Source organism: Streptococcus oralis Uo5, from assembly GCF_000253155.1.
Lineage (GTDB): Bacteria > Bacillota > Bacilli > Lactobacillales > Streptococcaceae > Streptococcus > Streptococcus oralis_L.
In genome coordinates this window covers 1,498,583-1,613,925 of the sequence record NC_015291.1, presented here as the reverse complement: position 1 = coordinate 1,613,925, position 115,343 = coordinate 1,498,583, and the positions used below count along the sequence as shown (strand labels likewise).

At 43.4% G+C, this 115,343-nt stretch carries 99 protein-coding genes, 1 other RNA gene, 2 pseudogenes and 1 riboswitch (2 of these 103 running past the window's edge); of the genes and pseudogenes, 83 read left to right on the top strand and 19 right to left on the bottom strand.

Features of this window, described 5'->3' with window-relative positions:
• Together SOR_RS08045 and SOR_RS08040 are read left to right on the top strand one after the other, a co-directional pair.
• Positions 1–672, top strand: partial view of a hypothetical protein gene (locus tag SOR_RS08045; protein WP_000878655.1) — the 3' portion only. 381 nt of this gene lie to the left of the window's left edge; the window shows 672 of its 1,053 coding nt (coding positions 382–1,053); its start codon lies off the left edge, out of view; it ends in the stop codon at positions 670–672.
• A 121-nt stretch (positions 673–793) separates the two neighbouring features.
• A pseudogene (locus tag SOR_RS08040) lies at positions 794–1,015 on the top strand (GDP-mannose 4,6-dehydratase); the annotation flags it as partial.
• 61 nt (positions 1,016–1,076) lie between these two features.
• Here SOR_RS08040 and SOR_RS08035 read toward each other — a convergent pair.
• Positions 1,077–1,900: pseudogene (locus SOR_RS08035) on the bottom strand (sugar nucleotide-binding protein).
• A gap of 380 nt (positions 1,901–2,280) precedes the next feature.
• Between SOR_RS08035 and SOR_RS08030 the strand changes: the two are divergent.
• Positions 2,281–8,649, top strand: coding sequence for a SpGH101 family endo-alpha-N-acetylgalactosaminidase (locus tag SOR_RS08030; protein WP_000361143.1), 6,369 nt, complete (start codon positions 2,281–2,283; stop codon positions 8,647–8,649).
• 140 nt (positions 8,650–8,789) lie between these two features.
• Entirely contained in the window at positions 8,790–17,045 is an 8,256-nt protein-coding gene (locus SOR_RS08025; protein WP_000373810.1) for an SIALI-17 repeat-containing surface protein, read from the top strand.
• A 169-nt stretch (positions 17,046–17,214) separates the two neighbouring features.
• Here the strand turns inward: SOR_RS08025 and pbp1a are convergent, their stop codons facing one another.
• Both pbp1a and recU read right to left on the bottom strand, forming a co-directional pair.
• A complete protein-coding gene (gene pbp1a / locus SOR_RS08020) occupies positions 17,215–19,389 on the bottom strand; it encodes a penicillin-binding protein PBP1A (protein ID WP_001041839.1) in 2,175 nt (724 codons plus the stop codon).
• Positions 19,386–19,982: a Holliday junction resolvase RecU gene (gene recU, locus SOR_RS08015; protein WP_000248758.1), complete on the bottom strand. Its 597-nt coding sequence runs from the start codon at positions 19,980–19,982 to the stop codon at positions 19,386–19,388. Before recU ends, pbp1a begins: the two co-directional genes overlap by 4 nt.
• A 66-nt stretch (positions 19,983–20,048) precedes the next feature.
• Here recU and SOR_RS08010 point away from each other — a divergent pair, with 66 nt between their 5' ends.
• From SOR_RS08010 to tig, 17 genes are all read left to right on the top strand, one after another.
• Positions 20,049–20,576, top strand: a complete 528-nt coding sequence (locus SOR_RS08010; RefSeq protein ID WP_000199585.1) for an SLOG family protein — start codon at positions 20,049–20,051, stop codon at positions 20,574–20,576.
• A gap of 69 nt (positions 20,577–20,645) precedes the next feature.
• Entirely contained in the window at positions 20,646–20,975 is a 330-nt protein-coding gene (gene gpsB, locus SOR_RS08005) for a cell division regulator GpsB (RefSeq protein WP_000146523.1), read from the top strand.
• A gap of 20 nt (positions 20,976–20,995) precedes the next feature.
• Positions 20,996–21,377: RNase P RNA component class B (gene rnpB / locus SOR_RS09790), an RNA gene on the top strand.
• An 83-nt stretch (positions 21,378–21,460) separates the two neighbouring features.
• The gene (locus tag SOR_RS08000) at positions 21,461–22,627 is read left to right on the top strand and encodes a THUMP domain-containing class I SAM-dependent RNA methyltransferase (RefSeq protein WP_000711360.1); all 1,167 of its coding nucleotides are present in this window, start codon (positions 21,461–21,463) and stop codon (positions 22,625–22,627) included.
• Between the two features lie 4 nt (positions 22,628–22,631).
• Positions 22,632–24,077: a cell division site-positioning protein MapZ gene (gene mapZ / locus SOR_RS07995; RefSeq protein WP_000039243.1), complete on the top strand. Its 1,446-nt coding sequence runs from the start codon at positions 22,632–22,634 to the stop codon at positions 24,075–24,077.
• Positions 24,078–24,152: 75 nt separating this feature from the next.
• Positions 24,153–25,577, top strand: coding sequence for an NADP-dependent phosphogluconate dehydrogenase (gene gndA, locus SOR_RS07990; protein WP_000158778.1), 1,425 nt, complete (start codon positions 24,153–24,155; stop codon positions 25,575–25,577).
• Positions 25,578–25,588: 11 nt separating this feature from the next.
• Complete coding sequence (locus SOR_RS07985; protein ID WP_000518001.1) at positions 25,589–26,278, top strand: response regulator transcription factor; 690 nt, start codon at positions 25,589–25,591, stop codon at positions 26,276–26,278.
• A gap of 100 nt (positions 26,279–26,378) precedes the next feature.
• Positions 26,379–27,398 carry a choline-binding protein CbpC gene (gene cbpC / locus SOR_RS07980; protein WP_000670354.1) on the top strand — a complete coding sequence of 340 codons (1,020 nt, stop codon included), beginning with the start codon at positions 26,379–26,381 and terminating at the stop codon, positions 27,396–27,398.
• A 121-nt stretch (positions 27,399–27,519) separates the two neighbouring features.
• Positions 27,520–28,398 (top strand): mevalonate kinase, encoded by an 879-nt coding sequence (mvk, locus tag SOR_RS07975; RefSeq protein ID WP_000159501.1) that lies wholly within the window; start codon positions 27,520–27,522, stop codon positions 28,396–28,398.
• Positions 28,380–29,333, top strand: a complete 954-nt coding sequence (mvaD, locus tag SOR_RS07970; RefSeq protein WP_000375376.1) for a diphosphomevalonate decarboxylase — start codon at positions 28,380–28,382, stop codon at positions 29,331–29,333. The genes mvk and mvaD overlap by 19 nt, the downstream gene beginning before the upstream one ends.
• A complete protein-coding gene (locus SOR_RS07965) occupies positions 29,320–30,327 on the top strand; it encodes a phosphomevalonate kinase (RefSeq protein WP_000562392.1) in 1,008 nt (335 codons plus the stop codon). The genes mvaD and SOR_RS07965 overlap by 14 nt, the downstream gene beginning before the upstream one ends.
• A complete protein-coding gene (fni, locus tag SOR_RS07960) occupies positions 30,311–31,312 on the top strand; it encodes a type 2 isopentenyl-diphosphate Delta-isomerase (protein ID WP_000210654.1) in 1,002 nt (333 codons plus the stop codon). Before SOR_RS07965 ends, fni begins: the two co-directional genes overlap by 17 nt.
• A 167-nt stretch (positions 31,313–31,479) precedes the next feature.
• Positions 31,480–32,178: a cell wall-active antibiotics response protein LiaF gene (gene liaF / locus SOR_RS07955; RefSeq protein WP_000714483.1), complete on the top strand. Its 699-nt coding sequence runs from the start codon at positions 31,480–31,482 to the stop codon at positions 32,176–32,178.
• Positions 32,175–33,173 carry an envelope stress sensor histidine kinase LiaS gene (locus SOR_RS07950; protein ID WP_000744938.1) on the top strand — a complete coding sequence of 333 codons (999 nt, stop codon included), beginning with the start codon at positions 32,175–32,177 and terminating at the stop codon, positions 33,171–33,173. Before liaF ends, SOR_RS07950 begins: the two co-directional genes overlap by 4 nt.
• 10 nt (positions 33,174–33,183) lie before the next feature.
• Positions 33,184–33,816, top strand: a complete 633-nt coding sequence (locus SOR_RS07945) for a response regulator transcription factor (RefSeq protein WP_000698406.1) — start codon at positions 33,184–33,186, stop codon at positions 33,814–33,816.
• A complete protein-coding gene (locus SOR_RS07940; RefSeq protein WP_001054498.1) occupies positions 33,817–34,473 on the top strand; it encodes a DNA alkylation repair protein in 657 nt (218 codons plus the stop codon).
• A 90-nt stretch (positions 34,474–34,563) separates the two neighbouring features.
• On the top strand, positions 34,564–35,847 hold the full coding sequence (gene tig / locus SOR_RS07935) for a trigger factor (RefSeq protein ID WP_000116505.1): 1,284 nt from the start codon (positions 34,564–34,566) through the stop codon (positions 35,845–35,847).
• A gap of 47 nt (positions 35,848–35,894) precedes the next feature.
• Here the strand turns inward: tig and recD2 are convergent, their stop codons facing one another.
• The 3 genes from recD2 to rnhC form a co-directional block, all read right to left on the bottom strand.
• Positions 35,895–38,261 (bottom strand): SF1B family DNA helicase RecD2, encoded by a 2,367-nt coding sequence (gene recD2, locus SOR_RS07930; protein WP_000454461.1) that lies wholly within the window; start codon positions 38,259–38,261, stop codon positions 35,895–35,897.
• A gap of 127 nt (positions 38,262–38,388) precedes the next feature.
• Positions 38,389–39,003, bottom strand: a complete 615-nt coding sequence (lepB, locus tag SOR_RS07925) for a signal peptidase I (RefSeq protein ID WP_001083983.1) — start codon at positions 39,001–39,003, stop codon at positions 38,389–38,391.
• 3 nt (positions 39,004–39,006) lie between these two features.
• Positions 39,007–39,888, bottom strand: a complete 882-nt coding sequence (rnhC, locus tag SOR_RS07920; protein ID WP_000146902.1) for a ribonuclease HIII — start codon at positions 39,886–39,888, stop codon at positions 39,007–39,009.
• An 86-nt stretch (positions 39,889–39,974) separates the two neighbouring features.
• Here rnhC and zapA point away from each other — a divergent pair, with 86 nt between their 5' ends.
• The 6 genes from zapA (at position 39,975) to SOR_RS07890 (ending at position 46,615) form a co-directional block, all read left to right on the top strand.
• A complete protein-coding gene (gene zapA / locus SOR_RS07915) occupies positions 39,975–40,277 on the top strand; it encodes a cell division protein ZapA (RefSeq protein ID WP_000002028.1) in 303 nt (100 codons plus the stop codon).
• The gene (locus tag SOR_RS07910) at positions 40,274–40,822 is read left to right on the top strand and encodes a CvpA family protein (RefSeq protein WP_000623536.1); all 549 of its coding nucleotides are present in this window, start codon (positions 40,274–40,276) and stop codon (positions 40,820–40,822) included. The genes zapA and SOR_RS07910 overlap by 4 nt, the downstream gene beginning before the upstream one ends.
• 100 nt (positions 40,823–40,922) lie before the next feature.
• Complete coding sequence (locus SOR_RS07905) at positions 40,923–43,259, top strand: endonuclease MutS2 (RefSeq protein WP_001092923.1); 2,337 nt, start codon at positions 40,923–40,925, stop codon at positions 43,257–43,259.
• A 167-nt stretch (positions 43,260–43,426) separates the two neighbouring features.
• A riboswitch (glycine riboswitch) is annotated at positions 43,427–43,515 on the top strand.
• A gap of 88 nt (positions 43,516–43,603) precedes the next feature.
• Entirely contained in the window at positions 43,604–44,926 is a 1,323-nt protein-coding gene (locus SOR_RS07900; protein ID WP_000891446.1) for an alanine/glycine:cation symporter family protein, read from the top strand.
• A gap of 130 nt (positions 44,927–45,056) precedes the next feature.
• Positions 45,057–45,605 carry a carboxymuconolactone decarboxylase family protein gene (locus SOR_RS07895; protein ID WP_000206780.1) on the top strand — a complete coding sequence of 183 codons (549 nt, stop codon included), beginning with the start codon at positions 45,057–45,059 and terminating at the stop codon, positions 45,603–45,605.
• A 110-nt stretch (positions 45,606–45,715) separates the two neighbouring features.
• On the top strand, positions 45,716–46,615 hold the full coding sequence (locus tag SOR_RS07890) for a TDT family transporter (RefSeq protein ID WP_000735947.1): 900 nt from the start codon (positions 45,716–45,718) through the stop codon (positions 46,613–46,615).
• Between the two features lie 23 nt (positions 46,616–46,638).
• On the opposite strand, the gene serS is transcribed toward SOR_RS07890, so the two are convergent.
• From serS to SOR_RS07875, 3 genes are all read right to left on the bottom strand, one after another.
• A complete protein-coding gene (gene serS / locus SOR_RS07885) occupies positions 46,639–47,913 on the bottom strand; it encodes a serine--tRNA ligase (RefSeq protein WP_000884216.1) in 1,275 nt (424 codons plus the stop codon).
• A 213-nt stretch (positions 47,914–48,126) separates the two neighbouring features.
• Entirely contained in the window at positions 48,127–48,498 is a 372-nt protein-coding gene (locus tag SOR_RS07880) for a DUF956 family protein (RefSeq protein WP_000079382.1), read from the bottom strand.
• Positions 48,499–48,500: 2 nt separating this feature from the next.
• Entirely contained in the window at positions 48,501–49,865 is a 1,365-nt protein-coding gene (locus tag SOR_RS07875) for an aspartate kinase (RefSeq protein ID WP_000869638.1), read from the bottom strand.
• 282 nt (positions 49,866–50,147) lie between these two features.
• Here SOR_RS07875 and SOR_RS07870 point away from each other — a divergent pair, with 282 nt between their 5' ends.
• The 16 genes from SOR_RS07870 (at position 50,148) to SOR_RS07795 (ending at position 62,723) form a co-directional block, all read left to right on the top strand.
• Complete coding sequence (locus tag SOR_RS07870) at positions 50,148–50,933, top strand: enoyl-CoA hydratase (RefSeq protein WP_001015592.1); 786 nt, start codon at positions 50,148–50,150, stop codon at positions 50,931–50,933.
• Positions 50,934–51,022: 89 nt separating this feature from the next.
• Entirely contained in the window at positions 51,023–51,457 is a 435-nt protein-coding gene (gene fabT / locus SOR_RS07865) for a fatty acid biosynthesis transcriptional regulator FabT (RefSeq protein WP_000386338.1), read from the top strand.
• Positions 51,457–52,431, top strand: coding sequence for a beta-ketoacyl-ACP synthase III (locus SOR_RS07860; RefSeq protein ID WP_000852973.1), 975 nt, complete (start codon positions 51,457–51,459; stop codon positions 52,429–52,431). The genes fabT and SOR_RS07860 overlap by 1 nt, the downstream gene beginning before the upstream one ends.
• A gap of 57 nt (positions 52,432–52,488) precedes the next feature.
• Positions 52,489–52,713, top strand: coding sequence for an acyl carrier protein (locus SOR_RS07855; protein ID WP_000257840.1), 225 nt, complete (start codon positions 52,489–52,491; stop codon positions 52,711–52,713).
• A 117-nt stretch (positions 52,714–52,830) separates the two neighbouring features.
• Complete coding sequence (gene fabK, locus SOR_RS07850) at positions 52,831–53,805, top strand: enoyl-[acyl-carrier-protein] reductase FabK (protein WP_000857449.1); 975 nt, start codon at positions 52,831–52,833, stop codon at positions 53,803–53,805.
• Positions 53,798–54,718, top strand: a complete 921-nt coding sequence (gene fabD, locus SOR_RS07845) for an ACP S-malonyltransferase (protein WP_000167644.1) — start codon at positions 53,798–53,800, stop codon at positions 54,716–54,718. Before fabK ends, fabD begins: the two co-directional genes overlap by 8 nt.
• Positions 54,719–54,763: 45 nt before the next feature.
• Positions 54,764–55,495 carry a 3-oxoacyl-[acyl-carrier-protein] reductase gene (gene fabG, locus SOR_RS07840; protein ID WP_001177611.1) on the top strand — a complete coding sequence of 244 codons (732 nt, stop codon included), beginning with the start codon at positions 54,764–54,766 and terminating at the stop codon, positions 55,493–55,495.
• A gap of 28 nt (positions 55,496–55,523) precedes the next feature.
• Positions 55,524–56,759 (top strand): beta-ketoacyl-ACP synthase II, encoded by a 1,236-nt coding sequence (gene fabF, locus SOR_RS07835; protein WP_000774052.1) that lies wholly within the window; start codon positions 55,524–55,526, stop codon positions 56,757–56,759.
• Positions 56,760–56,761: 2 nt separating this feature from the next.
• Positions 56,762–57,250 (top strand): acetyl-CoA carboxylase biotin carboxyl carrier protein, encoded by a 489-nt coding sequence (gene accB, locus SOR_RS07830; RefSeq protein ID WP_001052311.1) that lies wholly within the window; start codon positions 56,762–56,764, stop codon positions 57,248–57,250.
• Positions 57,247–57,669: a 3-hydroxyacyl-ACP dehydratase FabZ gene (gene fabZ / locus SOR_RS07825; protein ID WP_000565515.1), complete on the top strand. Its 423-nt coding sequence runs from the start codon at positions 57,247–57,249 to the stop codon at positions 57,667–57,669. The genes accB and fabZ overlap by 4 nt, the downstream gene beginning before the upstream one ends.
• 11 nt (positions 57,670–57,680) lie before the next feature.
• The gene (accC, locus tag SOR_RS07820; RefSeq protein WP_000488660.1) at positions 57,681–59,048 is read left to right on the top strand and encodes an acetyl-CoA carboxylase biotin carboxylase subunit; all 1,368 of its coding nucleotides are present in this window, start codon (positions 57,681–57,683) and stop codon (positions 59,046–59,048) included.
• Positions 59,049–59,083: 35 nt separating this feature from the next.
• The gene (gene accD / locus SOR_RS07815; RefSeq protein WP_001173379.1) at positions 59,084–59,950 is read left to right on the top strand and encodes an acetyl-CoA carboxylase, carboxyltransferase subunit beta; all 867 of its coding nucleotides are present in this window, start codon (positions 59,084–59,086) and stop codon (positions 59,948–59,950) included.
• Entirely contained in the window at positions 59,947–60,714 is a 768-nt protein-coding gene (locus SOR_RS07810; protein ID WP_001017372.1) for an acetyl-CoA carboxylase carboxyl transferase subunit alpha, read from the top strand. The genes accD and SOR_RS07810 overlap by 4 nt, the downstream gene beginning before the upstream one ends.
• Positions 60,715–60,861: 147 nt before the next feature.
• A complete protein-coding gene (locus SOR_RS07805; RefSeq protein ID WP_000750960.1) occupies positions 60,862–61,563 on the top strand; it encodes a CPBP family intramembrane glutamic endopeptidase in 702 nt (233 codons plus the stop codon).
• Between the two features lie 226 nt (positions 61,564–61,789).
• Positions 61,790–61,972 carry a hypothetical protein gene (locus tag SOR_RS07800; protein WP_000148139.1) on the top strand — a complete coding sequence of 61 codons (183 nt, stop codon included), beginning with the start codon at positions 61,790–61,792 and terminating at the stop codon, positions 61,970–61,972.
• Between the two features lie 100 nt (positions 61,973–62,072).
• Positions 62,073–62,723: a CPBP family intramembrane glutamic endopeptidase gene (locus SOR_RS07795; RefSeq protein WP_000550761.1), complete on the top strand. Its 651-nt coding sequence runs from the start codon at positions 62,073–62,075 to the stop codon at positions 62,721–62,723.
• Positions 62,724–62,770: 47 nt separating this feature from the next.
• On the opposite strand, the gene nusB is transcribed toward SOR_RS07795, so the two are convergent.
• The 8 genes from nusB to gatC form a co-directional block, all read right to left on the bottom strand.
• Complete coding sequence (nusB, locus tag SOR_RS07790) at positions 62,771–63,193, bottom strand: transcription antitermination factor NusB (RefSeq protein ID WP_000203659.1); 423 nt, start codon at positions 63,191–63,193, stop codon at positions 62,771–62,773.
• Positions 63,186–63,575 (bottom strand): Asp23/Gls24 family envelope stress response protein, encoded by a 390-nt coding sequence (locus SOR_RS07785; protein WP_000510584.1) that lies wholly within the window; start codon positions 63,573–63,575, stop codon positions 63,186–63,188. Before SOR_RS07785 ends, nusB begins: the two co-directional genes overlap by 8 nt.
• Positions 63,576–63,596: 21 nt before the next feature.
• A complete protein-coding gene (efp, locus tag SOR_RS07780; protein WP_000568640.1) occupies positions 63,597–64,157 on the bottom strand; it encodes an elongation factor P in 561 nt (186 codons plus the stop codon).
• Between the two features lie 81 nt (positions 64,158–64,238).
• Positions 64,239–65,366, bottom strand: coding sequence for an SPFH domain-containing protein (locus tag SOR_RS07775; protein ID WP_000505816.1), 1,128 nt, complete (start codon positions 65,364–65,366; stop codon positions 64,239–64,241).
• Between the two features lie 8 nt (positions 65,367–65,374).
• Positions 65,375–66,319, bottom strand: a complete 945-nt coding sequence (locus tag SOR_RS07770; RefSeq protein ID WP_000715060.1) for a zinc-ribbon domain-containing transport protein — start codon at positions 66,317–66,319, stop codon at positions 65,375–65,377.
• 62 nt (positions 66,320–66,381) lie between these two features.
• Entirely contained in the window at positions 66,382–67,827 is a 1,446-nt protein-coding gene (gene gatB, locus SOR_RS07765; protein WP_001008650.1) for an Asp-tRNA(Asn)/Glu-tRNA(Gln) amidotransferase subunit GatB, read from the bottom strand.
• Complete coding sequence (gatA, locus tag SOR_RS07760; protein WP_000143698.1) at positions 67,827–69,293, bottom strand: Asp-tRNA(Asn)/Glu-tRNA(Gln) amidotransferase subunit GatA; 1,467 nt, start codon at positions 69,291–69,293, stop codon at positions 67,827–67,829. The genes gatB and gatA overlap by 1 nt, the downstream gene beginning before the upstream one ends.
• Positions 69,293–69,595, bottom strand: a complete 303-nt coding sequence (gatC, locus tag SOR_RS07755; protein WP_000705419.1) for an Asp-tRNA(Asn)/Glu-tRNA(Gln) amidotransferase subunit GatC — start codon at positions 69,593–69,595, stop codon at positions 69,293–69,295. The genes gatA and gatC overlap by 1 nt, the downstream gene beginning before the upstream one ends.
• 165 nt (positions 69,596–69,760) lie before the next feature.
• Here gatC and SOR_RS07750 point away from each other — a divergent pair, with 165 nt between their 5' ends.
• From SOR_RS07750 to SOR_RS07650, 21 genes are all read left to right on the top strand, one after another.
• Entirely contained in the window at positions 69,761–70,453 is a 693-nt protein-coding gene (locus tag SOR_RS07750; RefSeq protein ID WP_000468955.1) for a YwaF family protein, read from the top strand.
• A gap of 143 nt (positions 70,454–70,596) precedes the next feature.
• Positions 70,597–72,141, top strand: coding sequence for a peptide chain release factor 3 (locus tag SOR_RS07745; protein WP_000155106.1), 1,545 nt, complete (start codon positions 70,597–70,599; stop codon positions 72,139–72,141).
• Between the two features lie 696 nt (positions 72,142–72,837).
• A complete protein-coding gene (locus SOR_RS07740; RefSeq protein ID WP_000466186.1) occupies positions 72,838–78,726 on the top strand; it encodes an accessory Sec-dependent serine-rich glycoprotein adhesin in 5,889 nt (1,962 codons plus the stop codon).
• A 219-nt stretch (positions 78,727–78,945) separates the two neighbouring features.
• Entirely contained in the window at positions 78,946–80,172 is a 1,227-nt protein-coding gene (locus tag SOR_RS07735; RefSeq protein WP_000711917.1) for a glycosyltransferase, read from the top strand.
• A 15-nt stretch (positions 80,173–80,187) separates the two neighbouring features.
• Positions 80,188–81,417, top strand: a complete 1,230-nt coding sequence (locus SOR_RS07730; protein WP_000751398.1) for a glycosyltransferase — start codon at positions 80,188–80,190, stop codon at positions 81,415–81,417.
• Positions 81,418–81,502: 85 nt separating this feature from the next.
• Entirely contained in the window at positions 81,503–82,720 is a 1,218-nt protein-coding gene (gene secY2, locus SOR_RS07725; protein ID WP_000160075.1) for an accessory Sec system protein translocase subunit SecY2, read from the top strand.
• 9 nt (positions 82,721–82,729) lie between these two features.
• The gene (gene asp1, locus SOR_RS07720; protein ID WP_000291466.1) at positions 82,730–84,310 is read left to right on the top strand and encodes an accessory Sec system protein Asp1; all 1,581 of its coding nucleotides are present in this window, start codon (positions 82,730–82,732) and stop codon (positions 84,308–84,310) included.
• On the top strand, positions 84,294–85,823 hold the full coding sequence (asp2, locus tag SOR_RS07715; protein ID WP_000412869.1) for an accessory Sec system protein Asp2: 1,530 nt from the start codon (positions 84,294–84,296) through the stop codon (positions 85,821–85,823). Before asp1 ends, asp2 begins: the two co-directional genes overlap by 17 nt.
• Entirely contained in the window at positions 85,820–86,260 is a 441-nt protein-coding gene (gene asp3 / locus SOR_RS07710) for an accessory Sec system protein Asp3 (protein WP_000583893.1), read from the top strand. Before asp2 ends, asp3 begins: the two co-directional genes overlap by 4 nt.
• Positions 86,247–88,625: an accessory Sec system translocase SecA2 gene (secA2, locus tag SOR_RS07705; RefSeq protein WP_415918554.1), complete on the top strand. Its 2,379-nt coding sequence runs from the start codon at positions 86,247–86,249 to the stop codon at positions 88,623–88,625. Before asp3 ends, secA2 begins: the two co-directional genes overlap by 14 nt.
• Before the next feature lie 12 nt (positions 88,626–88,637).
• Positions 88,638–90,158 carry an accessory Sec system glycosyltransferase GtfA gene (gene gtfA, locus SOR_RS07700; protein ID WP_000158438.1) on the top strand — a complete coding sequence of 507 codons (1,521 nt, stop codon included), beginning with the start codon at positions 88,638–88,640 and terminating at the stop codon, positions 90,156–90,158.
• A complete protein-coding gene (gene gtfB / locus SOR_RS07695; protein WP_000615315.1) occupies positions 90,142–91,488 on the top strand; it encodes an accessory Sec system glycosylation chaperone GtfB in 1,347 nt (448 codons plus the stop codon). The genes gtfA and gtfB overlap by 17 nt, the downstream gene beginning before the upstream one ends.
• Positions 91,481–91,660 (top strand): accessory Sec system protein Asp4, encoded by a 180-nt coding sequence (gene asp4, locus SOR_RS07690; protein WP_000161925.1) that lies wholly within the window; start codon positions 91,481–91,483, stop codon positions 91,658–91,660. Before gtfB ends, asp4 begins: the two co-directional genes overlap by 8 nt.
• 5 nt (positions 91,661–91,665) lie before the next feature.
• Positions 91,666–91,887, top strand: coding sequence for an accessory Sec system protein Asp5 (asp5, locus tag SOR_RS07685; protein WP_000453439.1), 222 nt, complete (start codon positions 91,666–91,668; stop codon positions 91,885–91,887).
• A gap of 67 nt (positions 91,888–91,954) precedes the next feature.
• Positions 91,955–92,440 carry an immunity protein YezG family protein gene (locus tag SOR_RS07680; protein WP_000414879.1) on the top strand — a complete coding sequence of 162 codons (486 nt, stop codon included), beginning with the start codon at positions 91,955–91,957 and terminating at the stop codon, positions 92,438–92,440.
• A gap of 45 nt (positions 92,441–92,485) precedes the next feature.
• Positions 92,486–93,145: a hypothetical protein gene (locus tag SOR_RS07675; RefSeq protein WP_000238257.1), complete on the top strand. Its 660-nt coding sequence runs from the start codon at positions 92,486–92,488 to the stop codon at positions 93,143–93,145.
• Positions 93,146–93,199: 54 nt separating this feature from the next.
• Entirely contained in the window at positions 93,200–93,685 is a 486-nt protein-coding gene (locus tag SOR_RS07670) for an immunity protein YezG family protein (protein ID WP_000414812.1), read from the top strand.
• Positions 93,686–93,869: 184 nt separating this feature from the next.
• A complete protein-coding gene (locus SOR_RS07665) occupies positions 93,870–94,616 on the top strand; it encodes a hypothetical protein (RefSeq protein WP_000478426.1) in 747 nt (248 codons plus the stop codon).
• A 39-nt stretch (positions 94,617–94,655) separates the two neighbouring features.
• A complete protein-coding gene (locus tag SOR_RS07660) occupies positions 94,656–95,327 on the top strand; it encodes a hypothetical protein (protein ID WP_000465779.1) in 672 nt (223 codons plus the stop codon).
• A 153-nt stretch (positions 95,328–95,480) separates the two neighbouring features.
• Positions 95,481–96,362: a hypothetical protein gene (locus SOR_RS07655; protein ID WP_000651966.1), complete on the top strand. Its 882-nt coding sequence runs from the start codon at positions 95,481–95,483 to the stop codon at positions 96,360–96,362.
• A 36-nt stretch (positions 96,363–96,398) separates the two neighbouring features.
• Positions 96,399–96,869, top strand: coding sequence for a hypothetical protein (locus tag SOR_RS07650; protein WP_000700051.1), 471 nt, complete (start codon positions 96,399–96,401; stop codon positions 96,867–96,869).
• 196 nt (positions 96,870–97,065) lie between these two features.
• Here the strand turns inward: SOR_RS07650 and SOR_RS07645 are convergent, their stop codons facing one another.
• A complete protein-coding gene (locus SOR_RS07645; protein ID WP_000060060.1) occupies positions 97,066–98,019 on the bottom strand; it encodes an aromatic acid exporter family protein in 954 nt (317 codons plus the stop codon).
• Positions 98,020–98,068: 49 nt separating this feature from the next.
• Positions 98,069–99,280: a serine/threonine transporter SstT gene (gene sstT / locus SOR_RS07640; RefSeq protein WP_000821320.1), complete on the bottom strand. Its 1,212-nt coding sequence runs from the start codon at positions 99,278–99,280 to the stop codon at positions 98,069–98,071.
• A 149-nt stretch (positions 99,281–99,429) separates the two neighbouring features.
• Between sstT and SOR_RS07635 the strand changes: the two genes are divergently transcribed.
• The 19 genes from SOR_RS07635 to fmt form a co-directional block, all read left to right on the top strand.
• A complete protein-coding gene (locus SOR_RS07635; protein WP_001150574.1) occupies positions 99,430–99,990 on the top strand; it encodes a mechanosensitive ion channel family protein in 561 nt (186 codons plus the stop codon).
• Between the two features lie 57 nt (positions 99,991–100,047).
• Positions 100,048–100,956 (top strand): magnesium transporter CorA family protein, encoded by a 909-nt coding sequence (locus SOR_RS07630; protein ID WP_000497411.1) that lies wholly within the window; start codon positions 100,048–100,050, stop codon positions 100,954–100,956.
• Positions 100,957–100,970: 14 nt separating this feature from the next.
• On the top strand, positions 100,971–101,498 hold the full coding sequence (locus SOR_RS07625; protein ID WP_000963731.1) for a YqeG family HAD IIIA-type phosphatase: 528 nt from the start codon (positions 100,971–100,973) through the stop codon (positions 101,496–101,498).
• A gap of 2 nt (positions 101,499–101,500) precedes the next feature.
• Positions 101,501–102,607: a ribosome biogenesis GTPase YqeH gene (gene yqeH / locus SOR_RS07620; RefSeq protein ID WP_000391180.1), complete on the top strand. Its 1,107-nt coding sequence runs from the start codon at positions 101,501–101,503 to the stop codon at positions 102,605–102,607.
• 214 nt (positions 102,608–102,821) lie between these two features.
• Complete coding sequence (yhbY, locus tag SOR_RS07615; protein WP_000060169.1) at positions 102,822–103,133, top strand: ribosome assembly RNA-binding protein YhbY; 312 nt, start codon at positions 102,822–102,824, stop codon at positions 103,131–103,133.
• Between the two features lie 51 nt (positions 103,134–103,184).
• Positions 103,185–103,814: a nicotinate-nucleotide adenylyltransferase gene (locus SOR_RS07610; RefSeq protein ID WP_000963699.1), complete on the top strand. Its 630-nt coding sequence runs from the start codon at positions 103,185–103,187 to the stop codon at positions 103,812–103,814.
• On the top strand, positions 103,814–104,407 hold the full coding sequence (gene yqeK / locus SOR_RS07605) for a bis(5'-nucleosyl)-tetraphosphatase (symmetrical) YqeK (RefSeq protein WP_000331225.1): 594 nt from the start codon (positions 103,814–103,816) through the stop codon (positions 104,405–104,407). Before SOR_RS07610 ends, yqeK begins: the two co-directional genes overlap by 1 nt.
• Positions 104,408–104,761 (top strand): ribosome silencing factor, encoded by a 354-nt coding sequence (gene rsfS / locus SOR_RS07600; protein WP_000659561.1) that lies wholly within the window; start codon positions 104,408–104,410, stop codon positions 104,759–104,761. It begins immediately after the preceding gene.
• Between the two features lie 322 nt (positions 104,762–105,083).
• On the top strand, positions 105,084–105,824 hold the full coding sequence (locus SOR_RS07590; protein ID WP_041170873.1) for a class I SAM-dependent DNA methyltransferase: 741 nt from the start codon (positions 105,084–105,086) through the stop codon (positions 105,822–105,824).
• A 9-nt stretch (positions 105,825–105,833) separates the two neighbouring features.
• Entirely contained in the window at positions 105,834–106,226 is a 393-nt protein-coding gene (locus SOR_RS07585) for a hypothetical protein (RefSeq protein ID WP_000252453.1), read from the top strand.
• Between the two features lie 14 nt (positions 106,227–106,240).
• On the top strand, positions 106,241–107,338 hold the full coding sequence (locus SOR_RS07580; RefSeq protein WP_000156389.1) for a nucleotidyltransferase: 1,098 nt from the start codon (positions 106,241–106,243) through the stop codon (positions 107,336–107,338).
• Positions 107,339–107,575: 237 nt separating this feature from the next.
• Positions 107,576–107,830 (top strand): type II toxin-antitoxin system Phd/YefM family antitoxin, encoded by a 255-nt coding sequence (locus tag SOR_RS07575; protein WP_000388572.1) that lies wholly within the window; start codon positions 107,576–107,578, stop codon positions 107,828–107,830.
• 3 nt (positions 107,831–107,833) lie between these two features.
• Positions 107,834–108,088: a Txe/YoeB family addiction module toxin gene (locus tag SOR_RS07570; RefSeq protein WP_000924724.1), complete on the top strand. Its 255-nt coding sequence runs from the start codon at positions 107,834–107,836 to the stop codon at positions 108,086–108,088.
• A 202-nt stretch (positions 108,089–108,290) separates the two neighbouring features.
• Complete coding sequence (locus tag SOR_RS07565) at positions 108,291–109,841, top strand: P-loop NTPase fold protein (RefSeq protein ID WP_000789930.1); 1,551 nt, start codon at positions 108,291–108,293, stop codon at positions 109,839–109,841.
• A 79-nt stretch (positions 109,842–109,920) separates the two neighbouring features.
• The gene (locus SOR_RS07560; RefSeq protein WP_000404951.1) at positions 109,921–111,534 is read left to right on the top strand and encodes a ribonuclease Y; all 1,614 of its coding nucleotides are present in this window, start codon (positions 109,921–109,923) and stop codon (positions 111,532–111,534) included.
• A 134-nt stretch (positions 111,535–111,668) separates the two neighbouring features.
• Complete coding sequence (gmk, locus tag SOR_RS07555; protein WP_000775036.1) at positions 111,669–112,295, top strand: guanylate kinase; 627 nt, start codon at positions 111,669–111,671, stop codon at positions 112,293–112,295.
• Positions 112,296–112,319: 24 nt separating this feature from the next.
• Positions 112,320–112,634 carry a DNA-directed RNA polymerase subunit omega gene (gene rpoZ, locus SOR_RS07550; protein WP_002875802.1) on the top strand — a complete coding sequence of 105 codons (315 nt, stop codon included), beginning with the start codon at positions 112,320–112,322 and terminating at the stop codon, positions 112,632–112,634.
• A gap of 65 nt (positions 112,635–112,699) precedes the next feature.
• Positions 112,700–115,096 (top strand): primosomal protein N', encoded by a 2,397-nt coding sequence (locus SOR_RS07545; RefSeq protein ID WP_000951893.1) that lies wholly within the window; start codon positions 112,700–112,702, stop codon positions 115,094–115,096.
• Positions 115,097–115,108: 12 nt separating this feature from the next.
• On the top strand, positions 115,109–115,343 hold the 5' end (the start) of the coding sequence (gene fmt, locus SOR_RS07540; protein WP_000163662.1) for a methionyl-tRNA formyltransferase. The gene runs 701 nt beyond the window's last position; 235 of the gene's 936 nt are visible here — the first part of the coding sequence; its start codon is at positions 115,109–115,111; its stop codon lies off the right edge, out of view.

Below are 115,343 nucleotides of genomic sequence, written 5' to 3'. Positions count from 1 at the left end.
TACTTCCAAGAGAAGGCAGCTCTTACATCAGTGGATGGCATTATCGTTCATAATGATATCATGAAAAATGCCTTGACAATTCAAGGCATACCATCAGATAAAATGGTTAGCTTGGAGATTTTTGACTATCTGATTCCGAACTTTGAGGAAAAAAATGTTCCCCAAAAAGAAGAAGCGATTATCATCGCCGGAAATCTAATTCCAACAAAATCAGGCTATCTTTATAATTTGCCAGAACAGCCAGCCTATAATCTCTATGGAATGGGGTACGATGAAAGTCGTGCATTGAAAAATACCACCTACTTTGGTTCCTTTATGCCAGATGACCTCCCAAATGCTCTTCAAGGTAGTTTTGGTTTGGTGTGGGACGGTGATAGTTCAGAAACTTGCCAGGGTTCTTTCGGAAATTACCTACGTATTAACAACTCCCACAAGGCTTCTCTTTATTTAGCTTCGGGTTTTCCTCTAGTTGTTTGGAAAGAGTCTGCCCTTGCGCATTTTGTGCTAGATAAGCAGTGTGGTATAGCGGTTGTTTCTCTACATGACCTCCAAAAGACACTAGACGATTTGACAGATCAAGATTACATGGAACTGTCGGCTAATGCCAGACAAGTAGGAGTAGCGCTTCGAAATGGTGATTATCTGAAATCGGCCATTTCTAAGTTGAAGTAAGAATTTGAAGTTACTCATTAATCAGTTCGTTAGAAAGGTTACGTCATTATGAAAGGTATTATTCTTGCAGCTGGTTCGGGAACGCGCCTGTACCACTTACTCGGGCAGCGTCAAAACAGCTGGTGCTTATGACCACGTGACAGATCGAGCTGGTCACGTCCTCCGCTATGCCATCGATGCCAGCAAACTTCGTGATGAACTAGGGTGGAAACCAGAATTTACCAACTTTGAAGCGGGTCTAAAAGAGACCATCAAGTGGTACACGGACAACCAAGACTGGTGGAAATCTGAAAAAGAAGCGGTAGAGGCTAACTATGCTAAAACACAACAAGTGATTAAGTAATCAGATATAAAAAAGCAAGAGGCCTCAAGGTCTCTTGCTTTTTTATGTATGTCGTAATCTTTTATTTTCTTATTTCTTGTTTATAAAACTCTTTAAGGGCACCTTCGCTTTGGCCAAACTCATGGTTGAGTTGAGGGGACGTTTAGCCTTGGCAGGAAACTTGCTGGAATTTACAGGGATTTACAGGGATTACTTCAACATCACTGTCTTTAAGAATCTCGACAGCCAAGTCACAGCAAGTGGTATCTTCAGCTGCGTCATTTGATAAGTGGTAGTAGCCATACTCTTTTTGATTATCAGTCAAGTAGGTCATGAATTCGACCAAGGTTCGTGTCCAGGTTGGGCGGCCGTGTTGGTCGTTGACCACTGTGAGCGTTTTATGGGTTTGGGATAGACTTTGCATGGTAAAAACAAAGTTCTTTCCAAAGACCCAGGCAGTACGAATGATGTAATGCTGTGACGTAAGGTTTTCAACAAGTTCTTCTCCCATTTGCTTAGTACGTCCGTACTCTGTTTGCGGATCAGGTAGGTCATCGACTTCCCACTCTTGTCCGATAGGTTTCTTTCCATCAAAGACATAGTCTGTTGCGATATAGACCAGAGTAGTTCCGTATTTCTCAGAGGCCTTGGCTACATTTTCAGTTCCAGTTATGTTGATGGCAAAATCCAGTTCTTTCCCCTCATCTTCTGCCACATCAACAGCAGTGTGGGCTGCACAATGATAGACCAGAGTTGGATTAACCTTGGCAAAGACTTCCTCAACCATTTCAGCATTCGTGATATCCATTTCGGCCACATCGACTGCAACCTAGTCCACATTTCGTTCATCTAGTAAATAAGGTAGTTCGGTACGAGTTGACCATTTGCACCTGTAATTAATTTCATTGTCTTCTCCTTCACTTTTCTTCTATCTAACTAATCATAGCAAAAAATGATAAAAAATCCGATTTTCAGCCCTTGTTTTGATGGTTTCTATCTGATAATAATTTGTTTTTGAAATGAAGCTGTTTATTAGATTCTTTGAGATAGAACTTTTTTATAACTGTAAAGCGATTATTTAAATTCTTAGAGTTAGTACTTTCCAGAAAAGAGAAAATTTTAGTGAATTTTACCTATTTCCTATTGCTTTCTGCCTTTTTATTTGTTATATTAAAAGTACAATTATTTTTAATTTATAACAGTTAAGCAGAGCACTTTCAGAGAAAGGAGTATTTTTAAAAAAGAAATGTAAACGCTTACTGGAAAATGAAAGGATTTAGGAGTTCATGGATAAACGATTTTTTGAAAAACGCTGTAAGTTCAGTATTCGTAAGTTTACGCTTGGAGTAGCTTCGGTGATGATTGGAGCGACTTTCTTCGCAGCTAGCCCAGTATTAGCTGATCAAGCAAGAGTTGGTTCAACAGATAATTTGCCGAGTGAACTAGCTGATTTGGATAAGAAGGCTAGTGATGAGGGGCACGATTTTGACAAGGAAGCTGCCGCTCAGAATCCTGGTTCAGCTGAGACTACTGAAGGCCCACAAACAGAAGAAGAGTTGTTGGCTCAAGAAAAAGAAAAGTCTGAAAAGCCAAGCAATCTGCCAAAAGAATTAGAAGATAAGTTGGAGAAAGCCGAAGACAATGGGCGCGAAGTTGACAAGGATCAATTGGCCCAAGATACAGGGAAGCTCGTCCCAGAAGATGTGGCTAAGACTACCAATGGGGAATTAAACTATGGCGCGACTGTTAAGATTAAGACGCCATCAGGAGAAGGTAGCGGTATTGTCGTTGCTAAAGACCTTGTATTGACGGTTTCTCATAACTTTATCAAGGACAGCCAAGACGGCAATATCCGTAAGGTTGTGGATAATGACCAAGGGGATGGAGATATCTATAGCATCTCTTATCCAGGATTGCCAGATGTCAAGTTTAGTAAGAAAGATATCATTCATTGGGATCGTGAAGGCTACCTGAAGGGCTTCAAAAATGATTTGGCCCTTGTGAGATTGCGTACAGTTCTAGAAAATACGCCTGTTGAAGTAACTAAAAAGCCAGTTGTTAAGAAAATTGGAGATAAACTCCATGTCTTTGGTTATCCAGAAGGGAAATTGAATCCGATTGTCAATACTACAGTTGATTTTGCGGAACCATACGGAGAAGGTGTCCAAGGGATTGGTTACCAAGGAGGAAAACCGGGCGCTAGTGGTGGCGGTATCTTTGATACAGAAGGCAAACTAGTCGGTGTTCACCAAAATGGTGTAGTTGGAAAACGGAGCGGAGGCATTCTCTTCTCACCAGCTCAGCTAAAATGGATTCAAGACCACATGCAGGGAATTTCAAGTGTGAAACCAGCAGACTTGGAAGAGAAAGAAAAACCGGCTGAAGAAAAACCAAAAGAGGATAAACCTGCAGCTGCTAAACCTGAAACGCCTAAGACAGTAACCCCTGAATGGCAAACAGTAGCGAATAAAGAGCAACAAGGAACCGTCACTATTCGTGAAGAAAAGGGTGTCCGCTACAATCAATTGTCCTCGACTGCACAGAACGACAATGGCGATAAACCAGCCTTGTTTGAAAAACAAGGATTGACAGTTGATGCTAATGGAAATGCGACGGTTGATTTAACCTTCAAAGATGATTCTGAAAAGGGCAAATCACGCTTTGGTGTCTTCTTGAAATTTAAAGATACCAAGAACAATGTTTTTGTTGGTTATGACAAAGATGGCTGGTTCTGGGAGTATAAATCTCCAACCGATAGCACCTGGTATAAGGGCAATCGTGTAGCAGCACCAGAACCAGGTTCTGTAAACCGTCTTTCTATCACTCTCAAGTCAGATGGACAACTCAATGCAACGAATAATGATGAGAAGCTCTTTGATACAGTCACTTTGCCAGCAGCTGTTAATGAAACTCTCAAAAATGAGAAGAAAATCGTCCTAAAAGCTGGCTCCTATAGCAATGACCGTACGGTTGTCAGCGTTAAAACAGACAATCAAGAAGGTGTAAAAGCAGATGATACTCCTGCCCAGAAAGAAACAGGTCCGGTTGTTGACGATAGTAAAGTATCTTATGACACTATCCAGTCAGCAGTTTTGAAAGCGGTAATTGACCAAGCCTTTCCTCGTGTGAAGGAATACACCTTGAATGGGCATACTTTACCAGGACAAGTTCAACAACTTAAGAAAATCTTGGTAAACAATCACGAAATTACACCTGAAGTCACCTATAAGAAGATCAATGATACTACTGCAGAGTATTTGATGAGGCTTCGTGACGAGAAGAATTTCATCAATGCAGATATGACTGTACGCTTGCAAGTTGTGGACAATCAATTGCATTTTGATGTGACCAAGATTGTCAACCATAACCAAGTTACTCCAGGTCAGAAGATTGATGATGAAAGAAAACTTCTCTCCTCTATCAATTTCTTAGGAAACTCACTTGTGTCGGTTTCAAGCGACCAAACTGTGGCTAAGTTTGACGGGGCAACCATGTCAAACAACACTCATATCAGTGGAGATGAACATATCGATGTAACCAATCCAATGAAAGATTTGGCTAAGGGCTATATGTATGGTTTTGTTTCTACAGATAAGCTTGCTGCAGGTGTTTGGAGTAACTCTCAAAACAGCTACGGTGGTGGTTCGAATGACTGGACTCGTTTGACAGCATTCAAACAAACTGTTGGAAATACAAACTATGTGGGAATCCAAAGTTCTGAATGGCAATGGGAAAAAGCTTATAAAGGGATTGTATATCCAGAGTACACTAAGGAACTTCCAAGTGCTAAAGTTGTTATCACTGAAGATGCCAATGCGGATAATAAAGTTGACTGGCAAGATGGTGCCATTGCTTATCGTAGCATCATGAACAACCCTCAAGGTTGGGAAAAAGTCAAGGATATCACAGCTTACCGTATCGCGATGAACTTTGGTTCTCAAGCACAAAACCCATTCCTTATGACCTTGGATGGTATCAAGAAAATCAATCTCCACACAGATGGTCTTGGGCAAGGTGTTCTCCTTAAAGGATATGGTAGTGAAGGTCACGACTCTGGTCACTTGAACTATGCTGATATTGGTAAACGTATTGGTGGTGTTGAAGACTTCAAGGCCTTGATCGAGAAAGCTAAGAAGTATGGTGCATATCTTGGTATCCACGTTAACGCTTCTGAAACCTATCCTGAGTCTAAATACTTTAATGAAAATATTCTTCGTAAGAATCCAGATGGTAGCTACAGCTACGGTTGGAACTGGCTAGACCAAGGTATCAACATTGATGCTGCTTATGACTTGGCGCATGGACGCTTGGCTCGCTGGGAAGACTTGAAGAAAAAACTTGGTGAAGGTCTCGACTTTATCTATGTGGACGTTTGGGGCAATGGCCAATCAGGTGATAACGGTGCCTGGGCTACTCACGTTCTTGCTAAAGAAATCAACAAACAAGGCTGGCGCTTTGCGATTGAGTGGGGCCATGGTGGTGAGTACGACTCTACCTTCCAACACTGGGCAGCTGATTTGACCTATGGTGGCTACACTAATAAAGGTATCAACAGTGCTATCACGCGCTTTATCCGCAACCACCAAAAAGATTCTTGGGTTGGGGACTACAGAAGTTATGGTGGTGCAGCCAACTACCCACTTCTAGGTGGTTACAGCATGAAAGACTTTGAAGGCTGGCAGGGAAGAAGTGACTACAATGGCTACGTGACTAACCTCTTTGCCCATGATGTCATGACTAAGTATTTCCAACACTTCACTGTAAGTAAATGGGAAAATGGTACACCAGTTACCATGACCGATAACGGTAGCACCTATAAATGGACTCCAGAAATGAAGGTTGAGCTAGTCGATTCAGCAGGTAACAAGGTTGTTGTGACGCGTAAGTCAAATGATGTCAATAGCCCACAATACCGCGAACGTACAGTAACGCTCAACGGACGTGTCATCCAGGATGGTTCAGCTTACTTGACTCCTTGGAACTGGGATGCGAATGGTAAGAAACTTCCTACTGATAAGGAAAAAATGTACTACTTCAATACGCAGGCTGGTGCAACAACTTGGACCCTTCCAAGCGATTGGGCAAAGAGCAAGGTTTACCTTTACAAGCTAACTGACCAAGGTAAGACAGAAGAGCAAGAACTAACTGTAAAAGATGGCAAGATTACCCTAGACCTTCTAGCTAATCAACCATACGTACTTTACCGTTCAAAACAAAGCAATCCTGAAATGTCATGGAGCGAAGGCATGCACATCTATGACCAAGGATTTAATAGCGGTACCTTGAAACACTGGACCATTTCAGGCGATGCTTCTAAGGCAGAAATTGTCAAGTCTCAAGGGGCAAACGATATGCTTCGTATTCAAGGAAACAAAGAAAAAGTTAGTCTCACTCAGAAATTAACTGGCTTGAAACCAAATACCAAGTATGCCGTTTATGTGGGTGTCGATAACCGTAGTAATGCCAAGGCTAGCATCACTGTAAACACTGGCGAAAAAGAAGTGACTACTTATACAAATAAGTCACTCGCTCTCAACTATATCAAAGCATATGCTCATAACAATCGTCGTGACAATGCTACAGTTGACAATACAAGTTACTTCCAAAACATGTATGCCTTCTTTACAACTGGATCGGACGTCTCAAATGTTACTCTTACTTTGAGTCGTGAAGCTGGTGATGAAGCAACTTACTTTGATGAAATTCGTACCTTTGAAAATAATTCAAGCATGTACGGAGAAAACCATGATACAGGTCAAGGAACCTTCAAACAAGACTTTGAAAATGTAGCTCAAGGTATCTTCCCATTTGTAGTAGGTGGTGTCGAAGGTGTCGAAGATAACCGCACTCACTTGTCTGAAAAACACGATCCATATACACAACGTGGTTGGAACGGTAAGAAAGTTGATGATGTTATCGATGGAAATTGGTCACTCAAGACCAATGGACTGGTTAGCCGTCGTAACTTGGTTTACCAAACCATTCCTCAAAACTTCCGCTTTGAGGCAGGTAAGACCTACCGTGTAACCTTTGAATATGAAGCAGGCTCTGACAATACCTATGCCTTTGTAGTTGGTAAGGGAGAATTCCAGTCAGGTCGTCGTGGTAGTCAAGCAAGCAACTTGGAAATGCATGAATTGCCAAATACTTGGACGGATTCTAAGAAAGCCAAGAAAGTAACCTTCCTCGTGACAGGTGCAGAAACAGGCGATACTTGGGTAGGTATCTACTCAACTGGAAACGCAAGCAATACTCATGGAGATGCTGGCGGAAATGCCAACTTCCGTGGTTACAACGATTTCATGATGGACAATCTTCACATCGAGGAAATTACCCTAACAGGTAAGATGTTGACAGAAAATGCTCTGAAGAACTACTTGCCAACTGTAGCCATGACCAACTACACCAAAGAGTCTATGGATGCTTTGAAAGAGGCGGTCTTTAACCTCAGTCAGGCAGATGATGACATTAGTGTGGAAGAAGCGCGTGCAGAGATTGCTAAGATTGAAGCCTTGAAGAATGCTTTGGTTCAGAAGAAGACAGCCTTGGTAGCAGAAGACTTTGAAAGTTTGGATGCGCCAGCTCAACCAGGTGAAGGTCTAGAGAATGCCTTTGATGGCAATGTTTCTAGCCTATGGCATACATCTTGGAATGGAGGAGATGTAGGCAAGCCTGCAACCATGGTCTTGAGAGAACCTACTGAAATCACAGGACTTCGCTATGTTCCACGTGCCTCTGATTCAAATGGAAACTTGCGAGATGTGAAACTGGTTGTCACAGATGAGTCTGGCAAGGAACATACCTTCACAGTGACAGATTGGCCAAATAACAACAAACCAAAAGACATTGACTTTGGCAAGACAATCAAGGCTAAGAAAATTGTCCTTACTGGTACCAAGACTTACGGAGATGGTGGCGATAAATACCAATCTGCAGCGGAACTCATCTTTACCCGTCCACAGGTAGCAGAAACACCACTTGACATGTCTGGCTATGAAGCAGCTTTGGCTAAGGCGCAGAAATTAACAGACAAAGACAATCAAGAGGAAGTAGCTGGAGTTCAGGCGAGCATGAAATATGCGACGGATAACCATCTCTTGACGGAAAGAATGGTTGCCTACTTCGCAGACTATCTCAACCAATTAAAAGATTCTGCTACGAAACCAGATGCTCCAACAAGTAGCAAGGGAGAAGAACAACCACCAGTTCTTGATGTACCTGAGTTCAAAGGCGGCGTCAATGCAGCAGAAGCAGCTGTACATGAAGTCCCTGAGTTCAAGGGCGGCGTTAATGCGGTCCAAGCCTTGGTTCACGAATTACCAGAATACAAAGGTGGAGCCAATGCGGTCCTAGCAGCTGCAAATGAAGTTCCAGAGTATAGAGGTGGAGTCAATGCAGTTGAGGCCTTGGTGAATGAAAAGCCAGCCTACACAGGTGTATTGGCTACTGCTGGAGATCAAGCAGCTCCAACAGTTGAAAAACCTGAGTACCTGCTCACTCCAAGCCCAGTAGCTGATGCCAAAACTCCAAGAGCTAAAGATGAAGAGAAGCTTCCTGCTACAGGAGAACATGGTTCAGAAGCAGCCCTCTTCTTAGCAAGTGTGAGTATCGCTTTATCTGCTGCAGTCCTTGCGACAAAACGTAAAGAAGATTAATGAGATTTGATTGTAGCAGTTCAAAGCAACTCGAATCAAAAAGGAACAAACAGCCGGAGAGGACCTCTTGGTTCTCTCCTTTTTCAAAGGAGAAATGATACCGCTTACTCATGTATGCGGATGAAAGGAATAGGAGAAAGATGGATAGACATTTTTTTGAGAAACGCTGTCACTATAGTATAAGAAAATTTGCAATCGGTGCAGCCTCCGTTATGATTGGTGCTAGTATCTTTGGCGCCAATATGGTTCAGGCGGCAGAAACAGCAACACCTTCAGAGACAGAGGGAAGTATCACTCATGTTCAAGCCTTGGATAAGTTACCAGATGATTTAGCCGCTGCGCTTGAAAAGGCGGATGCAGAAGCTGCAACAGAAGCAAGTCATGAAGAAACTCCAGCGACAGATGAGGGAACCAATCCTGCAGCAAGTGAAGAGGCAAAACCAGAGACAAGTCCTACAAGTCCCAAGCCAGCAGAAACGCCGAAACCGGTTGAAACACCAAAGGCAGACAAACAACCTGCGGAAACCACTACACCAGCAGTAAAACCAGCTGAAAAGACAATCGAAGATAGAGAAGATGTCAACCATCTCGAAGGTGCTACTGCTCAGGCGAGCAACCATGAGACTGGTACCAACTTTACTGCGGATAAGGCAGTGGACGGTAATCCGGATACTCGTTGGGCTACGGATAAAGATGTACCAAAACCAACCTTCGAATTAACTCTTCCAAAAACTACCCTTATCAAGCATGTAGAAATAGACTGGGATCGTCGTCTTCGTAATGGGCAAAATGATCCAAATATCAAATCTTGGAGTCTCTACTACGCAGGTCAAGAAGACGTGGGCGCTAACGGAGAAAAACAATGGAAACTCGCTCATACCAAGACTGGAGATCCTGTTTTAGATGAGAAAGTAGATCTAGCTGAAAGTATCAAAGCTAAGTATCTCAAATTGGAGGTCAATGATTACCAAGCGGGAACAATGAACTGGAGAAACGTTGGAATCCAAGAAATTCGAGCTTATTCTAACGTTCCGGACCATAGTAAGGTAACGGATATCCGCCAAGTAACAGAACTCACAGTAGCAGAAGACGGACAGTCTCTTGTTCTACCAACTTTACCAGGAAAAGTCAGTCTCATCGGAAGCAACAAACAAGGTGTAATTGACCTTCAAAATCACATCCATAAACCTCTGACAGATCAACGCGTCAAGGTCATGGTGCAGCAAATCAAAGACAGCCATACTTTCACTAAGGAATTTGAAGTAGTCATCAAGGGGCTACATCAGGACGAGGGTGTGGGTGTAAAACCAAAAGTAGCACCAGCTGTTCAACAATGGTATGGGAAAGAAGGCCAATCTTCTATCACTTCAGATACAGTTCTTGCGACTGGAGATTCAGGATTTGATCAGGCAGCAACCTTCTACCAGTCAGACCTTGCAAGCCGTGGATTGGAACTTGCAACAGGTGACAAACAGGCTCAAAAACGAATCGAGTTTAAAAAGGTTGAAAACAAAGGTTATGGCAAGGAAGGCTATGGCATCACTATCCAAGATGATGTGATTACCATCGAAGCTGCAACGAACACAGGAGCCTTCTACGCAACTCGTACTCTTCTTCAAATGGGAGAAACAGACCTACAAAATGGCGAAATTCGTGATTTCCCAAGTTTCAGCCACCGTGGCTTTATGCTGGATACAGGTCGTAAATTTATCCCTTATGACACCCTTGTAGACATCATGCTCAACATGGCCTACTACAAGATGAACGACTTGCAGTTGCACCTTAATGATAACTATATCTTCCTCAAGGAACACTTGGCAGGTAAGAATTTAAGTCCAGAAGAACAACTCAAGTATGTACTTGAACATGCCAAGACTGGTTTCCGTTTGGAGACAGATATTGTCGGTAAGAATGGTCAAAAATTGACATCAGATGAGCATTATACTAAGGAAGAAATGCAAAATCTGATTAAATTGGCCAAGGCCTTGCATATCAACCTAGTACCAGAAATTGATACACCAGGTCATGCCCTGTCCTTTGTCAAAGTTCGTCCAGACCTCATGTATCAAGGTAGTCTGAGCGATTATGCAGGCAAGCACAATGTTGAGCGCGTAGCCATGCTGGACTTGGATAACAAGTACGATGAGACATTAGCTTTTGTCAAATCAGTCTATGACAAGCTCCTCGATGGTCCAGATGCACCGCTTCATGGGGTATCTACTGTTCATATCGGAACGGATGAATACTATGGTAGCAGAGAAAGCTATCGCCGCTATGTCAATGACCTTATCAAATACATTAAAGGGAAAGGCTATACCCCTCGTATCTGGGGCTCGCTCAGTGCGAAACGTGGGAACACTCCTGTTGATTGGAACGGAGTAGAAGTTGATATCTGGAGCATTGGCTGGCAACGACCAAATGAAGCCATTGCTCAGGGAGCTAAGATTATCAACATCACGGATGTGCCGACATATAGTGTCCCAAGTGGAAGCAATAGTCAAGCAGCCTACGGGGACTATGCCAACTACGAACGCCAGTACAATAGCTGGACACCGAATGATTTCAGAACAGGTGGAGGTCCACTTCTACCAGCTTCTCATCCAAGTATTATTGGTGGTGGACACGCAGTTTGGAATGACAATATCGATCTTCATGAGACTGGCTTGACCTCTTATGATATCTTTAAACGCTTCTTCAAGAGCATGCAAACCACTGCGGAGCGCACTTGGGGATCTGACCGTGCAGCTGCGACCTTTGCAGAACGCACCCTACCAACAAGCCCTTATGCGCCACAGTCAAATCCTGATAGAGCGATTGATCAAAGTGATTTGTTTACCATCAATTCTGAAACCGTCAAGAACTATGCAAGCAAGAAGGTGAAGACAAGCGAGCAAGGATTGGCTTTTGAGAAAGACAGCAGCATCGAAGGCTTAGCAGGTGATGTTGGTCCAAGTCACGTCTTGAAGTTTGATGTGACTGTCACTGGAGACGGGGAACAAACCTTCTCAACAAGTGGGGACAACCGTATCTATCTAGCTGATAAAGACGGCTACCTTGCTTATAAATTTGAACAGTTCCATATCCAATTCAATAAAAAACTTGAAAAGAACAAACGTTATCAAATCTCTATCGTAACCAAACCACAGTCAACAGAAGTCTATGTGGATGGTGAAAAGATTGAGCGTATTGCAAATCCAGCCCACCCTCGCTTTGCCCACAATAGCTTGGTACTACCGCTTGAAAGTATCGGTGGTTTCAAAGGAATCTTGCATAGTGCAGAGTTGTCAGACAAACCATTTGTAAATCCTCGCTTGATTTCAAATGATAAGATTACTGCAACCGCAAGCAGTCAGCAACTTCCAGGAAACGCAACTGAAGGCGCTGTTGAAAAGGCCTTTGACAGTGATTCAAATACCTTCTGGCATACTAAGTGGACTGGTGACACTGCGCCATACACCCTTACTATGACCTTGAAAGAAGCAGAAAAAGTCAATGGCTTGACGTATCTCCCACGTCCAGGTGGTGGAAATGGTGTCGTGACGCGCTACGAAATCTACGCACAAAAAGATGGCCAAATGGTCAAGGTTTCAGAAGGAAGCTGGGACAACAACGCCCAAGAAAAAACAGTCAACTTTGCGGCGGTAGATACCAACAAGATTGAGTTGAAAGTATTGGAAGGCGTTGGTGGTTTTGCAAGTGCGGCTGAAGTTCATCTATTGAAACCTGCCAAAGAAGGACAAGAGACGCCTGAACCAAGTCAGCCTCAACCACCATCTACTCCTGAAAAACCAAAAGTAGACCAAACAGGTGATGGAACAGTTGAATTGGCGGATCAATTCACTGCAAGCAAACCAGCTAGTGAAGACAGCATTGCAGCTGCTAGCAAGAGTGCAGACTATCTCAAGAAAGAGTACAAGGTCTTCCCAACGCCACAAAAAGTAACCTATGGCGAAGGTGTTACAGCCCTTCGTAAGCAAGTCAATCTGGTCATGGGCGATCAACTCGATATCTATACTCGCAATCGCTTGAAGAGTGTCTTGCAGGACAATCAAGTATCTTATACAACTGGTAAGGCGGCAATCGCTGGCGCAACCAATATCTATCTTGGAGTGCATGGACAAGGTTCACAAGCAGAGCAAAACTTGTCCAAGGTTTCAGCAGGTCTCTTTGATAAGATTGATGCCTATGTTTTGAGTATCAAGGATAATTCGATTTCCATCGTCGGAAAAGACACAGATGCGGTCTTCTATGGTTTGACAACCTTGAAACATATGCTCAAGGAAAGCCAAGTGCCAGTCCTTCGCAATGTGACAGTAGAAGATTACGCAGAGCTCAAGAACCGTGGTTTTATTGAAGGTTACTATGGAAACCCATGGTCAAATGCAGATCGTGCAGAATTGATGCGATTTGGTGGCGATTTGAAATTGAACCAATACTTCTTTGCACCAAAAGATGATCCATACCACAACAAGAAATGGCGTGAACTCTATCCAGAAGAAAAACTAGCAGAAATTCGTGAACTTGCTCGTGTCGGAAATCAAAGTAAAACCCGCTATGTCTGGACCATCCATCCATTCATGAACAACCGTATCCGTTTTGGCAATGAAGCGCATTACCAAGAAGATTTGGCAACCATCAAGGCCAAATTTACCCAGTTGATGAAAGTGGGTGTCCGTGAGTTTGGTATTCTAGCAGATGATGCACCAAGTCCTGTTGGAGGCTACAATAGCTACAACCGCTTGATGCAAGATATGACCCAGTGGTTGACTGAAATGCAGGGAACTTACAGCGGTCTTCGTAAAGAAATGATCTTTGTTCCTGGCCAGTATTGGGGTAATGGACGTGAAGATGAGTTGAAATCCCTCAATGAAAATCTCCCAAGTTCAACATCCATGACCTTGACGGGTGGTAAGATTTGGGGTGAAGTCTCTGAAAGCTTCCTTTCAACTCTCAAGAACAATCTATCCGCAGGAGGCAAGACCTATCGCCCAGTTTCACTTTGGATTAACTGGCCGGTAACAGACAACTCTAAACAACACTTGATTCTAGGTGGTGGTGAGAAATTCCTTCATCCAAATGTGGATCCAAGCTTGCTATCTGGTATCATGTTGAACCCAATGCAACAGTCTGAACCATCTAAGATTGCCCTCTTTTCAGGAGCTCAATACTCATGGAAACAGTGGAAATCAGAAGAAGAAGCTAAGAAAATCAATGACATTGCCTTCAACTTTGTAGAAAATGGTCATTTTGAAGATAGCAAGGTATCAGCAGCCTTCCGCGAACTTGGTAAGCACATGATTAACCAAAACATGGATAATCGTGTCGTCAAACTAGAAGAATCGGTAGACTTGGCTCCAAAATTAACAGACTTCATGACCAAGCTCAAAGCAGGTCAGGATGTGACTGCGGAACGTGCAGCCTTGCGTGCAGAATTTGCCAAGATTAAAGAAGCAGCCGAACTCTATAAAGCATCAGGCGATAAAAAAATGGTTGCCCAAATCCACTATTGGTTGGATAATGCAATCGATCAAATGAATGCTCTCGATGCCTTCCTTACAGGAACTGAAGCTATGGCTACAAACGATGCAGCCAAACTTTGGGATAGCTACTATAAAGGTTTGAAATTGTACGAACAGTCTCAAACTCACACCTTCCATTATGTAGACCATATGGAAAAAGCTGAATTGGGTGTTCAACATATTCGTCCATTTATCCTATCCTTGAAGGAAGTTCTAGCGTCTGAAGTTCAAAAAGTCTTGCATCCAGATCAAATCATCAGCACCTTTATCACCAATCGAACAGGTGTAGAAGGTGGTTTGGCAGAAGTGACGGATGGCGATTTGGCAACTCATGCGATTATTAAATCACCAAACAGCATCAAGACAGGTGATTATATCGGTATGAAATTCAACAAGCCGGTAGATATCCAAACCTTGACCTTTGCTATGGGAACCCAGGCAAATCCACGTGATACCTTTAGTAAGGCAGAAGTGCAGTATCAAGATGAAAATGATAACTGGGTAACCTTGAAAGAGCCAAGCTATGTCGGAAATGAATCCCTTCTTAAGTTTGAAAATCTCACTATCAAGGCCAAGGCAGTTCGCATGATTGCGACAGCAGACCGCGAGAACACTTGGTTTGCAGTTCAGGAAATTGCAGTCAACCGTCCCGTTGAAAAAGCTCGTAGCCAACAAGCAACGACAGTCAGTCTAAGCTCAAACTTAGTTTACAAACTAAATACCTCAGCTCGTCAAATCACTGATGGCAAGGACAATACAGAAGCCATGATGGCAAATGCTGACGGTAGCAATACGACACCAGTAGATGCCTGGGCACAACTTGACCTCGGTGAAGTCAAGTCAGTCACTAAAGTACGACTTCGCCAAGGAACGGGTGATAAGCTTGCCACAGGTGTACTTGAGTACTCTACAGATGGAACTGCATGGCAAGAGTTGGATCGCCTATCAGGTGAGCAAACTAAGGAAGTGACCAGAGCGATCAATGCTCGTTACATCCGAGTCCGCAATACCAAGGCCCTTGACCTCTGGTGGCGTATCCAGGACTTCTCTGTTGAGACACGTTCTGGAAACAGTGAGTTAACGGACACCAACGTTGATGCCTTGAAGGAAACGCCGGTAGTGGATAGCTTGGGCAGTTACGAGCTTCAAATTCCAGCTGGAACCAAACTTCCTGCAAATAGCTATCTAGGTATGAAACTCGACCGTATCCATCAGGTCAAGAGCATCCAGCTCCAAGGCCAAGCCAACCCAGCTCTTAGCCTTGAGTACTCTGCAAATGCTCAAGAATGGCTGCCAGCTAGCCAGTTGACTGATAGATCTGCAGCAAGCCACTTAGTACGTTATGTGCGACTGGTCAACAAAACAGATCAGGAACAAGCTGTGACAGCCACTTCTCTCCTTGTGACAACCAAAGAAGTGCAACCAACCAAACTAGAATCTACAACTATGGGCATTCATCCAACATACGGAAGCAATGATGTTCGTAAACTAAACAACCTAGATCAATTATTTGATGGTGTTTACAACAACTTTGTTGAGTTTTCAGACTATGCTCGTAAAGATGGTCATGTGACCTTGAAACTTGGCAGCGAACGCACCATCAAGAAGATTAGAGCCTACATCCAAGACGGAACTCAAAACTATCTTCGTGATGGTAAGATTCAAGTCAGCCAAGACGGTAAAACTTGGACTGATGTCGTTACAGTAGGAGATGGTGTGGCCAATAGCACACACGATGATTCATTGACAGATGGTTGGACACATGATTCTAAGATGCCAGGAAATCGCTACATCGAGGGTGAATTGACGACACCAGTCAAAGCCAACTATCTCCGTGTCCTCTATACAGCAGACTATGATGCCCGTTTTGTAGGCTTTACAGAATTGGTCATCAACGATGGTGAATTTGTCAAACCAATCAATGATCCAACAGTAGAAGGAAGTAGTGGAGAAAGCCAAGGCAACCTTTATAATAATCTTGTAGACGGCAAAGTCTTGACCAGCTACAAGTCTGAAAAAGACAAGGGCGAATTGGTGTATCACTTGTCTGAGCCAACTAATGCCAACCATCTTCGTCTTGTTTCCAGTCTTCCTGAAGGAGCGAAAGCACGTATTCTTGCTAGAACACTCAAGGATGGTCAAGACAGTTGGACAGACCTCGGTGCCATTACATCTAGTCTCCAAACCTTCGCTATCCGAAATGGTGGCTCTCTTCTAGACGTCAAATTAGTCTGGGAAGGCGGCAAGGCTGAGTTTTATGAATTGGCAAGCTTCCATCAAGAATTAACAGAAGAACCGGTTCAATCAAGTAAGGGCGAAGAGCCAGCACCTGTTCTTGAGGTTCCTGAATTCACAGGCGGTGTCAATTCAGTTGAAGCCCTAGTACATGAACTTCCAGAGTACACAGGCCCAGTAGCAACGGTAGGTGACCAAGCTGCTCCGACAGTAGAGAAACCTGAGTTCAAGGGCGGTGTCAATGCAGTTGAAGCCCTAGTACATGAACTTCCAGAGTACACAGGTCCAGTAGCGACAGTAGGTGACCAAGCCGCTCCAACAGTAGAGAAACCTGAGTTCAAGGGCGGTGTCAATGCAGTGATGGCTCTAGTACATGAATTGCCAGAATACACAGGCCCATTAGCGACAGTAGGCGACCAAGCTGCTCCAACAGTAGAGAAACCTGAGTTTAAACTTAGCTCACTTGCTTCAGATGAAGGTAAGAAACCGGCACCGGATCTAAAACAAGAAGTGACGAACCGAGAAACAGCTGAACAAAGCTTGCCAGCAACTGGTGAAAGTCAATCTGACACAGCCCTCTTCCTAGCAGGTGTTAGCCTAGCCCTATCTGCTCTCTTTGTAGCAAAAACAAAGAAAGACTAGTATTTAGTAAAACCTCTTAACAAGATTACGAAATCCGTTTTCCTATCTTTCCCAATGAGGTTTATAGTACGCAGAAAGCCTGAGAAGATGTCTTCTCAGGCTTTTTATAAGCACATAAATACGATACTTCTATGAAAAAAATCACCCAGAATATTCTGGGTGATAAATGTTATGGTTGTGCTGGTTGAGGATTCTGATTCTGATTTTGGTTCTGGTTTTGTTGACCAGGCGTTGTATTTGGTTGCTGGTTATTGGTATTATTGTTTGCACTATTATTCGTGCTTGGAGTAGTTGAACTTGACTGTGAAGTTGAACTTTCTGAAGTCGAGCTCGAACTTTCAGGTGTTGGGGCCTGTTGCGGAGCAGGAGCAGTCCATGCAGAGCGAGCACCGTTTTTAAAGACGAATTCACCACTTCGATAGAGGCCTTCTGGCATTGTCCAGTCGCCAGGGTTGTTATCCTCAGACAGATAAGTCATCATTGAACGGTAGACCTTAGCTGCAACATAGAAGCCATCGCCAACGATAGGAGTAAGGCGGTTTGAGTAACCTGTCCATACAGCCATTGAATATTTGCGAGTATAACCAACAAACATTTCATCTGGAGCTACATAACCAGTATTTTTGATGTAGTTTTCAATTTCTTCGTCTGTATAGTTTGATGTACCAGTCTTACCAGCTTGAGGTAGCCAAGGAAGATAAGCGCCACGACCAGTTCCGTATGCCAAGACAGTCTTCATCATTTCTGTCATCATATAGGCAGTCGTCTCTTTCATGGCACGAGTACCAGAATCAGCGTATTCTTTTGAGCTACCATCACTAAATACAATCTTGTTGATATACATTGGTTTATGGTAGATACCACCGTTAGCAAAAGCAGCGTAAGCAGCAGCCATTTTTTCACTACTTGCACCGTACTGTTTGTTGGATTCAGTTGTGTTACTTGAAATGGCGTTTGCATAGTGCATGCTTGGATAGTCGATACCGAGACCATTAAGGAAGGTTTTAGCTCTATCTAGACCGACCTTATTCAAAGTCTCAACGGCCGTGACATTTCGTGATTGTTGAAGAGCATACTGGATTGTAATGTTTCCAAAGTAGACATGATCCCAGTTGTAGAGTGGAGTATCAGTACCAGGATAGTTATAAGGAACATCATGTACAATAGAAGCAGTAGAGTCATAGACTCCATATTCTAAAGCGGGAGCATAGTCAGTGATTGGTTTCATAGAAGAACCCCAGTCACGATTGGTTTCCACAGCCTGGTTGGTACCGAATGAAACATTACTTGCTTGATGACGAGAACCTAACTGAGCAATGACTTTCCCGTTTGTCACATCCACAATCGTTGAAGCTACTTGCATTTCATCATCTGGATAGTTGACATACTCGTCGGTATTGTAGATATCCCAGAGATGTTGTTGAACTTTAGGATCAACGTTGGTGTAGACATCCATACCAGTCGTTAAGAGATTGTAGCCTGTTTCTTGTTCGACTTGATCGATCACCTCTTTGAGATAGTTGTCCATGTATGGAGGATAACTATTAGCCGATTTTAGACTTTGGAGTCCGTCTGTAATTGGAGTATTAATCGCTTTTTCATATTGCTCAGCTGAAATGTAACCTTGCCCCTTCATCTCAGAGAGGACGAGATTACGACGTTCTTGAGCAGCTTCTGGATGCGAGTATGGATCATACTGGTTTGGAGCCTGAGGCATACCAGCAAGGAGAGCCAATTGAGGAATGCTTAGATCTTTGAGGTCCTTGCCATAGTAACTTTGGGCAGCAGTCTGCATTCCGTAGTTACCGTTTGACATGTAAACCTTGTTGATGTAGTAGGTCAAGATCTCTTGTTTAGTCGCTTTTTGTTCTAGCTGAACGGCGAGCCATGCTTCCTGGGCCTTACGAGAAAGAGTTTGATCAGAAGTTGACGTAGAGAAATAAGTTAACTTAATCAACTGCTGCGTCAAGGTTGAAGCTCCTTGCAGACCTCCACCACCACGAAGGTTTCGGAGGGTAGCACCTAGGATACGGATCGTGTCAATTCCTCGGTGATTAAAGAAGCGATGGTCCTCAATCGAAACAATAGCGTTGACCAAATCGGTCGGTATTTCGTTTGCTTGGGCATTGACCCGACGTTCCGATCCAAGATCAGCGATAAGCTCGTCATTGCTATCATAGATCTTACTTGACGTTGTAGCGACTAGTTTACTTTCAGAAAGTTCTGGAGCCTTGCTAACATAGTAGAGGAAGAGACCTCCACCAAGCATTACAGCTGCGATAAATACAGTTAAGAGACTGATACTGACATACTTAGCTATTCGCAGAAAAGTTTGTTTGTTCATCTTGTTTTACCACCTAGTAAATGTTCTTTGATAATGTCGAGGTAGGGAATTTGAGGAAAAGCACCCGGCTCAATCCTATATCCATTTTCTCGAATATATCCAAGTGGCATTGACTTTTGTCCCATATCTTGATGATAGAAACGAATCAAGTCAACGGCCGGCAATAAGTAGGTTTCTTGCTGAGAAGAAAAGTGAAGGAGTACAAAGCAGATTCCTTGCTGGGCAAGGACTTGTTCCATATGCTGGATCTGATGAAGATGAAAATTCTTCATCGGTATCGCATGTTTTTGCCTGGTTTCCTTTGCTTCAAAGTCGATGTAGTATCCATCATAAACCCCTGAATAGTCAGTAGTTGAAGCTTGTCTAAAGTAGGCTTCAACAATCTTGGCTCGACTTCGTTGGGGATAGTCGACACGTACGATTTGGATGGGAGTCGGTTTCTTGTGAATAACAGCTAACCCATGCGACAAATAGTAGTCGTTCGTAGCATTGATCATCTTTTCAAAAGACATTCCCCGATTTGCGAAATTTTTAGTTTGTGAAAGGGGTGCTTGTCTCTTTTGAGATGAAATTTTATGTGGATAGTTGACCATAATTCTCCTTATTGGTACAATAACATCACTCTATTATATCATAAATTTACAAAGAAAGGGTTAAAAATGACATCAGCCTTGATTTTAGGCTATTCAGCCTTGGACCTTGGTCTCTTTAATGACAAGGATACTCGCGTTGATATTATCAAAACAGCCATTCGGAGAGACCTGGAACGTCTAGCTGAGGATGGGGTGACATGGCTTGTCTTTACAGGGACTTTGGGCTTTGAGTACTGGGCGCTTCAGGTAGCGAAAGAAATGAAAGCAGATTATGGATTTCAGCTGGCGACCATTTTTGATTTTGAAACCCATGGCAGTAATTGGAATGAAGCAAATCAAGCGAAATTGAGTGAGTTTAAGCAGGTTGACTTCGTCAAATATGCCTATCCACAATATGAGCACAAGGGGCAACTGCGTGATTATCAGAAATTTCTGCTGGAAAATACAGATACTTGCTACCTTTTTTACGAAGAAGAAAACGAAACCAAGTTACGATATTTTTACCAAATGATGAAAAATCAAGCGGACTATGTTACAAGAAGATTAACATTTGAGGACTTGAATGAAATAGTAGAAAATTTTTCTGAAAAGTAAGCCTTTGACCTTGATTTTTACTTGTCTTTTTTTATATAATAATACTAGTAACCCAGAATGGAGAGAGACATGGCAAGTATTATTTTTTCAGCGAAAGATATTTTTGAACAAGAATTTGGACGTGAAGTACGTGGATACAGCAAAGCAGAGGTAGATGAATTCCTAGATGATGTGATTAAGGACTATGAAACCTACGCAGCTTTGGTCAAATCCCTTCGTCAAGAGATTGCTGATTTGAAGGAAGAATTATCTCATAAACCACAGGTAGCGCCAACTCAACCAGACTCTATTGAAGTAACAGCTTCTACTTCAATGACAAACTTTGATATTTTGAAACGCTTAAATCGTCTCGAAAAAGAAGTATTTGGTAAGCAAATCTTAGACAACCAAGATTTATAATTGACTAAGGAATGAGTGCAATTTTTGGATAATCGCGTGAAGAGTTTCTCTTTTCATGAGGAAAGTCCATGCTAGCACAGGCTGTGATGCCTGTAGTGTTTGTGCTAGGCGAATCCATAAGCCTAGGGACGAGAAATCGTTACGGCAGTCGAAATGGCTAAGTCTTCGGATAGGTCAGAATAGGCTTGAAAGTGCCACAGTGACGGAGTCTTTCTGGAAACAGAGAGAGTGGAACGCGGTAAACCCCTCAAGCTAGCAACCCAAATTTTGGTCGGGGCATGGAGTGCACGGAAACGAACGTAGTACTCTGACTGCTATCAGATTTATGCTGTTAGCGGTAGACAGATGATTATCGAAGGAAGTGGTCCTAGTCACTTCTGGAACAAAACATGGCTTATAGAAAATTGCATATAGGTTGGGGCTGAGAAATCTTTCTCAACCTCATTTTTTAAAGTGAACAAGAGAAAGGTCTTGCAAGACTAGAAATGAAAAAAGAATTTAATTTAATCGCAACTGCTGCGGCGGGTCTCGAGGCTGTCGTTGGACGTGAGGTGCGAGACCTTGGTTATGATTGCCAGGTTGAAAATGGGCGTGTCCGCTTCCAAGGAGATGTGAAGGCAATCATTGAGACCAATCTGTGGCTTCGTGCAGCGGATCGCATCAAGATTGTAGTCGGAAGTTTTCCAACTAAGACTTTTGAAGAGCTTTTTCAAGGTGTTTTTGCTCTAGATTGGGAAAGCTATCTCCCGTTAGGAGCGCGTTTCCCGATATCAAAGGCAAAATGTGTCAAGTCTAAACTCCACAACGAGCCCAGTGTTCAGGCTATTTCTAAGAAGGCTGTTGTGAAGAAATTACAAAAACACTATGCCCGTCCAGAAGGAGTTCCCTTGATGGAAACTGGTCCCGAGTTTAAGATCGAGGTATCTATCCTGAAAGATGTGGCAACCGTCATGATTGACACGACAGGTTCTAGCCTTTTTAAACGCGGTTATCGTACGGAAAAGGGTGGAGCTCCTATCAAGGAAAATATGGCAGCGGCCATTTTACAACTATCTAACTGGTATCCAGACAAGCCCTTGATTGATCCGACCTGTGGTTCAGGAACTTTCTGTATAGAGGCGGCTATGATTGCCAGAAAAATGGCACCAGGACTTCGACGTTCCTTTGCTTTTGAGGAATGGAACTGGGTCAGCGATCGATTAATCCAGGAAGTTCGCACAGAGGCGGCTAAGAAAATGGATCGTGAACTTGAGCTGGACATTATGGGCTGTGATATTGATGCTCGCATGGTGGAGATTGCCAAGGCAAATGCCCAAGCAGCAGGCGTCGCAGGTGATGTCACCTTTAAGCAAATGCGGGTACAGGACTTGCGTACAGACAAGATTAATGGCGTTATCATTTCCAATCCACCATATGGGGAACGCTTGTCTGATGATGCAGGAGTTACCAAGCTCTATACTGAGATGGGACAAGTCTTTGCACCACTGAAAACGTGGAGTAAGTTTATCCTGACGAGTGACGAAGCTTTTGAAAGCAAGTACGGAAGTCCAGCTGATAAAAAGCGAAAACTCTATAACGGGACCTTAAAAGTGGATTTGTATCAATACTTTGGTCAGCGTGTCAAACGCCAAGAGGCAAAAATAGAAAGGTGAACTCATGAGTAAGAAAAGACGTGATCGTCATAAAAAAGGACATCAAGAACCACAATTCGACTTTGACGAAGCAAAAGACTTGACTGTTGGTCAAGTCATTCGTAAGAATGAAGAGGTTGAAGCAGGAGTATTGCCTGAGGACAGTATCTTAGACAAATACATCAAACAGCACCGTGAAGAAATCGAAGCCGACAAGTTTGAAACTCGTCAGTTTAAAAAAGAAGAGCTGGCTTCTACTCAAAACCTAGAGGAAATGATCCAAGAAGTTCGTGAATCTAGTGAATCTTCTGAACAGGTAGACGATTCAGACGTGGTTGCTGAGGAATCTATTGAAGAGATAGAAAATGAAGAGACTACTCAGTTTGTCCCACCACTTCAAGATGAAGAAAGTACTGAAATAGAGCCTCTCGTTTTAACAGAAACAGAGCCCAAGCAAATAAATGAGGAACAAGAAGAGGAGACCTATACACCTCTATCACGTTCGGCTCAAACAGAACCTGAAACAGGCTCTAAGAAGAAAGGTGTCATCATCATTGCTTCGGTAGTAGCTGCAATCCTTGTGCTTGCTGGAACATATTATGTCTACCGCCAAGTATCTCGTTCAAACCAAGAAATCCAGTCTTCTCAAGCAGCCTCTTCGGATGATCAAGGGACACAAACAGCTTTGAAAGACTTCAATGATCTCTATGATACTTTCTATACGGATGCCAATAAGACAGCTCTGAAAAACAGCCAGTTTGATAAATTGAGCCAACTGAAAACCTTGCTAGATAAGTTAGAAGGTAGCCGTGAATATACACTAGCTAAGTCAAGATATGATAGCCTAGCAACTCAAATCAAGGCCATTCAAGATGTTAATGCCCTCTTTGAAAGTCCAGCAATCACTGACGGTGTCTTGGATACCAATGCGAAAGCCAAAGCAGATGCTAAGTTTACAGAAATCAAGACAGGTAACACAGAACTAGACAAACTCTTGGATAAGGCCATTAGTCTTGGTAAGAGTCAACAAACCAGTGCTTCCAGCTCAAGTTCGAGCTCTAGCACGAGTCAAGCAAGCTCAAGTTCAGCAACAGAAAGCAATGCAAGTAGTACGACACCTTCAACAAGCAACACGGCACCAGCTAGAGACACGAATGGTGGTTTGTCTGGCGATGGGGTTAATCTTCAAAGAAGTGCTAGTCGTGTACCGTACAACCAATCAGCTGTAGACGATAGCAACAACCCTGCTTGGACGTTTGCGGATGGTGTATTGGAACAAGTCCTAGCAACATCACGTGCTCGTGGCTATATCACTGGAAATCAATATATCCTAGAACGTGTCAATATCGTAAACGGAAATGGTTATTACAACCTCTATAAACCAGATGGAACCTATCTCTTCACCCTCAACTGTAAGACGGGTTACTTTGTAGGGAATGGTTCTGGTCACGCTGATGACTTGGACTACTAGGACTCCGTTACAAAATTCTTTCCTTTCATAGGTAAAAATGATAAAATAAAACATATTAAACAAGAGGAGTGTCACATGACAAAAGCTAACTTTGGTGTCGTTGGTATGGCCGTAATGGGTCGTAACCTTGCCCTAAATATCGAATCTCGTGGTTATACAGTTGCCATTTATAACCGTAGTAAAGAAAAAACAGAAGATGTAATTGCTTGCCATCCTGAAAAGAACTTTGTGCCAAGCTATGACGTTGAAAGCTTTGTAAACTCAATCGAAAAACCTCGTCGTATCATGCTGATGGTTCAAGCTGGACCTGGTACAGACGCAACTATCCAAGCCCTTCTTCCCCACCTTGACAAGGGTGATATCTTGATTGACGGAGGAAACACTTTCTACAAAGATACCATCCGTCGCAATGAAGAATTGGCTAACTCAGGCATCAACTTTATCGGTACTGGGGTTTCTGGTGGTGAAAAAGGTGCCCTTGAAGGTCCTTCTATCATGCCAGGTGGACAAAAAGAAGCCTACGAATTGGTCGCTGATGTTCTCGAAGAAATCTCAGCTAAAGCACCAGAAGATGGCAAACCATGTGTGACTTACATCGGTCCTGATGGAGCTGGTCACTATGTGAAAATGGTTCACAACGGTATCGAGTATGGTGACATGCAATTAATCGCAGAAAGTTATGACCTCATGCAACACTTGCTTGGTCTTTCTGCAGAAGATATGGCTGAAATCTTTACTGAGTGGAACAAGGGCGAGTTGGACAGCTACTTGATCGAAATCACAGCTGATATCTTGAGCCGTAAAGACGATGAAGGTCAAGATGGACCAATCGTAGATTACATTCTTGATGCCGCAGGTAATAAGGGAACTGGTAAATGGACTAGCCAATCATCACTTGACCTTGGTGTGCCATTGTCACTTATCACTGAGTCAGTATTTGCTCGCTACATCTCTACATACAAAGAAGAGCGTGTACATGCTAGCAAGGTGCTTCCAAAACCAGCTGCCTTCAAGTTTGAAGGAGACAAGGCTGAGTTGATCGAAAAGATTCGTCAAGCCCTTTACTTCTCAAAAATTATCTCATACGCACAAGGTTTTGCCCAATTGCGTGTGGCTTCTAAAGAAAATAACTGGAACTTGCCATTTGCGGACATCGCCTCTATCTGGCGTGATGGCTGTATCATCCGTTCTCGTTTCTTGCAAAAGATCACAGATGCTTACAACCGTGATGCAGACCTTGCAAACCTTCTCTTGGATGAGTACTTCTTGGATGTTACTGCCAAGTACCAACAAGCAGTGCGTGATATCGTAGCTCTTGCTGTTCAAGCTGGTGTACCAGTACCAACTTTCTCAGCAGCTATTACTTACTTTGATAGCTACCGTTCAGCTGACCTTCCAGCTAACTTGATCCAAGCCCAACGTGACTACTTTGGTGCCCACACTTACCAACGTAAAGACAAAGAAGGAACCTTCCACTACTCTTGGTATGACGAAAAATAAGTAGGTCTGCCATGGGGAAACGGATTTTATTACTTGAGAAAGAACGAAATCTCGCTCATTTTCTCAGTCTGGAACTCCAAAAAGAGCAATACCGAGTTGATCTTGTAGAGGAGGGGCAAAAAGCCCTCTCCATGGCTCTCCAGACGGACTATGACTTGATTTTACTGAATGCTCATCTGGGGGATATGACGGCCCAGGATTTTGCAGACAAGCTGAGTCGGACAAAACCAGCCTCAGTGATTATGGTCTTGGACCATCGCGAAGAATTGCAAGACCAGATTGAGACAATCCAGCGCTTCGCCGTTTCTTACATCTATAAGCCAGTGATTATTGATAATCTAGTAGCTCGTATTTCAGCGATTTTCCGAGGTCGGGACTTCATTGACCAGCACTGTAGTCAGATGAAGGTTCCAACGTCTTATCGCAACCTGCGTATGGATGTAGAACATCATACCGTTTATCGTGGCGAGGAGATGATTGCTCTGACGCGCCGTGAATATGACCTTTTGGCCACTCTCATGGGAAGCAAGAAGGTCTTGACTCGTGAACAGTTGTTGGAAAGTGTTTGGAAGTATGAAAGTGCGACAGAAACCAATATCGTGGATGTTTATATCCGTTATCTACGTAGCAAGCTTGACGTAAAAGGTCAAAAAAGCTACATTAAAACCGTGCGTGGTGTTGGTTACACCATGCAAGAATAGAAAAGCAGTTGCAGTTCATTTGGAACTGCTTTTTTGTGAATTTTTCTATATTGACATACAATCAGACCTTTGCTACAATCAGTTATGGAGGAAAAATCTAATGAAATTTTTGAAAAAAATGATGCAAGTTGGACTAGCAGTCTTTTTCTTTGCTTTGCTAGCGACAAGTACCGTATTGGCGGATACCACAGGTGGACAGTTTGCTGAAAAGGACAATAGAAAATATTATATAAAAGATGAGAATAAGGCTATCTACTGGCATAAAATAGACGGGAAAATGTACTATTTTGGTGGTAGAGGAGAGATGGTTGTCGGTTGGCAATACTTAGAAATTCCTGGGACAGGCTATCGTGATAATTTATTCTCTAACAATCCAGTCTTAGAAATCGGACTTCAACAGAAGTGGTACTATTTTGGACAAGATGGTGCTTTGCTAGAACAGACAGAGAAACAAGTCTTAGAGGCAAAATCGTCTGAAAATACAGGAAAAGTATATGGTGAACAGTACAATCCTTCTACCGAGAAGAGAACCTATTACTTCGATGAAGATTACGCCTTGAAGACAGGTTGGATTTATGAAGATGGTCATTGGTATTATTTAAATAAGCTTGGAAATTCTGGCGATGATTCTTACTATCCACTACCAATTGGTGAAATGGCTAAGGGTTGGACTCAAGATTTTCATGTTATTTTTGGCATTGACAGAAGCAAACCTGCTCCATGGTACTATTTAGATCCAGAAACTGGTATCATGCAAACTGGTTGGAAACAACTTGGCAATAAGTGGTACTATCTTCGTTCATCAGGAGCTATGGCGACTGGCTGGTATCAAGAAGGCTCATCTTGGTACTATTTAGATGCTCAAAATGGTGATATGAAGACAGGGTGGGCTTATGTTGGTAACAAGTGGTACTATCTCCGTTCATCAGGAGCTATGGTAACAGGCTGGCTTCAAGACGGCTCAACTTGGTACTACCTACATGCAAGTAATGGCGATATGAAGACAGGCTGGTTCCAAGTCAATGGCAAATGGTACTACGCTTATAGTTCAGGTGCTTTAGCAGTGAATACGACCGTAGAAGGCTATTACGTCAACTATAATGGCGAATGGGTTCAATAATGAAAGAGGCGATTGTGAAGGAAACAATCGCTTTTTTTGTGAAAATATAATAAAATAGATAGGAAAGAATAAATACTTGTATGATAAATAAGACGGTCTTTTCGTCTAGCAAAAGGAAAAAATGACAAAAGAAATTGGTGTCGGTCAGGCACATAGTAAGATTATTTTAATAGGAGAGCATGCAGTCGTTTACGGCTATCCTGCTATTTCCTTGCCTCTCTTAGAGGTGGAAGTGACTTGTAAGGTAGTTCCTGCAGCGAGTCCATGGCGTCTCTATGAGGAGGATACCTTGTCTATGGCGGTGTATGCTTCGCTTGAGCATCTAAATATCAAGGATGCCTGCATTCGCTGTGTGATTGACTCAGCTATCCCTGAAAAACGAGGGATGGGTTCGTCAGCAGCTATCAGTATAGCAGCCATTCGAGCTGTTTTTGACTACTATCAAGCCGACTTGCCTCATGATGTATTGGAAATCTTGGTCAATCGGGCTGAAATGATTGCCCATATGAATCCAAGTGGTTTGGATGCTAAGACCTGTCTCAGCGACCAGCCTATTCGCTTTATTAAAAACGTTGGATTTTCAGAGCTTGAGATGGATCTATCCGCCTATTTGGTGATTGCTGATACGGGCGTGTATGGTCACACTCGTGAAGCCATCCAAGTGGTTCAAAGCAAGGGGAAGGATGCCCTACCGTTTTTGCATGCCTTGGGAGAATTGACCCAGCAAGCAGAAGATGCGATTGGACGAAAAGATGCTGAAGGGCTGGGACAAATCCTCAGTCAAGCGCATTTACATTTAAAAGAAATTGGTGTCAGCAGCCCTGAGGCAGACTCCCTCGTTGAAACGGCTCTTAGCAATGGTGCTCTAGGTGCCAAGATGAGTGGTGGTGGACTAGGAGGCTGTATTATCGCCTTGGTAGCCAATCTGGACCAAGCGCAAGAACTAGCAAAACGATTAGAAGAGAAAGGAGCTGTTCAGACATGGATCGAAAGCCTGTAACAGTACGTTCCTACGCAAATATTGCCATTATCAAATACTGGGGAAAGAGAAAAGAAAAAGAGATGGTTCCTGCTACTAGCAGTATTTCTTTAACTTTGGAAAATATGTATACAGAGACGACCTTGTCGCCTCTACAAGCCCATGCGACAGCTGATGCCTTTTATATCAATGGTCAGCTCCAAAATGAGGCGGAGCATGCCAAGATGAGCAAGATTATCGACCGCTATCGTCCAGCAGGTGAGGGCTTTGTCCGTATCGATACCCAAAACAACATGCCGACTGCAGCGGGTTTATCCTCCAGTTCCAGCGGTTTGTCCGCCTTGGTAAAGGCTTGCAATTCTTATTTCCAGCTTGGTTTGGATCGGAGTCAGTTGGCACAGGAGGCTAAGTTTGCTTCTGGTTCTTCTTCTCGGAGTTTTTATGGACCACTGGGTGCCTGGGATAAGGATAGTGGAGAGATTTACCCTGTAGAGACAGACTTGAAACTAGCTATGATCATGTTGGTGCTAGAGGACAAGAAAAAACCAATTTCTAGCCGTGATGGGATGAAACTTTGTGTGGAAACCTCGACGACCTTTGATGACTGGGTACGCCAGTCTGAGAAGGATTATCAGGATATGCTGGTTTATCTCAAAGAGAATAACTTTGCCAAGGTTGGGGAACTAACGGAGAAAAATGCCCTAGCCATGCACGCTACGACAAAAACAGCATCGCCAGCCTTTTCTTATCTAACGGATGCGACTTATGAAGCTATGGACTTTGTCCGTCAACTTCGCGAGCAAGGAGAGGCCTGCTACTTTACCATGGATGCTGGTCCCAATGTCAAGGTCCTCTGTCAAGAGGAAGACTTGGAACACCTCTCAGAAATTTTCGGTCAACGTTATCGCTTGATTGTGTCAAAAACAAAGGATTTGAGCCAAGATGATTGCTGTTAAAACTTGCGGGAAACTCTATTGGGCAGGTGAATATGCTATTCTAGAGCCAGGGCAGTTAGCCTTGATAAAGGCTATTCCCATCTATATGAAGGCTGAGATTGCTTTTTCTGAGAACTATCGTATCTACTCAGACATGTTTGATTTCGCAGTAGACTTGACACCAAATCCTGACTACAGCTTGATTCAAGAAACGATTGCTCTAGTGGAAGATTTCCTCGTTTATCGTAGGCAAGCCTTGCGACCTTTTTCCTTGGAAATCCGTGGAAAAATGGAACGAGAAGGCAAAAAGTTTGGTCTGGGTTCGAGTGGTAGCGTCGTTGTCTTGGTGATCAATGCCCTGCTGGCTCTATATGATATTACGGTTGATCCGGAACTCTTGTTCAAGCTGGCTAGCGCGGTCTTGCTCAAGAGAGGCGATAATGGCTCCATGGGAGACCTTGCCTGTATCGTTGCAGAGGATTTGGTTCTCTACCAGTCTTTTGATCGAAAGAAGATAGCTGCGTGGTTGGAAGAAGAAAACTTGGCAACAGTTTTGGAGCGTGATTGGGGCTTTTCTATCTCACAAGTGCAACCAGGTCTAGAATGTGATTTCCTAGTGGGATGGACTAAGGAAGTGGCTGTGTCTAGTAATATGGTCCAACAAATCAAACAAAATATCAATCCGAATTTTTTAACTTCCTCAAAAACAACGGTATCTGCTTTGGTAGAAGCCTTGGAGCAGGGGAATGCAGAAAAAATCATCGAGCAGGTGGAAACAGCCAGTCAGCTTTTAGAAGGTTTGAGCACAGATATATACACACCTTCGCTGAGACAGTTGAAAGAAGCCAGTCAAGATTTGCTGGCTGTTGCTAAGAGCAGCGGTGCAGGTGGTGGTGACTGTGGGATTGCCTTGAGTTTTGATGCGCAATCAACTGAAACCTTAAAAAATCGTTGGGCCGATCTGGGGATTGAGCTCTTATACCAAGAAAGGATTGGACATGACGACAAATCGTAAGGACGAGCACATCCGCTATGCCCTTGAGCAAAAAAGTTCCTATAATAGCTTTGATGAGGTAGAGTTGATTCATTCTTCCCTGCCTCTTTATGACCTGGATGAGATTGATTTGTCTACTGAGTTTGCTGGTCGAAAATGGGACTTTCCTTTTTATATCAATGCCATGACAGGTGGGAGCGAAAAGGGGAGAGAAATCAATCAAAAGCTGGCTCAGGTGGCAGAAGCCTGTGGGATTTTGTTTGTAACGGGTTCTTATAGCGCAGCCCTCAAAGATCCAACAGATGACTCTTTTTCTGTCAAATCTAGCCATCCAAATCTCCTCCTAGGAACCAATATTGGCTTGGACAAGCCTTTTGAGTTAGGACTTCAGACTGTGCAAGAGATGAATCCTTTGCTTTTGCAAGTGCATGTCAATGTCATGCAGGAATTGCTCATGCCTGAGGGAGAAAGGAAGTTTAGAAACTGGCAATCGCATCTAGCAGATTACAGTAAGCGCATCCCTGTTCCAATCGTTTTAAAGGAAGTGGGCTTTGGGATGGATGTGAAGACTATCGAAAGAGCCTATGAACTGGGTGTTCGAACGGTTGACTTGTCGGGTCGTGGTGGTACTAGCTTTGCCTATATCGAAAATCGTCGCAGTGGTCAGCGTGACTACCTCAATCAATGGGGACAATCCACCATGCAAGCCCTTCTCAATGCCCAAGGCTGGAAAGACAAGGTCGAACTCTTGGTCAGTGGAGGTGTTCGGAACCCGCTGGATATGATTAAGTGCCTGGTCTTTGGAGCCAAGGCTGTGGGACTGTCACGTACCGTTCTAGAGTTGATTGAAACCTATTCCGTCGAAGAGGTGATTGGCATTGTCCAAGGCTGGAAAGACGATCTGCGTTTGATCATGTGTGCCCTTAACTGTGCCACCATAGCGGATCTGCAAAACGTAGACTATATTCTTTATGGCAAACTCAAAGAAGCAAAAGATCAGACGTAGAGAGGTCGGGACAAGAATCCCGCCCTTTTTCTTAGCCTTTTGTCCAACGGTATTGGGCTGAAAGAACCTAGCTTGTAGGAGCGATTTCTGTCCCATTGCCTTTTTCCATCCTCAGACCGAGGTGACTTTTTTGAATTGTGATAAAATAGAAGGGAGAGGATGCAGCTATGAAAAAATTTCAAATCTTTTTATTTATTGAAGCCTGTCTGTTGACGGGAGCTCTGATTTTGATGGTATCAGAGCATTTTTCGCGTTTTCTGCTGATTCTGTTCCTCTTTTTACTCTTACTGCGCTATTATACAGGTAAAGAGGGCAACAACGTCTTCCTCCTTGTGGCGACCATACTCTTCTTTTTCATCGTCATGCTTAATCCCTTTGTGATTTTAGCTATCTTTGTAGCAGTCATATACAGTCTCTTTCTTCTTTACCCAATGATGAACCAAGAAAAAGAGGAGACTGACCTGGTTTTTGAAGAGGTGGTGACAGTAAAAAATGAACGCAATCCTTGGTTTGGCAATCTCCATCATTTCTCTAGTCACCAGACCTGCCAGTTTGACGATATCAACCTCTTTCGCCTCATGGGCAAGGACACCATTCATCTAGAAAGAGTTATCCTAACCAATCATGACAATGTCATTATCCTTAGAAAGATGGTCGGAACGACTAGGATTATCGTGCCTGTAGATGTGGAAATCAGTCTCAGTGTCAACTGCCTCTATGGAGATCTTACCTTCCTTCATCAGCCTAAGAGATCCCTCCGCAATGAACACTATCATCAGGAAACCAGAGACTACCTCAAGAGTAACAAGAGCGTCAAGATTTTCCTAACTACTATGGTTGGAGATGTGGAGGTGGTTAGAGGATGAAAAAGCAATCCTATCTATTAATCGGGCTGACTTCTCTCCTTTTTATCCTCTTTTTGACCAATAGTCTACTTGATATTCTTAATCTTGATTGGTCCTATTTACTACAAGATATTGAGAAAACAGAAAAGTTAATCTTCTTAGTCTTGGTCTTTAGCCTTTCCATGACCTTCTTTTTTGTTCTTTTTTGGCGGGTGATGGAAGAAATTTCACGCAGAAAAATGCAGGTCAATCTCAAGCGCTTGTTAGCAGGTAAAGAGGTGGTTTCTTTTGCAGATCCAGACTTGGATGCCAGTTTCAAGTCCTTATCTGGCAAGCTCAATCTCTTGACAGAAGCTGTTCAAAAGGCTGAAAATCAAGGCCTGGTCAGGGAAGAAGCACTTATCGAGAAAGAACGCAAACGGATAGCACGTGACTTGCACGATACAGTTAGTCAGGAGTTGTTTGCAGCCCATATGATTTTATCAGGTGTCAGCCAGCAGGCTTTGAAGCTGGATAGAGAAAAGATGCAGACCCAGTTGCAAAGTGTCGCGGCCATCCTAGAGGCAGCCCAGAAAGATCTGCGGGTCTTGCTCTTGCATTTGCGACCAGTTGAGTTGGAAGACAAGAGTTTGGTTGAGGGGATTCAAATCCTCTTAAAAGAGCTTGAGGACAAGAGCGATCTCAAGGTCAGTCTCAAGCAGAATGTGTCTAAATTGCCCAAGAAGATTGAAGAACATATCTTCCGCATTTTGCAGGAATTGATTAGCAATACCCTCCGCCATGCCCAGGCATCTTGTTTAGATGTCTATCTCTATCAGACAGATGTTGAATTGCAGCTGAAGGTGGTGGATAATGGGATTGGCTTCCAGTTGGGGAGTTTAGACGACTTGAGTTATGGACTGCGAAATATCAAGGAGCGGGTAGAAGATATGGCAGGTACGGTTCAACTCTTGACAGCTCCAAAGCAAGGGCTGGCGGTTGATATCCGTATTCCCCTTCTAGACAAGGAATCATAAAGGAGTAGAGATGAAAATTTTACTGGTAGATGACCATGAAATGGTCCGATTGGGCTTGAAAAGCTATTTTGACCTTCAAGACGATGTAGAAGTTGTGGGCGAAGCTGCCAATGGGGCTCAAGGTATTGACTTGGCCTTGGAATTGCGTCCAGATGTCATTGTCATGGATATCGTCATGCCTGAGATGAATGGGATTGATGCAACCTTAGCCATCCTCAAAGAATGGCCTGAAGCCAAGATTTTGATTGTGACCTCTTACCTAGACAATGAAAAAATCATGCCAGTCTTAAATGCTGGGGCTAGGGGCTATATGCTCAAGACTTCAAGTGCAGACGAATTACTGAACGCTGTTCGTAAGGTTGCTGCTGGAGAGCTTGCTATTGAACAAGAGGTCAGCAAGAAGGTCGAATACCACCGCAATCATATAGAGCTTCATGAGGAACTGACTGCGCGTGAACGAGATGTCCTACAACTCATCGCCAAGGGCTATGAAAATCAGCGCATCGCAGACGAACTCTTTATCTCCCTAAAGACGGTCAAAACCCATGTGTCTAATATCCTAGCCAAGCTTGAGGTCAGCGATCGCACCCAGGCTGCGGTCTATGCCTTTCAGCACCACTTGGTAGGGCAGGAGGATTTTTAGATGAATCTTACAGATTTACTTGTGGAGCTCGAAGCGGGAAAAGACCCTGAGAAAGCAGGCCCAATGGAAACCTATATGCGCCATCAATTTCCCTTTCTAGGGATTGCAGGTCCTGAAAGAAATGCCCTCTATAAAAAGTATTTTCCAAGCGCGAAAAAAACAAAGATTATCGATTGGGATTTTGTAGACACTTGCTGGGAAAAGGAATCTAGAGAATACCAATATGTAGCTGCCAACTATTTGAAAGCCATGCAGTCTTATCTAACGAAGGACGATTTGCCTGAGCTTGAGCGTCTGGTCGTGACCAAGTCTTGGTGGGACACGGTAGATATCTTAGATAGAGTAGTAGGAAGTTTGGTGGCTAACCATCCGGAACTTGAAGAAGTGCTTTTAAAATGGAGCCTCTCAGACAATATCTGGCTGAGGCGAGTCGCTATTGACCACCAGTTGTTAAGGAAAGAAAAAACAAATGTCCAACTGATGGAAAAGATCCTGCTCAACAATCTGGACCAGACAGAATTTTTTATCAACAAAGCCATCGGCTGGGCTCTAAGAGACTACTCTAAAACCAATCCCGAATGGGTAGCACGTTTTATTGAAAAAAATAAGAAGAGAATGGCTGAACTTAGTATCAAGGAAGCAAGCAAGTACCTCTAGCACTATTGAAAAGCGCATTCATTACTTGAAAAAAGTCGCTATTATATGGTATAATGGACTGTATTAAAAATTTTAAGGAGAAATGACAGAATGTCTGTATCATTTGAAAACAAAGAAACAAACCGTGGTGTCTTGACTTTCACTATCTCTCAAGACCAAATCAAACCAGAATTGGACCGTGTATTTAACTCAGTAAAGAAAACTCTTAACGTTCCTGGTTTCCGTAAAGGTCACCTTCCACGCCCTATCTTCGACCAAAAATTTGGTGAAGAAGCTCTTTATCAAGATGCAATGAACGCTCTTTTGCCAAACGCTTATGAAGCTGCAGTAAAAGAAGCTGGTCTTGAAGTCGTTGCACAACCAAAAATTGACGTGACTTCAATGGAAAAAGGTCAAGACTGGGTTATCACAGCTGAAGTCGTGACAAAACCTGAAGTGAAATTGGGTGACTACAAAAACCTTGAAGTATCAGTAGATGTAGAAAAAGAAGTGACAGACGCTGACGTTGAAGAACGTATCGAACGCGAACGCAACAACTTGGCTGAATTGGTTATCAAAGAAGGCGCTGCTGAAAATGGCGACACTGTTGTGATTGACTTCGTTGGTTCTATCGACGGTGTTGAATTTGACGGTGGAAAAGGTGAAAACTTCTCACTTGGACTTGGTTCAGGTCAATTTATCCCTGGTTTTGAAGACCAATTGGTTGGACACTCAGCTGGCGAAACTGTTGACGTTGTCGTAACATTCCCAGAAGACTACCAAGCAGAAGACCTTGCAGGTAAAGAAGCTAAATTCGTGACAACTATCCACGAAGTAAAAGCTAAAGAAGTTCCAGCTCTTGATGATGAACTTGCAAAAGATATCGACGAAGAAGTGGAAACTCTTGACGAATTGAAAGAAAAATACCGCAAAGAATTGACTGCTGCGAAAGAAGAAGCATACAAAGATGCCCTTGAAGGTGCAGCAATCGATAAAGCTGTAGAAAACGCTGAAATCGTAGAACTTCCAGAAGAAATGATCCACGAAGAAGTTCACCGTTCAGTAAATGAATTCCTTGGAAACTTGCAACGCCAAGGTATCAACCCTGACATGTACTTCCAAATCACTGGAACTACTCAAGAAGACCTTCACAAACAATACGAAGCAGAAGCTGAGTCACGTACGAAGACTAACCTTGTTATCGAAGCAGTTGCGAAAGCTGAAGGATTTGACGCTTCAGAACAAGAAATCCAAAAAGAAATCGAGCAATTGGCAGCAGACTACAACATGGAAGTTGCACAAGTACAAAACTTGCTTTCAGCTGACATGTTGAAACACGATATCACTATTAAAAAAGCTGTTGAATTGATCACAAGCACTGCAACAGTAAAATAATCTTAAAAGATAAAGAGCCCACCTGACTAGGTGGGCTTTCTGCTTGTCTATTTTCCAAAAATCTCTTTGAGATCGACATCTGTAATCCCAATCATAGCGTGAATACTAGACCAGTTTTCCTCGGTGAGGATGTAGGATAGAGGAGAATCCTCTTGATTTGTTGTTTCGCTAGGAGCTGGGCTGGTTTGGTCAGTTGCTTCAACCAGATCCTTAAAGCGCTCAATCAGATAGGTCTTACGGGCAGTCCCGATATGCTTGACTGCATAGTCGAAGGCCTGTAATTCACCAAGAAGGATGAGCTTGCTCTTGGCCCGTGTAATGGCTGTGTAGATGAGATTTCGCTCCAGCATGCGCTTGCTAGCACTGGTGATGGGCAGGATGACAACAGGAAACTCACTTCCCTGAGACTTATGGATACTCATGGCATAGGCTAGTCGAATCTTGTACCATTCGTTGCGTGGATAGATGACCTCATTGCCATCAAAATCAATGACAATCTCGTCTTGTTTGGACTCGGTGTATTTTCCAGGAATCAGGTCTGTGATGTAGCCTAGGTCTCCGTTAAAGACATTGACTTCGGCATCGTTGACTAGGTGAATGACCTTGCCACCCTTGCGATAGAAGTATTGGGGAGCTTCAAAACTGAGTTGGTCTTTTTGTGGTGGATTGAGCAGGTCTTGCATGAGTTGGTTGATGGCGTCAATACCAGCAGTTCCTCGATACATAGGCGCCAGCACCTGAATATCGCGAGCCGGAATGCCACTTCTGAGTGCGACACCAAGAATTTTCTCAATGGTAGCTGGGATATGGCCACTAGCGATTTCAAAGTAGGAGCGGTCTGCTTTTTTCTGGGTAAAGTCAGCTGGCAGGATGCCTTGTCGAATCTGACTTGCCAAGGTAACGATGGTTGATTCTTCGCTCTGACGGTAAATCCGTTCCAAGCGAGTCTGGGGAATCAGGGGTATCTGGAGCAGGTCAGCCAGGACTTGTCCAGGACTGACAGAAGGCAACTGGTCACTGTCTCCCACGATGAGGATTTTACTGTTTGAGGAGATATTGGAGAAGAGCTGGTTGGCTAGCCAAGTATCCACCATGGAAAACTCATCTACAATGATAAAATCGGCATCCAGATAATCATCTAGATGACTGGTATCATCGTCTCCCGTCATCCCCAAATGGCGATGTATAGTAGCACTTGACAATCCTGTCAATTCATTCATGCGCCGAGCGGCTCGACCAGTTGGTGCAGCGAGAAGAATAGGGAGGTTGCTCTTTTTTTTGAGATCGAGTCCTTCAAGCAGGGCATAGACAGCGATGATACCATTGATAACAGTTGTCTTACCAGTACCAGGTCCACCTGTTAGGATAAAGACCTTGTTCTGGATGGCATCGCAGATAGCCTGCTTTTGAATGTCATCGTACTGAATCCCCAGTTCTTGCTCGACAGTAGCGATATGCTTGTGAATGGTTTCTAGATCTTGGCTCTTCTGTTTTCCTTTTTCAAGGATACGAACCAAGTGACTGTGGATGCCTTCTTCAGCGAAAAAGAGGCTATTATCAAAGATTTTGGTATCAATCTGCTGAACCTTGTCCTCTTCAATTAGATGAGATAATTCCTGAGCGACTTGGCTGGGATCGAGTTCCACGGGACGGGAAGATTCGAGGAGAGTCAGGGTTTGTTCCAGCAAATCTCGGGCTTCCATATAGGTATCGCCCGTATCCATACAGCCTTGAAAGAGACTGTGGACAAGGCCAGCGCGGAAGCGCTCGGGAGCTTGGCTTTCGATACCTAGTTCGGCTGCTAGTTGGTCAGCAATGGTAAAGCCCAAGCCCTTGATATCCTCAACCAGCTGGTAGGGATAATTTTCGACAATATCCAGCGTTTCGTCCTTGTAAAAGTCTTGAATCTGAAAGGCTAGTTTATTGGGAATGCCGTAGTTGGCTAGTTTTGCCAAAACCATCTCTGTCCCATAGTTGAGACGGAGGGTGGAAAGAAAAGCCTCACGGTTTTTGGCAGAGAGTCCTGAGATGCCTTCCAGCTTTTCAGGATGCTCCAGAATTTCGTCTATGGTATTGTCACCGTAGCTATCAACGATTTTCTGGGCAGTCTTGAGTCCAATTCCCTTGAAATGGCTGCTAGAAAAGTACTTGACTAGACCCTTACTAGTGGGTTTTGCTCTCTCATAACGACTGATCTGTAGCTGTTCTCCATACTTGGAGTGCTGAACGATTTGCCCCCAAAAAGTATAGTCTTCGCCCTCAATCACGTCAGCCATGGTTCCTGTAACGATGATTTCAAAATCGTCAAAGTCCTCCGCATTGGTATCTTCGATATCTAGGAGGAGAATACGATAAAAATTACTGGGATTTTCAAAAATAATGCGTTCAATGGTGCCTGAAAAATAAACTTCCATAGGTTTCCTTTACATGAGTTCGTGAGAATTGGTCTCTTGGCCACTTTGAAAAGCTAGATGACGAAAAGGTTTATTCTCACAATAGAAAAAGAGACTGAGACTTAGCATTCTCGGCCTCTTCGTCATCTTAAAATGTTCCGATACGGTTAAGTGGCCAGAAACGGAATTTTGCTTCGCCTTTGATTTCGCTGGCCTTGAAGGTACCAACATGGCGGCTGTCGCTAGAGACTAGACGATCATCACCAAGGAGAAGGTACTCGCCTTGAGGGACAGTAAAGCTGAAGCTAGTGTTGGAATTGACATCGACCGTAAAAGCTTGTGCTTTTTGAGCAAGTTCTCTAAAGTAAACTCCCTTATTGCCTTCAAATCCTTTGCCAGTATAGGTATTTTGCAACTTTTCTGTTTTGAACAAGTTGAGGTATTCAGCTAGGTAGGGTTCATCCGTTTCTTTATCGTTGATAAAGAGTTTGTCATTTTCATAGCGGATGGTATCTCCGGGCATACCGATGACCCTTTTGACAATGTCTTTATTTCCTTCTTCTTCATGCGCAACCACAATGTCGAAGCGGTCAATTGGGAGGTGTTTAACAACGAAGAGAACTTCTCCGTCTGCTAGGGTAGGGTCCATAGAGTGTCCTTCTACACGGACATTGCTCCAAAGAAAGATACGGCTAAGAGCTACCAGTGCGATAATCAGGAAGAAAACTCCCCATTCTTTTAGAAATATTTTAAACGAATTCATAATTTACCTTTCTAGAAGTGCTTTGGCTTTTTCAGTGTTTTTAAAGTGAAGTTTGGCACAGAAATGAAGTCCTTTCATGCCATAGGCCTGAAGGATTTTACTAGCAACCTTATCAGATGCAGTTCCAGCGCCACTTGGCAGTTGGTAGCCTAGTTCTCGTCCAAGATTTTCCAAGTTTTCGAGGAAGAGATCCCGCGCGATGATGGAGCTAACCGCAACAGCCAGGTATTTGCCCTCAGCTTTCTCTTCCAAAGTGATCTTATTTGGAAAACGGTTGGCTTCTTGCGCCAAGTACTTGTCATAGTTTTTAGGACTTGTAAAAGCATCAATCACGATTTTCTCTGGCTGGACTCCTTTTTGGAGAAGGAGAAAAATAGCCTGGTTGTGAAGGGCCACCTTTACAGAAACAGCATTGTAACGCTCTCCGATAACTTCGTTGTACTTGCTCGGTGAAAGGAGGAGCGCTTGGTGCTGGATTTTTTCCTTGAGAATAGGAGCAAGCTGACGAATCTTTTGATCTGTCAGAGTCTTAGAATCCCCCACCCCGAGTTTTCGCAAGAAATCATGCTGGTCCGGTGTCACAAAGGAAGCCACGACAGCCAGACCACCAAAGTAGGAACCATTTCCCACCTCATCAGTCCCAATCATAGAAACATCTTGTCCACTGTTTTCTTGTTGAACTTGATAACCAAAGAAAGTGGCGTATTGCTCAGCAGCTTCGCCCTGTAGGAGGACTTTTCCAGAAGTATAGATAGAAACCGTTGCCTGAGGCAGTCTCAAAAAATAGCGAATATAAGGATTTTTACTAGGACTGAGAGCCTTCTGATACTGACTTAAAAAGCTCTGAATTTCCTGTTCACTTGGTGTGAGTGTGATACTTGCCATAGTCTCTATTGTACCACAAAAGCGGGAGAATTGGTAAAAACTGACAAAGTTAGCGAAATTTGGTATAATATCGTGAGGTGAATTTTATGGCAAATCTAAATCGATATAAGTTTACATTCGGGAAAAAGACATTAACCTTGACAACCGAGCATGACAACCTCTTTATGGAGGAAATTGCCAAGGTTGCGACTGAAAAATACCAAGCAATTAAAGAACAAATGCCTGGGGCGGATGATGAAACCATTGCGCTTCTTTTGGCGGTCAACTGTCTGTCTACACAACTCAATCGTGAAATTGAATTTGATGACAAGGAGCAAGAGTTGTTAGAACTCCGCCACAAGTTAATTGCTGTCAAACAAGAACAGAGCAAGATTGAGGATTCCCTATGATTTCAATCCTACTCTTATTGGTTCTTGCTTGGGGCTTTTACATCGGCTACCGTAGAGGTTTGGTCCTGCAAGTTTATTATTTCCTCGTTGCAGTGATTTCAGCCTTTGTTGCGGGACAGTTTTATAAATCACTGGGCGACCATTTCCACTTGCTTGTCCCTTATGCCAATCCTCAGGAAGGACAGGGCACCTTTTTCTTCCCTTCAGACCAGCTGTTTCACCTAGACAAGGTCTTTTATGCAGGCCTAGCCTACCTTTTAGTTTTCGGAATTTGTTATAGTATCGGACGTTTTATCGGTTTGTTCCTGCACTTGATTCCAACTAAAAAGCTCGATGTCAAATGGTTGCGTATCGGATCAGGCATTTTGTCTCTATTGGTAACTTTATTTGTCTTGCAAATGGCTCTAACCATTCTTGCAACAGTGCCTCTGGCAGTCATTCAAAATTCACTCGAAAAAAGTACAGTAGCCAAACATATCATCCAAAGTGTCCCTTTTACGACAAACCTTATCAAACAACTCTGGGTGACAAATTTAATCGGATAAAAAGGGCGGGATTTTTCCTAGCCCTTTGTTTACAGATTGGACGACTAAGTCAAAACCCCTAGTTGCTATAATCTTGTAAACCAGCATACAAGGAAAGAATATGAATACAAAAATACTAGAAACCTTAGAATTTAATAAAATCAAGGCCTTGTTTGAACCTCATCTCCTGACAGAACAAGGACTAGAGGAGCTAAAAGGCTTGGCCCCAACTGCCAAGGTGGATAAGATCAAACAAGCCTTTACAGAGATGGAGGAAATGCAAGCCCTATTTGTGGAGCAACCTCACTTTACCATCCTAGCGACGCGTGAGATATCAGCTGTTTGCAAGCGTCTGGAGATGGGGGCGGACCTCAATATTGAGGAGTTCCTGCTCCTCAAACGGGTCTTGCTGGCTAGCAGAGAGTTGCAAGGCTTTTATACCAATCTCGAAAACGTACGCTTGGAGCAGTTGGCGAGATGGTTTGAAAAACTACATGATTTCCCACACTTGCAAGGCAGTCTCCAAGCCCTAAATGATGCAGGATTTATCGAGAATTTTGCCAGTGAAGAGCTAGCACGCATCCGTCGGAAAATCCATGATAGCGAGAGTCAAGTTCGAGATGTCTTACAAGACTTGCTCAAGCAAAAAGCGCAGATGTTGACGGAAGGCATAATCGCTAGCCGAAATGGCCGTCAAGTCTTACCAGTCAAGAACACCTATCGCAATAAGATTGCAGGTGTTGTCCATGATATTTCTGCTAGTGGAAACACGGTCTATATCGAGCCACGGGAGGTGGTCAAGCTGAGCGAAGAAATCGCTAGTTTGCGAGCTGACGAACGCTATGAGATGATTCGCATCCTGCAGGAACTATCAGAACGGGTCCGTCCTCATGCTGCTGAGATTGCTAATGACGCTTGGATTATCGGCCATTTAGACTTGATTCGTGCCAAGGTGCGTTTCATCCAAGAAAGACAAGCAGTTGTTCCTCAACTTTCAGAGAATCAGGAGATTCAACTTCTTCATGTTCGCCATCCTTTGGTCAAAAATGCTGTCGCAAACGATGTGCACTTCGGTAAGGAATTAACGGCCATTGTCATTACAGGTCCCAATACTGGTGGGAAGACCATCATGCTCAAAACCCTGGGCTTGACTCAACTCATGGCCCAGTCAGGCTTGCCCATTTTAGCTGATAAGGGGAGCCGTGTCGGTGTTTTTGAGGAAATCTTCGCAGATATCGGGGATGAGCAGTCTATCGAACAAAGCTTGTCTACCTTCTCCAGCCACATGACCAATATCGTAGATATTCTTGGCAAGGTCAACCAACATTCACTCTTACTCTTGGATGAGTTGGGGGCTGGTACAGATCCTCAAGAGGGAGCCGCCCTTGCTATGGCTATTCTGGAGGATCTTCGTCTACGTCAGGTCAAGACCATGGCGACGACCCACTATCCAGAACTCAAGGCCTACGGTATCGAAACAGCCTTTGTGCAAAATGCAAGCATGGAGTTTGATACAGCCAGCCTGCGTCCGACCTATCGCTTTATGCAGGGAGTTCCTGGTCGAAGCAATGCCTTTGAAATTGCCAAACGCCTAGGACTGTCAGATGTCATCGTCGGGGATGCCAGTCAGCAGGTCAACCAAGATAATGATGTCAACCGTATCATTGAACAATTGGAAGAGCAAACGCTTGAAAGTCGCAAACGCTTGGACAATATCCGTGAGGTGGAGCAAGAAAACCTCAAGATGAACCGGGCACTCAAAAAACTCTACAATGAGCTTAATCGTGAAAAGGAAACTGAGCTCAACAAAGCGCGTGAACAGGCTGCTGAGATTGTGGAACTTGCTCTAAGTGAGAGTGACCAGATTCTCAAGAATCTTCACAGCAAGTCTCAACTCAAACCCCACGAAATCATTGAAGCCAAGGCTGAGCTGAAAAAACTGGCTCCTGAAAAAGTCGACTTGTCTAAAAACAAGGTCCTTCAAAAAGCCAAGAAAAACCGAGCTCCAAAGGTTGGGGATGATATCATTGTTCTCAGTTATGGTCAGCGTGGAACCTTGACCAATCAGCTTAAGGACGGCCGTTGGGAAGCCCAAGTCGGTTTGATCAAGATGACCTTGGAAGAGAAAGAATTTGACCTTGTTCAGGCCCAACAAGAAGCCCCAGTCAAGAAAAAACAAGTCAATGTCGTCAAACGTGCTTCTGGTCGTGGTCCGCAAGCGAGACTGGATCTCCGAGGCAAACGATACGAAGAGGCTATGAATGAGTTAGACGCCTTTATCGACCAAGCCCTGCTCAATAACATGGCGCAGGTAGACATTATCCATGGTATCGGAACAGGAGTCATCCGTGAGGGCGTCACCAAATACCTGCAAAGAAACAAGCATGTCAAGAGTTTTGGCTATGCTCCACAAAATGCTGGAGGCAGTGGCGCAACCATTGTGACCTTTAAAGGATAGAGAGAAGAAGGATTCGCTCTTTATGAAAAAGAAATGAAAAGCCAAAAATTTTCATAGAATATATTGACAGAAGCTGACTTTTCTTGTAAAATAATAAAAAATTAAATACCAACACCGAACGAAGTTTAATAGAAGTGGAGAAAGGTTTGTTTTCCATGACTGTAAATGGACGGAACTCTGGAGAGACCGTGAAGGCACCGAAGGGGCAAGGCAGGCAACTGCTCAAACTCTCAGGTAAAAGGACAGAGCTAAGATAGACCGTTTTGGGTATTTATCTAAGCATTCCAGAGTACATGTATCTTGCATGTGCTCTTTCTTTTGGGGTTGAAAGATAGGAGTAGGAAATGTTAGAATTGCTTAAAGCGCTTGATGCTTTCGTTTGGGGGCCTCCCCTCTTGATCTTATTGGTCGGAACAGGTATCTATTTGACCATCCGACTAGGCCTTTTGCAGGTGGCTCGTCTCCCTAAGGCCTTTCAGTTGATCTTTACCAAGGACAAGGGACATGGTGACGTGTCGAGCTTTGCTGCTCTGTGTACGGCTCTAGCCGCCACCGTTGGTACGGGAAATATCATCGGGGTCGCGACTGCCATCAAGGTTGGAGGACCAGGGGCCCTCTTTTGGATGTGGATGGCAGCCTTTTTTGGGATGGCGACCAAGTATGCCGAAGGCTTGCTGGCCATCAAATACCGCACAAAGGATGCAAATGGAGCTGTAGCTGGAGGCCCCATGCATTACATCCTTTTGGGGATGGGAGAAAAGTGGCGTCCACTTGCTATCTTCTTTGCCCTAGCGGGTGTATTGGTAGCCCTTCTAGGGATTGGTACCTTTACCCAAGTCAATTCGATTACAGAATCCATTCAAAATACAGCCCAAGTTGATCCAGCTATCACGGCTCTGATTTTATCCATTTTTGTAGGGATTGCCGTCTTTGGTGGCCTCAAATCCATATCAAAAGTTTCGACAGCAGTTGTTCCATTTATGGCTATTGTCTATATTCTGGGAACTCTTACAGTTATTCTCTTTAATATCGAGAAAATCCCAGCTACGCTTGCACTCATCTTTACTTCAGCCTTTAGTCCAGCTGCTGCGGTAGGTGGTTTTGCAGGTGCTAGTATTCGGATGGCTATCCAAAATGGTGTAGCGCGGGGAGTCTTCTCTAACGAATCTGGTCTTGGTTCTGCTCCCATTGCGGCGGCTGCAGCTAAGACTAATGAGCCTGTCGAGCAAGGCTTGATTTCCATGACAGGAACCTTTATTGATACCCTCATTATATGTACGTTGACTGGTTTAACAATCTTGGTAACTGGAGTTTGGAGTGGTGATTTGAATGGAGTTGCCTTGACCCAGTCAGCCTTCTCAACAGTTTTTTCACATTTTGGACCTGCCCTCTTGACCATCTTCCTTGTACTCTTTGCCTTTACGACGATTCTCGGTTGGAACTATTACGGAGAGCGCTGTTTTGAGTTTCTCTTTGGTGTCCGCTTTATCTGGCTCTATCGTGTAGTCTTTGTGCTCATGGTCTTGTTGGGAGGTTTTATCGAGTTGGACATGGTCTGGATTATCGCAGACATCGTCAATGCCTTGATGGCTCTACCAAACTTGATTGCCCTCTTAGTCTTGTCACCAGTCGTTATTGCTGAGACTAAAAAGTATTTTAAACACTAACCCAATCACACTTTTGGTGTGATTTTTTCATTTCATAGACATTTCTTATCAAGGCGATTGAAAATATATATTTTCCAAGGGGGAAATTCTATGATAGACTAAATGACAATAAAATGAAAAGAGGTTTCTTATGACAACATTTACCATCCACACAGTAGAATCAGCACCAGCAGAAGTGAAAAAAGTTCTTGAAACAGTACAAAAAGACAACAATGGCTATATTCCCAACCTAATCGGTCTTTTGGCTAATGCACCTACCGCGCTTGAAGCCTACCGAACTGTCGGAGCCATCAACCGTCGCAACAGCCTGACACCAGTAGAGCGTGAAGTAGTGCAAATCACAGCTGCAGTAACCAATGGTTGTGCTTTCTGCGTGGCTGGCCATACTGCCTTTTCAATCAAACAAATCCAGATGAATGATGATCTTCTCCAAGCCCTCCGCAACCGTACTCCAATCGAGACAGACCCAAAACTAGATACCCTAGCCAAGTTTACCTTGGCAGTCATCAACACCAAGGGTCGTGTAGGTGATGAAGCGCTTAGTGAATTTTTAGAAGTCGGTTATACCCAGCAAAATGCCTTGGATGTGGTTCTGGGTGTCAGCCTAGCCAGCCTTTGCAATTATGCCAACAACCTAGCCAATACACCCATTAATCCAGAATTGCAACCCTATGCCTAGTTGGAATCAGAAAGAAAAAATGAAGACTGAGCAATCCAGTCTTCATTTTTCTATGCTATTTTAAGCGCTTTTATGCTATACTAATAATAACATGATTATTGGAGGCTCGGATGAAAAAGCTCCCCTTAGTATTCTCTGGCTGTTTATTAGGTTTAGCAGGTGCAGGAAATCTGATTGCAGATACTTGGCCAGTTCTGTCACATTTATTAAGTCTGATTGGTCTAGTGTTGTGGATTTTCTTTCTGATTCTTCATCTTTTTAATTGGGGAGAAACCAAGCAAGAATTGACCAGGCCCCCTCTTTTATCTGGGATGGCCACTTTTCCTATGGCTGGGATGATTTTATCGACCTATGTCTTTCGCGTATTCCCTGCTCTTCCTTTGCTAGCACAAGGAATCTGGTGGTTTTCATTTCTCTTGGATTTGGCTTTGATTACTACTTTTACCATCAAATTTGCCTGTCCGGGTCGGAGGGTCAATGCGACTCCAAGTTGGACGGTACTCTATGTGGGAATAGCAGTAGCAGCCTTGACCTATCCTCTTGTCGGAATCATTGAAATTGCCTATGCGACCTTGAGTTTTGGTTTTGTCTTGACCTTCTATCTCTATCCCCTTATTTATAGGGATTTAAAGAAAGATCCACTCCCACTAGCCTTACTTGGACAGGAAGGAATCTACTGTGCTCCCTTTTCTCTACTCCTGGCTTCCCTAGTTCGAGTTGGAGGAGCAAGCCTACCGACTTGGCTCTTGATTGTCATGATTTTGGCATCTCAATCCTTCTTTTTCTTTGTTTTAACTCGCCTGCCCAATATTTTAAAACAAGGATTTCAACCAGCCTTCTCAGCCCTAACCTTCCCAACCATTATCACAGCTACTTCGCTCAAGATGGCTCAGGGGATTTTGAAACTTCCATTTCTGGATTATCTGGTATTGGCTGAAACCGTTATTTGCCTAACTATTTTATTCTTTGTCTTGGGTGCTTATCTGATTTGGTTACGAAAAAAGGTCTAGCTAGAAATAGCTAGGCCTTATTTTTATGGTTTGATAACTTCAGCTCCACCCATATATGGACGAAGTGCTTCTGGAATAGTTACAGAACCATCTTCATTTTGGTAGTTTTCAAGAATGGCAGCCACTGTACGTCCAACTGCAAGTCCAGAACCGTTCAAAGTGTGAAGGAGTTTCACCTTGCCATCGGCTTCATCACGGTAACGGATTTGGGCACGACGAGCTTGGAAATCTTCTGTATTTGAACAACTTGAGATTTCACGATAGGTATTTTGGGCTGGAATCCAAACTTCCAAGTCGTAAGTCTTAGCAGCTGAGAAGCCCATGTCCCCAGTAGAGAGGGCAACGACACGGTATGGAAGGTTGAGTTTTTGAAGAATATTTTCAGCGTTGGCTGTCATTTTTTCCAATTCCTCATAAGATTCTTCTGGTTTGGCAAATTTGACCATTTCAACCTTGTGGAATTGGTGCAAACGAATCAAGCCACGTGTATCACGACCAGCAGAACCAGCTTCAGAACGGAATGATGGACTCATAGCGGTAAAGTAGATTGGTAGATCTTTACCGTCAAGGATTTCATCACGGTAGTAGTTTGTAAGAGGCACTTCAGCTGTAGGAATGAGGACATAATTAGTGTCTTTCAATTCAAAAGTATCTTCCTTGAATTTTGGATATTGACCAGTACCAAACATAGAGTCATGGTTAACAATGTAAGGTGTGATAACTTCCGTATAGCCTTCTTTACCATGCTCATCCAACATGAAGTTGTAGATAGCACGTTCCAAACGAGCCCCAAGTCCTTTATAGAAGAGGAAACGAGCGCCCGTTACTTTACCGCCACGTTCCCAGTCAAGGATACCAAGGTCTTCACCAAGATCCCAGTGAGCTTTTGGCTTGAAGTCAAACTCGCGCGGAGTCCCCCAACGGCGAACTTCCACATTGTCATCTTCATCAGCCCCAACAGGAACGCTGTCGGCAGGGATGTTTGGAAGAGTAGTGGTAAATTCTGTTAATTTAGCATCGATATCCGCCAATTCAGCATCCAAGGCTTTGACTTCAGCAGATAGGGTTTGCATTGCAGCAATCTTGTCATCGGCATTTTCCTTGTTGCGCTTAGCTTGGGCAATCTCAGCAGAAACTGTGTTACGTTCTGCTTTGAGCGTTTCAACCTTGACCAAGATGTCACGACGTTTAGCATCGATTTCTTTCATCTCATTTAAGATAGCAGCATCTACACCACGTGTAGCTAATTTTTCAGCGACAGCATCAAAATCTGTGCGAATACGTTTAATATCTAACATAAGAACTCCTTTATGAAAAAAGCACACCTGACAAAGTGTTGGAGTGGCAGGGCCACGGTTCCATCCAACTTCACAGGTGTGCACTTGATTATATATGTAATTGTGAACAACGGTAGAATTTCACCTATCCCTCCTATCTGCTCGCAGCACCCGCAGACTTTCTGAAAGAAGGAGATAACTTACTTATCCGTTGCTATGATTATACTAAAGTTTCTACTTTTTTGCAAATAGATTTTTAAGTTTTTGTCCAATGGTCTGGAGTAGAGTCGGAAGTTTCACAACCTTGTCGTTTCCTAATTTTTCCCGAGCGATTTTGAGGATAGCTCCAGAGTCTTTTGAAGCAAAGAGGAATTTTCCTTGATCAGTGAAGACTTCAAAGTGGCGGCTGATCTTGCGACCACTTACGTTAGCTCCGATTTGATTGACGCTGGACCAGGGGATTTGGATATATTGTTCGACATTGACATCAGGATAAAACTCTAAGGCTTGATCCCCAACTAAAAATTTTCCAACTTTTCCAGAGATAGAGAGGTAAGATGTCCCAGTAGTTTGGAGGTCAATGACTTGATTGAGTGATTGGGCCATGATTAATCTTCCTTACTTTCATCGAAAAAGGCATGATAGAGAGCCTTGATAGCTGCCTTTTCTTGCTCTTTATTGACAACAAACATGATGGAAACTTCACTTGAGCCTTGGGACATCATCTGGATGTTGATCTTGTTTTCAGATAGAGCACGTGTTGCAGTAGCAGTTACCCCGATATGGCTCTTCATCTTTTCTCCGACAATCATAATGATTGAAAGGTCGTGTTCGATTTCAGCATGGTCCACTTTAGCTTTTTGAACGAGTTGACGTAGAATTTCTTCTTCTTTGATAGGAGTCAATTCACGGGAGCGGAGGATGATTGAAAGATCGTCGATACCTGTAGGCATGTGTTCCCAACCGATATTGAGATCCTCAAGGATTTGCAGAACCTTGCGACCAAACCCGACTTCACGGTTCATGAGGTATTTTGACATGTTGATGCTGACGAATCCTGAGTCACCCGCAATTCCTACTACTGGGAATTTATCACTACTGTGTTCTAAAACAATGCGTGTTCCTGGGTGGTCAGGGTTGTTGGTATTCTTGATGACAAGAGGAATTTTTCCGCGGTAAGCGGGTAGAAGGGCTTCGTCATGAAGAACTGAAAATCCAGCGTAAGCCAACTCACGCATTTCACGGTAGGTTAATTCAGGAATGGAGTGTGGTTGGTGGATAATACCAGGATGGGCAGCAAAGATACCATCTACGTCTGTAAAGTTCTCATAGAGATCAGCCTTAACACCTGCTGCAATGATAGAACCTGTGATATCTGAACCTCCACGTGAAAAAGTACAGATTTGATTTTCCTTAGTCACACCAAAGAAACCAGGGATGACAAGGACTTCGGTGCTATCAGCCAAGCCTTCAATCTTGTCATAACTAGATGGAATGATACGTGCGTTTCCAGGTTCACTTGTGACAACAATTCCAGCTTCTCTTGGGTGAACATAGCGTGCATCGATACCGTTTTGGTTAAAGTAGGCTGCAATCAATTTGGCATTGTTATTTTCTCCAGCCGCTAGGAAGGTATCATAGAGAAATTCATTATCCTCTATAGGAAGAGTTGCCAAGGCCCGAATACTTTTAGAGATTTTTTCTAAAACAGCAGGTTTTAACCCTAGTTCACTCACCATTGCCGCATAGCGGTCAATGATCCAACTTTGGCTAGCACTGATGTCATTTCCAGCCACATAGTCGCGATAGTATTTGATCAAGGCATCAGTTACCTTGGTATCTTCAGCATTGCGTTTACCTGGTGCAGAAACGACTACAAAACGGCGCTCTTTATCACTTTTAACGATGTTTAAAACTTTTTCTAACTGACCTGCAGAGGCAAGCGAGCTTCCACCAAATTTTACAACCTTCATAAGGACTCCTCAAGTAAGTATTTTATACGATTATAGCAGAAAGAGGGGCATTTTTCAATGACGAAAATAACTTCCTATTATAATAGAAGAAAACACTAACTTATTCTGAAAAGCAATAACAGTTTAAAAGTAAGAGTGTCAAATTTTACTCACACTCATAAATGATGGGTGAATAATCAGCTGAGACACTTTCCTTTAGTTTTTCCTTGCCTCTTTATTCAAAAAAAGGTATACTTTGATGATAAAACAATTTTATTACCTTATAAAAGAAAAGGAGAAGCTATGAATCATATCTTATATCAGATCGTAGATGATCTGGCTATCATTACTTTGAATCGTCCCGAAGTGGCAAATGGTTTCCATATCCCAATGTGTGAGGAAATTTTAGAAGCTTTGACTCTAGCGGAGCAGGATCAAACTGTGCAGTTCATCTTGATTAATGCTAATGGGAAGGTCTTTTCAGTTGGGGGAGACTTGGTTGAGATGAAACGAGCAGTAGACGAAGATGATATCCCTTCTTTGAATAAGATTGCAGAGTTAGTCAATACAATTTCTTTTAAAATCAAGCAAATTCATAAACCTGTTTTGATGGAGGTAGATGGAGCGGTTGCTGGTGCCGCAGCAAATATGGCAGTAGCAGTTGATTTTTGTTTGGCGACTGATAAGGCAAAATTCATTCAAGCCTTTGTCGGAGTTGGCTTGGCGCCAGACGCTGGTGGGATTCATCTTTTGAGTCGTAGCATCGGGGTAACACGAGCTGCACAACTTGCCATGACAGGAGAAGCCTTGACTGCTGAAAAAGCGCTAGAATGGGGCGTGGTATACCGTGTTTGTGAAGTTGACAAATTAGAAAAAACAAGAGAACAAGTTTTGAAAAAATTAAGAAGAGGTTCAGCAAACTCATACGCAGCGATTAAAAAGCTAGTTTGGGAAAGTCAATTTAAGGATTGGCAGAATTATGCTGAATTAGAATTGGAATTACAAGAATCGTTATCTTTAACTGAAGATTTTAAAGAAGGAGTTCGAGCGCATTCTGAAAGAAGAAGACCAAAATTTTCAGGAAAATAAAAAAATACTTGCATAATTTTTTGAAGTTTGTTATACTTTTTCTATCAAATGCTTTGATTGTGAAAGTTTTTTAGAGGGAGGGAAACGATTTGGACTACCAACAAGTAAATGATTATCTAACATCTATTTTTAATAATGTCCTTGTGATCGAGGAGGTTAGCTTACGAGGTAGTCGATTCAAAGACATCTCCATCAAAGAAATGCACACGATTGATGTGATTGGGAAGTTCCCGGAGGCAACGCCAAGTAAGGTTTCAAAAGAACTGATGGTAACTCTTGGGACAGTGACGACGAGTTTGAATAACCTGGAGAGAAAAGGTTATATTGAGCGTATTCGTTCTGACCAAGACCGTCGAGTGGTCTATCTGCATTTGACAAAGCAAGGTCGTTTGGTTCACCGTCTTCATAAACGATTCCACAAGGCTATGGTCGAAAAAATCATCGATGGCATGAGCCCTGAGGAAAAAGAAGTCATGGGCAGAGGCTTAACGAACCTTTATCAATTTTTGGAGGATTTGAAATAATGGCTTTTGCAAAAATAAGCCAGGTTGCTCATTATGTTCCAGAGCAAGTGGTCACTAATCATGACTTAGCCCAAATAATGGACACAAGCGATGAGTGGATTTCAAGTCGGACAGGAATTAAACAGAGACATATCTCAAAAACAGAGTCTACAAGTGATTTGGCGACAGAAGTAGCTAAGAGCTTGTTGGCTAAAGGGAGCTTAACAGCGGATCAGATTGATTTTATTATTGTAGCGACGATTACTCCAGACTCGATGATGCCTTCCACAGCAGCTCGAGTTCAGGCAAATATCGGATCGCATAGAGCTTTCGCCTTTGATCTGACAGCAGCTTGCAGTGGCTTTGTATTCGCTCTCTCAACTGCAGAAAAGTTTTTAAGTTCTGGACAGTTCAAAAAAGGGATTGTTATCGGGGCTGAGACCTTATCCAAGGCAGTTGATTGGTCAGATCGTTCGACAGCTGTTCTCTTTGGGGATGGCGCTGGTGGGGTTCTCTTGGAAGCGAGCGAAACACGTCACTTCCTTGTGGAAAGTCTCTATACGGATGGCTCTCGGAGCGAGTGTTTGACCTATGGTCAAACGGCTTTGGCTTCTCCTTTCTCGGATCAAGAAGCAGTTCCTGCTTTTTTGAAAATGGATGGACGAGCAGTTTTTGATTTTGCAAATCGTGATGTTGCTAGATCGATCAAAGAAACCATTGAAAATGGTCCAATCGCAGCATCGGAATTGGATTATCTCTTGCTTCATCAGGCAAATATCCGCATTTTGGATAAGATGGCTAAGAAGATCGGCGTTGACCGAGACAAACTTCCAGCCAATATGATGGAGTATGGGAATACCAGTGCAGCAAGTATCCCGATTTTGCTCTCAGAGTGTGTGGAGAATGGTATGATTCGTTTAGATGATAGCCAGACGATTCTCCTATCAGGCTTCGGAGGAGGTTTGACATGGGGCACACTCATTCTTACAATCTAGGTAATCATGTGGTAAACACATAGTTATAAATTTTTTATATTTTAAAGGAGTCCTATCATGGCAGTATTTGAAAAAGTACAAGAAATTATCGTTGAAGAACTTGGGAAAGACGCATCAGAAGTAACACTTGAGTCTACTTTTGATGATTTGGATGCAGATTCATTGGACTTGTTCCAAGTAATCTCTGAAATCGAAGATGCTTTTGATATCCAAATCGAAGCAGAAGATAATTTGAAAACAGTTGGTGACTTGGTTGCCTACGTTGAAGAGCAAACAAAATAATTAACATATTACTAGAAGGAGTAGGGGAAACCCACTCCCTCTTGTTTAGGTAATAGTTTGAAACTCAAATGATAAACTCGTCGAACTATTACGTAAGCAAGGAATGATGGAGGCACTATGAAAACACGTATTACAGAATTATTGAACATTGATTATCCTATTTTTCAAGGAGGAATGGCCTGGGTTGCAGACGGTGACTTGGCTGGTGCAGTATCAAAAGCTGGTGGTCTAGGAATCATCGGTGGTGGGAATGCACCTAAAGAGGTCGTAAAGGCTAATATCGATAAAATCAAATCACTTACGGACAAACCTTTTGGTGTCAACATCATGCTCTTGTCTCCTTTTGTAGAAGACATCGTTGATCTCGTGATTGAAGAAGGGGTCAAGGTGGTTACAACTGGTGCAGGAAATCCAAGTAAATACATGACTCGTTTCCATGATGCAGGAATTACAGTTATTCCTGTTGTTCCAAGTGTTGCTTTGGCAAAACGCATGGAAAAAATTGGTGCAGATGCAGTTATTGCAGAGGGAATGGAAGCCGGTGGACATATTGGTAAATTAACAACCATGACCTTGGTTCGCCAAGTTGCTGCAGCCGTTTCAATTCCGGTTATCGCAGCTGGAGGAATTGCCGACGGTGAAGGTGTCGCTGCAGGCTTTTTGCTTGGTGCAGAGGCTGTTCAAGTTGGTACGCGTTTTGTAGTAGCCAAGGAATCTAACGCCCATCCAAAATACAAGGAAAAAATCTTAAAAGCGCGTGATATCGATACGACTATTTCAGCTCAACATTTTGGACATGCTGTTCGCGCCATTAAAAATCAGTTGACACGTGACTTTGAACAGGCTGAAAAGGATGCCTTTAAACAAGAAGATCCAGATTTAGAAATCTTTGAGCAAATGGGAGCTGGTGCTCTTGCTAAAGCCGTTGTTCATGGAGATGTAGAAGGTGGATCCGTCATGGCAGGTCAGATCGCTGGTTTGGTTTCTAAAGAGGAAACTGTCGAAGAAATCCTAAAAGATCTATACTATGGTGCAGCCAAAAAAATTCAAGAAGAAGCCTCTCGTTGGGCAGGAGTTGTAAGAAATGACTAAAACAGCCTTTCTATTTGCAGGTCAAGGTGCTCAGTATCTAGGAATGGGGCGTGATCTCTATGATCGCTACCCTATCGTCAAGGAAACCATTGATCAAGCCAGTCAGGTTTTGGGTTATGACCTACGTGACTTGATTGATAAGGAAGAAGCCAAGATAAACCAGACTCGTTATACGCAGCCAGCTATTTTAGCGACTTCGGTTTCTATCTACCGACTATTGAAAGAAAAGGGTTATCAGCCGGATATGGTAGCAGGATTGTCTCTTGGGGAATATTCTGCTTTAGTAGCTAGCGGAGCCTTGGACTTTGAAGAGGCAGTTGCCTTGGTTGCTAAGCGTGGAGCTTATATGGAAGAGGCAGCACCCGCAGGCTCTGGGAAGATGGTAGCCGTCCTCAATACTCCAGTAGATGTGATAGAGGAAGCTTGTAAAACTGCTTCTGAAGTCGGTATAGTCACTCCAGCTAACTACAACACCCCAAGCCAAATCGTTATCGGTGGTGAGGTGGCTGCAGTTGACCGCGCAGTTGAACTCTTGCAGGAAGCAGGAGCAAAACGATTGATTCCTTTAAATGTATCTGGTCCTTTCCATACAGCACTTTTAGAGCCAGCCAGTCAGCAACTAGCTGGAGCTCTGGAGGGAGTGAGTTTCTCTGACTTTACTTGCCCACTAGTCGGCAATACGGAAGCTGCTGTTATGGAAAAAGATCGAATCCAAGAGCTTTTGACGCGTCAGGTCAAAGAACCTGTTCGTTTTTATGAAAGTATTGCTGTGATGCAGGATGCTGGGGTAACCCACTTTATTGAAATTGGTCCGGGTAAGGTCCTATCAGGCTTTGTCAAAAAAATCGATAAAACAGCTCAGCTAGCTAACGTTGAAGACCAAGCAAGCTTGGATGCTTTGTTAGGAAACTAATGATCCCTTCTCCCACAAAATACAACAGGAAACAGGAGAAATAGAATGCAACTTACAAACAAAAATGTCTTTGTAACAGGTTCAAGTCGTGGTATCGGACTTGCCATTGCTCACAAATTTGCTCAACTAGGCGCTAATGTAGTCTTGAATAGTCGAGGAGCAATCTCAGAAGAATTGCTAGCTGAGTTTTCAAACTATGGTGTCAAAGTAGTACCGATTTCAGGTGATGTTTCAGACTTTGCAGATGCCAAGCGTATGATAGATCAAGCGATTGCAGAACTCGGTTCTGTCGATGTCTTGGTCAACAATGCTGGGATCACTCAAGATACGCTTATGCTTAAGATGACCGAAGAAGACTTTGAAAAAGTGATTAAAATCAACTTGACAGGTGCTTTCAACATGACGCAAGCAGTATTGAAACAGATGATCAAGGCACGTGAAGGTGCGATTATCAACATGTCGAGTGTGGTCGGTTTGATGGGAAATATCGGACAAGCCAACTATGCAGCTTCTAAAGCAGGTTTGATTGGTTTTACCAAGTCAGTTGCACGTGAGGTTGCCAATCGTAATGTGCGCGTAAATGCTCTTGCACCAGGAATGATCGAGTCAGATATGACTGCTGTTTTATCTGATAAGGTCAAGGAAGCGACATTGGCCCAAATCCCAATGAAACATTTTGGACAAGCAGAACATATCGCAGATGCTACAGTGTTCCTAGCTGGACAGGATTATTTGACTGGACAAGTTCTCGCTGTTGATGGCGGACTTAGCATGTAAAAAATAAGGAAAGATATAGGTAAGACAGATGAAACTAAATCGAGTTGTAGTAACAGGTTACGGATTGACCTCTCCTATCGGAAATACTCCAGAAGAATTTTGGAACAGTTTGCAAACTGGGAAAATTGGAATTGGAGAAATCACTAAGTTTGACCACAGCGAATTTGCTGTGCACAATGCGGCAGAAGTTCAAGATTTCCCATTTGATAAATACTTTGTTAAAAAAGATACCAACCGTTTTGACAACTATTCTTTGTATGCCTTGTATGCGGCTCAAGAAGCGGTGACAAATGCAAATCTTGATGTAGAAGCAATTGATAAAGATCGCTTTGGTGTCATCGTGGCTTCTGGTATTGGGGGAATTAAAGAAATCGAAGATCAGGTTATCCGTCTTCATGAAAAAGGTCCAAAACGCGTTAAACCAATGACACTTCCAAAAGCCTTGCCAAATATGGCTTCAGGAAATGTTGCCATGCGCTTCGGAGCAAACGGTATCTGTAAATCAATCAATACAGCCTGTGCCTCATCAAACGATGCCATTGGAGATGCCTTCCGTTCTATCAAGTTTGGTTTCCAAGATGTCATGTTAGTTGGTGGATCAGAATCATCTATCACTCCTTTTGCAATCGCTGGTTTCCAAGCATTGACCGCCCTATCAACTACAGAGGATCCAACTCGTGCTTCTATCCCGTTTGACAAAGATCGTAATGGTTTTGTGATGGGAGAAGGTTCAGGAATGCTGGTTCTTGAAAGTCTTGAACATGCTGAAAAACGTGGCGCAACTATCTTGGCTGAAGTAGTTGGCTACGGTAATACCTGTGATGCTTACCATATGACTTCACCTCATCCAGAGGGTCAAGGTGCGATTAAGGCTATGAAGTTGGCTTTGGAAGAAGCAGAAATTTCTCCAGAGCAAGTGGCTTACGTCAACGCCCACGGAACTTCAACTCCTGCAAATGAAAAAGGAGAAAGTGGTGCGATCGTAGCTGTTCTTGGTAAAGAAGTACCTGTATCTTCAACCAAGTCCTTTACAGGACACTTGCTTGGTGCTGCAGGGGCCGTAGAAGCAATCGCTACTATTGAAGCCATGCGTCATAACTATGTACCAATGACAGCTGGAACAAGTGAGTTATCAGACTATATCGAAGCGAATGTCGTTTATGGACAAGGCTTGGAGCAAGAAATCCCTTATGCTATTTCAAACACTTTTGGTTTTGGTGGACACAATGCGGTTCTTGCTTTCAAACGTTGGGAGAATAAATAATTATGAATTTAAATGAAATCAAGGACTTGATGGCTCAATTTGACCAATCAAGTTTGAGAGAATTTTCTTATAAAAATGGAACGGACGAATTGCAGTTCAGTAAGAATGAAGTAAGAATGGCTTCTGAAACACCAGCTCAAGTTGCTCCAGCGCCAGCTGCAGTGGCTCCTAGTCCAGTAGTTTCGGCCCCTTTAACTCCAGTAGAGAGTGCAGTGGAAGAAGCTCCAGCACCAGCTGAAACGACGGTTGCTCCGGAGGGTGATGTCGTTGAAAGTCCACTTGTAGGGGTGGCTTACTTGGCCGCTGGACCAGATAAACCTGCCTTTGTCACAGTTGGAGACAGTGTTAAAAAAGGTCAGACTTTGGTGATCATTGAAGCCATGAAAGTCATGAATGAAATCCCTGCACCTAAGGATGGTGTGGTGACAGAAATTCTCGTTTCAAATGAAGAAATGGTTGAGTTCGGTAAAGGATTGGTACGCATCAAATGATCGATATTCAAGGAATCAAAGAAGCTCTACCCCATCGCTACCCCATGCTCCTAGTGGATCGTGTCTTGGAAGTGAGCGAAGATACCATTGTTGCCATTAAAAATGTGACCATCAACGAACCTTTCTTCAATGGTCATTTTCCTCAATACCCAGTCATGCCAGGTGTTCTTATCATGGAAGCCTTGGCTCAGACTGCTGGTGTCTTGGAATTGTCCAAACCTGAAAATAAAGGGAAACTGGTCTTCTACGCTGGCATGGACAAGGTTAAGTTTAAGAAGCAAGTTGTACCAGGTGATCAATTAGTCATGACGGCTACCTTTGTAAAACGTCGTGGTACGATTGCCGTGGTTGAAGCAAAGGCTGAAGTAGATGGCAAGCTTGCAGCGAGTGGTACTCTTACCTTTGCAATTGGAAACTAAGGAGGTTCTCCATGTTTCGTAAAATTTTGATTGCCAACCGTGGTGAGATTGCGGTTCGCATTATTCGAGCTGCGCGTGAATTAGGCATTGCGACCGTAGCAGTCTATTCAACTGCTGATAAGGAAGCTCTTCACACACTTCTAGCGGATGAAGCTATCTGTATCGGACCTGGTAAGGCGACTGAGTCTTATCTCAATATCAATGCGATTTTATCTGCTGCAGTATTGACAGAAGCAGAAGCCATCCATCCAGGTTTTGGATTTCTTAGCGAAAACTCCAAGTTTGCCACGATGTGTGATGAAGTGGGAATTAAGTTCATCGGCCCTTCTGGGGCTGTAATGGATACCATGGGAGATAAGATCAATGCGCGTGAGCAAATGATCAAGGCTGGGGTTCCAGTTATCCCAGGATCTGATGGTGAAGTTCACACGGCTGAAGAGGCCCTTGCAGTTGCAGAAAAAATTGGCTATCCAGTCATGCTTAAGGCATCGGCAGGTGGTGGTGGAAAGGGAATTCGTAAGGTTGAAAAGGCAGAAGACTTGGTCGCAGCCTTTGAGACAGCATCCAGTGAAGCCAAGGCCAATTTTGGAAATGGCGCTATGTATCTTGAGCGTGTGATTTATCCTGCTCGTCATATCGAGGTCCAAATCCTTGCTGACCAAGAGGGACACGTTATCCACCTAGGAGAACGGGATTGTTCTCTTCAACGAAATAACCAAAAGGTCTTAGAAGAAAGCCCGTCCATCGCGATTGGCAAAACCCTTCGTCATGAAATTGGTGCTGCAGCCGTTCGTGCAGCGGAGTCTGTTGGCTATGAAAATGCAGGGACGATTGAATTTCTTCTCGATGAAGCGAGTGGCAATTTCTACTTCATGGAAATGAATACTCGTGTGCAAGTTGAACACCCAGTCACAGAGTTTGTTTCAGGTGTCGATATCGTGAAAGAGCAGATTCGCATTGCTGCCGGGCAACCTTTACCTTTCAAACAAGAAGATATTGTCCTACAAGGTCATGCTATCGAGTGCCGGATCAATGCAGAAAATCCAGCATTTAACTTTGCTCCAAGCCCAGGAAAAATCACCAACCTCTACCTTCCAAGTGGAGGAGTTGGATTGCGTGTAGACTCTGCAGTCTATCCAGGTTATACCATTCCTCCTTACTATGATAGTATGATTGCCAAAATCATTGTTCATGGGGAGAATCGTTTTGATGCCTTAATGAAGATGCAACGGGCACTTTATGAACTTGATATTGAAGGAGTGCAAACCAATGCAGACTTCCAGTTGGATCTGATTTCAGACCGCCGAGTTATCGCTGGTGATTACGATACTTCCTTCTTGATGGAAACTTTCTTGCCAAAATACCAAGAAAAAGAATAGACTTTCAAACAGTATGAGAACTAAAAGGGGGAGTTATGGCTCTATTTAGTAAAAAGGATAAGTATATTCGGATCAATCCTAACCGTTCCGTAAGGCAGAAACCACAAGCCAAGCCTGAGGTTCCGGATGAACTCTTCTCCCAGTGTCCTGGTTGTAAACACACCATTTACCAAAAGGATCTTGGGAGCGAACGAATTTGTCCCCATTGTAGCTATACTTTCCGTATTTCAGCTCAGGAACGCTTGGATTTGACGATTGATTCTGGTAGCTTTGTGGAGATGTTTACAGGTATTGAAACTCAAGATCCATTAAACTTTCCTGGCTACCAGAAAAAACTTGCAACAATGCGTGAAAAGACAGGTTTGGATGAAGCAGTACTAACTGGTACAGCTAGCATCAAGGGACAAAAAGTTGCCCTTGGGATCATGGATTCTAACTTTATCATGGCTTCTATGGGAACCGTTGTGGGTGAAAAAATCACGCGCTTGTTTGAGTATGCAACGGTAGAAAACTTGCCAGTCGTTCTCTTCACAGCTTCTGGTGGAGCCCGTATGCAAGAAGGAATCATGAGCTTGATGCAGATGGCTAAGATTTCTGCGGCAGTTCAACGTCATTCCAAGGCAGGACTTTTTTACCTAACTATTTTAACCGATCCGACAACAGGTGGGGTGACCGCTTCTTTTGCTATGGAAGGTGATATTATCCTAGCGGAGCCACAGAGTTTGGTTGGTTTTGCTGGGCGTCGTGTTATCGAAAATACAGTTCGTGAGACCTTGCCGGATGACTTCCAAAAGGCAGAATTTTTGCTTGAACATGGATTTGTTGATGCAATTGTCAAACGGAGAGAATTGCCTGAAACAATTGCTAAATTAGTAAGATTGCATGGAGGAAGTCGCGGATGAATATTGCAAAAATAGTCAGAGAGGCACGCGAGCAGAGTCGTTTGACCGCACTTGATTTTGCCAATGGAATCTTTGACGAGTTTATCGAATTGCATGGAGATCGCTCTTTTCGTGATGATGGTGCGGTCATCGGTGGAATTGGTTGGTTAGGTGACCAAGCAGTAACTGTAGTTGGTATCCAAAAGGGAAAAAGTCTTCATGATAACCTCAAACGAAATTTTGGGCAACCTCATCCAGAAGGCTATCGTAAGGCTCTTCGCCTGATGAAACAGGCAGAAAAGTTTGGCCGTCCAGTTGTGACTTTTATCAATACGGCGGGTGCTTACCCAGGTGTTGGAGCCGAGGAACGTGGACAAGGTGAAGCAATTGCCCGAAACCTGATGGAAATGAGTGACCTCAAGGTTCCAATCATTGCGATTATTATCGGTGAAGGTGGATCTGGTGGGGCCCTAGCTCTAGCCGTAGCTAACCGTGTCTGGATGTTAGAAAACTCAATCTACGCCGTACTTAGCCCTGAAGGATTTGCCTCTATCCTTTGGAAGGATGGAAGTCGTGCTATGGAAGCAGCGGAGTTGATGAAAATCACTTCACATGAACTTCTAGAAATGGGAATCGTAGATAAGGTAATCTCAGAAGCAGGTCTCTCCAGTAAGGAACTGCTAGGATGCGTTAAAAATGAATTGCGTGCAGAACTAGATAGGTTGCAAGAACTACCACTTGACCAACTTATTGAAGAACGTTACCAACGCTTTAGAAAATACTAAGAAAATCAAAAAGCTAGAACATTTTGTTCTAGCTATTTTGATAATAGACCATGGATAAACATGAATACTCTAGATAAATAAGAAAAACAATCAATAGTCTATCCTCTATATTGCCCTAATAGAGAGTTTACCATTAGGAGAGAAAGAATGAAAAAGACAATACATTTAGGAATCTGTATGGTTTTAATGTTCCTGTACATTTATTTAACGCCATTAGGAGCCATAACTCTAGCTAGGATCTTCGGTTTAGGAATGGACAGCTATATAATCTTCCTAGTTGGAGAAGTGTTACTTATTTTCTTTTTATTCGTTTTGTGGTTGAAAAAGAAGAAGATGCTCTTTATCTTCGAGAAAAAGGGTTGGCGCTGGTCTTATCTCGCTTTCTTAGTGGCTTGTTTTCTTATCTATTCTTTTTTAAATGGATTTAGAATGCAGAATATTCGATTGATTGACCATAGTTTTATTTTCCAAGACCTTCTTTCAGAACTTTACTTAAACGGAAGAGAAACGACTCTATCAAGTCTTATATTTTTAATCTTTAACATTTCGATTGTACCTGTTGTTGAGGAGACAATCTATAGGGGTTATTTTATGAATACCTTCTTTCCGAAGTCGGAGTTTTATTTGGATGTGATCTTGTCTTCTTTCATCTTCGGGCTCAGTCACTTAGTTCTATCTCATCGTGACCCCATCAGTCTCATCATTTATAGTATTCTTGGTCTTCTATTTGCAGTTGTTTATCGAGTTACGGGTAGTCTTCGGTTTACCATTGTTTGTCATAGTTTCTATAATGCAATTCCCTATGCTCCGTCGATCTTATTTTATATCTATTATTTGATTTTTAGATAGTAGGAAGTTAGGAGATAAAGAAAAAAGCGTTTGATATCTGTCAAACCTTTTTCTAATTTGATGGGGAGATAGAGAAATCTCTTTTATCAATTTCTTATTTCTTAATGAGTAAAGCTACCATTTAGGGTGAAAAATTGACAGTTGAGGAGATAGACTATAAAATAGACAAAAAGATATGTACTGTAGATGTAAGCTTACAAAAATATATTTTAAGGAGCTACTTGATATGACAGGTACAGAAACATTTACAGTTCTTTCATCTGAGGACTTAGAACAAGTTTCAGGTGGTGGCATGATTTGGTTGGTTGATGATTATTATTGGAGTTGGCCTTATGCTTACAGCATTGCAACTGATTCGAGTACAATACGTACTAGAATGACTGGTTATGGTAACGGAATTATACCTTAATATTCTAATAATTTAAAGGGGTAAGTATGAAAAACTAGGGCATCTGGGAGTCTTTACATCACTGGTATTTCTATCGGTTTATCTACCAGAGTTAGGGATTATGCATCTAACTAAGTTTTTAGGATGGGGGATAGATGGCTATTCTATCTTTTTAACAGTTGAAGTAATAGCTCTTTTGCTATTATTTATCTACTGGCTAAAAAAGAAAGAGATGCTCTATATTTTTGAAAAAAAGGTCTCGAAGAAGTCAAGATTCTTTTACCTTGTAGTTGGTCTAGTGGCTACTTATTTTGATCGTCAATTGGTGGATGCTTTTCAGTTACAGTTTCATCACCTAATTGATAACAAGTATATCTTTCAAGACCTTCTTTCGATTCTATACTCCAATGGGCAACCAACTTTTCTATCAACTGTTCTCAGTTTTAGTTTAACAGTAGTCGTCGGACCTATATTAGAGGAACTGATTCATAGAGGGTACTTTATGAATACCTTCTTTCCCCAGTCCAAGTACTATCTGGATGTTATCCTATCTGCTCTTATCTTTGGACTTAGTCATTTGATCCTAACTCACCGAGATCCTATCAGTTTGATTATTTATAGTTTTGTTGGTCTTTTCTTTGCTCTAGTATATCGGTGGACAAAGAACCTAAAAATCACCATCTTGTGCCATAGTTTTTTCAATTTTCTCATTTATGCAAAACCCATCTGGATTTTTGTTTATAATTATGTCTATTACCACTTTTTAAGATAGTGGAGGCAAAGAAAAAGTGTTTGATAGCCGTCAAACACTTTTTCTATTTACTGTTCTTCTGTTACAAACTGGCTGAGCAGTCCGTTGATAAAACGGGCAGATTTTTGATCTGAGAAGTCCTTTGCAAGCTCGATAGCTTCATTAACAGCAACCAACTGTGGGGTGTCGAATGAAGTGATTTCAAAGACTCCCAAGCGAAGGAGGTTTCTCTCCACGAGTGTTAAACGCTCGATGGTCCAACCTGCTTTTAAATGCTGTGTGATTTGCTTGTCTAGTTCTTCCTTTTTAGCTTGAACACCAGAAACTAGCTCTGTCAAAAAGGCTGGAAGTTGCACATCAGTATCTTCACGATCATGAGTATAGGCGAAACGACAAGCAGTTTCGACATCCGTACCGAACTCAAGACTCATGAGAGCTTGAAAAGCACATTTACGGAGTTGGCGTCTAGATTCTAATAGTGGACTAGTCATTGAGGAAGTCCTCGTCAAATAGATCTTTCAATTCTGGTTTTGGTGTTTTATCTGGAACGATACCTGCAACGTGAATATTGATAGCAGCGAGTTCTACATCAGCCATATTGCGGACGGCATCTTTAACAGCTTTCTGGATAGCAACAGCTACCTTAGGAACTTTTACTCCGTACTCAAGGTAGAGATAGATATCTGCTGTGAGCTCTTCGTCCACGTTTTTAAGATAAACACCACGGCCAAGAGAAAGTTTTGAAAGGGTGTCAGATACTGATTTGTTTGAAAAAGAGTGAACACCCTCTACTTTTGCAGTAGCAATAGCAATGATTTTTTCAAGTACACGTGGGGCGATAACGATTTCGCCAAGTTGTTCTTCAATTCCCATAGAATGACCTCTTTCTAGAGATTAGGCACGAGAAACGTAAGTTCCTTCTGCAGTGTTGATAACGAGTTTTTGTCCTGCTTCGATGAAGTCTGGAACGTTTACGACAAGTCCAGTTTCCATCGTTGCTGGTTTACCAGAACCTGTAACAGTAGCTCCTTTGATAGATGGTTGAGTTTCTGCAACTGTCAATTCGACAGTAGTAGGAACGGTAACACCAATCACTTCAGTTCCGTAAAATTGGATCTTCACATCAGAGTTTTCAAGGATGTAAAGCAATTCGTTTTCAACGTTGACTACAGGAATTTCGTATTGGTCGTAAGTTTCTGTGTTCATGAAGTAGGCTGTGTCATCCATTTTGTACAAGTATTGAGCTGGGACAGTCTCGATGATGGCTTGTTCAAATTTTTCCTCTGGACGGTAGCTTGTATCAAATGTAGAACCAGTACGGACATCACGCAATTTCATACGCATGATTGTGTTTCCTTTACCTGGTTTGTGGTGGCTAGCTTCCAAAACGCGGATCAATTTTCCGTCAGCTGTTTCAAAGGTCATACCAGCCTTTAATTTACTTGCTTCAATCATGTTTTTACCTCTTTAATAAAATAATTTACTCTTTATTGTACCATAAAAGACAACATTACTCAAATGTCAAAAGGAGCTTAATTAGTTGACTGGTACGATATTTCCATCTTCGTCTTTGGTAACGAGGACGTATTTTCCATCGACTTCGATGTAAAAATTCTTGCTGGCAGTTTGCCCAGTGTTTTGAGCAGGTGCTTGATTTTGGACTTGTTGGCTTAGTTGACCACCGAGAGTCTGACCAAGATTCATGCCCATAAACATGTTCATCCCATTGCCATTCCCCTCATTGGCAGCTGCAGCAATAAGCGCTTCGTTTCGAGCACGGCGTTCTTCGATTTCAATCGTGTTGTACTTCATTGCCACGAGCTCACTATCAAGCTTGCGAACGATATCAAGACTTTCTTGGTCGTAGCTGAGGTCTTCAAGCAAGATATTAGTTGCTTCAATCCCGTAGAGACCTGTCCAAACCTTGTTAACCTCTTGTTTAGCGAGTTCGTTAAAGGTGTCTTGGTTGGCATTGAGGCTATAGATATCAACCTTGTTTTCGTTGGTATATTTGGCAATGGCAATCGCGATTTTCGGTGCGATATTTTGACGGAGCGTTCCTTGAGCTACATCTTGGAGAGTAAATGGCTGTCCGTCAGTAATTTGACGGCTAACAGAGCTCACGTAGAAGAGGACTGGATCTGCTATTTTTACATCAAACAAGCCATAAAAACGGATGTTGAGCAGTTGTTGGTAACGTTCGCTGAAATATTCGACCGCATTTTGTGTGCCGAACTTATTACCTGCAATAGGTTGCATGCGGATAAAGATAATTTCCTGTTGGGTGATGACTTGTCCACCAAAAGAGAAACGGTTTTTAAAGTTTTCCCAAGTGCCTTTTAAACCACCTTTTTCAAGGAGCCAGGCGTTATCACCAGCTTGCCATTCGTGGCTACCTGCTTCGAGGACTTCACCAAGGAAGGTACCGTTGTTTACCAAAACAGCGCTATAACCTTGGGGAACGATAACCACACTGCCATCTGACAAAAGTCCAGTATTTTGATTGCTGTGACGAGAACGTCCATCTGGGTCTTTTGTGAGCAATTGTCCCTTGACGGCCAAGGCGTCGCCAGAGACATTATCTGGAAGGACAATGGCTTCCTTGAATTTACTATCATTAAAACTATTTAAGCCTGCTGATAAGGCTGCACGTATAAATCCCATAATTCCTCCTAATTATAAAGCTCGTCTTCATCCACAACATCATAGGTATCCAGTACCCATTGGTTTGGACTGCGAGAGAGATTGGCACCACAGTAGTCGCACTCACTAACTGCGGAGATTTTCAATGGGGCGCCACAGTTTGGACAGTGGTCGCTCACAACTTCGTCTGGATTGACTGCTTGCGTTTGGCTACCGTGTTGACGGATAAAGTTCAATTGATACACAGTGAAGAGATCTTTTTTAGGGTCTCCTTCAAGGACACGACGAGTCTCATCGTCAATGACATAGTCTCGTAAAATTGATGATAGAATCACCACTAAGGTATCGTTTCCGTCAGGATTTTCAATAAACTCCTTGATGCGAACATTTTCGATACAAACTTTCTCTAAAACATTGGTTGTTTTAGCTCGAATATGGTCCTCAAGTTGAGTACTGTGTTGAGAGTAGAGACTGGTACTTTCTAAAGCGCGGACAGAGTTCCAATTTTTTTCAGTCCAGGCAACCTGCAATTTAAGGTAGACTTCCTTAACCCAAGATGTGAAGGCTTCCGCGTCAAAGTTTGGATCCCCGTATTTCACACGACTAATGGCCAGTGTGTTGTGTTCAACTCGACGATGGAGCGTTTGAGAATCATTACTAGTGAACGTTGAATTCGAATCTCCAGACTTATTCTGCAAGGATTTGACGATAACAACTAGTATGATTCCTCCGACTAATATGAACATAAATCCTAGATAGGGAGAGCTAGCAGAACTGTCAGAGGATGATCCATATCCAGAGCGGTAGTAGTGGTATGATGATCCGCCAGAACGACTTCCACCTCCACTTGAGCGGCTGCTACTGCGGCTGCTCCCTCCACTTCTGGAATGTCCGACACCCGCATCAACGATTTGAGGAACGGATAGAAAAACAAGTAATAAACAGGTCATTAAAAGAGCGTAAAACTTTTTCATGTGTCTCCTAACTATATGATTGAAAAGGTAGCTGTCTAGACTACTGGATGACTACTAGCGAATTACTCACTTTCTTTCAACTTGGCCAATTCCTGCGCAAGCAGTTTAAGGGCAACTTGTGGGTTGGCTTGGCCTTTGGTTGCTTTCATGAGGAAGCCTGTGAAGGCCTTGTCTGCGTTGCGTTTGCCTGACTTGAAGTCGGCAACGGCTGCTTCATTATCCGCAAAGACTTGGTGGATGATTGGGATCAAGACACCTGGATCAGAGATTTGCACCAAGCCTGCTTTTTCCACGTATTCACGCGCGCCACCGCCATTTTTAGCCAGGTGGACAAAGACTTTCTTGGCAATCTTAGAAGAGATCGTGCCGTCTTCGATGATGGCAATCATTTCTACCAAGTTTTCTGGTGTTAATTCGATTTGTTCCAGTGTTTTACCTTCGGCGTTCAAGAACTGAGCAACTTCACCTTGGAGCCAGTTAGAGACTTGTTTGGCATCGCCACCGAGGGCAACAGCTTTTTCAAAGAAGTCAGAAGTGACTTTGTTTGCCGTCAACTGGCTAGCATCGTAGTCTGACAAGCCAAGGTCAGATACGTAGCGCGCACGGCGTTCTTTTGGAAACTCTGGCAACTCTGTACGCATTTCTTCGATCCACTCATCTGAGATTTCAAAGAGGGGTAGGTCTGGTTCTGGGAAGTAGCGGTAGTCAGCAGCACCTTCTTTGACACGCATGAGGATGGTTGCTTTATTCGCTTCATCGTAACGGCGTGTTTCTTGGCGAATTTGACCACCTGAGCGAAGGATTTCAGCCTGGCGTTGGACTTCGTATTCGAGACCCTTACGAACGTTTGAGAAGGAGTTGAGGTTTTTCAACTCAGTCTTGGTACCGAATTTCTCTTGACCATAAGGGCGAAGGGAGATGTTGGCATCCACACGCATCGAACCTTCTTCCATCTTAACGTCAGAAATGCCAGCGTACTGGATGACTTCCTTGAGGGCAGTTAGATAAGCATAGGCTTCTTCTGGGGAGCGCATGTCGGCTTCAGATACAATCTCAATCAATGGCACCCCTTGGCGGTTGAGGTCTACATAAGAGTAGCCATCTGTACCATGGGTGTTTTTACCAGCGTCTTCTTCTAGGTGAGCACGTTCGATACCGATTTTCTTGGTTGTACCATCTTCTAGCTCCACTTCAATCCAGCCGTTATAACCTATTGGCTCATCAAACTGAGAAATTTGGTAGGCTTTGGGATTGTCGGGATAGAAGTAGTTCTTGCGGTCAAAGTGCATCTTTTTGTGGATGTCCATGTTGAGAGCAAGAGCTGCCTTGATACCGGCATCGACAACCCCTTTATTGAGAACTGGCAGAACTCCTGGGAAGGACCAGTCAATCACATTAGTGTTGGCATTTTGGTCATTTCCAAAGTGGGCAGAAGTAGGTGAGAAGATTTTTGAATTGGTGTTGAGCTCTACGTGGACTTCAAGTCCAATGACTGTTTCAAAGTTCATTAGTTGTCACCTCCAAAAATCACGGGTTGTTGTTTGTGGTAGTCTGTTGTTGCTTCAAAGGCAGCAGCAGCTTGGTAAATGGTTTCCTCAGAGTATTTAGGACCAATCAATTGGAGCCCGACAGGTAGACCTTGAGAGAATCCAGCAGGAATCGAAATCCCTGGGAGACCTGCCAAGTTGACTGGGATTGTCAAGAGGTCAGCCAAGTACATGGCAACTGGGTCGTGGTTGAGGGAGTCCAAATCATAGGCAATGCTTGGAGCAGTTGGTCCCAAAATCAAGTCGTAATCCGCAAAGACTTTTTCGAAATCTTGGATGATGAGGGTACGGACCTGACCAGCTTTCTTATAGTAGGCATCATAGTAACCTGATGAAAGGCTGAAAGTACCTAGCATGATACGGCGTTTTACCTCTTCACCGAAACCTTGGCTACGGCTGTTTACATAGATTTCATCAAGATTAGTCGCATCATCTGCGCGGTAGCCGTAACGGATACCGTCAAAGCGTTGCAAGTTTGATGAGGCTTCTGATGAAGCGATGATGTAGTAAACGGCAACACCGTATTTAGAGTGAGGAAGGCTGACTTCTTCGACGATAGCACCAAGTTTTTCAAAGTGTTTGGCTGCACTCAGAATGGTTTCCTTAACCTCTGGATCAATCCCTTCACCAAGGTATTCCTTAGGCAAAGCAATTTTCATTCCCTTGATATCTTGGCCGATTTTTGAAGTAAAGTCAGCGATGCGGACAGGAGCAGAGGTAGAGTCTTTGGCATCTTCGCTGGCAATCGCATTGAGCAAGAGGGCATTTTCCTTAACAGTTGGAGCAAAAGGCCCGATTTGGTCTAGAGAGCTACCAAAGGCAATGAGGCCGAAACGTGAAACTGTTCCGTAGGTTGGTTTGAGACCAACGATCCCGTTGAAGGCAGCAGGTTGGCGGATAGACCCCCCCGTATCAGAACCAAGTGACAAGCGGACTTGACCTGAAGCTACAGCTGCGGCAGAACCACTTGATGATCCACCAGGAACCTTGCTGTGGTCCCAAGCATTTTTTGTTGCGCCGTAGTAGGAAGTCTCACCAGAACCACCCATGGCAAATTCGTCCATGTTGGTTTTCCCAACAACGATCATGCCCTTAGATTTTGCATTGGCAACAGCTGTTGCATCAAAGATAGGTTCGTAGTTGTAGAGCATTTTTGAGGCAGCAGTTGTGAGGATGCCGTCAGTAGAAATATTATCCTTAATAGCCAGTGGAATTCCTGAAAGGACATTATCCGCGTCAATTCCAGCTTCATCAATGGCTTTAGCTTGAGCAAGGGCTTGTTCTTCAGCGATAGTGACAAAAGCATTGATAGCTTTCTCGCGAGACTTGATATCTTCAAGCGTGGCTTGGGTCAATTCAGTAGCTGAAATCTCCTTAGATACAAGGAGGTTGTGCAAGTCTTCAATCGTTTTGTTATTAAAAGTCATTAGGCATCTCCTCCATCATCTAGGATAGCTGGTACCTTGATATAGTAGTTATCTTTTTCAGGTACGTTTTTAAACAAGCGATCACGGTCTGTTCCTTCTTCGGCCACATCAGGGCGGAGTACGGTCTTGCGGTCTGCCATGGTCGTAGTAGGTGCGACACCAGTTGTGTCGACTTCGCCCAGCAATTCAACCATGTCAACAATTTTAGACAAGGTAGTCGCAAAGGCAGCAGTTTCTTCTTCAGAGAATCTTAATTTTGAAAGATTGGCAACGTGTGTTACCTCTTCTTGCGTAATTTTCATCTTGCATCCTTTCGTGAAATGATGATTTTTAGTCTGTTCTATTTTACCATATTTTCCTATAAATAAGGGAGCCAAACTGAAAAGAAATAGAAATTGAAAAATCGCTTTTAATTCGCTATAATGGTTAAACTAGAGAATAGAAAAAATCAGAGTTAGGATAGAAATATGTTCCATCAATTTATCACCAGATCTCAAACGGTTCCTCCTCCCATTTCGCTCTTTTGGTATGGGATTATGATGCTTGTCTTAGTGCTTTGTATTTATGGAGCACTTGCTTATCACAAAAATCCGAAATTTGTTCGCTTGTTTAAGGGAATTCAGATTCTCCAGTTGCTAGCCCTATATAGCTGGTATGTTGGCTTTGGGATTCCATTTTCTAATAGCCTTCCATTTTACCATTGCCGTTTGGCTATGTTTGCGGTGGTTTTCTTGCCAGATAAATGGCGGAGCAAGCAATATTTTGCCCTTTTAGGAGCAAGTGGAGCGGTCTTTGCACTGGTTTACCCCGTTTTTGACCCCTATGATTTCCCACATATTACCAGTTTTTCATTTTTGATTGGGCACTATGCCCTTCTAGTGAATTCCTTGGTTTACTTGATGAATCACTATGATAAGACCTTGCTCAAGAAGTATATGATTGTAGTCTATACCTTTATCCTCAACCTCTTTCTAGTTGGGGTTAATCAGGTGACGGGTGGAAATTATGGTTTGTTAAGAGATACCCCGTTTATCTCGAATGCCCCTCTATGGTTAAAATACCTTCTTGTGTCCGTCATCCTCTCACTGGCTCTGGTTCTCTTTGATATCTTGTTCAAGAAACGGTGGAAAAAGAGAAATCAGGTGCAATCTGTGCTCTAGCTTGCCTTTTCGTCAGATGAGCAATTGAAAAACTCCCCAAAATCCGCTATAATGGAGAGTCGAAAGGAATAGTAAAATCCAATGTAAACATCATTCTTAGCTACTGAAACAACTAAAAATAGAAAATCAAAGAAAGAGAACTTATGACTATTCAAGAAGAAATTAAGAAACGTCGTACTTTTGCTATCATCTCCCACCCGGACGCCGGGAAAACAACCATTACGGAGCAGTTGCTCTACTTTGGGGGCGAGATTCGTGAGGCTGGTACGGTAAAAGGGAAGAAAACAGGGACTTTTGCCAAGTCTGACTGGATGGATATCGAGAAACAACGTGGGATTTCGGTCACGTCATCAGTTATGCAGTTTGACTACGATGGCAAGCGCGTGAACATCCTCGACACACCAGGGCACGAGGACTTCTCAGAAGATACTTATCGGACCTTGATGGCAGTGGATGCTGCGGTCATGGTCGTGGACTCTGCCAAGGGTATCGAGGCCCAAACCAAGAAATTGTTTGAGGTTGTGAAGCACCGTGGCATTCCAGTCTTTACCTTTATGAACAAGCTGGACCGTGACGGTCGTGAGCCACTGGACCTCTTGCAAGAACTAGAAGAAGTCCTAGGTATTGCGAGCTATCCTATGAACTGGCCAATCGGGATGGGGAAAGCCTTTGAAGGCTTGTATGACCTTTATAACCAACGCTTGGAGCTCTATAAAGGGGATGAGCGTTTTGCCAGTCTGGAAGAAGGGGATAAGCTCTTTGGAAGTAATCCTTTCTACGCTCAGGTTAAGGACGATATCGAGCTGTTGCAAGAAGCAGGAAATGAATTTTCAGAAGAAGCTATTCTTGCAGGAGAACTGACTCCGGTCTTCTTTGGTTCAGCCCTCACTAACTTTGGGGTGCAGACCTTCCTTGAGACCTTCCTTAAGTTTGCTCCAGAACCACATGGCCACAAGAAAACAGATGGCGAAATTGTGGATCCTTATGATAAGGATTTCTCAGGATTTGTCTTTAAAATCCAAGCCAACATGGACCCTCGTCACCGGGACCGTATCGCCTTTGTCCGTATCGTATCGGGCGAATTTGAGCGTGGGATGAGTGTTAACCTTCCTCGTACTGGGAAGACTGCCAAGCTTTCTAATGTCACCCAGTTTATGGCGGAAAGTCGTGAGAATGTGACCAATGCCGTGGCAGGTGATATTATCGGGGTTTACGATACTGGTACTTATCAGGTTGGGGATACCTTGACAGTTGGAAAAAATAAGTTTGAATTTGAACCACTGCCAACCTTTACCCCTGAGATTTTCATGAAAGTTTCTGCTAAGAACGTTATGAAACAAAAATCTTTCCACAAAGGGATTGAGCAATTGGTGCAAGAAGGAGCCATTCAGCTTTATAAGAATTACCAAACTGGCGAGTACATGCTAGGGGCTGTGGGACAACTCCAGTTTGAAGTCTTTAAGCACCGCATGGAAGGCGAGTACAATGCAGAAGTAGTCATGAGCCCAATGGGTAAAAAGACCGTTCGTTGGATCAAGCCTGAGGACTTGGATGAACGGATGACCTCAAGCCGCAATATTTTGGCCAAGGACCGCTTTGACCAACCAGTCTTCCTCTTTGAAAATGACTTTGCCCTCCGCTGGTTTGCGGACAAGTATCCAGACGTAGAGTTGGAGGAAAAAATGTAACTCAGCACCAACAATTGGAACTAAAGTTCCTAATTGTTGGACGCTAGTCGCTATTTGGCGAACTAGCTAACTGCCTTACTAACTACGTTTGGCAAATAGAATCGATTTGCCAAACTCCGTGTCGTAGTGTAAAATCGGCTTACCTAAACGCTTCACTAGGAAAAATCCACGTTTTACAAATGAAATCGATTTGTAAAACTCAGTGTCGTAGATTAAGGCTATTAATTAGTATGGCATTTTGCTTAAATACGTCGTAAGAAAAGTCCTCGAATGTTTTTGATTCGTGGATTTTTTTGTTGGAAAGGGTAAAAAGTTACCTCGGCTACCGGCCTCATTGATTCATTTGTGAAACTACTTTTAAATACTCTACTCCTAAAAGTTTGTGGATGCTATTGATTCATGGGCTTTTTCTATATTTTGAATAAAAATTAATTCCATGAGTAATTGGAACTGTTTGCTCAAATTTTAAAGCATTTCAAAATGGTTAAAAACAAATAAAATATATTAATAGATAGATGATAGATAAAATATAAATTATATCGAAAAAACAGAATAGATTTAAAATCAAGTTATTTTTGAAATCATTTTCTTTCTTTAGAGTTAGTTATAGATATTGAATTGTAGGTATATTTGGTATATAATAAGAAGATAGTATTTTATAGGTGAATAGATCTTTTTCAAGTTGAGGGGATGAACATGTTTTTTAGACGCCAGAAGGGTGAATATAGAGAAACAGACCGTGTAACTCGGTTCAAATTAATCAAATCAGGGAAGCATTGGCTACGGGCCTCGACTTCCCTTTTTGGCTTATTTAAGGTGATGCGTGGAAGCGCGGATACGAGCCAAGTAAAGACAGAAATGGTTGAAAAGCAAGAAGGTCAGAAGTTGACCGGCTTGGATGTTTTGAAAGGGATAGCAGCTACGGGGACGATCTTAGGTGGTTATGCTGCGACGCAAACGCGTGTTTATGCCAATGATGCAGTCGCTGTTGAAAAGACTGTCGAATCAAAAGATACCTTGGCGACGAGAGATTCAGTAGTGCTAGGGACGACCCAGGATCATCAAGATACTGCTAGCTTGTCTTTGTCTACCAGTCAAAGTCAGTCATTGTCAGAATTCAATTCGCAGAGCGCCAGTCAATCTGCCTCTACGAGCCAGTCCATCAGTGCCTCAAGCTCTTCTAGTATGAGTCAGTCGATGAGCCAATCTTCTTCTACTAGTCAATTTTTGGCAAATAGTCAAAGTGTAACTGCTAGTTCAAGTGACTCCCTTGGAACACAAAATCAAGCGAATAGTGGTCTGTCAGAGAGAGCTTCAGTTGGTGTTCAAAGTCAGTACCAAGCAAGTGAGTCAGCTCGGGAGACAGTGAAAGAATCACAACCTTCAAAAGAATTAAAAGCAGTTGATTTTTCTACAGAATCCTTGCCTCAAAGTCAGTCTGGTCTTGTAAAGAATGAAGATGTGACGGCTGAATCAAGTCTGACTATGACTTCTGTAGCCTTGACAGAAAAGCAAAGTGAAGAAAAACGGAAGAAATTAGATGCCTTGTCTGCTGAGATTGGGCAATTTCTAGCTCAAGCGCAGGGGCTTCCGAACTCGAATGAGGCGATCACGAAGGCTAGTCTAGCGAAGAATGAGATAGTAGAAGCCTTGAAAGGGGAGGTTTCTGACCTTGCTCCTATCCTACAAAAAGCTACAGAAGCTCGAAATAGTATTGCAAATGCTGTGTTACGTGCCAACTCTGGACTTCGTGACAGCAGGAACGGACAAGCTTTGACCAAAGCTTCAAATACCGCTAGCTTCAGAGCTGCTATGGATACAGAGAAGCCAGAACTTCAGAAAATAACCGTTACAGGTGGCGCAGTTCTAGAAGGACAAAAATTTAAAATTTATCGAGAAGAAAATTTTTCTGCGACCATTGAGTTTACTGATAACAGTGGTCGAATTGAACATGCAAAATTTGTTCCTACTGCTGTTCCCGCGGCCTATCCGGCTACTTCAACTGTTGTCTCATTCACTACGAGTAATGGTCAAAGTATCAGCATGATTGTTCCGACAAATAAACTAGCCAAAGATGGAAATGCTACAGCATCAAATCCTTTCACCGTTTCAATCACGGGTTCTGTTGGAAAAAATCAAGCAGTAAATAGTTTGTGGACTCGTTATGTTTTCACCTATGATCAGGAAGGTAATTTTAGCGGAAATACTACTGACGTAGGTCTTGTAAAAGATTTAACAGCCAACCCTGCCGCAATTCAATTTGAAGTCCATGCTCAGTCTGAAAAGTACGAACCAGCTATCAATGCTGAGGTGAATCGAAACTTTACTCTAACGGCCAATTCAGGGACTGTTTCTGTTGGTGAAGCTGGTCAGTATATTACGAATGCAGCAGGTACCCCAGAACTTCCGACTACAGGAATAACTCCAGGTACTCAGACAACCTATACTTGGAAATCTGGAACCAATACGAATTTGTCTGCTGGTCGTCATACTTTGACTGCAGTGGTAACTTATCCAGATGGAAGTACGGATGAAGTAGAGATTCCGATTGAGGTTCGCCCTCAGACACCTAGAATTGAGGAACGGTTCCTTAACGAAAAAGGTGGTCTCACAAATCAAGCGATTACGGTAGATGGTGTGACTCCAGGTGGGACTGTTACTCTTACAATTGCAGGGGAGACATTCACCAAACAAGCAACGGGGAGCTCGACTAGTGTAACCTTTACTGCAAATGAGTTGAAGAAAGTATATGATCGTAATGGAGGACGACTTCCTAGTGGACCGGTGACTGCAAGTACGACAGTGAATGGTTTGGTTTCAGATGCGTTTAATGGACAAATCACGCCAAACCAAGCGTCAATTTCAGTAAGTAATAGCCAGTCTGCTTCAGCAAGTGCTAGTCAATCCGCTTCATTGAGCGCTAGCCAGTCAGTGTCAGTGAGTGCTAGTCAATCAGCCTCAGTAAGCTCCAGTCAATCCACCTCAGCTAGCGCAAGCGAATCGGCTTCAGTAAGTGCTAGCCAATCAGCGTCAGCGAGTGCTAGTCGATCAGCGTCAGTGAGCTCAAGTCAATCCGCCTCAGCCAGCGCAAGCCAGTCCGCTTCAGTAAGCTCAAGTCAATCAGCCTCATCAAGTGCTAGTCAATCAGCATCAGCAAGTTCGAGTCAGTCTGCATCAGTAAGTTCGAGCCAATCAGCGTCAGTGAGCTCAAGTCAATCCGCCTCAGCCAGCGCGAGCCAATCCGCTTCAGTCAGCGCTAGCCAGTCTGCTTCATTGAGTTCGAGTCAATCTGCATCTGCAAGTGCAAGTCAGTCAGCGTCAGTGAGCGCAAGTCAGTCTGCCTCAGTCAGCTCAAGCCGATCTGCATCAGTAAGTGCCAGTCAATCCGCTTCAGCCAGCGCTAGCCAATCCGCTTCAGTGAGCGCAAGTCAGTCAGCATCGGTAAGTTCGAGCCAATCCGCTTCAGTGAGCGCAAGTCAGTCAGCATCGGTAAGTTCGAGCCAATCCGCTTCAGTCAGCGCTAGCCAGTCAGCATCGGTGAGCTCGAGTGAGTCAGCATCGGTGAGCTCGAGTCAGTCAGCGTCTGCAAGTTCGAGTCAGTCCGCTTCAGCGAGTGCGAGTCGATCAGCTTCAGTGAGCGCAAGTCAGTCTGCTTCAGTAAGTTCGAGCCAATCAGCGTCAGCGAGTGTCAGCCAATCAGCTTCAGTGAGCGCAAGTCAGTCTGCTTCAGTAAGCTCGAGTCAATCCGCATCTGCAAGTTCGAGTCAATCCGCTTCAGTGAGCGCAAGTCAATCTGCATCTGCAAGTTCGAGTCAGTCCGCCTCAGTGAGTGCCAGCCAATCAGCTTCAGTAAGCTCGAGTCAATCAGCTTCAGTAAGCTCAAGTCAATCTGCTTCAGTAAGTGCAAGTGAATCAGCCTCAGCAAGTGCCAGTGAATCAGCCTCAGCAAGTTCGAGTCAATCAGCGTCTGTAAGTTCGAGCCAATCAGCATCTATAAGCTCAAGCGAATCGGCTTCAGTCAGTGCCAGCCAATCAGCATCTATAAGCTCAAGCCAATCTGCATCTGTAAGTTCGAGTCAATCCGCCTCAGTAAGCACAAGCGAATCGGCTTCAGTCAGTGCCAGCCAGTCAGCGTCCGTAAGTTCAAGCGAATCGGCTTCAGTAAGCTCCAGCCAGTCTGCATCTGCAAGCTCAAGTGAATCGGCTTCAGTAAGCTCCAGCCAGTCCGCTTCAGTAAGCTCAAGTGAATCGGCTTCAATAAGCTCGAGCCAGTCAGCGTCCGTAAGCTCAAGTCAGTCCGCTTCAGCGAGCGCTAGCCAATCAGCCTCAGTAAGTTCGAGTGAGTCTGCTTCAGCGAGCGCTAGCCAATCAGCCTCAGTAAGTTCGAGTGAGTCTGCTTCGGTGAGCGCAAGTGAGTCAGCATCGGTGAGTGCAAGTCAATCCGCCTCAGTGAGTTCGAGTGAGTCCGCTTCAGTGAGCTCGAGTGAGTCTGCGTCTGTAAGCTCCAGTCAGTCCGCTTCAGCGAGTGCTAGCCAGTCAGCCTCAGTAAGCTCAAGCGAATCGGCTTCAGTAAGCTCGAGCCAGTCTGCTTCAGTAAGCGCGAGTCAGTCTGCATCGGTAAGTTCGAGTGAATCAGCCTCAGTGAGCTCAAGTCAATCAGCATCAGCCAGCTCGAGTCAGTCCGCTTCAGTAAGCTCCAGCCAATCTGCTTCGGTAAGCTCAAGTCAATCGGCTTCAGTCAGTGCTAGCCAGTCCGCATCAGTAAGCTCAAGTGAATCTGCTTCAGCAAGTTCGAGTCAGTCCGCTTCAGCCAGCGCTAGCCAGTCTGAATCAGTAAGTTCGAGTCAATCAGCCTCAGTGAGCGCAAGTGAGTCAGCATCTGTAAGCTCGAGCGAATCGGCTTCAGTAAGTTCGAGCCAATCCGCGTCGGCAAGCTCCAGCCAGTCCGCCTCAGCGAGCACTAGCCAATCCGCGTCAGTGAGCGCCAGTCAATCCGCCTCAGCAAGTGCAAGTCGATCAGCTTCAGCCAGCGCTAGCCAATCAACTTCAGCGAGCGCAAGTCAGTCTGCCTCAGTAAGCTCTAGTCAATCTGCATCATTGAGTGCAAGCCAGTCAGCTTCGGTAAGTGCCAGTCAGTCTGCATCTGCAAGTTCGAGCGAATCGGCTTCAGCCAGTGCCAGTCAATCCGTCTCAGTCAGCTCAAGCGAATCGGCTTCAGTAAGTTCGAGCCAATCGGCCTCAGCAAGCTCAAGTCAATCCGCTTCAGCGAGCGCAAGCGAATCAGCCTCAGTAAGTTCAAGCGAATCGGCTTCGGTGAGCGCAAGTGAGTCAGCATCGGTGAGTTCGAGTGAGTCTGCGTCTGTAAGCTCCAGTCAATCTGCATCTGCAAGTGCAAGTCAGTCTGCTTCGGCAAGTGCCAGCCAGTCAGCTTCGGTAAGTTCAAGTGAATCGGCATCAGTAAGTTCAAGTCAGTCAGCTTCAGTAAGTTCAAGCGAATCGGCTTCAGCGAGCTCCAGCCAGTCCGCTTCAGTGAGTGCGAGCCAGTCTGCCTCAGTAAGTTCGAGTGAATCGGCTTCAGTAAGTACCAGCGAATCCGCCTCAGTAAGCACAAGCGAATCTGCATCTGCAAGTTCGAGTCAATCTGCATCATTGAGTGCAAGTCAATCGTCTTCAGTCAGCTCGAGCCAGTCCGCTTCAGCGAGCGCTAGTCAATCAGCATCTGCAAGTTCGAGCCAGTCTGCGTCTGCAAACTCCAGCGAATCTGCTTCAGTAAGTTCGAGCGAATCCGCCTCAGCGAGTGCGAGTGAATCAGTCTCAGTAAGCTCGAGTGAGTCTGCATCTGCAAGCTCAAGTCAGTCTACTTCAATAAGCACAAGTGAATCCGCTTCAGTGAGTGCGAGTCAATCCGCTTCAGCGAGCTCAAGTCAGTCTACTTCGGTAAGCGCAAGTGAGTCTGCATCTGTAAGCTCAAGCAAATCCGCTTCGGTGAGTGCGAGTGAGTCAGCCTCAGTAAGTTCAAGCGAATCCGCCTCAGTAAGCTCAAGCCAGTCCGCCTCAGTAAGCTCGAGTCAGTCAGCGTCTGCAAGCTCCAGCCAATCTGCCTCAGCGAGCGCTAGCCAATCAGCTTCAACAAGTACTTCAACTTCTGCAAGTATGCTAGCAGACGAGTTAGCGTTGGAAAGTGCCTCGATCTCAGCAAGTACATCAGTGAGCGAATCTACTTCAACGAGCGCATCACTCTCAGCTAGTATGTTCGCCAGTGAATCGACTCTAGAAAGTGCTTCGATTTCAGCAAGTATGTCAGTGAGCGAGTCAACGTCGATTAGCGCTAGTCTTTCGACTTCAGATTCTATTAGTAGCTCTGTGTCAGCAAGTGCTCTGGTATCTACTTCAACAAGCACCTCTCTCTCAATGGCAAACATTGCAAGCCAAGGTCAATCCGCTTCAAGCATGCCAAAACAAGTCTTGCCAAATACAGGAGCGTCGACTTCGGTAGCATCTGCTTTATTGGGAGCATTGGCAGCTGTGACAGGTATCGGTCTTCTTGCAAAGAAGGGTCGGAATGACGATGAAGAAAGTCATTGATAAGATATAAAAATCAATGAATAAATAGTAAAATGGAAACCCTTTGAAAACATAATTTTTCAAAGGGCTTTTCTATATGCGAGAAGGGGAAAATCCTCTTTTGAGTTTGAAATAAACTAGGGGAAAAGGTATAATAGGAAGGTGAGATAATCATCGAAAAAATCAGAACTATAGTAGTAGAAAAGTAGCCAAAAGAATGTGAAAAGAAAAGGGGACGAAATGAAAAAAGAGCTTCAAAAAGCCATTGTACTCGGTGGTGATAATGCTTATATGGACAAGATTGAAACAACAATCAAGTCAATCTGCGCCCATAACCGAGCAGTGACTTTTTATGTTTTCAATGATGATTTGCCATCAGAATGGTTTCAGCTCATGGAGAGACGTCTAGAGCCTCTAGCCTCAAAAATCGTCAATGTCAAGATTAGTCATCAAGGTTTGAAAGGGTATAATTTGCCACTAGCCCACCTAAGTTATGCAACTTTCTTTCGCTATTTTATTCCTCAGTATGTTAGTGAAGACCTAGCCTTGTACCTGGATTCGGATATCATCGTTAGATCAAACTTAGATCAACTCTTTTTAGAAGACATGGCAGACTGGCCAGTAGCTGCTGTAGAAGATGCTCTAGTTCCTAGCACTTTTAATGCAGGTGTCTTGCTAATTAATGTGGTTCTCTGGCGTCAAGAAAAGGTGACGGAGCACTTGCTGAGTTTGACAGACCAACTGCATGACCAAGTTTTTGGCGATCAGGGCGTGTTAAATCACCTTTTTGAAGGTCGTTGGAAACCGCTGCCAGCTACCTATAATTTTATGGTTGGTATGGATACAGTGGCTCGGAATTACCAGATGGATTCTTGGTATAGGGATTCTCTTGCTACTGAGAAGACAGCCAAGATTATCCATTATACAGGGGACAAGCCTTGGTACCAAATCAACCTCAATCGTTTTAGGGAGGACTGGTGGTTTTACTACGGACTAGAGTGGTCTGATATCGTCATGAAAAAATGTGATTTCCATAAAGGATTGGCATCTTTAGTTCAAGCTCCCCAGTATGCGACCGCTATTTTTACCAATACGTGTCACATAGAGAGAATCGAACACCTAATCCAAGAACTGCCCGATGTAGAGTTCTCTATCCTAGCTCATACCAACTTTGCGCCGGAGATTATGAATTTGCAATCGCATCTGAACGTACGCCTCTATCCTTACTTTAATCCCATGAATGTCAAAAAGGTCTTGGAAAAGATTGACTTTTACTTGGATATCAATCATGAGGATGAAATTGCAAACATTATCCAAGAGGTGCAGCAAAGAGAAATCCCTATATTTGCTTTTGAGACCACTAGTCATGACTCGAGTGGTTACAGTCATGTCTACTCACCAGCAGCCGTAGGTCAAATGATCGAGTCTATCCGTACGCTTTTGGAATCAAAGAAGCAGTCGTTGTAAACTGAAGGAAACTAAATGAAAAAAACAATTGTTCTCGCAGGAGATTATGCCTATATTCGTCAGATTGAAACAGCGCTTAAGTCTCTCTGCTATCATAATAGCCATGTCAAGGTCTATATCTTTAACCAGGATATTCCTCAGGAGTGGTTCCGCGCTCTCAGACCGATAGTAGAGCAAATGGGCGGTGAGTTAGTGGATGTCAAGATGCTTGGCGCCCAGTTTCAGATGAACTGGAGCAACAAACTGCCCCATATCAATCACATGACCTTTGCTCGTTACTTTATCCCTGATTTTGTTGCAGAGGACAAGGTTCTTTACTTGGACAGTGATCTGGTAGTGACGGCTGATCTGACGGCTCTCTTTGAAATGGACTTAGGCGAAAACTATCTAGCTGCTGCACCATCTTGTTTTGGAGTTGGGGTTGGTTTTAATGCAGGGGTTCTCTTGATAAACAACAAAAAATGGCGAGCAGAAGCTGTGAGACAAGAGCTAGTTGAGCTGACGGAGCGGGAACACCAACATGTCAGTGAAGGGGACCAGTCTATCCTCAATATGCTCTTTCATGACAGCTATACTTCTCTGGACCAGAACTATAATTTTCAGATTGGCTTTGACAGTGGGGCTGCCTCACATGGACATGAATTTATCTTCCAGATTCCCCTAGAGCCCCTGCCAGCCATTTTGCATTTCCTCTCTCAGGACAAACCTTGGAATACTCATTCGGTTGGGCGTTTGCGTGAGGTTTGGTGGCACTATCATCTGATGGAGTGGTCTGCCATTACTGAAAAATGGCGTCAGGCAGGAATTGACTATCCAGTCACAGTCTATCAGCCAGTTATGACTTGTGTTAATTTGACCAATTCCTGGCATCTTGAGAAAATTGACTATCTGGTTCAAGCTTTGCCAGAGGTGCATTTCTACATAGCAGCCTATACGACGATGGCACCGGAACTTATGCTCTTGTCACGTTTTGAAAATGTGACCCTCTATCCCAACACCTTCCCCCTCTTGGTCGAGAAAGTGATCCAGCAGACAGATGTCTACCTCGATATTAACCACGATGACAAGTTGAGTGTTGTTTATGACTATATTTCACACTTTGAGAAACCGATCTTGACTTTTGACAATACCCAGTCCCAGGAACTACCCGAAAGTGCCTATGCAGGTATTTTCTCAGCAGAAAGACCAGAAGAAATGGTGGCTACTTTGAAGGCTTATCTGGATGATAAAACTCACGAAAACTGAGATAGAGATTTGAATGTGCTAAGATAAAAAGGCTGGATGGGCCTCGTGTGGCAGGACAGAAAGATAAAATGAAAAGGAGGAGCTAGTGACAAAATTTCGTTCATCGATAGCAGTAAAAAAAGGGATGTGCACCCTGTTTTTGCTCTTTATTTATGTGCTCGGAAGTCGTATCGCTCTTCCCTTTGTTGACCTCAATAGTCGGAATTTTCTCGGAGGAAGCGCAGCCTATCTGGATTTTTCAGTAGCCCTGACTGGTGGAAATCTTCGTAGCCTCTCTCTCTTTTCAATCGGACTTTCCCCCTGGATGTCAGCTATGATCTTGTGGCAGATGTTTTCCTTTTCGAAGAAGCTGGGCTTAAATTCAGTTTCTTCAGAAGTCCAGGATAGGCGAAAAATGTACTTGACGCTAGGGATTGCCTTGATTCAGGCCTTGGCCTTGACTACAAACCTTCCTGTTCAAGCTCCCTACAATCCTTTCTTGGTCTTTCTCCTCAATACTAGTCTCTTGGTTGCAGGGACCTTTTTCTTGGTTTGGTTGTCGGATATCAATGCGACAATCGGAGTTGGAGGCCCTGTCGTCATTCTTCTTGCCAGTATGGTGGCTTCTCTCCCTCAGGATATCATCCAATCGATCCAAGTTCATAAGATCTCCCTTGGGCTGCTCTTTCTATTGCTAGTGCTTGGCGTCCTCTTTACCTATCTTGTCGTTCTCTTTTACAGAGCGCGATACCGCATCCCTATCAATAAAATCGGCCTCCATTCTCGATTTAAACGCTATTCGTATTTGGAGATCATGCTCAATCCTGCAGGTGGTATGCCTTATATGTATGTTATGAGTCTTATGGGCTTGCCTTCTTATCTCTTGCTCTTACTTCAACATCTGGATAAGGGCAATCCTCTCTACTCTGCTATGCTAGAGCAGTATGCGATGGGGAAACCCTTGTGGATCTATGCTTATATCCTTATCCTCTTTGTCTTTAGCATTGCCTTTGCTTTTGTCAATGTTAGTGGTCAACAGATCGCAGATCAGATGAAACAATCAGGAGATTACATTTACGGAGTCTATCCTGGTGAGGATACCAGTCGCTTTATCAATCGCTTGGTTCTCCGATTTGCTCTAATAGGTGCAGTCTTTAACGTTACCTTGGCTGGAGTTCCGATCTTGTTTGTCTTGCAGGATGAGAGTTTGTTAAAAGTTAGTATGATTCCCGGACTCTTTTTAATTTTGAGTGGTATGCTCTTTACGATTCACGACGAATTGCAGGCGCTCAGACTAAATGAAAGGTATCAGCCACTATTCTAGGAGGTTTTGATGTATTACATTATCCCGGCTTGGTATGGCAAGGAACGTCCCTGGCATGCTGATTTGACACCCTGGTATTTTTCTCATTTTAAGCTAGAATTTGATGATACCTTCAATCAGATTCGCCTGATGAATCGCCAAGGGATTCCTGCACAGGTCCTCCTCCTGTCCTATCAGCCGCATCTGCGCTATTTTCTCCATCGACAAGGTATTTTAGAAGCACCGGTTTATTCCTTATTTGATGAATTGCAGGATTTTCACGAGATTCGACCACAGGTCTTGCAGGTCAGAGATATTGAGTGGGAAGAGGACTGCGAGTTTGTTTACAGTCCCTTTACCATTTTAGTTTTGAGAAATGGAAAGCCCTATGCTCAGGTGGAGCATGGGATAGAAGGTTTTATCAGTACGGTTCAGTATTTCAAGGAAGATGGGCTCTTGTCTGCCAACTACCTGATGGATGATCGGGGGCTGGTTTCCAGTGTGATTTACTACGAAGAGGGCCAGGCTATTTACCAAGATTACCTCAATCCCAAGGGATTGTGGCAGTTTAGAGAGTACTTGCAAGATGGGGGGCGTATCGAGGTCAATCCTATCTTTGCTTTTCGTTTCCAAAAAGAGGCTTACAGAGATATGGGCGAATTGATTGCGGAGTTTTTTGACAAGAAAATAGCTGAACTCCCTGAGGAAGGAGCGACTTATTTTCTACCTGCATGTGATCAGCATAATACTTTCCTTTTAGAACGATTGCCTCACCAAAGCACCAAGGTTCTCAGCCTTTTTATCGGACGAAATCCCCAAGAGCAACTACCTCAGTTGGCGAATTTATTGCCTAAGGTGGACCTTGTTCTGGTCGACAGGGAGGACACCCTGCGCTTGGCTCAATCTGCCTTTCCAGACCAAGCAACGAAGTTTCGTCATTTATCGCCTTTTGATACCCGCTTGGAACTGGGAAAGAGTCAGACTCGGAAGGAGTCGCTCCTCTACTATCAACTGGACTTTGAGCAGGGGATAGAGGACCAAGCTCTCTATCAGGTCTTGCATTTCCTTTCTGAAAATAAGGATACAGAGCTGGTCTTTGGGGCCTTTGCTGCTAGTCAAGAAGAAATGAAGCAGCTGGAAACACGAGTTGCAGAGATGATTGCAGACCAGTTTCAAAGTCAGGAGCTAGAGAAGGAAGTTGATTACCAAGGAGCTGAAAATCCACTTGAAGACAATCGCCATCAGAGCAAGCGCTATTCGTTTGTCAATATGAAGGATGAATCGGAGTTAATCAAGCAGCTGGAATTTGTTCGTCTGATTGTCGATCTGAACAGGCAGCCTCTCCTCTATACCCAGATAGCAGGCATCAGTGCTGGTATCCCTCAAATCAACAGGGTCAAAACAGAGTATGTCAGCCATCAGAAGAATGGCTATCTGTTGGAAAATATTGCGGATTTTGCGCAAGCTGCTCATTACTATCTCGACAGCCTGCAGGTGTGGAATGATGCTCTGATCCATTCTATTGAAAAGATAAAGGAACACACTGGGGAGCAATTTCTGATTAAACTAGAGAAGTGGTTGGAAGAGGTGAAGTATGGAAAAGAAATATAAGATCTTGCAAATCGGTCTAGAGGATTGGCAAGATACGCTTGCCCTACCAGCCCAACTAGACTGGTATCATGTTCCTCCCAACACATCGTCTGACATCCAGAAAATCATGGATGAGAATGACCTAGAGCACTTTCATGCTGTCATTCTCACGGATGGAGCTTATTTAGTAGATTTGTTGCCTTTTACATCTAGCTTGGAACCCTATACGGTTTTCTATCCAGAACAGTTTGTAAGTCAGGAACAAAACATTCAGAACCTCATCAAACAGCACTGCATGCAAGCGATGGACCTGTCAGACAGACAGGGCTTTGTTCGAGACCTCTCCACCTCCCTCTTTGAAGGTGGTTATGGAGATAAGCTGAGTCCAGCTACGATAAGGATTCACCCGAGTTTCCAAGGCCCTGTCTCCTATCAAGGATTTGAGCATCTGGAATTAGAAGGTGATTTTGGCAAGAACTATACCCAACTAGCCTCTTGGGCCTATAATCAGACCGTCCAAGCCCATTCGCCAATCGAACTCTGGCTCGAATATGAAAAGAGTGGGCCAGTGGACTTGCGCCTGCGTTTGAGAAAGATCCCAGCAGGATCCATTTCAGAGATTAGACAGGACATTCTCCTCAAGGAAGCAGACTTTGCCCAAGCAATCATTGTGGAACAAGACTATGACGCTTATCTGAGCATTTCTCTTGAAGCGCGTGGCCAGGGAAAGGTCAACATCGGCAATCTCCACCAACGCTGGAGCCGGAAACAGTTTGGAAAGTTTGTTCTCGGAGGCAATATCCTGCATGACAAAAAACGTGAGGAAATCAACTATTTCTTTCACCCAGGAGATTTCAAGCCACCTCTAGCAGTCTATTTCTCAGGTTACCGTCCGGCGGAAGGCTTTGAGGGTTACTGGATGATGAAGAATCTCCGATGCCCCTTTCTCCTTTTTTCGGATCCCCGATTAGAAGGAGGAGCCTTTTACCTAGGAAGTGAGGAATTGGAAGATAAGGTTCAAGCAACCATCCAACACTATCTAGACTATCTAGGTTTGGATAGAAGTGACTTGATCCTATCTGGCTTGTCAATGGGAACCTTCCCGGCCCTCTATTATGGCTCTCACTTTGAGCCCAAGGGAATCGTAGTAGGGAAACCTCTGACAAATCTAGGGATCATCGCACAGAGGGGCCGACTAGAAGCGCCAGGAGTTTTCCCGACCAGCTTTGATGTCTTGCACCTTCAGACAGGAGGAGTGAGCCCAAAAGACATGAAGGAATTGGATCAACGTTTTTGGACCCGATTTAAACAAGCTGATTTTTCCCAGACGACCTTTGGTCTTTCTTACATGAAGGACGAGGATATGGATAGTGCTGCCTATGACCAACTAGTGGAGACTCTTTGCCAGACAGGTGCCAAGATCTTGTCGAAAGGGACAGCAGGTCGACACAATGATGACACAGGAACAAACGTTGCCTGGTTTATTCATTTTTACAAGATGATATTAGAAGAATACGGAAGAGGTGAGACATGATTATCATCAAGAGAGAGGATATTAGGTGGGGCGAGATGGGAGCTACTTATCTTTACGGTAGCCAGATCACCTATCATGCAGATGGTCATGTTACCCTGAAAAATCCTTTGCTGGCTTCAGGTGAAACCCTTAAAACCTGGTTTTCTAGTGTCAATTACCAGGCTACTAGAAGTCAGCCCAGCCTCCCTCTTCTTAAGAAAAATCATACCTACCGTCTATCTATGAAGATGCAGGTTCAACCGGTCAAAGGCCTCTATCTCAAACTGACCTTTTTAAACCGTTATGAGGAAATCATCGAGGAGAAGATTGAAAGGCAATTTTCCTTTAGCTTCACCTATCCTGAAACGGCCTACACCTATCGCCTTTCCTTGATTAGTGCAGGTTTTGAGGCTCTTGACTTTGTTTCGTTTTCTATTGAGGAGGATGCTGGTGTTTAATCATTTGTATCAGGAAAGACAACTGAGAAAGGTCAAGAAGCTTGTAAGCCAAATCAACGCCCTCAAAGAAGAGATGGCGGCTCTCAGTGATGAGGAAATGGCTGCAAAGACAGAGGAGTTTCGCCAGCGTCTTGCCAAGGGAGAAACCTTGGATGAGCTATTGGTGGAAGTCTATGCCCTTGTTCGAGAGGCGGATAAACGGGTCTTGGGTCTCTTTCCCTATGATGTGCAAGTCATGGGAGCCATCGTGATCCACCAAGGAAATGTGGCTGAGATGAATACGGGTGAAGGCAAGACCTTGACTGCAACCATGCCCCTCTACCTCAATGCCCTAACGGGAAAAGGCAGCATGCTGGTCACGACCAATGACTATCTGGCTAGACGGGATGCAAGTGAAATGGGTCCGGTCTACCAATTTTTAGGTCTAACTGTCGGTCTACCCTCTTCAGATAATCCAAAGGAGGACTTGACTGCCGAAGAGAAAAGAAAGATCTACACCTCGGACATCGTCTACACGACCAATAGTGTCCTGGGATTTGACTATCTCAATGACAATCTTGCCTCCACTAGTGAAGGAAAGTTCCTGCCTCCCTTTAACTATGTCATCATTGATGAAATCGATGACATTCTACTCGATAGTGCCCAAACTCCCTTGATTATCGCAGGTTCTCCCCGTGTCCAGTCTAACTATTATGGGATGATTGATACCCTAGTGACGACCTTGGTTGAGGGAGAAGACTACATCTACAAGGAAGAAAAAGATCAGGTTTGGTTGACCCGAAAGGGGGCCCAGACGGTCGAAGGATTCCTAGGAATCGACCATCTCTACAAGGAAGAGTACGCCAGTTATGTTCGGCATCTAGTCTATGCTCTCAGAGCCCACACGCTCTATACCAAGGACAAGGATTATCTGGTTCGAGGGCAAGAGATGGTTTTGTTGGATAAGAGCACAGGACGTTTGATGGAAATGACCAAGCTTCAAGGAGGTCTCCACCAAGCCATCGAAGCCAAGGAACATGTGAAGCTTTCTCCTGAAACCAGAGCCATGGCTTCGATCACCTACCAGAGTCTCTTTAAAATGTTTCGCAAAATCTCAGGTATGACAGGAACGGGAAAGGTGGCAGAGAAAGAATTTTTCGAAACCTATAACATGTCTGTCATTCGCATTCCGACCAATCGCCCACTTAGGCGAATGGACCATCCGGACAATCTCTATGTGACCCTACCTGAGAAAGTGTATGCTTCTTTGGAAGCAATCAAGACCTATCACGCCAAAGGCAATCCACTCCTTATCTTTGTCGGTTCTGTTGAAATGTCCCAGCTTTATTCGTCCTTGCTCTTGCGAGAAGGGATTTCCCACAATGTCCTCAATGCCAATCATGCGGCGCGTGAAGCCCAGATCATTGCAGAGTCTGGACAGATGGGGGCAGTGACAGTTGCGACTTCTATGGCAGGTCGAGGGACAGATATCAAACTCGGTCCAGGAGTCGCAGAATTGGGCGGTTTGATTGTGATTGGTACCGAGCGGATGGAGAGCCGACGGATTGACCTGCAAATCAGAGGTCGTTCCGGCCGCCAGGGCGATCCAGGCATGTCTCAATTTTTCGTATCGCTTGAAGATGATGTGATCAAAAAGTTCGGACCGTCTTGGGTTCACGACCTCTATCAAGACTACCAAGTGGAAGATAGTAGCAAACCTATCCTACTTAAGGCTCGCAAGTACCGCAATCTCGTCAGAAAAGCCCAAGAGGCTAGTGATAGTGCCAGTCGCTCTGCACGCAGACAAACCTTAGAGTATGCGGAAAGCGTCAATATTCAGCGCCAAATAGTCTACAAAGAAAGAGATTGCTTGCTAGATGGGAGCCGTGATTTAGGGCATATACTTGAGGATATACTGGCAGACTATACCAAACAAATCTCAGAAAAAGCCTATAGCAGCCCCCAAGAACTCTTTCACTTTATCGTGACCAATATTAGCTTTGGGATGAGAGAATTACCTGCTGATTTGGATTTAGCTGATGCAGATCAGATTCGGGAGTTACTAGAGAAAATAATAGCTAAGGAAATCGCAGCTAAAAAGGAAGTCCTCCAACCTCACCAGCTCTATGATTCTTTTCTGAGAATATCTATGCTCAAGGCTATTGATGACAACTGGGTTGAGCAAGTCGACTATCTCCAACAGCTCAGTCTAGCAATCGGGAGCCAGTCTGCTTCTCAAAAGAACCCTATCGTAGAGTACTATCAGGAGGCCTATGCAGGCTTTGAAACCATGAAGCAACAAATCCGTACAGATATGGTACGCAATCTTCTCATGGGGATTGTGGAAGTAACGCCCAAAGGTGAGATTCTCACCCATTTTCCATAAAAAGAGGATCATATGACAATTTACAATATAAATCTAGGAATCGGTTGGGCGAGTAGTGGTGTCGAATATGCCCAGGCCTACCGAGCAGGGATTTTTAGAAGTTTAGACCTAGCATCTAAGTTTATCTTTACCGACTTGATTTTAGCAGACAATATCCAGCATTTAACGGCCAATATCGGCTTTGCGGATGATCAGGTAATCTGGCTTTACAATCATTTTACAGATATCAAGCTAGCACCGACCAGTGTTACAGTTGATGAGGTCTTGGCCTCTTTTGGTGGCCTAGAGAGTCATAGGGAGCAAGATGGCAAAGTCTTGCGCGTCTACTTTTCAGACGAGGACAAGTTTGTGACCTGCTACTTGGTAGACTCGGCTAAGAATCTAGTACAGCATGCAGAGTATGTGTTTGGTGGTAACTTGATTCGCAAGGATTATTTCTCCTACACGCGTTACTGTACAGAATATTTCGCGCCCAAAGACCAAGTGGCTAGGCTTTATCAACGAAGCTTTTTCAATGAAGATGGCAGCACTGCTTACGATATCTTGCTGACTGAAGGACAGGAAGAGGTCTATCGATTTAAAGACCGGATTCTGTACGGAAAGCCAGCCCTTATGCGCTATTTTATGCAAAGTTTGAACTTGAGCAAGTCTGATTTGGTCATCTTGGATAGGGAGACAGGGATTGGTCAGGCTGTTTTTGAAGAAGTACAAAAGGCCCATCTAGCAGTTGTCGTTCATGCAGAGCACTATAGTGAGAATGCTAGCAACGAAGACTATCTCCTTTGGAACAACTACTATGAGTATCAATTTACAAACGCGGACAAGGTCGATTGTTTTATCGTATCCACGGATCGGCAGAAGGAAGTTCTCGAAGGTCAATTTGCCCAATACAGTCAGCATCGTCCACGAATCGTCACGATTCCAGTTGGGAGCATAGATCAGCTGACCGAGCCTGCTAGGGAACGCAAACCCTTTTCTCTCATTACCGCTTCGCGTCTGGCCAAGGAAAAACACATCGACTGGCTAGTCAAGGCGGTTATCCAAGCGCATCAAGTCCTTCCAGAGCTTACCTTTGATATTTATGGCAGTGGGGGTGAGGAATCCCTTTTAAGGGAAATCATCACGGCTCACCAAGCGGAGAACTACATCCAGCTCAAGGGACATGCAGACCTATCTCAGATCTATCCCCAGTATGAAGTCTATTTGACGGCTTCAACTAGCGAAGGGTTTGGTCTGACCTTGATGGAGGCAGTGGGTTCAGGATTGCCTTTGATTGGTTTTGATGTGCCTTATGGCAACCAAACCTTTATCCAGGACGGTCAAAATGGCTACTTGATTCCAAGTTCAGACGACCATGTTGAAATGGAAATTAAAAGGGCCTTTGCAGAAAAGATCTGCCAGCTTTATCAGGAAAATCATTTGCCAGATATGCGAACAGCATCTTATGACCTAGCTAGAGGATTTTTAACAAATCAGGTGAGGGACAAGTGGAAGAAAACGATAGAGGAGGTCCTGCATGATTCAACTATTTGATCGATATGGCCAGGAAAGCCGCGATTTGCACGAAAGTTTAGAAGCTGCTGGTCTGTCCCATGCCATAGTTGTGATCGAGCCAGATGGCTTTCTCCCAGATGGGATTCTTTCTCCCTTTACCTACTATCTAGATTACAAGTCAGGAAAAGCTCTTTTTTTCAACCAAGTAGCCGTACCTGAGTTTTGGGAGATTGCGGGAAATAATCAGTCGGCGCATATCCTAGAGGATTCTCGGGAGAGGGGTGTGATTCACTATGTGGATGCTCCTCAGGCTCGTCTGGTCAAGCAAGTCGACTGGAAGGACCTATCCGGTCGCATCTACCAAGCAGACCACTATAACCAATACGGAGTCTGCTTTGCTAAGACCACCTATAGTGCAGATGGGCAGACTATCCTGACCAAGTATCAGGATGCAAAGGGACAGGAAATTATACTAGAAAACCATGTGACAGGCGATATCCTCCTAACCTTGCCTGGACAAGGTCTACGCCATTTTAAAAATCGAGTACAATTCACGATCTTCTTTTTGCAAGACTTGGGAATCGACACTCGCCACCTTCTCTTTAACACTCTAGCCACCTCTTTCTTGGTCTCATACCATTATCCAGACAAGAGCGGACAGGACATCTTGGTCTGGCAAGAACCGCTAGATGATTGTCTTCCTGGGAATATGCAGCTGCTCTTGGAGCAAGGGGAGTTGAGAGCCAAGCAGATCCTCATACCAGACAAGGCTACCTATGAAAAGGCCTTGGCCTTGGCCAATCCAGCCTATCATGACAAGTTTGTCCATCTAGGTTATCATTATCAGTTCAAAAGAGAAAACTTCGTCCGACCAGATGCCTTGATTGTTACCAACTCAGATCAGATCGAACATATCGAAACTCTGATTGAGTCCTTGCCAAGAGTGACCTTCCGAATCGCGGCAGTGACTGAAATGTCGTCCAAGTTGCTGACCTTGCTTTCCTATCCCAATGTCGTTCTCTACCAAAACGCCAGTCCGCAAAAGATTCGAGAACTCTACCAGCTGTCGGCTCTCTATTTGGATATCAATTACGGAAACGAGCTTTTGGATGCTGTCCGTCAAGCCTTCGAGCACAATGTGCTCATCCTAGCCTTTAACCAGACAGCTCATAACAGACCTTACACAGCTCCAGAACACCTCTTTGATGTGCAGGCTGTTGGAGACATGATTGCGAAGATTCAAGAAGCTCTCAGCAGTCTTGACAAGATGGGCCGAGCCCTTGGACATCAAGGCCGCCATGCCAACTATGTGGACTTGGCTACTTACCAAGAGAGGATGGAAAGGATAATAGGGGAAGGACATGACTAAAAAAGATTTATTTTACAAGGATGTCGAAGGACGCATGGAAGAGTTAAAGCAAGGAGCGCTTAAGAAAGAAAAGCCTACCCGAGGAGAAAAGATCAGTAAAACCTTCTCCATTTTACTCGGCTTGCTCATCCTTCTTACCCTGATCTTTACATTATTAGGAATTCTGAGGTGAAATTGATGGAAGTTTTGATGATTGTAGGAATGATCCTAGCTGTCGCCTTAATTGTCCTAGTTCTCATCCAACCTCGCCAAAGCCAACTCTTTTCCATGGATGCAACCAGCAATATCGGAAAACCAGGCTACTGGCAGAACAACCGATTGGTGAAAATTATAACTCTTTTGCTCAGTTTCGCCTTGTTTGTCTTGCTCCTCGTTTTTATGATGGTAACCTATCAGTAAGAACGAGGCACCATTCACAGATAAAGGATACTAGAGACGGGGAAAATACATCTAACCGGAGGATAAAATGGAAAAACAAATGAATGAAAAAATTATCGAAATTGTGCATCAAGCCAATGATATGATTCCAGTTGAGTGGGATGATTTGTATATTGTAATCGAGATGGATAAGACCTATAGTGGAAGTGCATATTTTTATTTTAAGTATGAAGGTGAATATCATTATAATTTATACCTTCCCAGAGATTTTGGGTTATCGCAGGATGAAGTATTTAACCAAAGTGATATATTATTTGATAAAGCAGAAGATCTGAAAAGAGTGTTTATTGAAAATGACTTGGCAGATTGGTATATTTGTATCATCCATTTAGATGAAAATAACAAGCTTTCAGTAGAATATGATTACGCTCCATGGTTGAAAAGTAATTTTGGACCAACTGCTCGTATGAACTTTTTCAGATATCAATTTCTAGGATTTGAACCAAGAAATGAAAAAGAACTAGAACAGTTCAAGGCCATGGAAGCCTTCCAGCAGGAACATAATGTAAAATAGTTTGCTTGAATAAGAGGAATAAAATCAGATTAGTGAGGAAATTCAATGGTGAAATTTTCAAAAATAGATAAACAACTAAAAAAAGAATTGAAAAAAGTTCAGCGCAATGCAGCAAAAAAATTACAATTAAAGTCTCGAGATTGGGCCTATTTCAACAAAGTGGGAGACTATTTGGTTTCGTATAGGATTAATATTAATTTCCCAGATAATGAGTTTCGTTTGACAATTGACCCTTATATCAAGCCATATATTCTTGATGATATCTTTTGGGAAGTTTTTGATATGGCGAGCAATTCGCAAGAACCCATGAGCCTTCGAGCTGTTGGAGCTTTCACAGTCGATAGTTTATCATTACCATATAGGATGGTCAAAGAAGACTGGACGATGGAGGACCTTGACTTAGAAAAGGTTGAAACCAAGGTTTTCGAAGTGCTCTCAGAAGTGCATGAAGAAGTTGTAAAACTTATAAATAGCTTCCCAACTTTTGAAGATTTCTATGCCTATACGGTCAAGAACGGACCTAGTCTTGTAGGTTATGATTTAATAGGAATGCTATTAATGATCCACCAGGAGCAGTATGCAGAGGCACTCCAAAAGGCTGAAGGCTTGATCGCAAAGCGTAAACACGGAAAATTCCAAAATAAGGGTAAATGGATTAATGAATATATCGTTGATTACTGTAAAGAAAAACTCAAGGAAGATTAGGAAGTCTAGGTCCCATGCTTGTCCTGAAATGTATAAACCAAACCGGAGGAACATATGGAAAAACAGATTAATGAGAAAGTGATGGAAATTGCTCAGAGTGTCCATAAGACTATACCTGTAGCTTGGGAAAATCTTTTTATTAATATTACCCTGACTTTTGATGGTGGAGAAGTCTACTATTTCTTCAACGAAGAAGGAAAAAGTGACTATATTTATAATCTTTTTATTCCCAAGAAGTATAAGTTGCCTAATTCAGAATTTAGAGAAAATGAAAGACGCACCTTCAAATTAGCTTGGGAATTGAGGGAAATCTTTAAAAATGAAGAGCAGGCTTTATGGACAACATGTGTTATAAAGATTATTGGTACAAAATTGACTGCTACATTTGACTACGCACCTTGGTTCGAGAGTGGGTTTACCTCAGGCCAACAAATGGATTTTTTTGAATACAAATACCTTGGCAAGCAGCCGGCTAATGAAAAAGAACTAGAACAGTTCAAAGCTATGGAAGCCTTCCAGCAGGAACATAATGTAAAATAGTTTGAACTGATAAACGGCCCCCCTCGAGGTGGTCTTTTATTGTTTTCCAAACGCTAGTCCATAGGGTTTATGGTATACTAGTAGGACAGTTTATCTATGGGATAAGAGACTGATTTCATGCAAGTCAAAAGGGGAAGGTCAGAAATGTGCGCCTTTTCCCGAAAGAAACTAGAAAGAGAAAGAGATGTTTTTAGGAAGACGTCGGATATTTTTTAACCAATACTATGATAAAGCGATTTATTATGATCGCAAAACCCACGAACTTTTGGAGGCACCAAAGAGCAAGCTCTTGGATACAGAAAAGTCTAGTAGGATGAATCGCCATATCCCCTTATTGGTAGTTCTCTTCTTATCAAGTGGTAGTGGGTTGATTTCCTTCTTCCGCTTGTTTATACAAGGAACCTATACCATGTCTACCTTCTGGAGTGTTCTTCTCATTTGGCTAGGGCAGTTTGCTTTCATCACCATCCTTGTCGAACGCGCCTTGTATCGAAATGTCAACAGGGCTCAACTGACTACTCAAACTATTTGTCTGGCGCTTATGGAAAAGTCAGAGGAAACAAAGGAAGCTGAGGCGGAGATGAGTGAAAAAGATAGTCGCAACGCTACTCGCTGGATAAGAGCGTTGCTCTCTCTAGTTCCCTTGGTTGGATTTTTCTACGCCTATAATTTTATTTGGAATTACCAAGAGAGGTTGGGCACTCCCATCGGAGGAGAGATTATCAAGATTATCCTAACAGGACTTTTATTAGGCTTGACATTTGTTCTTTATAACCAAAACAATTTACCCAGAATATTTGATATCCTGGACCGCTTTTATGCTAGAAAACTGAGCCTCATCTGCCGAGCGGATGACAATCCAGATGTCTATCTGGAAGTGAGTATGGGGACGGATGAAGAATTTGTTATCAAGGAAGTGCAGAAGGACTAAGATCTTTTTTTGAAAGAATGAGATAGAAAGAGGTAGAGTATGTTTTTTCTGAGACGTCGTCGGGTTTTTATCGGGGAATGCGATGGTCAGGCGGTTTACTATGACCAAAAGACTGGGGAAGCCTTGGCTGCTCCAAAGAGTGTTTTACTCAATACGGAAGGTGCTTATAAGACCAATGATTACATTCCTGAAATGGTTATATTTCTGATGGCAGGTGGACCCGGTCTCTATGGCCTCCTTTCAGCCTTGGATATTGGTGTCTATAACTGGACCAGTTTGAGCTATGTTTTACTATTGTGGCTGGCTGAGTTTCTATTGTTTACCGCTATTCTTGAGCGAGGACTTTATAAAAATGTGCGCAAGGCTCAGCCAACAACGGAGAAGGTATTTTATTATGCAGTGTCACATAATTTGATGGTAAGGGACGAACACTTTGATCCAGCTGAGGCATCTGCTACGATCTATCGAATCACTCGTTACATCATACTTGCCTTTGTTATCTATTTTTTGTATGTTTTTTACGACTGTACTCAAAAATTTGGGCAACCAATCGAACGAGGCTATGATTTTTGGGGAGCTGGTCTAATGTTCTTCGTGCTCTTTTTGTTGTACAACCAAAACAATCCCGTTCGCTTTGTAAAGATTATGAAGCTCTACAGTCAAGGGAAAATCTTGTTCAAGAAAGAACAGGAGAGCGAAACGTGCAACTAGGTGTTAGGGAAGAGTCAAATCCCAGAAAGTGAGTGCTGTATCTTTAACGAAGCAAGGAGTGGCTGTTGCGATAGTTGCTATGTGATGACCTCCTCAAATGGAAGATTATCAAGGATATACGGCGTTTTGCCAGATGAAATTTGGAGATGAAAAATGAAAGACATCCGTATTTTCGGCGCCGACTTTGAAAGAAGTAAGCGCATTGTGACCCAGGGGGATTTTGCCCTCACAGCAGGTATGCCCAATCCCATTCATATGGGTATCATCAACCGCCTCTTTACAGTGATTATTCTTGGATTTTGCTTTTCAGGGATTCTGATCTATGGCCTATTAATCGGGATACCAGAGTTGATAGGTGTAGATAGTGATGTTCAGGTCATTTCTCTGGAAGCAGGACTGCTGATTCATAACATGAGTAGCTTTCTAAAGCCCTTTAATCTGACGGTATATGTGATATCCTATCTAGGAATGGTGCTTGTTTTTTGGCCCAAAAAACGTTTGACTAGCCAGCTTTGGACCTACTTTCCCTTCTACTTTGCCATGTCCATTTGCGCTTTCATATCAGGACTGTACTTTGCCAGTGCAGTGGCCTATGATGCTTATACATGGCTGGGCTTCTGGCTTGAGCTTGGGGTAGGCATAGCCCTCTTTTTCTGGATTATCCTCAATAGTATTCAGAATCTCAAGCGCAGACTAAATGATCAAGAGGAAAAGTCAATCCTCAAGCAGCTAGTCAGGATTCTCGCTGGAACTGCGGCAGTTCTCTTTCCAGTGTCGCTGGTCTATCATCTGCTATATCAAGTCCCTCTTCAGTGGTATTTCTATATTTTAGGCTTATTTTTGCCAGTTTGGTTTGTCATTGGAGCTCATTTTATCTCCTTTATGATCAATGTCCATATCTTTCAAGCCTACTATATCCACAAATACCCAGAAGAGTATAAGGCTTATTTAAAGATATCGGATCGAGAATGGTACAGCAAACGATACTATAAAAAGCTGGTAAAAAGTGGACAGTTGCAGGAAGAGACAATGTGAGGAAATCGGTTTTCCTATATAAAATAGAGGTTATTTATGAAAATAAATGATGACGTTATTAAAAGTTTGATTTCACTCCCCTTTTTAAAGAAAAGCAGAGAAACGACTGTTCCCATCAAACAGATAAAGAAACTGCAAGAAGCGGAGAAGAATATTAATAGTTTAAAATGGGAGAATTTTGTGTTAGAGAAAGGTGGTGATTTTAGTGTTTATATTTTTAAAAATCATAGTGATATTCATAAGCACTGGAACTCACTGGGAATTAGCGCAAAAGAGGAAATAATTCCTGAAATTGAAGCACGATTAGATAACTTGATCGGGGAAGGTAAACTGGTAGCATCCATGAAAGATCAGATTCTATTTGATATCATTGGCATAGCTAGGTACCTGACCATTAAAAAAGAGGTTCCCCAAGCTGAGTCAACATTTTATGATGATTTGTATGCTTTATATCAAGCAGGCTATATCCCTTGCGGTTATGCGGGAGAAAAGTATAAAGTCTTCTAGCTTGGATTGTTACGAAAGTTAATCTTACTGATGAAATAGTATGTGATTTTTTAAGTATGGCTAGCCGTGTTAGGTATTCATGTTTTCCAGAAAATATCCCTATCTTGATGATTCAAAGGAGAATGGTCAAACAAGCTGTCCTCCCAAATCCAAAACAAAAGAACCTCAGAGGACTTCCTCTGAGGTTCTTTGCGTTCTAGTTTCCATATTTCTGGTAAAAATCGACCTTGACTTGGATAAAGGTTTCGGCTTCGCGTAGTAGCTGCAAGAGGGTGGCACGGGTTTCAAACTCCTCACGTGTTTTAGGGAGATTCCGATTGCGGAAGACTTGCAGATAGCGTTCGATGTCATCAAGTAGGTCATGAGCAGGATTGGTCTGGCTTAGCTGGGCAGCAATCTTTGAAAAGAGCTGGGCCAAGATCAAACTCTCACTTGCGGCCAGGTGACAGGTATTGATCTGCTGGGCCATATTTCGCAGGATACGACTTTGTCGCTGTCTCATCTCAAAGTAGTGGATGTGGTAGTCCGTCTGGTGAAAGAGGTGGTCCGAGTGATCCAGGTAGACCAGTTTGAGGGCCTCATCAAGGAGCTTGTCTAATTGGTCAACGAGTTGGGCTTGGTTGCGCCCGTCTCCTCTTGACAGATAGTATTTAAAACGAAGCAGGATGTCTTTTAACTTTTCTTCGACCTGAAGGTGGTAGCTTTGGATGGCTTTCTCACGAGAGGGCATATAAAGGTTGACCAATAGAGCAAAGCTTGTCCCGATGAGAAAGAGGAGTACTTCATTAAGCAAGAGTTCTGGAGAGGTAGACTCCTGTACCAAGAGATGACCGACCAAGACACTGCTAGGGGTGATGCCGATTTCCCAACCCATTTTATAAGCAAGAGGGACATAGAGAGCCAGATAGAGGCCCAAACTCCAGATGTGAAAGCCTGTCAGCTGAAAGGCTAGAACACCGATAGCGAGCGCTAGGAGCATGGAAAAGAGGCGGTTACGTGCTAATTTCAGCGTGCTTCTGCGTGTGTCGGAGAGGCTTAAGAGAGCGATGATTCCAGCTGAAACTGCTGATGATAAATCTAAAAAATAAGCGAGAAAACAAGCGAGGCAGGTCGCTAAGACCAGTTTGGTCGTACGTTGAGTGAGGGACATGAAAATTTCCTAAACTAATAGAATCAAGTGTTTAACGAGGAATCAGAGACTAGGGACGAAGTTTTCGGTTTGTAGCATACTCGGCAACCGCTGTAAAGAGGACATCTGTTGAAGAATTCAGGGCTGTTTCACAGGAGTCTTGCACAACCCCAATCACAAAACCGACTCCGACAACCTGCATAGCCAAGTCGTTGGAAATCCCAAAGAGGCTACAAGCGACAGGAATGAGGAGAAGGGATCCTCCAGCAATCCCGGAAGCACCGCAGGCAGAAATGGCAGCCACGACACTGAGCACAAATGCTGTCCCAAAGTCTACCGAGATTCCGAGTGTATTGACAGCAGCCAGGGTCAGGACATTTATGGTAACGGCAGCACCAGCCATATTGATGGTTGAACCAAGCGGGATGGAGACAGAGTAGGTGTCAGGATTCAGTCCCAAGTCTTGGCAGAGTTTCATATTGACAGGGATATTGGCGGCAGAGCTACGAGTGAAGAAGGCTGTAATTCCACTGACACGTAGGCATTTCAAAACAAGGGGATAGGGATTTTTCCTTATAAAGAGAAAGGCGATGAGAGGGTTGACGATGAGAGCTACAAAAGCCATGGTAGCAATCAAGAGTCCCAGCAGCATCCCATAGTTGGCTAGACTGGCAATGCCCTTGTCAGAGATGGTCTTGAACACCAAGCCTAAAATTCCAAAGGGAGCTAGGTTGATAATCCATTCCACGATTTTAGAGGTGACATCCGCCATGGTTTTCAGCAATTCTTTACTATGTTTACTTGCCTCTCTCATAGCCAGACCAAAGACGACTGCCCAAGAGAGAATTCCGATATAATTGGCTTCAACAATGGCATTCAAGGGATTGTCCACCAGTTTGAGCAAGAGGTTGCTGAGGACTTGACCGATGCCGTCAGGAGCAGCAACTTCAGTATTTGCACTGGTCAGGGTGATTTGCACAGGCAGTAAGAAACTAGCTAGAACGGCTACCAATGCAGCAGCAAAGGTTCCGAGCAAGTATAGGAAAATAACCGTCTTCATATTGGTGTTTTGTCCCTTTTGGTGCTGGGAAAGAGCATTGGCAACAAGAGAAAAAACTAGAATAGGAGCGATGGCTTTCAGTCCGCCTACAAAGAGATCTCCAAGCAGACCAATTCCTGTAAGGTTTGGAAAGAGCATCCCCAATGTTGCTCCAAAAATCATTCCAATAAGGATTCGTTTGATGAGGCTTGCCTTGGTCCAGGCTCTAATGATTCGTTTCATAGCAGTCTCCTTCAAATGTATTGTTTATAATTATAGTATAAATATGCTATAGAGGCAAGTGATATTTTGAAAAAAGGGCCGATAATTGAATAATTATGAAAGAAAAGAGAAGGACGATTTTATGGTATAATAGGAAAAAGGAGTTTTATATGCAAGATTTTTTTCAACGCTATTTTGATAGACTTGACTTAACAACTATTTTCGAGAATCTCTTGACCAAGGTGATTTCTCTTTTGATTTTGTTTTTACTATTTTATATAGCTAAAAAGATGCTTCATGCGACTGTCCGAAAGATTGTCAAGCCCTCACTTAAATTTTCAAATCGAGATGCAGGAAGGCAAAAGACCATCTCGCGTTTGCTAGAGAATGTCTTTAACTACATTCTTTATTTCTTTTTGCTCTACTGTATCCTGTCTATTTTAGGTTTGCCGGTTTCTAGTCTCCTTGCTGGTGCAGGGATTGCTGGGGTGGCCATTGGTATGGGGGCGCAAGGCTTTCTATCCGATGTCATCAATGGCTTTTTCATCCTCTTTGAACGCCAGCTCGATGTGGGCGACGAAGTGGTTCTCACAAATGGACCGATTACCGTGTCTGGCAAGGTCGTTAGCGTAGGGATTCGTACGACCCAACTGCGAGGTGACGATCAAGCTCTTCACTTTGTTCCCAACCGAAATATCACTGTTGTCAGCAACTTTTCTCGCACAGAGTAGGTCTGCTATTTTGGCAGATTTGTGGTACAATAGAAAGAGTTTGGTAAAGGAGAAAATATGTTTGTAGAAAAGCAGTTGGGCAATGGATACACTTGGATTAACCTAGATTTGGGAAAATTGAAAAAACTAGAAGATCTCTCTGAAATCTATGGATTGGACAAGGAAACCATCGAATACGCACTGGATAGAAATGAGCGTGCCCACATGGACTATCACCGCGAAAGTGGAACCGTCACCTTTATCTACAATGTATTGGATTTGAAAAAGGACAAGGAATACTATGAAGCCTTTCCCATGACCTTTATCGTAGAACATCATCGCTTGATTACGATTAGCAATAAGAAAAATGCCTATGTGATTGAACAGATGACACGCTATTTAGAGAGTCATGATATGCTTTCTATTTACAAATTTCTCTTTGCTAGTCTGGAAATCATAAGCAATGCCTACTATCCTGTCATCGAACAGATGGATAAGAGTAAGGATGAGGTCAATGGACTCTTGCGTCAGCGAACGACCAAGAAAAACCTCTTTGCCCTTTCCGACTTGGAGACTGGTATGGTCTATCTGACAGCGGCTGCCAAGCAGAATCGCATGTTGCTAGAACATATCCAAGGACATGCCCTTTATCGCAGATTTAACGAAGTTGAGAGAGAACAGTTTGATGATGCCATGATTGAGGCTCATCAGCTGGTTTCGATGACCGATTTGATTTCTCAAGTTCTGCAGCAACTATCAGCCTCTTACAACAACATTTTGAATAATAACCTGAATGATAACTTGACAACCTTGACCATTATTTCAGTTTTACTAGCAGTCTTGGCAGTAGTGACGGGTTTTTTCGGGATGAATGTTCCCCTCCCCTTCACAGACGAGCCCTATGCTTGGGTCTACATCAGCTTGGCTAGTGCGGTCTTATGGCTGGTTTTATCATTGATTTTGAGAAAAATTGCGAAAAAAAGTTAAGAAAAGGAGCCAGGATGGCGATTGAAAACTATATGCCAGATTTTGCTGTGGAAGCAGTCTATGATCTGACAGTCCCAAGCCTGCAAGCGCATGGTATCAAGGCTGTTTTGGTTGATTTGGACAATACCCTCATTGCTTGGAACAACCCTGATGGGACGCCAGAGATGAAACAGTGGCTACATGACCTTCGGGATGCAGGTATTCGCATCATCGTGGTATCAAATAATACCAAAAAACGAGTTCAACGCGCAGTTGAGAAATTTGGAATTGATTATGTTTATTGGGCCTTGAAACCCTTCACATTTGGGATTGACCGTGCCATGAAGGAATTCCACTATGAGAAAAATGAAGTGGTCATGGTCGGCGACCAGCTCATGACGGATATTCGGGCAGCCCATCGTGCAGGCATTCGCTCAATTTTGGTCAAACCCTTGGTCCAACACGACTCTATCAAGACGCAGATTAACCGAGCTCGCGAGCGCCGTGTCATGAAGCAAATTACTGAAAAGTACGGACCGATTACATATAAAAAAGGAATCTAACTATGGAAGAAATTCTCTGTATTGGTTGTGGAGCAACCATTCAGACGACAGATAAGGCTGGTCTTGGATTTACGCCCCAGTCGGCACTCGAAAAAGGGTTGGAGACAGGCGAAGTCTATTGCCAACGCTGTTTCCGTCTCCGTCATTACAATGAAATCACAGATGTTCAGTTGACGGACGATGATTTTCTCAAACTCTTGCACGAGGTAGGAGACAGTGATGCCTTGGTGGTCAATGTCATTGACATCTTTGACTTTAATGGTTCTGTCATCCCAGGCTTGCCACGCTTTGTATCGGGCAATGATGTCCTCTTGGTTGGAAATAAAAAAGATATCCTGCCCAAGTCTGTTAAACCGGGCAAGATTAGCCAATGGCTCATGGAACGTGCCCACGAGGAAGGTCTTCGTCCTGTTGATGTCGTCTTAACTTCAGCCCAAAACAAGCATGCCATTAAGGAAGTCATTGACAAAATCGAGCACTACCGAAAGGGCCGTGATGTCTATGTAGTCGGTGTGACCAACGTTGGAAAGTCAACTCTCATCAATGCCATTATTCAAGAAATAACGGGTGACCAAGATGTCATCACGACTTCACGCTTTCCAGGGACAACCTTGGACAAGATTGAGATTCCGCTTGACGACGGAGCTTATATTTACGATACACCCGGGATTATCCACCGCCACCAGATGGCCCACTACTTGACGGCTAAAAACCTCAAGTATGTAAGCCCTAAAAAGGAAATCAAGCCCAAAACCTACCAGCTTAACCCTGAGCAAACCCTGTTTCTAGGTGGACTCGGACGATTTGACTTCATTTCAGGAGAAAAGCAAGGATTCACAGCCTTCTTTGATAATGAACTCAAACTCCACCGTACTAAGCTTGAAGGCGCTAGTGCCTTCTACAACAAGCACCTCGGAACCCTCCTCACGCCACCAAATAGCAAGGAAAAAGAAGACTTTCCAAAACTAGTCCAGCATGTATTTACCATCAAGGACAAAACAGACCTAGTCATCTCAGGACTCGGCTGGATTCGTGTAACAGGAAGCGCAAAAGTCGCCGTCTGGGCACCAGAAGGCGTCGCCGTCGTCACACGAAAAGCAATAATTTAAACACAGAAAGGAAAGGGTTGTCTTTATTAAGGCGAGCATTGCGAGCCCCATGGAGAATACTTTTCGCTGTGGTGTCAGTTGGTACAAGTGATTGTACCAACTGCGGAAAATTTGAGACCTTAGGCTCAAATTTTAGTCATGAAAGTCCAAAGGACTTTGCTGACGTCCGTCACCACTTCAGAAAAGTATAAAAAGAAACTCTTTTAAACAAATCATGTCATTAACATCAAAACAACGTGCCTTCCTCAACAGCCAGGCACACACCCTCAAACCCATCATCCAAATTGGAAAAAATGGTCTCAACGACCAAATCAAAACCAGCGTCCGTCAGGCTCTTGACGCACGTGAATTGATTAAAGTCACTCTCTTGCAAAACACAGATGAAAACATCCACGAAGTAGCTGAAATCTTGGAAGAAGAAATCGGTGTGGATACGGTCCAAAAAATCGGACGCATCTTGATCTTGTTTAAACAATCCAGCAAGAAAGAAAATCGCAAGATTTCTAAAAAAGTCAAAGAAATCTAAACATCTACTCCAAACAACTGTTTTTACAGAGAATTAAAGGAAGACGAGCCTATGGCAATCGAATTATTGACTCCCTTTACCAAGGTAGAGTTGGAGCCAGAAATCAAGGAGAAAAAACGCAAACAAGTCGGGATTTTAGGGGGGAATTTTAACCCTGTTCACCATGCTCATCTTGTTGTAGCGGACCAAGTACGACAACAGTTAGGACTGGACCAGGTCCTGCTCATGCCTGAATATCAGCCACCTCATGTAGACAAAAAAGAAACCATCCCTGAACACCACCGTCTCAAGATGCTTGAATTGGCGATTGAGGGGATTGAAGGTCTGGACATTGAAACCATTGAGTTAGAGCGTAAGGGTATTTCCTACACCTATGACACCATGAAGATTTTGACAGAGCAACATCCAGATACGGATTATTACTTCATTATTGGTGCGGATATGGTGGACTACCTGCCCAAGTGGTATCGGATTGATGAACTGGTTGATATGGTTCAGTTTGTGGGGGTTCAGCGCCCACGCTACAAGGCAGGGACTTCCTATCCAGTTATCTGGGTGGATGTACCTCTCATGGACATCTCGTCCAGCATGGTGCGTGACTTCCTTGCCCAAGGTCGGAAACCTAACTTTCTCCTACCTCAGCCAGTGCTAGACTACATCGAGAAGGAGGGGCTTTACTGATGGCATACCAAGACTATATCAACTGCTCCCGTGAGGCTTTGTTGGAAAAAATGGCAGAGCTTCTGCCTGAAAAACGTTTAACCCATTGTTTGGGTGTGGAGCGCGCAGCTATAGAACTGGCTCAGCGCTTTGGTGTGGATAGTGAGAAAGCAGGTCTAGCAGGTCTCCTTCATGACTATGCTAAAAAGTTGTCAGATCAGGAATTTCTAGACTTGATTGGCCGTTACCAATTAGACCCTGACCTCAAAAATTGGGGCAATAATGTCTGGCATGGCATGGTTGGTATATACAAAATCAAGGAAGATTTGAACTTGCAAAACCCTGAAATCCTGCGAGCTATTGAAATCCATACAGTCGGTGCTAGTCAGATGACAGACCTGGACAAGGTTGTCTACGTTGCAGATTATATCGAGCATAACCGCGCCTTTCCAGGTGTGGATATGGCACGTGAAATTGCAAGTTTGTCACTTAATAAGGCAGTGGCCTATGAAACGGCACGAACTGTGGAGCATTTGGCTCATAAGGGATTGCCTATCTATCCCCAAACCCTTGAAACCTATAACACCTTTGTGCACTATTTGAAAGAGGACTAAATGAAGGAAAAAGAATTACTAGAACTAGTCGTGAAAGCGGCTGATGAGAAACGTGCGGAGGATATCCTCGCACTTGACGTACAAGATTTGACCAGCGTGACGGACTACTTTGTTATCACTAGCTCGATGAATAGCCGTCAGTTGGACGCAATCGCTGAAAATATCCGTGAAAAAGTAGCCGAAGCTGGTGTTAAAGGTAGCCATGTCGAAGGCGATGCAGCAGGAGGCTGGGTCTTGCTAGACTTAGGTGGTGTCGTTGTGCATATCTTTTCAGAAGAAATGCGTGCCCACTATAACTTGGAAAAACTATGGCATGAGGCGGATTCAGTAGACATTTCAGAAGCCTTGGCATAGGAGATGAACTCAGTTGTAGTCAACTGGGTTTCTTTGCTTATTTTAAAAGAAATTGATGGAAAGGCGAGAGCGTTGTGTTTTGTTCATCTCGAAACTGAACACGAGCTAAAAGATGCGAGAAAAAGAGTAACTTTCCTCTGTATCTGACGATACAGCAGAAAGTTTCCTATTTTCTCCTTGCCTTTAACGCTCTTTGTATCTTAGAAAGGATTTGAACCCGTCCTGTAATCGTCGGAAAATAGATAGCTTTGGCTTGGATCAGGATCCTAAGTCCAAGCTCCTAATTTTCATTCCGATTACGGGCGGACTTGGTATCATGATTATGGCAACTTATGAAACCTTTGCGGCTGTTTATGATGCGGTCATGGATGATAGTTTATACGATAAATGGACGGATTTTTCTCTGCGTCACTTACCTAAGACCAAGGAGAGAAAGAAACTCTTGGAATTGGCTTGTGGGACAGGAATTCAATCGGTGCGCTTCTCTCAAGCAGGCTTTGATGTAACTGGACTTGATTTGAGCGCGGATATGTTGAAGATTGCTGAGAAGAGAGCGGCTTCAGCCAAGCAAAAGATTGATTTTATAGAGGGAAATATGCTGGATTTATCCAAGGCAGGTCAGTACGACTTTGTCACGTGTTATTCGGACTCTATCTGCTACATGCAGGATGAGGTGGAGGTAGGAGACGTCTTTAAGGAAGTGTATAATGCCCTCAATGAAGACGGAGTCTTTATCTTTGACGTGCATTCGACCTACCAGACGGATGAGGTTTTTCCAGGCTATTCTTATCATGAAAATGCGGAAGATTTTGCCATGCTTTGGGACACCTATGAGGACGAAGCTCCTCACTCCATCGTGCATGAGTTGACTTTCTTTATCAAGGAGGCGGAAGGTTCCTTTAGTCGCCACGATGAAGTGCATGAGGAGCGTACATATGAAGTCTTGACCTATGATATCTTGCTGGAACAGGCCGGCTTCAAGTCTTTCAAACTCTATGCGGACTTTGAGGACAAGGCGCCGACAGAAACCAGCACCCGTTGGTTTTTTGTCGCGCAGAAGTAGGAGATGGATATGGTTCGATCAAAATATTCTTGGGAAGAAGTTTCGCAGTTTAATCGTATTCGTCAAAATGGAACGCTTTGGGAGAAAGATGGGCAATACTTCTATGTTCAGGAAGAAGGAACCGTATTTTCAGAGTTAGTCGTTTACGATATGTCTAAGAAACTTTTTGATATGTTAGTAAATGAAATAAAATCGGAGGATGATATCCGACATATGCTGATGTATGGAACATGGCCAATGACAGTTGCTGGATGCCATAGGCCAACTATGTTGATAGCTTATCCTGAGTTACAAAAAAATTATAGTAATGAACAACTGGCAGAAATCCTTCCAGTGGGAGAAAAACAATGGCTTAACTGGAGAGGAAGATTGCCTGAGCGGTATCGTAGATTTCGTCATTAGAATGGGAGAACATTATGACCATCACAGGTATTATCGCGGAGTTTAATCCTTTTCATAATGGCCACAAATACCTGCTTGAGCAGACGAAGGGACTGAAAATCGTTGCCATGTCTGGGAATTTCATGCAGCGTGGAGAGCCTGCTATCGTGGACAAGTGGACACGGGCTCAGATGGCGCTTGAAAATGGAGCAGATCTGGTAGTGGAATTGCCCTTTTTAGTCAGTGTTCAGGCGGCAGATTTCTTCGGTCAAGGGGCTGTGGATATCTTGGTGCGGTTAGGTATTGATAGCATAGCTTTCGGGACAGAGGAAGTTCTGGATTATCAGAAAATTGCTGACTTATACACAGAGCAAGGTACTGAGATGGAGAAATTTGTGGAAAATCTGCCTGATTCTCTCTCTTATCCCCAGAAAACTCAAACCATGTGGAAGGAATTTGCAGGTCTTGATTTTTCAGGCCATACCCCCAATCATGTTCTAGCTTTGGCCTATGCCAAGGCGGTTGCAGGACGAAACATCAAGCTTGAGCCGATTCAGCGTCAGGGAGCGGGTTATCATTCTGTGGACAAGGAGGTGGATTTTGCCTCTGCAACAGCCCTTCGTCAGCACCAGAGAGACAAAGATTTCTTAGAACGCTTTATGCCCTCTGTTACCCTCTTTGAGCAGGCCTGTAAGGTGAGCTGGGATGACTATTTTCCCTTGCTCCGCTATCAAATCTTGTCAAATACTGACCTAACGACCATCTATCAGGTCAATCAAGAAATGGCTGTGCGCATCAAAGAGGCTATTAAAACAGCCCAATCTGTTGACGAATTGGTCGAGGCGATTGTTACCAAACGCTACACCAAGGCTCGTGTCAGACGCCTCTTGACCTATATCCTGGTGCAGGCCAGAGAAAGTGACTTGCCAAAGGGCATCCATGTCCTAGGATTTACCGAAAAAGGCAGACAGCATCTAAAGTCTCTGAAAGCCCAAGTCCAATTAGTCAGCCGAATCGGTAAAGAACCTTGGGATGCCATGACCCAAAAAGCAGACCAGATTTACCGACTAGGGAATCCAAGTATAGCAGAGCAGAATTTTGGTCGAGTGCCGATTAGCATAGAAACAAACTAAGTCTACTGGGAGGTAGGCTTTTTGAGATTTTTTACGAATAATACTCTTCGAAAATCAAATTCAAACCGCGTCAACGTCGCCTTGCCGTACTCAAGTACAGCCTGCGGCTAGTTTCCTAGTTTGCTCTTTGATTTTCATTGAGTATAAATAGATGGAAAAGAAAATTTTGTACAAGTTCCTGACAATTTTTTTCTTTTCGTGTATAATAGTGGAAAAGAGGTAAAACGAGGTATGGTTATGGAAGCAGTTCTTTACTCAACATTCCGAAATCATTTAAAGGACTACATGAAGAAGGTAAACGATGAATTTGAGCCTTTGACGGTGGTCAATAAAAATCCAGATGAGGATATTGTAGTCCTTTCAAAGAGCGAATGGGACAGTATTCAGGAAACCCTGAGAATCGCTCAAAATAAGGAACTTTCTGACAAGGTCTTGCGAGGAATGGCTCAAGTTCGTGCTGGAAGCACTCAGGTACATGTGATTGAGGAGTGAGAAATGCTGCTCAAGTTTACAGAAGATGCCTGGGCAGATTATTGCTATTGGCAAAACCAAGATAAGAAGACATTAAAAAGAATCAATAAATTAATCAAAGATATTCAACGCGATCCTTTTGTAGGAATGGGGAAACCAGAACCGCTCAAGTATGATTATCAAGGAGCCTGGTCACGGCGCATTGATGCAGAAAATCGCTTGATTTATATGATAGTTGGGGATAGCGTGGCTTTCTTGTCCTTCAAAGATCATTACTAAGTCTACTGAAGGGTAGGCTTTTTTATTTTAGGGATTTTATTTGATAGATTTAAGATGAAATTTTTTGGAAAATTACAGATTTCCTAAGTTAAAAATCCAGTGAAAAATTTTAGTATAATAACTAAGTTCTTGCCCCTTGAATCCGCTTAATAACTCTTATTTTGTGGTATAATCATGATAATATGGATTAAAAGGGGTATATATGAAAAATATAATGACGAGGATTCTTAATTTTTTTCTGAATTTTAAACAGCTACTGAAATATCCATTTCAAAGGCCATCATGGAGTAGTAATGTTAGAGTCGTTGAGTGGTACAAAATATTTATAGCTAGTATATGGGTACTGTATCTTGCACTTGAGATTGAACAATTTAAACGCTTTGCTTTACCTATTTATAAATTTGTGTCTAATTATAATTTTTTAAAAGATATTATTTCAATTTTGTATGTGAATCGTGTAATAATATTGTTAGCACTGACTATACCAACAATACTGTTCTGGTTTTTAGACATAATATTTAAAAAAGTTAGTTATAAGAAACTAAACCCAGAGCTATTTCCAGAATATGACTTGGATGACTATCCTTATCAAACTCATCTGGTGGAGTTTTTAAATAGTTCAGATTCTATTCATAATGTCTTCTGGTTGGATGGTTCTTGGGGGAGTGGGAAAACATTTTTTATAAAGACGTTTTTTGAAAATCAAATTTATAAAAAGAAAGAAATCTACTATATTTCCTGCTTTGGGATAAAAACAAGAGAGCAAGCCGAGAAAATATTGATTAATGAAATAGAAAAACAATCCATACTCGGAAATTTGGACTTTATTCCACTTGTTGGAGGAGTTTTTAAATGGTTCTTTAAAACAGTTGGAACGGATTTGATGAAGCGAGATTCTATCATTATTTTTGATGATTTTGAACGGATTTCATATGCAGAAACATCAGATAGCCCTTCAGATTACAATGATTTATTGGGTTATATTGACTATCTTTCTGAGAATAAAAGGTTTAAAATTATTGTAATTTTAAATAGTGAGGAAATAAAATCAACAAAGAAAAATCTCATTGATAGTAAATTTAAGCTAAACCAAAATCGAATGGCATCTACAGAAGAAGTTATAGATAACATCTTGAAAAAGAGTAAATTGAGAGATGATGATCTTGGAAAAATTTTATCGCTAATTTATAAAATTTATTATGTAGATATAGATGAGAGAGTTTTAGAAGATAAAAATAATAATTCAAAAGTTAAAAAACCAAGTTTAAGAGAGTTCCAGAAGTCATTAGAAGAACTTTCAAATATAACTGATAATGAGAAAGCAGACTACATCATCAATTGGATGAATGGTCGCGAGGAAACAGAGAGTGTACTTATGTCACTTGTGAAATATTTTGAGGATAAACCAATAAATTTAGATATGGAATATCTGTATAATATCTTGGAGAGTGAGCTTTATCAGTATAAGATTGATAAAGTGATTCTAAAAGAGAAATATTCTAGTACTTACTCGGAAAATGTTATTAAAAATATTAAAAGAAAGATGCGTTATTTTAAAAGATTGTTATATTTTTTGTGGAAAAAAGGTTCGGAGATAGAAGAGTTAAGAACCTTGGGATATGAATATAACCAAAATATCGATCTTGAATTTGAAATTTCCAAAGGATATCGTTGCGAAAAATTAGAATATAAAAAAGCAAAAGAATTTTTCGAAAAAGATCCTCGAAAAAGATATAGAAACTATTTAAATTAGGTTTGTTTAAATTCCTTTTTTATGATAGAATATTAAGGAATGTATGTCATTCAATAAACAAATTTAATGAGGTAAAAACATGGAAATCATGACCATTGCGATTGCTGTTTTTGCCGTCATCATTGGTTTAGTCATTGGATATGTCAGCATCTCAGCTAAGATGAAATCATCTCAAGAGGCTGCAGAGTTGATGCTTCTAAATGCTGAACAAGAAGCAACTAATTTACGAGGACAAGCTGAGCGCGAAGCGGATTTATTACTAAATGAAGCCAAGAGCGAAAGCAAGTCTCTTAAAAAAGAAGCACTATTGGAGGCCAAAGAGGAAGCCAGAAAATACCGTGAAGAAGTGGACGCTGAATTTAAGTCAGAACGTCAGGAGCTCAAGCAAATTGAAAGTCGTTTGACGGAGAGAGCTACGAGCCTTGACCGTAAGGACGACAATTTGACGAACAAAGAAAAAACACTTGAACAAAAAGAACAAAGTATTTCTGATAGAGCAAAAAACCTTGATGCACGTGAAGAGCAATTAGAGGAAGTCGAAAGACAAAAAGAAGCTGAACTTGAACGTATCGGCTCCCTTTCCCAAACTGAGGCTCGAGATATTATCTTGGCTCAGACAGAGGAAAACTTGACCAAGGAAATTGCTAGCCGCATTCGTGAGGCAGAGCAAGAGGTGAAGGAACGTTCAGACAAGATTGCGAAAGATATCTTGGTTCAGGCTATGCAACGTATCGCTGGTGACTATGTAGCAGAGTCAACAAACTCGACAGTTCACCTACCAGATGATACCATGAAGGGACGCATTATCGGACGCGAAGGTCGCAATATTCGTACCTTTGAAAGTTTGACAGGGGTCGATGTGATTATTGACGATACACCGGAAGTGGTGACCTTGTCAGGATTTGATCCGATTCGTCGTGAAATTGCTCGTATGACCATGGAAATGTTGCTCAAGGATGGCCGTATCCACCCAGCTCGTATCGAGGAGTTGGTGGAGAAAAACCGTCAGGAGATTGACAATAAAATCCGTGAATACGGTGAGGCTGCTGCCTATGAGATTGGTGCGCCAAACCTTCATCCAGACTTGATGAAGATCATGGGACGTTTGCAGTTCCGTACTTCTTATGGACAAAATGTCTTGCGTCATTCAATTGAGGTTGCTAAGCTATCTGGTATCATCGCCAGCGAACTTGGTGAAAATGCAGCTCTTGCCCGTCGTGCTGGATTCCTTCACGATATCGGGAAAGCTATTGACCGCGAGGTTGAAGGTAGCCACGTTGAGATTGGTACGGAATTGGCTCGTAAGTACAAGGAACACCCAGTTGTGGTGAATACCATTGCTAGCCACCACGGCGATGTCGAAGCTGAAAGCGTCATTGCAGTGATCGTTGCTGCAGCAGATGCCTTGAGTGCAGCGCGTCCAGGTGCTCGTAGTGAATCTCTTGAAAGCTACATCAAGCGTCTCCATGATTTGGAAGAAATCGCCAATGGCTTTGAAGGAGTGCAAAATAGCTTTGCCCTTCAAGCAGGTCGTGAAATCCGTATCATGGTTAATCCAGGACAAATCAAGGACGACAAAGTCACAATCTTGGCTCACAAAGTTCGTGAGAAAATTGAAAACAATCTCGATTACCCAGGAAATATCAAGGTAACCGTGATTCGCGAACTCCGTGCAGTAGATTATGCTAAATAAATAAGAAAGAGCAGTTGAAATATTACTGCTTTTTTGTTACACTAGATAGAAAGACTGTAGAAGGATAACTGACGCAATCATCAGTATCCGAGAGAAATTTCACTTTATTTCACAGACTAACTAAAGGAGACATAATGGCAGACCGAGGCTTGCTAATCGTTTTTTCTGGTCCTTCAGGAGTTGGGAAAGGAACGGTTAGAAGAGAGATTTTTGAGAGTTCTGAGAATCAATTTCAATACTCTGTATCGATGACGACGCGTGCGCAACGTCCTGGTGAAGTGGACGGAGTGGACTATTTCTTCCGTACTCGTGAAGAGTTTGAAGAGTTGATTCGCCAAGGTCAGATGTTGGAATATGCAGAATATGTTGGTAACTACTATGGAACTCCTCTAACCTATGTCAATGAAACTTTGGACAAGGGAATCGATGTCTTTCTTGAGATTGAAGTCCAAGGAGCCCTTCAGGTTAAGAAAAAGGTTCCAGATGCTGTCTTTATCTTTCTAACGCCACCAGATTTGGATGAATTGCAAGATCGTTTGGTAGGTCGTGGAACAGATAGCGCTGAAGTGATTGCCCAACGAATCGAAAAAGCCAAGGAAGAAATTGCTCTTATGCGTGAGTATGATTATGCCATTATCAACGATCAGGTGCCCCTCGCTGCTGAACGTGTCAAGCGTGTGATCGAAGCAGAACACTTCCGTGTGGACCGTGTCATTGGTCACTACCAGGAGATGTTGCCAAAATCTCCAACTACTCGATAAACTATAGGAAACAGGTACAAGCAAATGATGTTAAAACCCTCTATTGATACCTTGCTAGACAAGGTACCATCAAAATATTCACTCGTAATCTTGGAAGCAAAGCGTGCCCACGAACTAGAAGCAGGAGCGCCAGCAACTCAAGAGTTTAAGTCTGAAAAATCAACTCTTCGTGCTTTAGAAGAAATCGAGTCTGGAAATGTAACCATTCACCCAGATCCAGAAGGAAAACGTGAAGCGGTTCGTCTCCGTATCGAAGAAGAAAAACGCCGCAGAGAAGAAGAAGAAAAGAAAATCAAAGAGCAAATCGCTAAAGAAAAAGAAGATGGTGAAAAAATTTAAGGTTGGGGGGACTCAATCTTATTTTTTCTATTGCAAGAATTTACTGACAAGAAGGAGGTGAGAGAATGGCTATCGCAAAGATTATCGTGGATGTTCCCCTGATGCAGACGGACCAGCCCTATAGCTACAAGGTTCCTGAGGAATTTGTAGAGATGCTGGAAGCCGGTATGCGGGTCCATGTCCCCTTCGGCAAGGGCAATCGTTTGATCCAAGGGATTGTGTTGGGCTTGGAGTCCCAATCGGATGAAGAAGTGGCTGATCAGGACTTGAAAGAGATTGCGGAGGTGCTAGACTTTTCTCCAGTCTTGACCCAGGAGCAACTCTGGCTAGCTGAGGAGCTACGTAAGTCTGTCTTTTCTTACAAAATCTCCATTCTAAAAGCCATGTTGCCGGGATTTTTAAACTCCAGTTATGATAAGATTCTTTATCCTCTGGAAGGTCTGAGTCGGCAAGACAAAGAGCGCTTGTTTGGTTCAGAAGATTCGCTAGCCTTTTCTTCTCTAGACCTTGCCAAACAGGCAGAAATGATGCGTTTGACTAGAAAAGGTCTGCTCCGCTTAGAATACCAGGCAGTCGATCAAAAGAAAGTCAAGACCCAGTCGTGGTATGAGGTCCATGTTGAGCAGTTAGAAGGTATTGAGATTTCTGCGCGTGCCAAGAAAAAAGTAGAACTAAGAGACTATTTGCTTGCTCATGCAGAAAGTGCTCCTCTGGCTAGCTTGTTAGAGTCCTACTCACGCGAGCAAGTCAACTTCTTTGTGGAACAAGGTGCTGTGTCTATAGTCCAAAAGGAAGTGCAACGCTCAGCTGCTTATTTTGAAGGCATTGAAGCAAGTAGACCTTTGGAATTGAATCCTGAACAAAGACAGGCGCGTGATGCCGTTGTCAGTGCTATTGGCAGTCAACAGCCTCCATTTCTCCTTCAAGGGATTACAGGAAGTGGGAAAACGGAGGTTTACTTGCAGATTATCCAAGGAGCCTTGGACAAGGGTAAGACAGCCATTTTGCTGGTGCCTGAGATTTCCCTGACGCCACAGATGACGGAGCGTTTTATTGCTCGTTTCGGCGAGAAAGTAGCCATCCTTCACTCAGGCTTGTCTAATGGTGAAAAGTACGATGAATGGCGTAAGGTCGAACGCGGCGATGCCCAAGTTGTTGTTGGCGCTCGATCAGCTATCTTTGCACCTTTGAAAAATCTAGGTGTCATGATTATCGATGAAGAGCATGAAGCCAGCTACAAGCAAGACAGCAATCCCCGTTATCATGCTAGAGAGGTCGCCATTCTACGGGCCCAGTACAATCGAGCGGCCCTAGTCCTTGGTTCGGCAACACCGAGCTTAGAAAGCCGTGCGCGGGCTGGCAAAGGTGTCTATCAACACTTACGCCTGACCCAACGAGCCAATCCTATGGCTACGATACCCGAGGTTCAAGTAATTGACTTTCGTGACTATATCGGGCAGAATGAGACATCAAACTTTACCCCTCCTTTGCTAGAGGCCATCCAAGACCGTTTGGATAAAAAAGAGCAGGTAGTCCTCATGCTCAACCGTCGGGGTTATTCTAGCTTTGTTATGTGTAGGGAGTGTGGGACTGTGGATACTTGTCCCAACTGTGATATTTCTCTGACTCTCCACATGGATACCAAGACCATGAACTGCCATTACTGTGGCTTTTCGAAGGGGATTCCTCATGTCTGTCCCAACTGTCAGAGTCGCAGTATTCGCTACTACGGTACAGGGACTCAGAAAGCCTACGATGAGCTAGCAGAGCTTTTTCCTCAGGCCCGCATTCTGCGGATGGATGTTGATACGACCCGCAGGAAGGGTAGTCACCAAGCTCTTCTTGACCAGTTTGGCCGAGGGGAAGCAGATATCTTGCTGGGAACTCAGATGATTGCCAAGGGCTTGGATTTTCCAAATGTGACCCTAGTCGGAGTGCTCAATGCAGACACGGCCTTGAATCTGCCTGATTTCCGTTCTTCTGAGAGAACCTTCCAACTCTTAACTCAGGTGGCCGGTCGGGCAGGTCGAGCGGAAAAAGCTGGTCAGGTCTTGATCCAGTCTTACAATCCTGAGCACTATGCCATTCGTTTTGCCAAGGAACAGGATTATGAAGGCTTCTACACTTATGAAATGGGCATCAGACGCCAACTTGGCTACCCACCTTATTATTTCACGATTGGGATTACTCTCTCTCACAAGAAAGAAGAAGAGGTTGTCAAACGTGCCTATGAAGTTATGGGAATTTTGCGCTCAGGTTTATCGGAAACTAGTAAAATCCTTGGACCAACGCCAAAACCCATCGCCCGTACCCACAACCTTTATCATTACCAGATTTTGATTAAATACCGTTTAGAAGATGAGCTGGGCCCAACCCTCAACCAGGTCTTGGCCTTGACTCAAGAACGGGAAAATAGCGAGCTTCGTCTCAGCATTGACCACGAACCGCAGCAGTTTTTATAAGAAGGAGAAGAAATGACAAAACTAATCTTTATGGGGACACCCGACTTTTCAGCGACAGTTTTGAAGGGGTTGTTATCAGACGACCGTTACGAGATCCTAGCTGTTGTGACCCAGCCAGACCGCGCTGTCGGCCGTAAAAAAGTCATCCAAGAAACCCCAGTCAAGCAGGCTGCCAAAGAAGCAGGTCTTCCTATCTACCAACCTGAAAAATTATCTGGAAGTCCAGAGATGGAAGACATTATGAAGC

Excerpts from the sequence above, each read along its gene's own strand:
- SOR_RS08030 (WP_000361143.1), top strand. The coding sequence starts at position 2,281 with ATGGATAAACGATTTTTTGAAAAACGCTGTAAGTTCAGTATTCGTAAG.
- SOR_RS08025 (WP_000373810.1), top strand. The coding sequence starts at position 8,790 with ATGGATAGACATTTTTTTGAGAAACGCTGTCACTATAGTATAAGAAAA.
- pbp1a (WP_001041839.1), bottom strand. The coding sequence starts at position 19,389 with ATGAACAAACAAACTTTTCTGCGAATAGCTAAGTATGTCAGTATCAGT.
- recU (WP_000248758.1), bottom strand. The coding sequence starts at position 19,982 with ATGGTCAACTATCCACATAAAATTTCATCTCAAAAGAGACAAGCACCC.
- SOR_RS08010 (WP_000199585.1), top strand. The coding sequence starts at position 20,049 with ATGACATCAGCCTTGATTTTAGGCTATTCAGCCTTGGACCTTGGTCTC.
- gpsB (WP_000146523.1), top strand. The coding sequence starts at position 20,646 with ATGGCAAGTATTATTTTTTCAGCGAAAGATATTTTTGAACAAGAATTT.
- SOR_RS08000 (WP_000711360.1), top strand. The coding sequence starts at position 21,461 with ATGAAAAAAGAATTTAATTTAATCGCAACTGCTGCGGCGGGTCTCGAG.
- mapZ (WP_000039243.1), top strand. The coding sequence starts at position 22,632 with ATGAGTAAGAAAAGACGTGATCGTCATAAAAAAGGACATCAAGAACCA.
- gndA (WP_000158778.1), top strand. The coding sequence starts at position 24,153 with ATGACAAAAGCTAACTTTGGTGTCGTTGGTATGGCCGTAATGGGTCGT.
- SOR_RS07985 (WP_000518001.1), top strand. The coding sequence starts at position 25,589 with ATGGGGAAACGGATTTTATTACTTGAGAAAGAACGAAATCTCGCTCAT.
- cbpC (WP_000670354.1), top strand. The coding sequence starts at position 26,379 with ATGAAATTTTTGAAAAAAATGATGCAAGTTGGACTAGCAGTCTTTTTC.
- mvk (WP_000159501.1), top strand. The coding sequence starts at position 27,520 with ATGACAAAAGAAATTGGTGTCGGTCAGGCACATAGTAAGATTATTTTA.
- mvaD (WP_000375376.1), top strand. The coding sequence starts at position 28,380 with ATGGATCGAAAGCCTGTAACAGTACGTTCCTACGCAAATATTGCCATT.
- SOR_RS07965 (WP_000562392.1), top strand. The coding sequence starts at position 29,320 with ATGATTGCTGTTAAAACTTGCGGGAAACTCTATTGGGCAGGTGAATAT.
- fni (WP_000210654.1), top strand. The coding sequence starts at position 30,311 with ATGACGACAAATCGTAAGGACGAGCACATCCGCTATGCCCTTGAGCAA.
- liaF (WP_000714483.1), top strand. The coding sequence starts at position 31,480 with ATGAAAAAATTTCAAATCTTTTTATTTATTGAAGCCTGTCTGTTGACG.
- SOR_RS07950 (WP_000744938.1), top strand. The coding sequence starts at position 32,175 with ATGAAAAAGCAATCCTATCTATTAATCGGGCTGACTTCTCTCCTTTTT.
- SOR_RS07945 (WP_000698406.1), top strand. The coding sequence starts at position 33,184 with ATGAAAATTTTACTGGTAGATGACCATGAAATGGTCCGATTGGGCTTG.
- SOR_RS07940 (WP_001054498.1), top strand. The coding sequence starts at position 33,817 with ATGAATCTTACAGATTTACTTGTGGAGCTCGAAGCGGGAAAAGACCCT.
- tig (WP_000116505.1), top strand. The coding sequence starts at position 34,564 with ATGTCTGTATCATTTGAAAACAAAGAAACAAACCGTGGTGTCTTGACT.
- recD2 (WP_000454461.1), bottom strand. The coding sequence starts at position 38,261 with ATGGAAGTTTATTTTTCAGGCACCATTGAACGCATTATTTTTGAAAAT.
- lepB (WP_001083983.1), bottom strand. The coding sequence starts at position 39,003 with ATGAATTCGTTTAAAATATTTCTAAAAGAATGGGGAGTTTTCTTCCTG.
- rnhC (WP_000146902.1), bottom strand. The coding sequence starts at position 39,888 with ATGGCAAGTATCACACTCACACCAAGTGAACAGGAAATTCAGAGCTTT.
- zapA (WP_000002028.1), top strand. The coding sequence starts at position 39,975 with ATGGCAAATCTAAATCGATATAAGTTTACATTCGGGAAAAAGACATTA.
- SOR_RS07910 (WP_000623536.1), top strand. The coding sequence starts at position 40,274 with ATGATTTCAATCCTACTCTTATTGGTTCTTGCTTGGGGCTTTTACATC.
- SOR_RS07905 (WP_001092923.1), top strand. The coding sequence starts at position 40,923 with ATGAATACAAAAATACTAGAAACCTTAGAATTTAATAAAATCAAGGCC.
- SOR_RS07900 (WP_000891446.1), top strand. The coding sequence starts at position 43,604 with ATGTTAGAATTGCTTAAAGCGCTTGATGCTTTCGTTTGGGGGCCTCCC.
- SOR_RS07895 (WP_000206780.1), top strand. The coding sequence starts at position 45,057 with ATGACAACATTTACCATCCACACAGTAGAATCAGCACCAGCAGAAGTG.
- SOR_RS07890 (WP_000735947.1), top strand. The coding sequence starts at position 45,716 with ATGAAAAAGCTCCCCTTAGTATTCTCTGGCTGTTTATTAGGTTTAGCA.
- serS (WP_000884216.1), bottom strand. The coding sequence starts at position 47,913 with ATGTTAGATATTAAACGTATTCGCACAGATTTTGATGCTGTCGCTGAA.
- SOR_RS07880 (WP_000079382.1), bottom strand. The coding sequence starts at position 48,498 with ATGGCCCAATCACTCAATCAAGTCATTGACCTCCAAACTACTGGGACA.
- SOR_RS07875 (WP_000869638.1), bottom strand. The coding sequence starts at position 49,865 with ATGAAGGTTGTAAAATTTGGTGGAAGCTCGCTTGCCTCTGCAGGTCAG.
- SOR_RS07870 (WP_001015592.1), top strand. The coding sequence starts at position 50,148 with ATGAATCATATCTTATATCAGATCGTAGATGATCTGGCTATCATTACT.
- SOR_RS07860 (WP_000852973.1), top strand. The coding sequence starts at position 51,457 with ATGGCTTTTGCAAAAATAAGCCAGGTTGCTCATTATGTTCCAGAGCAA.
- SOR_RS07855 (WP_000257840.1), top strand. The coding sequence starts at position 52,489 with ATGGCAGTATTTGAAAAAGTACAAGAAATTATCGTTGAAGAACTTGGG.
- fabK (WP_000857449.1), top strand. The coding sequence starts at position 52,831 with ATGAAAACACGTATTACAGAATTATTGAACATTGATTATCCTATTTTT.
- fabD (WP_000167644.1), top strand. The coding sequence starts at position 53,798 with ATGACTAAAACAGCCTTTCTATTTGCAGGTCAAGGTGCTCAGTATCTA.
- fabG (WP_001177611.1), top strand. The coding sequence starts at position 54,764 with ATGCAACTTACAAACAAAAATGTCTTTGTAACAGGTTCAAGTCGTGGT.
- fabF (WP_000774052.1), top strand. The coding sequence starts at position 55,524 with ATGAAACTAAATCGAGTTGTAGTAACAGGTTACGGATTGACCTCTCCT.
- accB (WP_001052311.1), top strand. The coding sequence starts at position 56,762 with ATGAATTTAAATGAAATCAAGGACTTGATGGCTCAATTTGACCAATCA.
- fabZ (WP_000565515.1), top strand. The coding sequence starts at position 57,247 with ATGATCGATATTCAAGGAATCAAAGAAGCTCTACCCCATCGCTACCCC.
- accC (WP_000488660.1), top strand. The coding sequence starts at position 57,681 with ATGTTTCGTAAAATTTTGATTGCCAACCGTGGTGAGATTGCGGTTCGC.
- accD (WP_001173379.1), top strand. The coding sequence starts at position 59,084 with ATGGCTCTATTTAGTAAAAAGGATAAGTATATTCGGATCAATCCTAAC.
- SOR_RS07810 (WP_001017372.1), top strand. The coding sequence starts at position 59,947 with ATGAATATTGCAAAAATAGTCAGAGAGGCACGCGAGCAGAGTCGTTTG.
- SOR_RS07805 (WP_000750960.1), top strand. The coding sequence starts at position 60,862 with ATGAAAAAGACAATACATTTAGGAATCTGTATGGTTTTAATGTTCCTG.
- SOR_RS07800 (WP_000148139.1), top strand. The coding sequence starts at position 61,790 with ATGACAGGTACAGAAACATTTACAGTTCTTTCATCTGAGGACTTAGAA.
- SOR_RS07795 (WP_000550761.1), top strand. The coding sequence starts at position 62,073 with ATGCATCTAACTAAGTTTTTAGGATGGGGGATAGATGGCTATTCTATC.
- nusB (WP_000203659.1), bottom strand. The coding sequence starts at position 63,193 with ATGACTAGTCCACTATTAGAATCTAGACGCCAACTCCGTAAATGTGCT.
- SOR_RS07785 (WP_000510584.1), bottom strand. The coding sequence starts at position 63,575 with ATGGGAATTGAAGAACAACTTGGCGAAATCGTTATCGCCCCACGTGTA.
- efp (WP_000568640.1), bottom strand. The coding sequence starts at position 64,157 with ATGATTGAAGCAAGTAAATTAAAGGCTGGTATGACCTTTGAAACAGCT.
- SOR_RS07775 (WP_000505816.1), bottom strand. The coding sequence starts at position 65,366 with ATGGGATTTATACGTGCAGCCTTATCAGCAGGCTTAAATAGTTTTAAT.
- SOR_RS07770 (WP_000715060.1), bottom strand. The coding sequence starts at position 66,319 with ATGAAAAAGTTTTACGCTCTTTTAATGACCTGTTTATTACTTGTTTTT.
- gatB (WP_001008650.1), bottom strand. The coding sequence starts at position 67,827 with ATGAACTTTGAAACAGTCATTGGACTTGAAGTCCACGTAGAGCTCAAC.
- gatA (WP_000143698.1), bottom strand. The coding sequence starts at position 69,293 with ATGACTTTTAATAACAAAACGATTGAAGACTTGCACAACCTCCTTGTA.
- gatC (WP_000705419.1), bottom strand. The coding sequence starts at position 69,595 with ATGAAAATTACGCAAGAAGAGGTAACACACGTTGCCAATCTTTCAAAA.
- SOR_RS07750 (WP_000468955.1), top strand. The coding sequence starts at position 69,761 with ATGTTCCATCAATTTATCACCAGATCTCAAACGGTTCCTCCTCCCATT.
- SOR_RS07745 (WP_000155106.1), top strand. The coding sequence starts at position 70,597 with ATGACTATTCAAGAAGAAATTAAGAAACGTCGTACTTTTGCTATCATC.
- SOR_RS07740 (WP_000466186.1), top strand. The coding sequence starts at position 72,838 with ATGTTTTTTAGACGCCAGAAGGGTGAATATAGAGAAACAGACCGTGTA.
- SOR_RS07735 (WP_000711917.1), top strand. The coding sequence starts at position 78,946 with ATGAAAAAAGAGCTTCAAAAAGCCATTGTACTCGGTGGTGATAATGCT.
- SOR_RS07730 (WP_000751398.1), top strand. The coding sequence starts at position 80,188 with ATGAAAAAAACAATTGTTCTCGCAGGAGATTATGCCTATATTCGTCAG.
- asp1 (WP_000291466.1), top strand. The coding sequence starts at position 82,730 with ATGTATTACATTATCCCGGCTTGGTATGGCAAGGAACGTCCCTGGCAT.
- asp2 (WP_000412869.1), top strand. The coding sequence starts at position 84,294 with ATGGAAAAGAAATATAAGATCTTGCAAATCGGTCTAGAGGATTGGCAA.
- asp3 (WP_000583893.1), top strand. The coding sequence starts at position 85,820 with ATGATTATCATCAAGAGAGAGGATATTAGGTGGGGCGAGATGGGAGCT.
- secA2 (WP_415918554.1), top strand. The coding sequence starts at position 86,247 with ATGCTGGTGTTTAATCATTTGTATCAGGAAAGACAACTGAGAAAGGTC.
- gtfA (WP_000158438.1), top strand. The coding sequence starts at position 88,638 with ATGACAATTTACAATATAAATCTAGGAATCGGTTGGGCGAGTAGTGGT.
- gtfB (WP_000615315.1), top strand. The coding sequence starts at position 90,142 with ATGATTCAACTATTTGATCGATATGGCCAGGAAAGCCGCGATTTGCAC.
- asp4 (WP_000161925.1), top strand. The coding sequence starts at position 91,481 with ATGACTAAAAAAGATTTATTTTACAAGGATGTCGAAGGACGCATGGAA.
- asp5 (WP_000453439.1), top strand. The coding sequence starts at position 91,666 with ATGGAAGTTTTGATGATTGTAGGAATGATCCTAGCTGTCGCCTTAATT.
- SOR_RS07680 (WP_000414879.1), top strand. The coding sequence starts at position 91,955 with ATGGAAAAACAAATGAATGAAAAAATTATCGAAATTGTGCATCAAGCC.
- SOR_RS07675 (WP_000238257.1), top strand. The coding sequence starts at position 92,486 with ATGGTGAAATTTTCAAAAATAGATAAACAACTAAAAAAAGAATTGAAA.
- SOR_RS07670 (WP_000414812.1), top strand. The coding sequence starts at position 93,200 with ATGGAAAAACAGATTAATGAGAAAGTGATGGAAATTGCTCAGAGTGTC.
- SOR_RS07665 (WP_000478426.1), top strand. The coding sequence starts at position 93,870 with ATGTTTTTAGGAAGACGTCGGATATTTTTTAACCAATACTATGATAAA.
- SOR_RS07660 (WP_000465779.1), top strand. The coding sequence starts at position 94,656 with ATGTTTTTTCTGAGACGTCGTCGGGTTTTTATCGGGGAATGCGATGGT.
- SOR_RS07655 (WP_000651966.1), top strand. The coding sequence starts at position 95,481 with ATGAAAGACATCCGTATTTTCGGCGCCGACTTTGAAAGAAGTAAGCGC.
- SOR_RS07650 (WP_000700051.1), top strand. The coding sequence starts at position 96,399 with ATGAAAATAAATGATGACGTTATTAAAAGTTTGATTTCACTCCCCTTT.
- SOR_RS07645 (WP_000060060.1), bottom strand. The coding sequence starts at position 98,019 with ATGTCCCTCACTCAACGTACGACCAAACTGGTCTTAGCGACCTGCCTC.
- sstT (WP_000821320.1), bottom strand. The coding sequence starts at position 99,280 with ATGAAACGAATCATTAGAGCCTGGACCAAGGCAAGCCTCATCAAACGA.
- SOR_RS07635 (WP_001150574.1), top strand. The coding sequence starts at position 99,430 with ATGCAAGATTTTTTTCAACGCTATTTTGATAGACTTGACTTAACAACT.
- SOR_RS07630 (WP_000497411.1), top strand. The coding sequence starts at position 100,048 with ATGTTTGTAGAAAAGCAGTTGGGCAATGGATACACTTGGATTAACCTA.
- SOR_RS07625 (WP_000963731.1), top strand. The coding sequence starts at position 100,971 with ATGGCGATTGAAAACTATATGCCAGATTTTGCTGTGGAAGCAGTCTAT.
- yqeH (WP_000391180.1), top strand. The coding sequence starts at position 101,501 with ATGGAAGAAATTCTCTGTATTGGTTGTGGAGCAACCATTCAGACGACA.
- yhbY (WP_000060169.1), top strand. The coding sequence starts at position 102,822 with ATGTCATTAACATCAAAACAACGTGCCTTCCTCAACAGCCAGGCACAC.
- SOR_RS07610 (WP_000963699.1), top strand. The coding sequence starts at position 103,185 with ATGGCAATCGAATTATTGACTCCCTTTACCAAGGTAGAGTTGGAGCCA.
- yqeK (WP_000331225.1), top strand. The coding sequence starts at position 103,814 with ATGGCATACCAAGACTATATCAACTGCTCCCGTGAGGCTTTGTTGGAA.
- rsfS (WP_000659561.1), top strand. The coding sequence starts at position 104,408 with ATGAAGGAAAAAGAATTACTAGAACTAGTCGTGAAAGCGGCTGATGAG.
- SOR_RS07590 (WP_041170873.1), top strand. The coding sequence starts at position 105,084 with ATGGCAACTTATGAAACCTTTGCGGCTGTTTATGATGCGGTCATGGAT.
- SOR_RS07585 (WP_000252453.1), top strand. The coding sequence starts at position 105,834 with ATGGTTCGATCAAAATATTCTTGGGAAGAAGTTTCGCAGTTTAATCGT.
- SOR_RS07580 (WP_000156389.1), top strand. The coding sequence starts at position 106,241 with ATGACCATCACAGGTATTATCGCGGAGTTTAATCCTTTTCATAATGGC.
- SOR_RS07575 (WP_000388572.1), top strand. The coding sequence starts at position 107,576 with ATGGAAGCAGTTCTTTACTCAACATTCCGAAATCATTTAAAGGACTAC.
- SOR_RS07570 (WP_000924724.1), top strand. The coding sequence starts at position 107,834 with ATGCTGCTCAAGTTTACAGAAGATGCCTGGGCAGATTATTGCTATTGG.
- SOR_RS07565 (WP_000789930.1), top strand. The coding sequence starts at position 108,291 with ATGAAAAATATAATGACGAGGATTCTTAATTTTTTTCTGAATTTTAAA.
- SOR_RS07560 (WP_000404951.1), top strand. The coding sequence starts at position 109,921 with ATGGAAATCATGACCATTGCGATTGCTGTTTTTGCCGTCATCATTGGT.
- gmk (WP_000775036.1), top strand. The coding sequence starts at position 111,669 with ATGGCAGACCGAGGCTTGCTAATCGTTTTTTCTGGTCCTTCAGGAGTT.
- rpoZ (WP_002875802.1), top strand. The coding sequence starts at position 112,320 with ATGATGTTAAAACCCTCTATTGATACCTTGCTAGACAAGGTACCATCA.
- SOR_RS07545 (WP_000951893.1), top strand. The coding sequence starts at position 112,700 with ATGGCTATCGCAAAGATTATCGTGGATGTTCCCCTGATGCAGACGGAC.